This window comes from Parachlamydiales bacterium (genome assembly GCA_041671045.1).
GTDB lineage: Bacteria > Chlamydiota > Chlamydiia > Chlamydiales > JABDDJ01 > JABDDJ01.
Genome location: JBAZCF010000008.1, coordinates 1 through 115,343, shown reverse-complemented (window position 1 = coordinate 115,343; position 115,343 = coordinate 1). Strand labels below are relative to the sequence as shown.

Annotated in this window: 103 protein-coding genes and 1 pseudogene (1 of these 104 running past the window's edge); 38 read left to right on the top strand and 66 right to left on the bottom strand. The window is 39.8% G+C overall.

The window, feature by feature from the left end:
* The 12 genes from WC222_09310 to WC222_09255 all read right to left on the bottom strand — a co-directional run.
* Window positions 1-299: the 5' portion of a hypothetical protein gene (locus WC222_09310; GenBank protein ID MFA6916582.1), read on the bottom strand. 247 nt of this gene lie to the left of the window's left edge; only the first 299 of its 546 coding nucleotides appear in the window; its start codon is at window positions 297-299; the stop codon falls past the left edge of the window.
* Window positions 296-958, bottom strand: coding sequence for a sugar transferase (locus WC222_09305; GenBank protein MFA6916581.1), 663 nt, complete (start codon window positions 956-958; stop codon window positions 296-298). Before WC222_09305 ends, WC222_09310 begins: the two co-directional genes overlap by 4 nt.
* Before the next feature lie 40 nt (window positions 959-998).
* A complete protein-coding gene (locus tag WC222_09300; protein ID MFA6916580.1) occupies window positions 999-1,880 on the bottom strand; it encodes a polyprenyl synthetase family protein in 882 nt (293 codons plus the stop codon).
* Window positions 1,870-3,237 (bottom strand): UDP-glucose/GDP-mannose dehydrogenase family protein, encoded by a 1,368-nt coding sequence (locus tag WC222_09295; GenBank protein ID MFA6916579.1) that lies wholly within the window; start codon window positions 3,235-3,237, stop codon window positions 1,870-1,872. The genes WC222_09300 and WC222_09295 overlap by 11 nt, the downstream gene beginning before the upstream one ends.
* A gap of 110 nt (window positions 3,238-3,347) precedes the next feature.
* Window positions 3,348-5,465, bottom strand: a complete 2,118-nt coding sequence (locus WC222_09290; protein MFA6916578.1) for a class I SAM-dependent methyltransferase — start codon at window positions 5,463-5,465, stop codon at window positions 3,348-3,350.
* A gap of 38 nt (window positions 5,466-5,503) precedes the next feature.
* Window positions 5,504-7,645: a hypothetical protein gene (locus tag WC222_09285; GenBank protein ID MFA6916577.1), complete on the bottom strand. Its 2,142-nt coding sequence runs from the start codon at window positions 7,643-7,645 to the stop codon at window positions 5,504-5,506.
* Between the two features lie 11 nt (window positions 7,646-7,656).
* Window positions 7,657-9,351 carry a hypothetical protein gene (locus tag WC222_09280; GenBank protein ID MFA6916576.1) on the bottom strand — a complete coding sequence of 565 codons (1,695 nt, stop codon included), beginning with the start codon at window positions 9,349-9,351 and terminating at the stop codon, window positions 7,657-7,659.
* Window positions 9,327-9,923: a nucleoside triphosphate pyrophosphatase gene (locus tag WC222_09275; protein ID MFA6916575.1), complete on the bottom strand. Its 597-nt coding sequence runs from the start codon at window positions 9,921-9,923 to the stop codon at window positions 9,327-9,329. Before WC222_09275 ends, WC222_09280 begins: the two co-directional genes overlap by 25 nt.
* 67 nt (window positions 9,924-9,990) lie before the next feature.
* Complete coding sequence (locus WC222_09270) at window positions 9,991-10,314, bottom strand: hypothetical protein (protein MFA6916574.1); 324 nt, start codon at window positions 10,312-10,314, stop codon at window positions 9,991-9,993.
* Between the two features lie 99 nt (window positions 10,315-10,413).
* Window positions 10,414-11,958, bottom strand: a complete 1,545-nt coding sequence (locus WC222_09265; protein MFA6916573.1) for a DHA2 family efflux MFS transporter permease subunit — start codon at window positions 11,956-11,958, stop codon at window positions 10,414-10,416.
* Window positions 11,958-13,178, bottom strand: a complete 1,221-nt coding sequence (locus WC222_09260; protein ID MFA6916572.1) for an HlyD family efflux transporter periplasmic adaptor subunit — start codon at window positions 13,176-13,178, stop codon at window positions 11,958-11,960. Before WC222_09260 ends, WC222_09265 begins: the two co-directional genes overlap by 1 nt.
* Window position 13,179: 1 nt before the next feature.
* Window positions 13,180-14,688, bottom strand: a complete 1,509-nt coding sequence (locus WC222_09255) for a TolC family protein (protein ID MFA6916571.1) — start codon at window positions 14,686-14,688, stop codon at window positions 13,180-13,182.
* Window positions 14,689-14,860: 172 nt separating this feature from the next.
* Between WC222_09255 and WC222_09250 the strand changes: the two genes are divergently transcribed.
* From WC222_09250 to WC222_09225, 6 genes are all read left to right on the top strand, one after another.
* Entirely contained in the window at window positions 14,861-15,073 is a 213-nt protein-coding gene (locus WC222_09250) for a hypothetical protein (GenBank protein ID MFA6916570.1), read from the top strand.
* Window positions 15,074-15,122: 49 nt separating this feature from the next.
* Window positions 15,123-15,635: a ClbS/DfsB family four-helix bundle protein gene (locus WC222_09245; GenBank protein ID MFA6916569.1), complete on the top strand. Its 513-nt coding sequence runs from the start codon at window positions 15,123-15,125 to the stop codon at window positions 15,633-15,635.
* Between the two features lie 566 nt (window positions 15,636-16,201).
* Entirely contained in the window at window positions 16,202-17,377 is a 1,176-nt protein-coding gene (locus tag WC222_09240; protein ID MFA6916568.1) for an MFS transporter, read from the top strand.
* Window positions 17,356-18,249, top strand: a complete 894-nt coding sequence (locus WC222_09235; GenBank protein MFA6916567.1) for an AAA family ATPase — start codon at window positions 17,356-17,358, stop codon at window positions 18,247-18,249. Before WC222_09240 ends, WC222_09235 begins: the two co-directional genes overlap by 22 nt.
* Window positions 18,227-19,336 carry a ThiF family adenylyltransferase gene (locus WC222_09230; GenBank protein ID MFA6916566.1) on the top strand — a complete coding sequence of 370 codons (1,110 nt, stop codon included), beginning with the start codon at window positions 18,227-18,229 and terminating at the stop codon, window positions 19,334-19,336. Before WC222_09235 ends, WC222_09230 begins: the two co-directional genes overlap by 23 nt.
* Complete coding sequence (locus WC222_09225) at window positions 19,336-19,992, top strand: GNAT family protein (protein MFA6916565.1); 657 nt, start codon at window positions 19,336-19,338, stop codon at window positions 19,990-19,992. The genes WC222_09230 and WC222_09225 overlap by 1 nt, the downstream gene beginning before the upstream one ends.
* 218 nt (window positions 19,993-20,210) lie before the next feature.
* Here the strand turns inward: WC222_09225 and WC222_09220 are convergent, their stop codons facing one another.
* From WC222_09220 to WC222_09190, 7 genes are all read right to left on the bottom strand, one after another.
* Entirely contained in the window at window positions 20,211-22,052 is a 1,842-nt protein-coding gene (locus tag WC222_09220) for a hypothetical protein (protein ID MFA6916564.1), read from the bottom strand.
* A 12-nt stretch (window positions 22,053-22,064) separates the two neighbouring features.
* Window positions 22,065-23,279: an NAD(P)/FAD-dependent oxidoreductase gene (locus WC222_09215; GenBank protein ID MFA6916563.1), complete on the bottom strand. Its 1,215-nt coding sequence runs from the start codon at window positions 23,277-23,279 to the stop codon at window positions 22,065-22,067.
* A complete protein-coding gene (locus tag WC222_09210) occupies window positions 23,276-24,523 on the bottom strand; it encodes a DEAD/DEAH box helicase (GenBank protein ID MFA6916562.1) in 1,248 nt (415 codons plus the stop codon). The genes WC222_09215 and WC222_09210 overlap by 4 nt, the downstream gene beginning before the upstream one ends.
* 373 nt (window positions 24,524-24,896) lie before the next feature.
* Window positions 24,897-25,682, bottom strand: a complete 786-nt coding sequence (locus tag WC222_09205) for a DUF2608 domain-containing protein (protein MFA6916561.1) — start codon at window positions 25,680-25,682, stop codon at window positions 24,897-24,899.
* Window positions 25,683-25,770: 88 nt separating this feature from the next.
* The gene (locus WC222_09200; protein ID MFA6916560.1) at window positions 25,771-28,908 is read right to left on the bottom strand and encodes an efflux RND transporter permease subunit; all 3,138 of its coding nucleotides are present in this window, start codon (window positions 28,906-28,908) and stop codon (window positions 25,771-25,773) included.
* Window positions 28,905-29,987, bottom strand: coding sequence for an efflux RND transporter periplasmic adaptor subunit (locus tag WC222_09195; protein MFA6916559.1), 1,083 nt, complete (start codon window positions 29,985-29,987; stop codon window positions 28,905-28,907). The genes WC222_09200 and WC222_09195 overlap by 4 nt, the downstream gene beginning before the upstream one ends.
* 14 nt (window positions 29,988-30,001) lie before the next feature.
* Window positions 30,002-31,546, bottom strand: a complete 1,545-nt coding sequence (locus WC222_09190) for a TolC family protein (GenBank protein MFA6916558.1) — start codon at window positions 31,544-31,546, stop codon at window positions 30,002-30,004.
* A 93-nt stretch (window positions 31,547-31,639) separates the two neighbouring features.
* On the opposite strand from WC222_09190, the gene WC222_09185 reads away from it, so the two are divergent.
* Entirely contained in the window at window positions 31,640-33,082 is a 1,443-nt protein-coding gene (locus tag WC222_09185; protein MFA6916557.1) for a hypothetical protein, read from the top strand.
* On the opposite strand, the gene WC222_09180 is transcribed toward WC222_09185, so the two are convergent.
* Window positions 33,063-34,031, bottom strand: coding sequence for a nitronate monooxygenase (locus WC222_09180; protein MFA6916556.1), 969 nt, complete (start codon window positions 34,029-34,031; stop codon window positions 33,063-33,065). The two genes, WC222_09185 and WC222_09180, sit on opposite strands and share 20 nt — an antisense overlap.
* Window positions 34,032-34,205: 174 nt before the next feature.
* Here WC222_09180 and WC222_09175 point away from each other — a divergent pair, with 174 nt between their 5' ends.
* Window positions 34,206-35,678, top strand: a complete 1,473-nt coding sequence (locus WC222_09175; GenBank protein ID MFA6916555.1) for an RNB domain-containing ribonuclease — start codon at window positions 34,206-34,208, stop codon at window positions 35,676-35,678.
* Between the two features lie 7 nt (window positions 35,679-35,685).
* Here the strand turns inward: WC222_09175 and WC222_09170 are convergent, their stop codons facing one another.
* From WC222_09170 to WC222_09135, 8 genes are all read right to left on the bottom strand, one after another.
* A complete protein-coding gene (locus WC222_09170; protein MFA6916554.1) occupies window positions 35,686-36,663 on the bottom strand; it encodes a tRNA-dihydrouridine synthase family protein in 978 nt (325 codons plus the stop codon).
* Between the two features lie 102 nt (window positions 36,664-36,765).
* A complete protein-coding gene (gene aceA, locus WC222_09165) occupies window positions 36,766-38,046 on the bottom strand; it encodes an isocitrate lyase (GenBank protein MFA6916553.1) in 1,281 nt (426 codons plus the stop codon).
* Window positions 38,047-38,052: 6 nt separating this feature from the next.
* Window positions 38,053-39,639: a malate synthase A gene (gene aceB, locus WC222_09160; GenBank protein ID MFA6916552.1), complete on the bottom strand. Its 1,587-nt coding sequence runs from the start codon at window positions 39,637-39,639 to the stop codon at window positions 38,053-38,055.
* Window position 39,640: 1 nt separating this feature from the next.
* Complete coding sequence (locus WC222_09155; GenBank protein ID MFA6916551.1) at window positions 39,641-40,660, bottom strand: cupin domain-containing protein; 1,020 nt, start codon at window positions 40,658-40,660, stop codon at window positions 39,641-39,643.
* 75 nt (window positions 40,661-40,735) lie between these two features.
* The gene (locus WC222_09150; protein ID MFA6916550.1) at window positions 40,736-41,590 is read right to left on the bottom strand and encodes a bifunctional methionine sulfoxide reductase B/A protein; all 855 of its coding nucleotides are present in this window, start codon (window positions 41,588-41,590) and stop codon (window positions 40,736-40,738) included.
* Between the two features lie 8 nt (window positions 41,591-41,598).
* Window positions 41,599-45,300, bottom strand: coding sequence for a hypothetical protein (locus WC222_09145; protein MFA6916549.1), 3,702 nt, complete (start codon window positions 45,298-45,300; stop codon window positions 41,599-41,601).
* 13 nt (window positions 45,301-45,313) lie between these two features.
* A complete protein-coding gene (locus WC222_09140; GenBank protein MFA6916548.1) occupies window positions 45,314-47,707 on the bottom strand; it encodes a protein-tyrosine phosphatase family protein in 2,394 nt (797 codons plus the stop codon).
* A 130-nt stretch (window positions 47,708-47,837) separates the two neighbouring features.
* Window positions 47,838-47,987: a hypothetical protein gene (locus tag WC222_09135; protein MFA6916547.1), complete on the bottom strand. Its 150-nt coding sequence runs from the start codon at window positions 47,985-47,987 to the stop codon at window positions 47,838-47,840.
* An 85-nt stretch (window positions 47,988-48,072) separates the two neighbouring features.
* Between WC222_09135 and WC222_09130 the strand changes: the two genes are divergently transcribed.
* Window positions 48,073-49,437: an NAD(P)-binding domain-containing protein gene (locus tag WC222_09130; GenBank protein ID MFA6916546.1), complete on the top strand. Its 1,365-nt coding sequence runs from the start codon at window positions 48,073-48,075 to the stop codon at window positions 49,435-49,437.
* 33 nt (window positions 49,438-49,470) lie between these two features.
* Here the strand turns inward: WC222_09130 and WC222_09125 are convergent, their stop codons facing one another.
* The 3 genes from WC222_09125 to WC222_09115 are packed head-to-tail and all read right to left on the bottom strand — an operon-like array spanning window position 49,471 to window position 51,700.
* Window positions 49,471-50,202 (bottom strand): amino acid ABC transporter ATP-binding protein, encoded by a 732-nt coding sequence (locus tag WC222_09125; GenBank protein MFA6916545.1) that lies wholly within the window; start codon window positions 50,200-50,202, stop codon window positions 49,471-49,473.
* Entirely contained in the window at window positions 50,192-50,929 is a 738-nt protein-coding gene (locus WC222_09120; protein ID MFA6916544.1) for an amino acid ABC transporter permease, read from the bottom strand. Before WC222_09120 ends, WC222_09125 begins: the two co-directional genes overlap by 11 nt.
* Window positions 50,930-50,932: 3 nt before the next feature.
* On the bottom strand, window positions 50,933-51,700 hold the full coding sequence (locus WC222_09115; protein ID MFA6916543.1) for a transporter substrate-binding domain-containing protein: 768 nt from the start codon (window positions 51,698-51,700) through the stop codon (window positions 50,933-50,935).
* A gap of 87 nt (window positions 51,701-51,787) precedes the next feature.
* On the opposite strand from WC222_09115, the gene WC222_09110 reads away from it, so the two are divergent.
* Window positions 51,788-52,414 carry a DedA family protein gene (locus tag WC222_09110; GenBank protein MFA6916542.1) on the top strand — a complete coding sequence of 209 codons (627 nt, stop codon included), beginning with the start codon at window positions 51,788-51,790 and terminating at the stop codon, window positions 52,412-52,414.
* A 2-nt stretch (window positions 52,415-52,416) separates the two neighbouring features.
* Here the strand turns inward: WC222_09110 and WC222_09105 are convergent, their stop codons facing one another.
* The 6 genes from WC222_09105 to WC222_09080 all read right to left on the bottom strand — a co-directional run bounded on the left by WC222_09105 (window position 52,417) and on the right by WC222_09080 (window position 60,281).
* A complete protein-coding gene (locus WC222_09105; protein ID MFA6916541.1) occupies window positions 52,417-53,937 on the bottom strand; it encodes a hypothetical protein in 1,521 nt (506 codons plus the stop codon).
* Window positions 53,938-53,997: 60 nt separating this feature from the next.
* On the bottom strand, window positions 53,998-54,456 hold the full coding sequence (locus tag WC222_09100) for a DUF4442 domain-containing protein (GenBank protein MFA6916540.1): 459 nt from the start codon (window positions 54,454-54,456) through the stop codon (window positions 53,998-54,000).
* Window positions 54,457-54,458: 2 nt separating this feature from the next.
* Entirely contained in the window at window positions 54,459-55,190 is a 732-nt protein-coding gene (locus WC222_09095) for a glycosyltransferase family 25 protein (protein MFA6916539.1), read from the bottom strand.
* Window positions 55,191-55,346: 156 nt separating this feature from the next.
* On the bottom strand, window positions 55,347-56,174 hold the full coding sequence (locus tag WC222_09090; GenBank protein MFA6916538.1) for a LuxR C-terminal-related transcriptional regulator: 828 nt from the start codon (window positions 56,172-56,174) through the stop codon (window positions 55,347-55,349).
* 157 nt (window positions 56,175-56,331) lie between these two features.
* Window positions 56,332-59,589, bottom strand: a complete 3,258-nt coding sequence (locus WC222_09085; GenBank protein MFA6916537.1) for a protein-tyrosine phosphatase family protein — start codon at window positions 59,587-59,589, stop codon at window positions 56,332-56,334.
* Window positions 59,590-59,600: 11 nt separating this feature from the next.
* Window positions 59,601-60,281, bottom strand: a complete 681-nt coding sequence (locus tag WC222_09080) for a hypothetical protein (protein ID MFA6916536.1) — start codon at window positions 60,279-60,281, stop codon at window positions 59,601-59,603.
* Between the two features lie 198 nt (window positions 60,282-60,479).
* Here WC222_09080 and WC222_09075 point away from each other — a divergent pair, with 198 nt between their 5' ends.
* A complete protein-coding gene (locus WC222_09075; protein ID MFA6916535.1) occupies window positions 60,480-61,103 on the top strand; it encodes an aquaporin in 624 nt (207 codons plus the stop codon).
* Between the two features lie 42 nt (window positions 61,104-61,145).
* Here the strand turns inward: WC222_09075 and ligD (WC222_09070) are convergent, their stop codons facing one another.
* The 3 genes from ligD (WC222_09070) to WC222_09060 are packed head-to-tail and all read right to left on the bottom strand — an operon-like array spanning window position 61,146 to window position 64,333.
* Window positions 61,146-62,126, bottom strand: a complete 981-nt coding sequence (ligD, locus tag WC222_09070) for a non-homologous end-joining DNA ligase (protein MFA6916534.1) — start codon at window positions 62,124-62,126, stop codon at window positions 61,146-61,148.
* 15 nt (window positions 62,127-62,141) lie between these two features.
* A complete protein-coding gene (ligD, locus tag WC222_09065) occupies window positions 62,142-63,536 on the bottom strand; it encodes a non-homologous end-joining DNA ligase (protein ID MFA6916533.1) in 1,395 nt (464 codons plus the stop codon).
* A complete protein-coding gene (locus WC222_09060) occupies window positions 63,533-64,333 on the bottom strand; it encodes a Ku protein (GenBank protein ID MFA6916532.1) in 801 nt (266 codons plus the stop codon). The genes ligD (WC222_09065) and WC222_09060 overlap by 4 nt, the downstream gene beginning before the upstream one ends.
* Before the next feature lie 251 nt (window positions 64,334-64,584).
* On the opposite strand from WC222_09060, the gene WC222_09055 reads away from it, so the two are divergent.
* Window positions 64,585-64,740, top strand: a complete 156-nt coding sequence (locus tag WC222_09055) for a hypothetical protein (GenBank protein ID MFA6916531.1) — start codon at window positions 64,585-64,587, stop codon at window positions 64,738-64,740.
* Window positions 64,741-64,793: 53 nt separating this feature from the next.
* Here the strand turns inward: WC222_09055 and WC222_09050 are convergent, their stop codons facing one another.
* Together WC222_09050 and WC222_09045 are read right to left on the bottom strand one after the other, a co-directional pair.
* On the bottom strand, window positions 64,794-65,648 hold the full coding sequence (locus WC222_09050) for an inverse autotransporter beta domain-containing protein (GenBank protein MFA6916530.1): 855 nt from the start codon (window positions 65,646-65,648) through the stop codon (window positions 64,794-64,796).
* 176 nt (window positions 65,649-65,824) lie between these two features.
* Window positions 65,825-66,910, bottom strand: a complete 1,086-nt coding sequence (locus WC222_09045; GenBank protein MFA6916529.1) for an Lpg1974 family pore-forming outer membrane protein — start codon at window positions 66,908-66,910, stop codon at window positions 65,825-65,827.
* A gap of 131 nt (window positions 66,911-67,041) precedes the next feature.
* On the opposite strand from WC222_09045, the gene WC222_09040 reads away from it, so the two are divergent.
* Both WC222_09040 and WC222_09035 read left to right on the top strand, forming a co-directional pair.
* Window positions 67,042-67,437: a hypothetical protein gene (locus WC222_09040; GenBank protein MFA6916528.1), complete on the top strand. Its 396-nt coding sequence runs from the start codon at window positions 67,042-67,044 to the stop codon at window positions 67,435-67,437.
* Window positions 67,438-67,444: 7 nt separating this feature from the next.
* Window positions 67,445-67,957, top strand: coding sequence for a hypothetical protein (locus tag WC222_09035; GenBank protein MFA6916527.1), 513 nt, complete (start codon window positions 67,445-67,447; stop codon window positions 67,955-67,957).
* Window positions 67,958-68,014: 57 nt separating this feature from the next.
* On the opposite strand, the gene WC222_09030 is transcribed toward WC222_09035, so the two are convergent.
* From WC222_09030 to WC222_09020, 3 genes are all read right to left on the bottom strand, one after another.
* Window positions 68,015-69,019 carry a class I SAM-dependent methyltransferase gene (locus tag WC222_09030; protein ID MFA6916526.1) on the bottom strand — a complete coding sequence of 335 codons (1,005 nt, stop codon included), beginning with the start codon at window positions 69,017-69,019 and terminating at the stop codon, window positions 68,015-68,017.
* Window positions 68,991-69,626: a thiamine diphosphokinase gene (locus WC222_09025; GenBank protein ID MFA6916525.1), complete on the bottom strand. Its 636-nt coding sequence runs from the start codon at window positions 69,624-69,626 to the stop codon at window positions 68,991-68,993. The genes WC222_09030 and WC222_09025 overlap by 29 nt, the downstream gene beginning before the upstream one ends.
* 163 nt (window positions 69,627-69,789) lie before the next feature.
* Window positions 69,790-69,990: a dodecin family protein gene (locus WC222_09020; GenBank protein MFA6916524.1), complete on the bottom strand. Its 201-nt coding sequence runs from the start codon at window positions 69,988-69,990 to the stop codon at window positions 69,790-69,792.
* Between the two features lie 322 nt (window positions 69,991-70,312).
* Here WC222_09020 and WC222_09015 point away from each other — a divergent pair, with 322 nt between their 5' ends.
* Window positions 70,313-71,077 (top strand): SDR family NAD(P)-dependent oxidoreductase, encoded by a 765-nt coding sequence (locus WC222_09015; protein ID MFA6916523.1) that lies wholly within the window; start codon window positions 70,313-70,315, stop codon window positions 71,075-71,077.
* Complete coding sequence (locus WC222_09010) at window positions 71,070-71,741, top strand: 2OG-Fe(II) oxygenase (GenBank protein MFA6916522.1); 672 nt, start codon at window positions 71,070-71,072, stop codon at window positions 71,739-71,741. The genes WC222_09015 and WC222_09010 overlap by 8 nt, the downstream gene beginning before the upstream one ends.
* Window positions 71,742-71,837: 96 nt before the next feature.
* Here the strand turns inward: WC222_09010 and WC222_09005 are convergent, their stop codons facing one another.
* Window positions 71,838-72,560, bottom strand: coding sequence for a TerC family protein (locus WC222_09005; protein ID MFA6916521.1), 723 nt, complete (start codon window positions 72,558-72,560; stop codon window positions 71,838-71,840).
* A gap of 120 nt (window positions 72,561-72,680) precedes the next feature.
* On the opposite strand from WC222_09005, the gene upp reads away from it, so the two are divergent.
* Window positions 72,681-73,457 (top strand): uracil phosphoribosyltransferase, encoded by a 777-nt coding sequence (upp, locus tag WC222_09000; GenBank protein ID MFA6916520.1) that lies wholly within the window; start codon window positions 72,681-72,683, stop codon window positions 73,455-73,457.
* A gap of 3 nt (window positions 73,458-73,460) precedes the next feature.
* Window positions 73,461-74,249, top strand: coding sequence for an alpha/beta hydrolase (locus tag WC222_08995; GenBank protein MFA6916519.1), 789 nt, complete (start codon window positions 73,461-73,463; stop codon window positions 74,247-74,249).
* A 123-nt stretch (window positions 74,250-74,372) separates the two neighbouring features.
* Here the strand turns inward: WC222_08995 and WC222_08990 are convergent, their stop codons facing one another.
* Entirely contained in the window at window positions 74,373-75,038 is a 666-nt protein-coding gene (locus WC222_08990) for a hypothetical protein (protein ID MFA6916518.1), read from the bottom strand.
* 165 nt (window positions 75,039-75,203) lie between these two features.
* Between WC222_08990 and WC222_08985 the strand changes: the two genes are divergently transcribed.
* The 3 genes from WC222_08985 (at window position 75,204) to WC222_08975 (ending at window position 78,124) form a co-directional block, all read left to right on the top strand.
* Entirely contained in the window at window positions 75,204-76,166 is a 963-nt protein-coding gene (locus WC222_08985) for a glycosyltransferase family 2 protein (GenBank protein ID MFA6916517.1), read from the top strand.
* 8 nt (window positions 76,167-76,174) lie between these two features.
* Complete coding sequence (locus WC222_08980; protein ID MFA6916516.1) at window positions 76,175-77,164, top strand: zinc-dependent alcohol dehydrogenase family protein; 990 nt, start codon at window positions 76,175-76,177, stop codon at window positions 77,162-77,164.
* Between the two features lie 84 nt (window positions 77,165-77,248).
* Window positions 77,249-78,124 carry a DMT family transporter gene (locus WC222_08975; GenBank protein MFA6916515.1) on the top strand — a complete coding sequence of 292 codons (876 nt, stop codon included), beginning with the start codon at window positions 77,249-77,251 and terminating at the stop codon, window positions 78,122-78,124.
* 55 nt (window positions 78,125-78,179) lie between these two features.
* On the opposite strand, the gene WC222_08970 is transcribed toward WC222_08975, so the two are convergent.
* The 4 genes from WC222_08970 to WC222_08955 all read right to left on the bottom strand — a co-directional run bounded on the left by WC222_08970 (window position 78,180) and on the right by WC222_08955 (window position 80,889).
* Entirely contained in the window at window positions 78,180-78,623 is a 444-nt protein-coding gene (locus WC222_08970) for an RpiB/LacA/LacB family sugar-phosphate isomerase (protein ID MFA6916514.1), read from the bottom strand.
* A 117-nt stretch (window positions 78,624-78,740) separates the two neighbouring features.
* On the bottom strand, window positions 78,741-79,739 hold the full coding sequence (locus WC222_08965) for a DUF2156 domain-containing protein (GenBank protein MFA6916513.1): 999 nt from the start codon (window positions 79,737-79,739) through the stop codon (window positions 78,741-78,743).
* Window positions 79,740-79,918: 179 nt separating this feature from the next.
* The gene (locus WC222_08960) at window positions 79,919-80,236 is read right to left on the bottom strand and encodes a hypothetical protein (protein ID MFA6916512.1); all 318 of its coding nucleotides are present in this window, start codon (window positions 80,234-80,236) and stop codon (window positions 79,919-79,921) included.
* On the bottom strand, window positions 80,233-80,889 hold the full coding sequence (locus WC222_08955; protein ID MFA6916511.1) for an alpha/beta hydrolase: 657 nt from the start codon (window positions 80,887-80,889) through the stop codon (window positions 80,233-80,235). The genes WC222_08960 and WC222_08955 overlap by 4 nt, the downstream gene beginning before the upstream one ends.
* A 235-nt stretch (window positions 80,890-81,124) precedes the next feature.
* Between WC222_08955 and WC222_08950 the strand changes: the two genes are divergently transcribed.
* A complete protein-coding gene (locus tag WC222_08950; GenBank protein ID MFA6916510.1) occupies window positions 81,125-81,505 on the top strand; it encodes a DoxX family protein in 381 nt (126 codons plus the stop codon).
* Between the two features lie 347 nt (window positions 81,506-81,852).
* Here the strand turns inward: WC222_08950 and WC222_08945 are convergent, their stop codons facing one another.
* Window positions 81,853-83,607, bottom strand: coding sequence for a hypothetical protein (locus WC222_08945; GenBank protein ID MFA6916509.1), 1,755 nt, complete (start codon window positions 83,605-83,607; stop codon window positions 81,853-81,855).
* Between the two features lie 335 nt (window positions 83,608-83,942).
* Between WC222_08945 and WC222_08940 the strand changes: the two genes are divergently transcribed.
* Window positions 83,943-84,383 carry a hypothetical protein gene (locus WC222_08940; protein ID MFA6916508.1) on the top strand — a complete coding sequence of 147 codons (441 nt, stop codon included), beginning with the start codon at window positions 83,943-83,945 and terminating at the stop codon, window positions 84,381-84,383.
* A gap of 61 nt (window positions 84,384-84,444) precedes the next feature.
* Here WC222_08940 and WC222_08935 read toward each other — a convergent pair.
* Window positions 84,445-84,759 (bottom strand): annotated as a pseudogene (locus WC222_08935) (peptide chain release factor-like protein).
* Between the two features lie 75 nt (window positions 84,760-84,834).
* Window positions 84,835-86,151, bottom strand: a complete 1,317-nt coding sequence (locus WC222_08930) for a hypothetical protein (GenBank protein ID MFA6916507.1) — start codon at window positions 86,149-86,151, stop codon at window positions 84,835-84,837.
* A gap of 239 nt (window positions 86,152-86,390) precedes the next feature.
* Here WC222_08930 and WC222_08925 point away from each other — a divergent pair, with 239 nt between their 5' ends.
* The 3 genes from WC222_08925 to WC222_08915 all read left to right on the top strand — a co-directional run bounded on the left by WC222_08925 (window position 86,391) and on the right by WC222_08915 (window position 88,551).
* On the top strand, window positions 86,391-86,762 hold the full coding sequence (locus tag WC222_08925) for a BlaI/MecI/CopY family transcriptional regulator (protein MFA6916506.1): 372 nt from the start codon (window positions 86,391-86,393) through the stop codon (window positions 86,760-86,762).
* Window positions 86,759-87,754 carry a M56 family metallopeptidase gene (locus WC222_08920; protein ID MFA6916505.1) on the top strand — a complete coding sequence of 332 codons (996 nt, stop codon included), beginning with the start codon at window positions 86,759-86,761 and terminating at the stop codon, window positions 87,752-87,754. Before WC222_08925 ends, WC222_08920 begins: the two co-directional genes overlap by 4 nt.
* A 182-nt stretch (window positions 87,755-87,936) precedes the next feature.
* Window positions 87,937-88,551: a hypothetical protein gene (locus WC222_08915; protein MFA6916504.1), complete on the top strand. Its 615-nt coding sequence runs from the start codon at window positions 87,937-87,939 to the stop codon at window positions 88,549-88,551.
* A gap of 92 nt (window positions 88,552-88,643) precedes the next feature.
* On the opposite strand, the gene WC222_08910 is transcribed toward WC222_08915, so the two are convergent.
* Window positions 88,644-90,470 carry a hypothetical protein gene (locus WC222_08910; protein MFA6916503.1) on the bottom strand — a complete coding sequence of 609 codons (1,827 nt, stop codon included), beginning with the start codon at window positions 90,468-90,470 and terminating at the stop codon, window positions 88,644-88,646.
* Window positions 90,471-90,723: 253 nt separating this feature from the next.
* Here WC222_08910 and WC222_08905 point away from each other — a divergent pair, with 253 nt between their 5' ends.
* Window positions 90,724-92,538 carry a hypothetical protein gene (locus WC222_08905; protein MFA6916502.1) on the top strand — a complete coding sequence of 605 codons (1,815 nt, stop codon included), beginning with the start codon at window positions 90,724-90,726 and terminating at the stop codon, window positions 92,536-92,538.
* A 7-nt stretch (window positions 92,539-92,545) separates the two neighbouring features.
* On the opposite strand, the gene WC222_08900 is transcribed toward WC222_08905, so the two are convergent.
* Window positions 92,546-93,541, bottom strand: coding sequence for an aldo/keto reductase (locus WC222_08900; protein MFA6916501.1), 996 nt, complete (start codon window positions 93,539-93,541; stop codon window positions 92,546-92,548).
* Between the two features lie 208 nt (window positions 93,542-93,749).
* Between WC222_08900 and WC222_08895 the strand changes: the two genes are divergently transcribed.
* The 4 genes from WC222_08895 (at window position 93,750) to WC222_08880 (ending at window position 96,739) form a co-directional block, all read left to right on the top strand.
* Window positions 93,750-94,337 carry a peptidylprolyl isomerase gene (locus WC222_08895; GenBank protein MFA6916500.1) on the top strand — a complete coding sequence of 196 codons (588 nt, stop codon included), beginning with the start codon at window positions 93,750-93,752 and terminating at the stop codon, window positions 94,335-94,337.
* A 176-nt stretch (window positions 94,338-94,513) separates the two neighbouring features.
* A complete protein-coding gene (locus WC222_08890; GenBank protein MFA6916499.1) occupies window positions 94,514-95,407 on the top strand; it encodes an arginine deiminase family protein in 894 nt (297 codons plus the stop codon).
* 26 nt (window positions 95,408-95,433) lie between these two features.
* Window positions 95,434-95,853 (top strand): SET domain-containing protein, encoded by a 420-nt coding sequence (locus tag WC222_08885; GenBank protein ID MFA6916498.1) that lies wholly within the window; start codon window positions 95,434-95,436, stop codon window positions 95,851-95,853.
* A 79-nt stretch (window positions 95,854-95,932) separates the two neighbouring features.
* Window positions 95,933-96,739, top strand: a complete 807-nt coding sequence (locus WC222_08880; protein ID MFA6916497.1) for an aldo/keto reductase — start codon at window positions 95,933-95,935, stop codon at window positions 96,737-96,739.
* Between the two features lie 304 nt (window positions 96,740-97,043).
* Here WC222_08880 and WC222_08875 read toward each other — a convergent pair whose 3' ends face one another.
* A complete protein-coding gene (locus tag WC222_08875) occupies window positions 97,044-97,769 on the bottom strand; it encodes a hypothetical protein (protein MFA6916496.1) in 726 nt (241 codons plus the stop codon).
* 209 nt (window positions 97,770-97,978) lie between these two features.
* Window positions 97,979-99,883 (bottom strand): hypothetical protein, encoded by a 1,905-nt coding sequence (locus WC222_08870; protein ID MFA6916495.1) that lies wholly within the window; start codon window positions 99,881-99,883, stop codon window positions 97,979-97,981.
* A gap of 473 nt (window positions 99,884-100,356) precedes the next feature.
* Here WC222_08870 and WC222_08865 point away from each other — a divergent pair, with 473 nt between their 5' ends.
* Window positions 100,357-101,676: a serine hydrolase domain-containing protein gene (locus WC222_08865; GenBank protein ID MFA6916494.1), complete on the top strand. Its 1,320-nt coding sequence runs from the start codon at window positions 100,357-100,359 to the stop codon at window positions 101,674-101,676.
* Between the two features lie 724 nt (window positions 101,677-102,400).
* Here WC222_08865 and WC222_08860 read toward each other — a convergent pair.
* Entirely contained in the window at window positions 102,401-103,264 is an 864-nt protein-coding gene (locus WC222_08860; protein ID MFA6916493.1) for a hypothetical protein, read from the bottom strand.
* Window positions 103,265-103,666: 402 nt separating this feature from the next.
* Here WC222_08860 and WC222_08855 point away from each other — a divergent pair, with 402 nt between their 5' ends.
* Window positions 103,667-103,957, top strand: a complete 291-nt coding sequence (locus WC222_08855) for a hypothetical protein (protein MFA6916492.1) — start codon at window positions 103,667-103,669, stop codon at window positions 103,955-103,957.
* Between the two features lie 57 nt (window positions 103,958-104,014).
* Here WC222_08855 and WC222_08850 read toward each other — a convergent pair whose 3' ends face one another.
* The gene (locus WC222_08850) at window positions 104,015-105,265 is read right to left on the bottom strand and encodes an ankyrin repeat domain-containing protein (GenBank protein MFA6916491.1); all 1,251 of its coding nucleotides are present in this window, start codon (window positions 105,263-105,265) and stop codon (window positions 104,015-104,017) included.
* A gap of 375 nt (window positions 105,266-105,640) precedes the next feature.
* On the opposite strand from WC222_08850, the gene WC222_08845 reads away from it, so the two are divergent.
* Window positions 105,641-106,210 carry a hypothetical protein gene (locus tag WC222_08845; GenBank protein MFA6916490.1) on the top strand — a complete coding sequence of 190 codons (570 nt, stop codon included), beginning with the start codon at window positions 105,641-105,643 and terminating at the stop codon, window positions 106,208-106,210.
* Window positions 106,211-106,653: 443 nt separating this feature from the next.
* Here WC222_08845 and WC222_08840 read toward each other — a convergent pair whose 3' ends face one another.
* Complete coding sequence (locus WC222_08840) at window positions 106,654-108,324, bottom strand: hypothetical protein (GenBank protein ID MFA6916489.1); 1,671 nt, start codon at window positions 108,322-108,324, stop codon at window positions 106,654-106,656.
* A gap of 19 nt (window positions 108,325-108,343) precedes the next feature.
* Window positions 108,344-109,315 carry an inverse autotransporter beta domain-containing protein gene (locus tag WC222_08835; GenBank protein ID MFA6916488.1) on the bottom strand — a complete coding sequence of 324 codons (972 nt, stop codon included), beginning with the start codon at window positions 109,313-109,315 and terminating at the stop codon, window positions 108,344-108,346.
* Between the two features lie 337 nt (window positions 109,316-109,652).
* Here WC222_08835 and WC222_08830 point away from each other — a divergent pair, with 337 nt between their 5' ends.
* The gene (locus tag WC222_08830; protein ID MFA6916487.1) at window positions 109,653-111,131 is read left to right on the top strand and encodes a hypothetical protein; all 1,479 of its coding nucleotides are present in this window, start codon (window positions 109,653-109,655) and stop codon (window positions 111,129-111,131) included.
* A 185-nt stretch (window positions 111,132-111,316) separates the two neighbouring features.
* On the opposite strand, the gene WC222_08825 is transcribed toward WC222_08830, so the two are convergent.
* On the bottom strand, window positions 111,317-111,736 hold the full coding sequence (locus WC222_08825; GenBank protein ID MFA6916486.1) for a hypothetical protein: 420 nt from the start codon (window positions 111,734-111,736) through the stop codon (window positions 111,317-111,319).
* Window positions 111,737-112,608: 872 nt separating this feature from the next.
* On the opposite strand from WC222_08825, the gene WC222_08820 reads away from it, so the two are divergent.
* Window positions 112,609-113,433, top strand: coding sequence for a GNAT family N-acetyltransferase (locus tag WC222_08820; protein MFA6916485.1), 825 nt, complete (start codon window positions 112,609-112,611; stop codon window positions 113,431-113,433).
* On the opposite strand, the gene WC222_08815 is transcribed toward WC222_08820, so the two are convergent.
* Window positions 113,411-113,794, bottom strand: a complete 384-nt coding sequence (locus tag WC222_08815; GenBank protein MFA6916484.1) for a hypothetical protein — start codon at window positions 113,792-113,794, stop codon at window positions 113,411-113,413. The two genes, WC222_08820 and WC222_08815, sit on opposite strands and share 23 nt — an antisense overlap.
* 232 nt (window positions 113,795-114,026) lie before the next feature.
* Between WC222_08815 and WC222_08810 the strand changes: the two genes are divergently transcribed.
* Window positions 114,027-114,248 (top strand): DUF4160 domain-containing protein, encoded by a 222-nt coding sequence (locus WC222_08810; GenBank protein ID MFA6916483.1) that lies wholly within the window; start codon window positions 114,027-114,029, stop codon window positions 114,246-114,248.
* A gap of 2 nt (window positions 114,249-114,250) precedes the next feature.
* Window positions 114,251-114,580 (top strand): DUF2442 domain-containing protein, encoded by a 330-nt coding sequence (locus WC222_08805; protein MFA6916482.1) that lies wholly within the window; start codon window positions 114,251-114,253, stop codon window positions 114,578-114,580.
* 82 nt (window positions 114,581-114,662) lie between these two features.
* Here the strand turns inward: WC222_08805 and WC222_08800 are convergent, their stop codons facing one another.
* Both WC222_08800 and WC222_08795 read right to left on the bottom strand, forming a co-directional pair.
* Entirely contained in the window at window positions 114,663-114,800 is a 138-nt protein-coding gene (locus tag WC222_08800; protein ID MFA6916481.1) for a hypothetical protein, read from the bottom strand.
* Between the two features lie 266 nt (window positions 114,801-115,066).
* Window positions 115,067-115,343 (bottom strand): four helix bundle protein (locus WC222_08795; GenBank protein MFA6916480.1); only part of this gene is annotated, 277 nt, incomplete at its 5' end.

Genomic DNA, 115,343 nt, shown 5'->3' with positions numbered 1-115,343 from the left:
CGTCTATAGTAAGTTATGCACGCTATAGCTGCTACATTTGCTAAAGCGTAAATTCCCATCCAATCTACTTTAGCGAATAAACCGGAGACGACACCGCAAAATATGCCTATCCAGATGCTAGTGGATAGCGGTTTCTGGTAAACAGCAATGATCATAGCGGGCATAAAATAGTGCAGGCGTAGTACCACTCCCAAAGCAGGCGGGATCAAAAGCAATAGGAACCCTATAAGGAATGCTGCTAAGATGCTTTTTTTTCTTAAATTAATGGTGGGCTGATATTTTCTGAAAAAACGCTTCAATACGCACCTTTACGTGAAAGCATGCAGTAAATAGTTTTTCCGATAAGGCGCAGATCTACCCATAACGATTGGGAGTCGACATATTGCGTGTCCATCAAAATGCGTGTTTCATAGGAGGTATCACTACGGCCGGAGACTTGCCAGGGACCAGTGACACCCGGTCTAATTTTAAGCACTGTTTTTGCTTTTTCGCCAAAAAATTGGTTTAACTCTTCGGCTACTACAGGACGCGGTCCGACAACGCTTAGGTGTCCGCGTAGGACATTCCAAAATTGAGGCAGTTCATCTAGGGATGTTCTACGGAGGAAGCGCCCTAAGGGGGTAACTCTAGGGTCATCTTTCAATTTGAAGTTGCTAAGCCATTCAGCTTTTTTTTCAGGATCGGAAGTCAGGATTTCCTGCAGCCGTTTTTCAGCATCGCTATACATCGTCCGGAACTTATAGCATTTGAAGGGTTTACCTCCTCGTCCGATACGCGTATGTCCATAGGTAACTTTTCCGGGGGATGTAACTGCAATCGCTAATGCAATTAGAAGTAGGAAAGGGAAAAGAAAAACTAGTGCGCAAATACTAAACGCAATATCAAATATTCGTTTAGTCGGAATATGTTTCACTTCGCTTGGGTGAAGTAGTTGGTAACTTAAGGGATCTTTTTTCATATAGAGTAATTTACTGGGTATCACTACTATAAAGGAATTTTTATTTTATTGAAAATGCTCTATGCAGAATTGTTTTTAATTTCTCTTGATTGGCGGGTAGTTTTTCGAAAAGAGTTTTGGTTTCTTGCAATAGGGTATCAACTGCAGTGCGCGCTTCATCCAAACCTAGTAGTGTTACATAAGTGGTTTTATTGTTGGTTTGATCAGAGGAAACGCTATATCCGTGTTTTTGTGCGCTATTGATGACATCGATGACATCATCATGGATTTGGAAAGCTAAGCCGATTTTTTCGCCTATTTCTTTTAACAATTGGTAATTTGTTTCATTCGCATCGGAAATAACGGCTCCGAATAAAAGGGCTGCTTGGAACATACGACCGGTTTTGCGTAGGTGAAGCTCTTCCAAATCATTTAATTTTAGATTTTTTCCTTCTGAAGATACATCCCGTACTTGTCCGCCTACCATGCCTTCTCCACCGGCCGCTTCTGCTAAGATGCGCACTAAATTAATCCTTTTTTCAGCAGAAAGGTGGGGGGCATTACTGAGGAGTTCAAAGGCATAGGTTAAAAGATAATCGCCTGTGAGGATGGCATGCCCTTCGGGATAGACTTTATGCAAGGTGGGCCTGCCGCGGCGATAATCATCATTGTCCATGGCAGGCAGGTCATCATGGATTAAAGAATAGCAGTGTATTAATTCTAAGGCAGAAGCTGGAACGAGGGCGTGTGAATTAGGTATGCCAAACAGCTGGGTTGCTGCTAAGCATAATAATGGCCTGATGCGCTTGCCGGGCCCAAGGACAGCATATCGGGCCGCCTCATATAGGTGGACGTGTTCTAATTCTTTTGTTTGCAGCAGATGTTCAAGTGTTGCATTTACTTCCTCGAGGTCATTTCGTAACGCAAGTAGTTCAGTTTGCATAAATATTCGGTGTTTTTTGTGAACTCACAGGCTGCCTGCCAATGCTAAAATAGTCAAATCCTAATTCTTGCATTTTTTCAGGATGGTATTGATTCCGTCCATCAAAAAAGGCATATCGTTTCATTTTTTGTTTGATTACAGAGAAATCGAGGAAGCGGAATTGTTTCCATTCTGTCACTAGAATAAGGCAGTCGGCATCGGAAGCTGTTTCATATTCGTCGTTGCACCAAGTAATGGAAGGATGGTCAGGGAGGATAAGTTTAGCATTTTCCATTGCAACAGGATCATAAAGTCGGATTTTAGCACCATGTTGCAGCAATTCTTTGATCAGAACAAGAGAAGGAGCCTCACGCATATCATCTGTATTTGGTTTAAATGCCAGCCCTAGTATTCCGACAGTTTTATCACTCAGGCCGCCTTGAGGAAGAAAGTATTCGTCCACAATTTGGAAAAGGCGCATTTTTTGCGTGCGGTTAACTGTTTCAACAGCATCTAGGAGGGGTGTGGCAATATCCCAAGCTTGCGCTTGATATCTTAATGCAGCTATATCCTTGGGAAGGCAGGAGCCTCCGTAGCCTACACCTGCGTACAGGAATTTGTATCCGATGCGCGCATCGGAGCCAATCCCTTTACGGATCATGTCAATGTCGGCGCCGGCGCTTTCGCAGATGCGCGAGAGTTCGTTCATAAGTGAAATGCGTGTTGCGAGCATGACGTTGGCAGCGTATTTAGTCAGTTCAGCAGAGCGGACGTCCATGATAAGGATGCGGTCATGGTTTAACATGAAAGGGGAGTAGACCTCTTTCATTATTTGTGCGGCTCTTTCATTTTCTACCCCGATAACAACTCTGTCGGGCTTCATGAAGTCATTGATAGCATCGCCTTCTTTCAAGAACTCCGGGTTGGAGACAACATCAAAATCAATCTGAAGGTTTCTTTCGTTTAATTTATCTTGAATTGTAGCTTTAACAAGGTCAACGGTTCCTACGGGGACAGTGGATTTGTTGATAATGACTTTGTAAGAATCCATATGATCGGCAATCATAGCAGCGGCGCGCTGAACGTAGGATAGGTTGGCTTGGCCTTGATCGCCTAGAGGGGTCTCTACAGCGATAAAACAAAGTTGAGACTTTGAAACACCAGTCTGGTATTCAGTGGTGAAAGAGAGTCTTTTGGCAGCGACATTTCTGCGGAGCATTTCTTCCAGCCCCGGTTCATAGATAGGTATTTTACCTTCATTGAGCAGGGAAATTTTCTGGGGATTGATATCTAGGCAGATAACATGATGGCCCATCTCAGCAAGACATGTTCCGGTGACAAGACCTACGTATCCGGCACCAATAATTAGAATATCCATAGTAATTATCTATTAAGAATTAAAGAGACTAAGATACTAGATTTTGCCATTAATCTGCCAATCAAACAAGCGATTGCAAGGATCAGCTTGTAATCATTTGATTTGTAGGATTATTCATGGATATACAATATCTCTTTTCCTATTACTTCACTCAAAGCTTTAAAGTTTGCTGCTGCAATCTTGTAGGTGGTATAGCTTCTGTTTTTAGGGTCATCGATTTTTTTCATGGAGTAAAGTGTGGGCGCCCAATTTATTGCTGTATTGTTTAAGACATCAACATAAAGTTCTTTTTGGCCATTTATTTCGATGATTTTCGGTTTATTCAAAGTCATTAAATCATTGCAGAAAGGTATCAATGGAATATTATGCGGGATGTTTAGGACCTTGTAATCTTCGTTGGCATCCATCTCATTTTTCGTTTCAAGAACGATCTCAACCACATGGTGCGGGTTTGCTTTGTTCCAAGTTTCAATGAAGTCGTGGAGTTCTTTTTGTTTATCTTTGACAATCATCTTAAGGGGATCGGGCTCACTCTTTGCTTGCATCGCGTAAAAGGCTTTTAAGGGGACTGAAATGCCAGCTTTGGCAAGTAATGCGATGGTGGAAAGGACAGCGTTTATATAACTCCCTATTCTTATGCTCAGGGATTCTTTCGAGTTCATTACCACGTTCCACAGGTCTTTAATAGCGCTGATGTAGTCATACTTATAATAAGGTGCAGCGAGGCTGAACTCAGCATAGCTTTTTTCATGTAGAGCTTGGAATTTTTCCAACTCATTAAGTTGGGCCACCGTACGCCATTTTTCACCATGATTCCATTTTGCGCACAAAGTAGACGGCAGGCTGCTTAGCATATTCAAACTGCACCAGAGAGTGGCAGAAGTAAGGATGAATAAGTTCATAGCCATCCCGCCCGAGAATAAGAGGTCGATTTTTGAGGTGTCCTTATCACTTAGGCACTCTTTAACAAAGTGATAAAAATGGATATAATGCTGCTTTAAATGGCCGATGAAATCAAAAGTATAAGAATGCTGTGTTTGAATATGCAGTGTGTACGCTTCAGCAAAACGGGCATTTCCCTGCTGAATAAAGGTGGAAGCGGCATCAATTTTTGAACGGCCATAGCCGTTGTAATAAGTAAGTGTTTGCTTTAGGTCGGATAAGGATTTTGGGGTTTTAATGAAGGCCATTAGGGTGTTTTCGGAAGGATCGCCCGACAAGACCAGTTGCTCTTTGCTGATCCTTGTAAATCCGTGGGCCTTCATAAAATCGGTCCATTGATAAGAACTTCTGAAGTCCCTTATTTCTTCATATTCTTGCTCCCGGCTTATTTTATGGGCAGCATTGCCAATGGAGTGGATAACGGAAACGATGGATTGCATTTCTTTGGATGTAAGTATGCTTTCAGTTCCTTCCGATCCGGTCACATTACGTGGGTTGATGTCATGTTCTCTTAAGAGCAGCACACCTCCCTGACGTAATTTAGCAGTCAACGATGAGGTAAATGGCTCTAAGTTTTGCGGAGGAACGTGATGAAGCCCTTCAAAACATACGATCATATCCTGGCTATTATCAGGGATGTCGTCTCCAATGGGTTTATAAGTGAAATGAGGTTCAGGTTTTTCAGCATTCCAACGCGCAGAATTGAGGGGCAGGGATGTATAGGGGTATATTATACTTTCTGCGGCTAGACGTGCGCCTAATCCTACTTGTTCAGGATTATCACATAATGCTGTGACAGTGCCTCGGAAAGCCAAGTGAGTTACTTTACGAATAGTATTAAAATAGAGTCGACTCGAAATTTCAAGGTAGTTATCGAATTTTTCTTTCTTGAAAGTCCGCATGAATTGTGCGATTTGTTTTCCCAGACCTTCTTTGAGAGCAAAAAGCGATGTGAACATTGCGAAGAAAGAGAAATTTTTCTTTGTGGTATCGATGCGTAAGAGTAATTCGTTATATATCTGTGCATCTGTTTTGCTGGGATCATTCAAAATCTCATCCATCAGGGCTAAGAATTTATCCGCATCCAGATTTAAGAAAATCGTTTTCAGACAATTGCAGAACTCAGTACGTAATGTATTATTAGATTTAAAGACACGTCGATAATCCGAATCAATGGGAGTGAGATCGGGCAAAGTAAATAAACGGGTTGCATCCCCTTGTTGTTCTGTGGGAGCCGCTGGGGTATTTAGAGGTGATAGCCGCTCTAAAGGCAAAATTGTTGACATTCTTAGTTATCCTTAACTTGATCGTAATATTTTCTAGATTAATACCATAATCCGCAAGGACTGTTAGGGCAAGTTGCATCGGTACAGCGTTTAGGTGAGGAAGTTCCTAATGTAAAGTAGATAGCAAAGCGGTCATCGACTTCCTTATGCTGATAGGATACTTTCATTTCCCAGTGCGCAGGCAACCTGGCTAATAAATTGAAGTTATATTCGAAATAAAAGGGCTCATGTTTTCTATCCCAGCCCACACGTGATTTCCATTCGAATGCAAGGCCTGGATCTACGCGGTAGAAAAAATGTAGCAGGTAGGTTTTTCTACGGTCTGATACCGGAGAGTGCAGCAGCTCATCCTCGCTGCGGTAATAGTCCAGCACAAAATTTTCCTTATCTATTTTACGCCACATGTAGGCATTGCGTTGGCGGTATTCCATGGAAATAGCCAGCTGTTTGCTTACTGTCCATGCGCTCCTGAAATTAAGCTCAGCCAATCCCCCATGAGTTAAATCCCATGTTGCTAAAATACAGTTATGCAGGGTCTCGCCGGAGATAAGGCTAAAATTAGTGGTCAGCTTAGGAAGCGGATGGGGAATTTCCTTATTATCAAAAAGGCCCCAAAGGTAGCTATCAAAGAAAAAAGTTGAACGGCAGCAAGATTTATCCCATTCAAAAAAGTTCTGTTGCACACCCAACCGCATAGTATTGACGCGATACCATCCATCAGTAATATCAAATATATAGTGTTTATCGGGGGGGATGGTAGGCTGGATGATGTAATTATAGAAGAAATATGGCTGTACCGAATGCCTGCCCCAGCTAAAATCCTTTGAGAACAGCATATTGCCTTCTAGAGAAGCTGTACCTGTTGCCAGCCAGGAACTTCCTTTATAGGGCCTATTACCGTAAAAGATGCCCACAGCACTTGCGCCCGGAGTTAATTTAAAGAGGCTATTGCCAAAGGGACGGTACATTCCGGAACGAATTTCTAAGCGAGTAGCGGTAAAGTCTTGCACATTTACAGTGCCTGAAGCGTATTGGAAGTCAAGATAGGACGCATTTGCTTCCATCGTGGTAATAATACCCAAGGGGTTGATCGTCTGAGGAAGGATGGCGCCGCTAAGGGTGGGCAGCTCTTGTTTGATCGTCTGAAAGTAGTTGATGCGTGGCCTGACAAGGATATTGCCTACCCAGTTGTCTTCATTATGGTGCAGCAGCAAGTCTGTTCGTCGTGCATACTCAAGGTCTATCCCCAGGTCTGTGTAGTCAGTAGCCATCATTTTATCGCTAAGCTTATCGTAGCGTGCTTCTAGGATTGTTCTTCCTGCCTCCCAGCACCTGCGGTAGGTTCCTTGGAAACGGTAGCGCGTGTTGATATGCGAATTGGCGGGGTCTTCATCTTTTGCAAAGTAGTTGATGGTATCGAAGCGTTCAGAGTTTTCTTTAGAGTGATAATTAGCTTCAATCCCTCCTCCCGGACCTCTTTTAACATTATAATCGAGCCTTAGATATGCCTTGAAGTTATCGTAAGACATGAAATTATATTGCATTCCAATACGTGATCCTTGGCGCCCACCCCAGCGTAGAGTATATTTCACAGGTTGATCACAAAGTGTATCCAGGTTCAGGCTCAGTTTAGGGATATAGAAAATAGGTATAGTACCTAATCTGACAGTGACATTTTCTGCTGCAATGTCATTGTTAGGAAATAAGCGCGCCACTTCTATGGATGTTTTCCATTCAGGACACACGTTCTCAGAGGTAGTAATATAGCCGTTATAAATGACATAGCTGCCGTCTGCACATATTTGGATAACTTTGCCATGAAAAAACCAAGGGTAGACCGATCCTTTCGCTTCATAGATAAAACCGGTGTTGTTGGTCAGGTCATACTCAAGTTTCCTGCCTATGATGAGATAACCCATAAGCTCTAAACGCACTTCACACTCTGCAATGACAGTATCTTTAGTTGCAGTCTCGTCTTGGGTGTGTTTGTAAATAATGCGTTCGGCTTGGATGCGGACATTTGGGCCGGTGATGACGCCGCCTTCCATAGTGCTGATCGTGCCGTCGACGTATTCAGGATTGCGCAGATCGACAGTGATTCCATTTTGCAGGGCGTTTAAGGACGCATGCATCCAGAATAATAGAAATAAAAATGTTAATACTTGTCGTGTTATGCGCACTGCACCTCGGTCTATTGCACTAAACGTACTAGTATGGCAGCGAAAATGGGATGAAGCTTGCGGTGTGATTTTTCAATGGCCTCTAAAATAAGGTCTACAGTTGCTTCGTCTTGTTCTGCGATAAGTACATCGATTGCGTCTAAAAACAGTTTTGCCGTTTCGTTTGGTTTTAAGTCTGATTGAATAAGGTCATTGTCAATGGCCTGCCACGGACTGATTGTAGGGCGGAATTCTAAAATATCCGACTCCCACTGCGAGACGACCCATTCTTTTAAAGGAGCGTAGCAAGTTTCTTTCTCGCCCCTCTTTAGCAATGCTATCAATGCGTAGTTACGTACTAGCGGATAACCGGGCATGCGGCAGCACATCTCTAAAAATTGGTCGCATTCTGAGCTTAGGGACTGTTGCAGAAGGCGGAAGACCGTAGGGATGACGTCATTTTGCCTACGTTGGATAAGCTGCAAAGCCAGCTTTAGAAACGGTTCTTCTCCGCAGGCATAGCAATCTACTAACCACTTTTCTCTTTCTTGGAGCGATAGTTCGCAAGCCGTATCCCATACCGGCGTGTCATATAGATTCAAAGGAGCTGTCTTATATGCATACAGGCTTTTACCGTTGGACATTACTCTGATAAGAGGAGGTTGCGGAGAAATCGGGCTAAGGTATTCAAGCATGTATTGCGGTGCACGGGCATCTCGGCTATGGATAAATGCAATGGCTGCATTGGCGCGTATGCATGAATCGCCTCTTTGGATTAATGAGAGCAAGATCTCGTTTGTATTATCAATTTCGTTCAGAGTATGGATGGCGAAAGGATTGCCTTTTAGGGCAGCATCCACGATTTTTTGTTCATAAGCTTTGTATCCTAGCTCTTTTAATGCTAAACATGCAGCCAAAGAAGTATCCATCACATGAGAGTGGGTGAGCTTGATTAAGAGGGGGACTGCTAAAGAGTCTTTCATTACTCCCAGAGCATAGGCGCAAGCTTCGCTTTGAATGGAATCATTTTGGCTGGCCAAAGTTCTGATATAGGGAATAAAAACTTCGTTGGGTTTTTTTGCTATAGATAGCACAGCAGAGAGGCGCACATCTTGTGAAGGGTTCATAAGCAACTTACGCATATGATGCACAGCACCGTCAGATGTTATCTCCGAAATTATAATTGGAAAGAGGGGCAGAATTTCACAGGGGCATTTTTGCATCAAGGCATCTACTTGCGACAAAGCACTGGGAAACCGGCCCGTAGCGAGTAAATAAGCAGCCTCAAGACGTAGAAGAATATAAGGGGAACTCATCGCATGCTTAAGAGCAGACTCTGCGCAAGCTTCCTGATATTGACAAAGCTGTCGTAAAGCATACAGCTGCAGCGCGGGATCTCTGGAACGCAGCGCATCCTGGAAAAATGAGATGGCATGCTCATCTGCAGTCATTGAAATGCCGAATAGCGCTAATTGCTGTGTAGCAGCGTCACTGGACTTTACATCCCTTTCAAGAATGGCAAAGCCTAATTCCCTCAAAAGACTATACTCAGGCCTATTCAAACTGCAGTGCTTGCGGTAATAGCTTATCGCTAGGTCGTCCCTATTGTGGACCACTTGCTGGATGATTTGATGGCGTAGAGCTTCATTTGCCGATTGCGCGTCTAAAGATGTTAGGAAAGCGCAAAAGCAGAGAAAAAAGGTTATTTTCGACCAAAAAACTGCCATAGGTCAATTCCAAGGGTAACTAATAAATATTGCAGGGCATTCACTGGTAATCCCATGACATTATAAAAACATCCATTGATTTGCGCTACGATTAAAGCGCCGCCATCCCCTTGAATTGCATAAGATCCCGATTTATCTTGCCAATGTATGGCATCGAGATATTTGTTGATCTGCTCTAGGGTCAATTGATTAAAGAGAACTTTTGTTTCCTCGTAATGCTGCACGTGATTCGATCCTACCACAACACTGACACCGGTGAATACACTATGCCAATGGCCGCAAAGTTCTGTTAGATAGGCGACAGCATCTTCACGGGTAGGTGGTTTGCCAAAAGGTTTTTTATCGAGGAAGACAACTGTATCAGCAGCAATAACGACAGCAGTAGGGTGTTTTTCCGCTACGAATTCAGCTTTATGGTAGGCGATTTGTTTGACGTACTCCGCCGGATTTTGTTCATAAGGGATTGTGCTTTCATCAAAATCAGAGGCGATCACTCTGAAAGGCAGCGCAATGCTTTTTAGAATTTCGGCTCTACGGGGAGAAGCGGAAGCTAGGATAATATCTAAAGTCATTGAACCTCGGCATTTGTAAATTAGAGGCCGCAATGTTTACATAGATGAAGAAATTTGTGAATACCCTTTATGAGACGAATATTTGAGGGAAGACAAAGATAGGCATTTTTTCTACTCCAATAAGCTTAGGGCAGTATTCATGAAGCTGAGTGCGGAGAAGGTTTTGAATATCATGGATATAAGCAAGTGTAAGGAGTTTATCATCACCATAAAAGCCAATATAGGACTTATTATGATAGCTAGTCTCCAAAAGTTGATTTTGATCGGTAGCGCGTAGAATAGCGGCTTCTTTCCAACCAAGGCTATGTGCCAAGTTTGCTTTTAGCTCAGGATTCACTAGGAATCCGATGAAGATCTTTACTGTTACACGACTATCTAGAGTAGTTTCCATAGATTTCCTTTGTACAATCCTTATTTTAACAATATATAGAATATTAAATCTAATAGATTATTTTACTTAATTAAATTGTTTTAATTAATTTCTCCAGGATTAATGAGCCGCTGTTGCTCCGCCCCCTTTGGCGGGAATAACTTTTTTACAGAGGAACGGAATAGGTACCATAAGAAGAAAAATCCATCCTGATAGCCATGACATTTCATTTGTTGAAAGCATATATGCCTGTTGTTCAATCCCTCTATCTAAGATGGCATTCACTACGTTTTCGTTGAATAACGAGGAGGCAGCTTCCATAGAATCGTAAAATTGCCGTGTTACGCTGTCATACATCGTCGATAATTCAGATAGACGGCTATGATGAAAGATTTCAAATCTGCTCCAAATATAGACCGACAGAGAGGTTCCAAAACCACTTCCTACGAGAATCCTTACAAAATTAAAAATCCCTGAGGCGTGAGCGTATTTATTGGTAGGGATATTTCCAAGGGTGAGCTGAACTAACGGAATAAAGAAGATTGTAACGGCGACTCCCTGGAAAAGTCTGATAAGCATCAGATATTCTAAGCTTACCTGAGTCGTAAGATTCGATTGGATGAAAAAGCCGATGGAGAAAAAGAAAAAACTGAGCGCGCAAAGCTTTCGTAAGTCAAACTTATGAAGATTTTTTCCTACAACGGAAGAGAAGAGGACAGGAATGATGCCTATCGGGGCTACGGCAACACCCGCCCAATACGCGTTATAACTTTGCTCCGTTTGGAGCCATAGTGGAATAATCACAGTACTTCCAAAGAAAATCAGGAAGCCTACGGTAGTAATAAGTGTTCCTAACGAGTAGTTGCGATCCTTAAAGAAAGAGAAGTCGACAATAGGAAATTTCTGATAGATCGTCCAGAAAATGAAATAAACTATGGAGATAGTCGAAATCACAAATAGGGCGATAATTGTATTGGATTCGAACCAGTCCAAGTCTTTACCCTTATCTAACATGATTTGCAGGCAGCCCACCCCTATGGTTAAAAGGCAAAGGCCTATCCAATCAATCGGATTACGGACAATTTCACTCTCTTTATCCTTAAGCAAAACCCATGTCACACCGGCAGAAAACAAGCCGATCGGAATGTTGATATAAAAAATCCATGGCCACGAATACTCATCCGATAGATACCCACCTAAAATTGGACCTACAACGGGGGCAACAATGACAACCATAGCCCAAAAACCTAAGGCAGACCCCCTTTTTTCGGGAGGGTTGTGCATCATGAGCAGGCTTTGAGAGAGTGGTATTAATGAGCCGGCAACAGCACCCTGTAGAACACGGTAGATGACGATCATAGTCAGCGTTTCCGCTGTTCCGCACAGAAAGGACATGAAGGCAAATAATACTACAGAAGTGACGAAAAGCCTGACCCTTCCAAAATAATCCGCTAACCACCCCGTAAGTGGTAAAACGACTGCGTTGCTTGCAGCGAAGGAGGTGATAACCCATGTCCCTTCATCCGGGCTGACAGCTAACGATCCGGCAATATAGGGAACCGCAACGTTTGCAATAGAAGTATCTAGAATCTGAATGAAAGTGCCAAGCCCTAAGGCAATATTCAGAAGAAGAAGTTTATGACCTGAAAAGGTAGCGTGATCCATTAATTTGTCATCAGATTTGCAGTGATGATCTTTTGCATTTTGGCTTCCACAACTTTGAAGTCAATGTCATAGACTTTCGTCGTGGAGATAGCTTTTTTTATGGGTTCTACAGCAAGCATGGGATGGTCCGTGTCACTGATGTTTACGTCAACATATGCAGATAGACCTAAACGTAGAGGCTTAGATTTGATTTGCTCAGGGTTGAGCCCAATTCGTACGGGCAGACGTTGGACGATTTTGATCCAGTTTCCTGTAGCATTTTGCGGTGGAATGAGCGAGAAAACACTCCCCGTGCCGGATGCAATCCCGATAACGTTCCCTTCCACATCAAATCCGGAACCATAAAGGTCAAAATTGACTTTTACAGGCTGACCAATACGCATGTTTTTTAGCTGCGTCTCTTTAAAGTTAGCATCGACCCACATTCTGTTTTCGGGTATAATAGCCATTAGAACAGAGTTAGGGGCAACAGCTTGACCCACTTCAACAATTCTTTGCGCCACATACCCTCTGGCAGGGGCATAAATTGATGTATGGAAAAGATTGTAATAAGCCGACCTGACATTAGATTTTTGTGCTTCAATCAAAGGATGATTTTCGGGTTGAGTAGGCCCTACCGCTGCTTTTGCAAGCTCCCATTGCTCTTCAGCATATTTCAAATTAAGCTCTGCAACAGTAAGATCATCACGCGTATGGACGAAATCTTCGTTTGAAATAGCCTGGGATTCAATAAGGTTTTTTCTGTTTTCAAAGTCAAATTTTGCTTTACTCACTCTGACACGCATAGTTTCTACAGTAGTAGCATTTGCTTTGACCGTCTCGTAAAGTTGTTTTACCTGAAGCACTGTCGCTCCTAGGTTAGCAAGAGCATTATCATAGCGCAGCTGATAATCAGTTTTATCTAACTTTACCAGCAGCTGGCCTTCCTCCACTAAATCAGTATCATCGGCGTAAAAAGCTATAGGCACGCCTGAGATGGCAGATGTCAGATTGATTTTATAACCGTTGACATAGGCGTCATCCGTCGTTTCATGAAAACGCAAATAAAACACCCACAGCAAAATCCATAATGCAGCAGCAACGAGAAATCCTAAAGTTATCCAGAGAATAGTCCGGTTGCGTTTGTTATTGCTGCCAGGCGGTGCAATTTCCGGTGCAGCAGGGGATGAGGGCATCGGAGGAGAAAGAGGAGGTGTAGTTTGTTTATCAGGTGTGCTCATATTAATTCACTTCAGTACAGGGGCAGACATCGTATCCGCCGCCTAGAGATTTTATTAAACTCAAGATGGCTTGGAAGGTATCTCCCAACGCGACCATCTGGCTGTCTTGTGAAGATAGCCATGTTTCCTTGCGTGTAAGAACATCCAACTCGGAATTTAGACCGTTCTTTTTACGTAATTCTGTCAGGTGAAGGATTTTATCTTGGTAGGCCGTTTCTTCTTCAAAGACTACATATTGCTTATGAGCAGAGGTGAGGAGGGACAGACTATCAAGAACTTCTCTAACAGCTGTAAGAATGAGATTGTTGTAATCGTAAATGGCCAAATCGTAATTGACCTCAGCAGAATCAAATTGAGACTGAAGGAGACCCCCGTCATATACCGGCAGGGTGTATGTAGGTCCAATAAATCCAAAAGTGCTTAATGCCTCAAAAAATTTCCTGAAGTGGATGGTTTGCAGGCCATACAAGCCCATAATATTCACATCGGGTAAGTAGCTCACTTTAGCAATTTCAATCTGGTATCCGGCAGATTCTATCAACCATAGCTGCGTCGTGATATCCGGACGGTGTGATATTAGATGTAAAGGAATTTGTGCTGGCAGAGGAACCTTGGGGATAGGCAAAGCCACCGGGCTAAATTCATCATCAAATTCGCCGGCAATAAGTGCTTTCAGTAGGTGCTTTGAAATTTCTATATCAGCTTCTATCTTAATAAGGTTCTGCTTGGCAACAGCTAAAAGGTTCTCAGCCTCGTGGAAAGTTATCATGCTCTCAAGGTTTTGCTGCAATCTCCTTCCATTAATATGGAGATAGCGTTCCCTATTAAGTACACGCTCTTTTGCTATTCCTTGCCGTTTATAATCGATCTGCAACTGGAAATAGGCCTGCGCAACGGAGATGCTCAATACTAACCGTGCTAATGCTTCATCAGCCACTGAGGCATTGTATTGGCCTACAGCAGCTTTGACTGCGTTTTTATTCTTATCCCATAAGTCGAAATCATATAAAAAGTTAAATGCCGACTGATAAAGAGTGTAATAAAAAGGGATTCCGCCGCTTGAAGGGATGGGAATTCCTGGTTGACCTGTAGCAGGATTTATACTGGGAGTTATAGATGTACCTGAGTTTCCCGCAGGAATGACTCCTGTCTTACTTAGCTTTTCCCTCTGTATACTGCTACCTTGGGTGATGTTAGGGTAAAGTGCCGCAGCTAAACCATCTACATTATAACTGGCCGCTAGAATGCGAGCCTTTGCTGCCTGCATTGAGGGATTGTTTTCCAAGGCTTTGGCCATCAAGCAGTCTAGCTGGGAATCTTGGAAAATAACCCACCAATCCTCTGAGATCCAGTCTTTGGGCTCAAAGATTGGATCTTCAGCTGCAGCAGAGATTTCATTCTCGACGGCGGGATAGGGAATTTCATAGGGTAAAGCGCGTGGTGTGACAGTAAAACAGCCTACAGTAAGCAGATTAGTCACAATAAGGAGAAATATGGATTTCGCTTTCATTATAGGTAAGGTGCATTGAGTCGAAAGCAAGGATATAGCACAGGGTAACAAATCTTTTAAAACGACAAAAATATTTTTTTGTTTTTTTGCATACGAAGAAGCTTCTGTGCGCTCAAAAAGTGAAGATGTTATTCATTAAAAACTTCAAAGTAACATTCCCTTAGATGTCGTTATGCCTAATATTTCTCCGGATCACAGTTCTTTAGTTAGAAAGCAGATTGCCTTTGCTAAACTGCAATACTTAGGTGAAATACATCTGGATACTTTTGAAGAACAAATCTTGACAGAGTGGTTTATTTGCTTAGACCCCGCTGAACAGAAACGTATTAAGGATGCCGTGGATAATTTTCTGAGAAATCAATATCCTTCAGATCATGAACATTAAACATCCTAATAACGCATTGCACCCCCTAAGCCTACTAAAACAACGACTAATGAACTATCAATCTCCCCTAAGCCGAGAAGTTTTCCAAGCCTACTCCCACCTAAGCACTATCGTAGAGCAAATGGATAAAACGCATAGAAACATTGAAAACATTGAAGGCACTGGGGGAATAGTCAGTGTAGCAGATATTATTGCCTACCAAATTGGATGGGGTAGATTCCTTTTAAGGTGGTATCAAGATGGCCTTAACGGGAAAATACCATTAATGCCTGGAGAGGGCTTTTCTAGCTGGGATTATAAGGCGATTGCCCGCTATTTTTATCAGCAATATCATTACGATGGGTATAGTGGCCAAGCAAAAGTATTTGAACAGACCGTACGGGAAATATTAGACGTCGTAGAAAATGAATTTCAATCAGGTAATTTAGACCGTTTAGGCGTTTGGCAATGGTGTACGCTTAAGTCTGGAAAAGAGTGGCCTTTGAGCAAATGGGTGAGAGTAAATACTTCCGCTCCCTATAAAAGAGCTTATGCATTAATCAAAAGACATCCTAATAACTAGTGGACAGTGGTGATCAATGAGAAAAGATCTGATGATGAATAGTTTTCATTTAGTGTAATACCATTATCCTTAAAATACTCCCTAACGATTTGGGATTTTGAGTGATCTCTGACAATGTTCTCTAGATGCATAAACAATTCGCTTATTTCTTTTTCGTCAAAATTTCTAAAATTAGAACCGCTTTTCGTTCATCCAGATTTGATACTAATTCATCCAATTTGCTATCCCTATTTTGTCTACCGTTGGTTCACGGAATAGTTAGGTAATTTGAATAAAATCTAAATCTATTCAAAATTATCTTGTAATTGACTTGTTGATACTGTATACACGTTTGAGCACATTGATCAGAAGATAAAAAATAAACATGTTAAAAACATTTTTTTACTAAGGAGTTTGTTATGCCTACAAATACACAACCCCAGACTGTAATAAAGCCGGGTTTGATTGTCAGAAAAATAGGAAAGTTGACCAAACCAATGGTTCATCACATCGGAACCACAATAACCCCGTAATAAATTAGACAAAAGCACCTCTCAGTTGAAAGGTGCTTTTTAAACAGGCCCAATATGAATCATTTGATTCTACTTAATATTGCAAATTTTATCTTTAATTTTTCTAGAATGTTATCTGGTGCGATATTCATTATCATCTTGGAAGATCAAGGCATTACATTATCGACAATTTCCCTTGCAAAGGGCGGTCAACTTCTTACTAGCATGCTTTTCGTTTTACCATCGGGAATTATAGCTGATAAATATGGGGGAAAATATGCAATTTTAACAGCCTGTATTTTTTCAATTTTCTATTATTATTTTCTGATCGAACCAACTCATGAAAAAGTAATCATAGGTGAAATTTGCAATGGAGTTGCATTAGCATTCTACACAGGAGCTTACGAATCCTGGCTTTTTTCACTTATCTCGCAAAAGGATGCTCTTAATCTACATACACATTTAGCTCGGTCGCGTGAGTTATCTTATCTTGCTATAGTTTTTGGCGGTCTAATTGGCACCTTTATAAGCGGTCATATTTTTTCTTCTTCATTAATTTTAATGGCTGGATCTTTGATTATTTTTTTAATGATAAAAAAAAGAGAAGAAAACAACCAAATTCAGATTCAAGAAAAAACAAAATATTTCATCTCAGCATTTAAAAACCTTGTGTCTAAAAGAATAGGCTTTTTTCTATTAACATCTTCATTCTTAGTAGGCGGAAGTATGCAATTGATTTATCAGTTTTGGCAACCCTTTTTCTTCAAATTTCCAGATTTAGTAGATTCAAAACAGTCTCTGGGTTTGATTTTTATTGCTTTTATGTTGACTCAATACTTTACATCTAAACTTATTAGAAAATATGTGTTAAAAAGCATAGAGCAAATGATTTATTTAACAGGCTTATGCTGGGGTATAGCTTCAATATTACTCTTGAACACGATTCTAACCGAAAATTTCATTTCATCTATCGTATGTTTTTGTTTATTTTTTGGAATGGCGGCAGTAGCTTCAAATTTGCTGATGGCGCAGCTTGGTGAAATAGTCGAAGCTAGATTACAAGCCACGGCTATTAGCATTTTAGATTTACTTGGAAAATCACTAGGAAGTTCTTTATTAATTTTTGGAGATGGAATCGTTACTCTCTCCCAATATAGTTTTGGGTGGCCCATTTTAATTTATATTTTCTGTCCTCTTTCGCTCTGGTCTATAGTTCAAAGGAAAAAATTATGTACAACTCAAATGATTTAGAATTAGATTGTCGCATAGGCAAGAAAAGAAGTGTTGAAATTTCTTTTGATAGTGCTTCTAGAGATAAAGAAGAGGACATTTATAGAAATCTTACAGATCTTTCAAATGACTTGGTCTCAATCATAGGTCGAGAGGATGAAATTAAATGGATGTGCCATCGTTTATTGTGTCGATTTAAGCCCAATATCTTACTAGTTGGTGAGTCTGGAGTGGGAAAGACTGCATTAGTAGAGGGTTTAGCCAAGTATGCAAAACAATCTTACGACAATAGAGTCAATAGCTTACAATTTAGAGAATTTAGCGCGGGTTCCTTGATTGCTGGCACTTCATATAGAGGTGATTTTGAAAAGAAGATCATTAATTTAGTAAACCATTTAGCAGCAAATAAATCTCATGTTATTTTCATCGACGAGGCTCATGCGCTTGCTATGACAGGCGATATTCATGGGGGTGGCGTGGATGCTCTAAATTTACTAAAACCCTTTCTAACTTCAGGAGAAATAAGATGCATCTTAGCTACAACACCGAAAGAGCTGACACCGCTAGCTGCTGATAAAGCATTTATGCGACGTTTTGGAATACTTCAACTTCAACCCTTATCTAAAAATCAAATGTGTGAAGCTTTAAGAAAGAAGGGTGACTATTTAAGTAAGGTGCACAATATAAAGATCGAAAATACCTTTTATTCGTTTGTAGAAGAAAATTATATCAACCTTGATTATGGATTAGATTCCGCTCTCGACTTCATAGATGAAGTTTTAGCAGCTTTTTCTTTTGACCAAAATCAGAGTATTCATCAATTAATGCAAACTAATTTTGCACGGTTTTTAAACGCACGGAGATTTTTGAATGAACTTGAATTTAGACTGTAAACCCGTAATAAAAAGATCGAATTCTGCTTCTTTAACTCAAGATGGAAAAATAATAGTAGGCGTTGTACCTGAGTCTAGTATCGAACTTGAGATAAATGAAGAATGGATCTCAAGTCTAATCTGTCTTTTAGATGGAAAAAACAAGGTATCCGACATCATTAAATCCTTAAATGAAAATGGCTACCCAGTTCTACCGGATGAAGTAATAGAAATTTTGAAAAGCCTTCTAGAGGCTAATGTTTTAGAAGATTTTGACGAGTATGAAAGTAGTTTGAAAGAAGAAAAGATTAGTTCTTATGATGCAATTCGCTATGATAGGCAAATACTTCTTTTTCATGCACAAATGGGAAAATATAAAGATGCCTTTAAAGCTCAAAACAAGATTAAAAATACTAGAATTGCCCTTGTAGGTTTAGGTGGAATAGGTAGTTATGCTTTTTACGCATTGGCGGCAATGGGATTTGGATTCATTCGTGCTGTTGATTTTGATCATATTGAACTTTCAAACCTTTCACGGCAAATTCTTTACTCAGAAAATGATATCGGCAAACTGAAAGTAGATGTTGCAAATGAAAAATCAAAAGGAATAAATCCTCATATCACCTATGACTTTTTAAACCTTAAAATTTCAAATGTTGAGGAAGCAATTAAAGTAATTCAGGATGTTGATATTGCTATAGTTGCAGCAGACATACCCAGAGGAAAAATTTGGCAAATTTTTAGCGAAGCAAGCTTTAAGACTAACACTCCAATTCTATTTTTAGGGTCAGCACAAACTTGGGTCTGTTGTGGGCCATTAATTGTACCGGGAGTTACACCCTGTTATGATTGTTCAGCTCCAGAAACTGTCTCTGGAGATCATCCTGTAGTTCAGTTTCTCCGAGATAGATATACAACAACTTTAATCGATCCATATAATTCAATTGGAGCTTCCTTAGGGGTTCTTGAAGCTGTAAAATATATTACAAACTTTCAAGAATGTAGAGTCATTGGTAAGCGATTATTAATTGATTTAGGAACTTACGAAACTTTCCTTGTAGCTGGGGAATCTAAAAAGGGATGCTCAATTTGTGGGAGTAAGAACTAATGATGACAACTACCTCTTTATCACCGACTAAAATTTTATATAATGATGGGAATGTTTCTTTAGTGATACGACCATTACACAAGGATGATGCTTCAACATTAAACTCTTCTGTACATGAAAGCTTAGATAATCTTTTACCATTTATGGATTGGGCACACTTAGAATTAAGTGAAAACAATCAATTGAATAGAATTATCAAATCCAAACAAAATTATTTGCGAGGATCGGAATATGACTTTGGAGTATTCGATGCGTTGGGAAATTTTTTAGTTTCAGCAAGTTGGCATCCTTCAAAGACAAGAAATAATAAATGCTTTGAAATTGGGTATTGGACACATGTTAAGCATTGCAACCAAGGGCTTGCGACACTTGTAACTAAAATATTAACATTTGCTGCTTTTGAATTTATGGGATGTGATCGAGTTGAAATTGGTTGTAATAAAGCAAATATTCAAAGTAAAAAAGTAATTGAAAAATGCGAATTTATTTTTGAAGGTGAGATCCGGAATTATTTTTCTAACCCAACAGAAAAAATGCTTGAAAATAATTACTCCTCAGAAAGGACGTGTTTATTATATGGATTTACAAGTGAAGATTTGTCAAAAATTTCGTGGTATAAAGAAATAAATAAATATATAAAAATTTTTTATACTTAAAATAACAGAAGCCCCCAATCCCTTTAACTGGGTGTTTCTGTTATAAATCATTCTTGTTTTTTAGGTTTAGTAGTCTTTCGTGAAGCACGATGAGTTTATTAAGTTCCGCTGGAAGTACTTCGTCATATGTAGGTTTTATTCTTTCGAATCCAATGACTTATGACAATATTGTAGCATTTGCAGCTTACGACCAATGTGATAAAATCGACACCTAGTAATTAGTGGACAGTGGTGATCAATGAGAAAAGATCTGATGATGAATAGTTTTCATTTAGTGTGATACCATTATCCTTAAAATACTCCCTAACGATTTGGGATTTTGAGTGATCTCTGACAATGTTCTCTAGATGCATAAACAATTCGCTTATTTCTTTTTCGTCAAAATTTCTAAAATTAGAGCGCATTTGATGAAATTGAATAGACTCATCAAGATTTAAAGTTTGTTGTTGGAGACTTTTTTCATTAGATTCACAAAAGTTTAATTGTCCCAGATAATATTCTTTTTGAGACTTCGAGAGCTCCAATTTCTGCTTAATTTTTAGTATGGATTGTTCTATTTTAATTTTTCGTGTCTTTGAAATCAGCTCGGAATTCATAAGAGCACCTTTATAGTTATATTGATTCGTCAATTTTGTAAGAAGGATCTCTGTCTGTTCAAACTTTCTTGCATACCATTCTTTATAAGTAGCATTTTTATACTTGCTGAGGTTTAGCAACAATCTCTGGAAATAATAGGGAACTGCATATCTTGCCTTATAAAACTCAGCTGCCAACTTCAAAATAAATATGATGAAAGTTACAGCGAAACCGGTGAGTGCTATTCCTGAAAATATTGAAGATGCGGCAGACCCCAATGTGAGACCAAAAAGAACCATCACCTTATTCATTGTCAGCATATTTAAGACGATTTTATCTAATGCTGTGACGAGCCGTGTCTTAAGTGTAATTTTGTTTTGGTTTTTTACCGCTTTTAAACGTTCGATACGTGCTTGAATGATAGAAAATACAGGATTATCGGGTTTAAGTTGTGTGATTTTAACTTTTAATAAAGCGATATCTTCTCTCAACGCTTGAAGATTATCCGCAGCGTAGAAGTATTTTTTAATCGCGTAAAAGGTTTTAAAGGAGACAGAAACTAAAGAAAATTTCGAAGTAAAAGAAGATATCTTGATTGTCTCACTCATGGAAACAACATGTTGTTGATCAAAATATTCGCCCATATCTTCAACAGAATTTATGACCGAATTTGTCACTTTTTCATGAAATAGGTTCGTGGGGTTATAAACTGAACTGTTTGAAGTGGTTGTAGTTACTGAAAGAACAGTATTAGACTTTTCTTCCTGAGGGTGGGTGTTACAAAAAGGATTAGAAGCTACATTTGTTGAAAGTACGATATTAGGCTGTTCTTCCTGAGGGGGTGCGTTACAAGTAACAACTGAAAGCTTTGCAAAAGCTTCAAGCAAAGGTTTTCTAGCTTTTTCAGGTTTCCAAAGCATTTTATACTGAGTGACTGACTTAGTAAATAATTCGGAGTTGTTTTTGACAGGGATGAAATCTAAATCTCCCTTAATTTTAATTATCCGTTGTTGATTGGTATGAATTTCTAAAGAGATACCCAGGAAACGAGCAAGAATGGGTAAGCTATTTTCGATATATGTCTTAAATAGGTTAAAGGAACATTCACCTTTTTCACGGGCTATAGAGAAATTTGAATTAGGATTATGTTCAATGTAGAATTCCTGATAATGTCTTATGACTAAAAAGTCGGTTTGAGTACGTGGTTTCAGAGTATTTAATAATATCAGTCGGATACTTTCGATTGTATTCTGTGCTTCTTTGAGGTCGCAATCTCGTCCATAAAAGTGAAATTTATTTGAGTAATCATCAATACAAAAATAATTGTGATATTCTCTATGGGAATTAGCATCAATACAAGCTTTACAAAATAGAAGCCAAAATAATTCTTTATTTTCAAATACAGTTTTATTTAAGCCACATTCCGCTACAGAACTTGTAAATTGAGCAAGAGGATTTTTATCAAAAGCTACAACAAAAGGCATGATCCATCACCACTATTCTAAATACTTCCCTGCTATAAATGCCGTTGTCCAGGCATTTTGGAAATTGAAGCCGCCTGTAACGGCATCAATATCCAGGACTTCTCCGGCAAAAAATAAATTCTTACAAATACGGCTTTCCATTGTTTTGAAATTAACTTCATCTAAAGTTATTCCGCCGCATGTGACGAATTCTTCTTTGTAAGTTGTTTTTCCTTCCACTTTATGGATGGACTGTTTGAGGTTGGAGATAAGTGATTCAAAGGCCTGATTGTTCAGTTCAGCAAGGCGTTTTTTGGAATCAATTTTTGAAAGATCGATAAGTCTTTTCCAAAGGTTCTTAGGAATATTATATTGTGGATGGTTTGCGAGGTATTGATTAGGATTGTTGTTCCTAAGTTGGAGGAGCTGGTTTTTTATCACATCTGCTTTTATTTCAGGAAGCCAGTCAATGCTAATATGTGCATTATAATTACATTCATGAAGATGGCGGGCAGACCAGGCAGATAGTTTCAGGGCAGCGGGGCCGCTAAATCCCCAGTGGGTAATTAAAAGGGGGCCCTTCTGACTATATTTGGTCTGGAGGATAGTAATTTCCACGGGATTAACTGCGATACCCGCAAGATCAAGTAAAGGGGATGTGGGTGTATTGAAGGTAAATAAAGACGGAACAGGGGGTTGTATTGAATGTCCAAGATTTTGTGCTAATAAGTGTCCTTGCGGGCTGCTTCCTGTACAAAGAATGAGTTTATCGCAGGTAAGCTTGTACGTAGGAAACTCTAGGACGAAGTTATCACCGTCTTTAACGACGCTATGCAGCGATTGCTTCTGCCGTATTTCAAGGCCGAGCTTTTCAGCTTCTCTTAAGAAACAATCGATGATTGTCTGTGAACTATCTGTGATAGGGAACATTCTTCCATCGCTTTCCACTTTTAATTCAACGCCGCGGCTGCCTAACCATTGGATCATATCTTGCGGCTGGAAGGTGTGAAAAGGACCGATAAGGGCTTTATTACCCCTAGGATAATTTTGAGTGAGGGGGCGTGGTTCGAAACAAGCGTGTGTTACGTTGCAGCGCCCCCCTCCGGAAATCCTAACTTTATTAAGCAAGTGGCTTGACTTTTCAACGAGTAATAGTTTCTTTTCAGGAAAGGTCTCTTTAATGGTTAATGCACTAAAGAAACCGGCGGCTCCGCCGCCTACTACGATGACGTCAAAGTGGCCGCTCATTTTTTAAATGGTTTTCTTCCAGCAGGAACAGACATTTTTTCGCCGAAGAAAGGTCTTTTTTTCTTTCTTTGTTCGATATGTCTGCGTTTTGAAAAGTCGTTTTTGTCGTATGCTTTGAGGTAGTTGGATTGATCAGGAACTTTGGCAAGATCTTTAGATTCTTGCGGGTTCATTAGCTTCTGAATACATTTCCATTTGAATCTGTCGTCAGGTGCGATCAAACAAAGCGCGTTGCCTTCTGCTCCGGCACGGGCTGTTCTACCGATACGGTGGATATAGTCTTCTGGGCACTGTGGCAGGTCATAGTTAATGACGTGCATCACGTGAGGAATATCTAAACCGCGAGCTGCGACGTCTGTTGCGATAAGGATACGGCTTTTTTTGCTACGGAAAGCTTGGATAACTTTATCACGCTTTCTTTGGTGTAAGTCACCGTGGATAGCATCAGTATTATGTCCAAGTTCTTGAAGTTCTTCGGCCAATCTATCAGCGCTTTTTTTCGTTTTAACGAAAACGATGATGGAGCCTTCGCGGAGTTCAAGTTCTTTAGAGAGGAGTCCGAATTTTTCCGCATGGTGAGTGTGGAGAACTTCCTGTTTAATCTTAGGAGCAGCATCGGTAACAGAACCCACTGCAATACGTTGAGGATCTTTCAAATATCTTTGAGAGAGTTTTTCGATATTGGCAGGGAATGTCGCGGAGAACATTAGAGTTTGGCGGACAGCTGGAAGGAAAGTTTCGATTTTTTCAAGCTGGATGCCGAAGCCCATATCAAGCATACGGTCAGCTTCGTCAATAATAAGGAACTTTGTTTCCTGGAGTTTTAGCGATCCGCGTGTTAGGTGGTCGGTGATACGGCCAGGTGTACCGATAATGATTTGAGGTTTTGCCCTAAGTTGAGCGAATTGTTTAAACATCGATTCACCACCGATAAGCAGAGCGGTATTCATCGTGAAGTTTTTGTTGATGATTAGGCGGAGCGACTGGTTAACCTGAGCTGCGAGTTCGCGTGTAGGAGCAATAATGAGTGCTAGTGCGCGCGGATTTTTCAGTAGGTAAGTTAGAAGAGGAAGAGAGTAGGCAATTGTTTTGCCTGTACCAGTTTGTGCTGAAGCCAAAATATCTTTACCTTCCAAAGCAACCGGAATGGTTTTATCTTGGATAGGAGTAGGAGTTGTAATATTGATCTTATCAAGAGCTTTGATAAGAGATTCTGGAATAGCAAATTTTTTAAAGTCTGACATGTAAAATATATCCCTTAGCGTTAATTGTTTTCCTCTTGGCCAAACACAACAAAATTTCCTGGAAATTTTAGAGAAAATGCATGCTAAGAGTTTTACTGCGTTAAGTTTAGTTTATAAAACCTTAAAAGTCAAGGATTGCAAGATAATAGGGGTGGAAAACGATAGAGTGAAAGGAAGGAACAAAAATATTTTTTGTTATTATTTTCCTCCATTTTATTCATTGTGTTTAGTTCTTTAGGTGGTAATCGCTACCTTTCATTTTTGGAGGATAAAAATAGCAGCCGGATATATAGTTTATCCTAGTCAATCCCTGTAAAATTGTGTATCGCGCGGGCAAAAAAGCGGAAATCATCCGCTTTTGCTTGCCACACGATTATTTATTACCTTCTAGAATTTCCAAAGCTTCTTGATCAGACAATATTCTGGCAAAAGATGAACGCTGCCACTGGATTTCTGCAATGTCTTTGTTAAATGCTTGGATACGTGCATCACTATAACTATAACGTAGCCCAATAAATTGAATGCCCTTTTCTTCAAGGGAGCTAGCTACTTCGTGAAGATAGTTTCCATTATCGTTAATAAAGACTACCGTTGAAGGGTGAAAGTCAATGATGTCTAAGAGTTTAAGTAAAGAAGGCCCCTTGGGAGTGCCGGAAGTAAATAGTATTCCTTTGCGGTATAAATTACCGAGACGGTTCATAAAGTAATGATCATGGGGGCAGGGCGCAGTGAGTGAAAGATCAATATGATGACTTTTAAGTTGTTGGATAGTGCGGGTAGAAAGTGCAAGTCCTTGCGTTGTCATACCAATGACTGTAAAGCCTTGATTTTGGATTTCTGAAACGATGCCGTCTGTTCCTTCCTCCACAATTTTCATTTGAGTCAGGTGGCGGACACCTTCCCATTCAGCTATAGCCTTTTCCAGCGCGACTTCTGCAGAATCACCTAACTCTTTGTGATATCTTACCCTGGATCGAAACCAAACATCATTTCCTAAAGATTGCACTGGAACTAAGAGCGTGTCGTCAATGTCCAATACGACAAGGCAATCCTTTGAAATATATTTTTTTAGGTCCTCAAAATGAGGAGTCTCAACAATAATTCCACACAGATTAGAAAAAAATAATAATGCGATAGTGATGAATGATTTTATACTCATAGCAGCTCCTGAAGGAATTTTCCAAGTTATAATTATGGAAAAACTTTTTTATGAAAAGAAGAGAATTATCGATTTGCAAATAAGTTATTTAAGGTTGGGCGGACGGCTGATCTGCTGAAGCTGGACTTGTACGTTTTTTCCCTTCTGGAGGTCTATGAGCCGAATGCATTTTAAGCTTTTCGCTCCACTTTTCTAAATAGAGATAGATCACCGGCGTGACAAAAAGAGTAATCATCTGTGAAACAGCCAAACCCCCGATGATGACCAGGCCTAATGGACGGCGCGCTTCTGCACCTGTTCCTGTTCCCAAGGCAATAGGAATTGCACCCATGATCGCTGTCAGTGTTGTCATCATGATAGGTCGGAAACGTACGACACAGGCATCATAAATAGATTTTTCCGGTGAGTCCCCATGCAGCCGCACATTTTCCAATGCAAAGTCAACAATCATGATGCCGTTTTTCTTTACAATACCAATAAGGAGGATGATCCCTAAGAAAGAATAGAGAGAAAGGGGAATGTTAAATAGGTAAAGAACTAAAAGACCACCAATGACCGCTGGAGGCAGGGTGGATAAAATCGTTAATGGATGGATAAAACTTTCATAAAGAATGCCAAGGATTACATAGATAGCGAACACAGTTAAGATAAGCAGAATGGCTGAACCGTTGACAGATTCCTCAAAAGCTTGCGCAGCTCCTAAGACTGTTCCTGTCACTTCTTTAGGCAGGAGTTCCTTCGCATACGCTTTCAGTTTTTCGAGGACGCCATCTAAGGTAAAGCCTGGAGCTATGCTAAAGGCTATGGTAACGGAGGGAAATTGGTCTGTATGGTTTACGCTGGCAAGTCCTAGACCTTCATGCCATTTGGACACAGCATTTAGGGGGACCACTTTTGATGAAAGTGAAGACCGTACATAGATATCACCTAGTGCAGAGGGGTTTTTTTGAAATTCGGGAAGCAGTTCAAGGATGATATCATATTGGTTAATAGGGCTGTTGATGCGTGATACTCTGCCGCCCGCATAAGCAAGCGCTAAGGTTCTTTCAATATCTAAGGCGGAAACACCCAGAGACGAGGCTTGATCCCTCAATATATCCACAAATAGCTGTGGGGATTTGATTTCCAAATCACTGTTAACACCTACAATTCCAGGGATTTTCTTGATTTCATTAATATATTGTTCCGCAGGCTGATACAGATTTTCCGGTACTAAACTTTGTAGAGCAAATTGATAAGACCCCTTAACCACGGATCCAATGGAGAGGTCAATCATAGGGATATTTTTATAGAAGACATTCAAGCCGGGAATTTTTGCAGTTTCCTTCTGAAGTTCCCCTATGACTTCTAGAACTGCTTTACGTTGGGCGCGCGGGACTAGATTGGCATACAGGACCCCATTGCGGAATTGCTGATTGGCTGCATAGGAAATGAATTTATCTATGGCTGGGTTGGCAGAGAAGATAGTATTCACTTGTTCTTGATACTGCTTCATTCTTTCGTAAGAGGTGCCTTCAGCAGCCTGGGTAAAGGCGATAAAAAAACCTTCATCATCATTAGGGATAAAATCTTTGGGAAGTTTTACTATGAAGAATACGCTCGCAACTAGACTTATTAGCATGACAATAAGGGCTACGTAGCGGTGTTTCAGTGTCCACAATAACGCAGGTTTATAGACCCTTAAGAACGCATCGTTCAGTTTATGCGAAAAACGGGCATAGCCCTTCTTCTCTTCTTTTTGGGGAGTAATAAGCAAACTGCACACCATCGGAGTCAAAGTGATAGAAATCGCTCCGGAAATAAGTGTGATAGCTGTCAATGTGATGGCAAATTCTGCTAAAATCCGACCTAATAACCCCGGCATGAAGATAAGCGGAAGGAAAACAGCGATTAGTGAAAGAGTCATTGAAAGAATGGTGAAGCTGATTTGTTGGGCACCTTCTAACGAAGCGACCCAAGGGTTTTCCCCCATTTCCACATGGCGCACGATATTTTCAATAACAACAATAGCATCATCGATGATGAAGCCTATCGCTAGAATCAGTGCCAGCAATGAAAGGTTGTTCATGCTATAGCCCAGCGCATACATGATAGCGAAGGTGCTGATTACTGATATGGGAAGCACAAGCGCGGGGATGAGGGTATCTCTGATGCTGCCTAAGTAGATATAAATAATCAGGATCACAAGGAAGAACGCAAGTATTAATGTAAACTGCACCTCATCGATAGAGGCCCTGATCGATATCGATTTGTCACGTACAACCTCCAGATGTAGGTCTGAAGGAAGATTCTGTAAGATAGGCTGCAGTGCTTTGAAGACATCATTGGTAATTTCTACCGTATTTGCGCCAGGTTCCGGGAGAATAGATAGGATGACAGTGGGTTTATTGGTATCTTTCGTGATGTAGCGCAGGAGGAAGCGGTAGTTTTGCAGGCTGTCTATCGCGTTTCCAATATCTTTGAAACGTACAGGAGAGTTGTTCGGGTAGGCAGCGATAAGTTCGTTATAGCCCTCTGCGTTTAATATTTGTCCATTAGCAATGATAGTAGAAGAAAGTACTTCATTATCTAAATAGCCTGATGGTAAATAGGGGTTGCCTGCAACAAGTGCTTCTGACAGGTCTTGCAATGTCAAACCCAGCATAGCAATTTTGCCGGGGTCTACCTGTACCCGTACCGCATAAGGAGATCCCCCCACGTTAACTTGTGCTACACCGGAAATCTTAGACAAGCTTTGGCCGATATAGGAATTGCCGTAATCATACATTTTATTCAGAGGCATAGTGTCGGAGGTTAGGGCAAGAAAAAGGATAGGTGTTTGTGCAGGGTTAACTTTGCGGTAAGTCGGGGCGCTGGGCAGATCTGGCGGGAGGTTCCTTGCTGCCCTAGAAATGGCTGCTTGAACATCCAGGGCCGCACTATCGATATTTTTTTCAAGATCGAAGCGTAAAACAAGATTGGAATTGCCCAAAGTGTTAGTAGACGTCACACTGTTCAGGCCGGAGATTGTTAGAAATTCTCTTTCTAAAGGGCTGGCAACATTATTAGCCATTGTGCTGGGGTCAGCACCGGGGTAGGCGGCCGTCACGTTGATAACGGGATAAGAGACATCAGGCAGATTGCTGACAGGTAATTTAATATAGCTATAGACGCCCACCGTGATAAGGGAGATCATCAGCAGGATAGTCATAATAGGTCTTTTGATGAACGGTGCCGAAAGGTTCATTTCAAAGGTTCCTTTACTGCTTTAGGGGCGATATTGACTTTAGAACCCTCTTTTAAGTTCAGTTGCCCATTGATGACTATTTTTTCCCCTTTTTTAAGTCCTGAAAGGACAAGGAAATCCCCCTTGTCTTTTTGCCCAGTCGTAATATTTCTAGTTGTCGCGGTCATGTCAGGATTTACGATATAGACATATGATCCCTTTTGACCGACTTGTACTGCTGCTGAGGGTATGGTCAAAGCATTTTTGATAGTTTTTAGAAATACTTTAACTGTCACATATTCTCCGGGCCATAAAACAAGGTCTTCATTCTGTATGAGTCCTTTTATGATGATAGTGCCAGATTGCAGATCAACATGGTTATCGACAAAATAGATTTTACCTGTAATCGGCGGGTTGGTCTTGTAAGGGAGGATTGCTTCAAAAGTGAGATTGTGGTCAGGTTGGATTTGATGTAGCTCCTGAAAATACACTTGTGGAATAGCAAATTGAATCCGCACAGGAGAAAGCTGCCGTATTTCTATCAAAGCGTTAGGATCATTGATATAGACGAGATTGCCGGGAAAGATATTGTAAGAACTTAATTTTCCTGTTAGTGGTGCATAGATCTTACAGTAGTCCAGGTTGATTTCCGCACTGACAATGGCAGCTTTATCTATCTCAACCTGAGCTTGGGCTGTCATCACATTGCTTTGATACTGTTCCCACGTTAACTTGGAGATAAAATCTTTTTTAATAAGTTCTTCATTACGCTTAAGAGTTATTTTTGCCAATTCTAACGTGGACTCATCTTTCAATAAGGCTGCTTTAGCTTGGTCAAGGATAGCTTGATAGGGCCTGGGATCAATCTCATAGAGAAGATCGCCCTCTTTTACAAACTGCCCTTCTTCAAAATATTTCCTAAGTAAGATCCCTTGAACCTGCGGACGTATCTGCACAATGGCATTTTCATAAACATTTCCTATAGCTTCTACTGTTAGAGTGAAGTCCCTGACCGAGACTTCGCATACTTCCACATTGACGGGAGGTACCACGATAACATGCTGTTTTTTTTCACAACTGCACAAGATTAGCAATAACACACCACAAAGCCATCTTAATCGCATAATGTCTCCGGTCCTGCCATTTCGTAATTGATAAAATTGATGTTAAGCGTTCCTGTCGCATACCCTATGTTAAAGAGTGACGTTGCCCAGCCTGTCCGGGCTTGGATCCTTTGCGCCCGTGCATCGGAAAGTAAGGCTTGAGAATTAAGAAGATCAGTAAATGTACCGGTCCCTACGCGATAGAATTCCAACGATAAATCATATGCCTGCTGTGCAAATTTCAAATAATCTTCGGTATATTTAAGGTTTTCTTGCGATGTAGTGAAGTTATAATAGCTCGTAATAACATCAAGCAGCGCTAACGATTCTTGATACTCGAAATAAGCTTTATTAGCCAACGCGTTCTCTTGGGCTTGGCGGAATTGATTGCGGTAGAAGAATCCGTCAAATATAGGCCCTGAAAGCGCAAGAGTGGCGGAATAATAGTGGCCATTATTGAAAGACTGGTTTGGATAGTTTGTCCTTTGCAAAAGTGAACTGGCGGTTAAGGTGGGCATACCTGCCGAATATGCTGCTATGACTTGCTCTTTAGACTGCAAAAAGGAAGCATAGGCGGATGCTAAATCCGGCCTCGCAGTTTTCGCTATTTCCATTAGTTCATTTACGCTAGTCGTGATCTGCTCCGAAGGGAATATTTCAGGGAGTTCTTTAGTCTTGATGACAGAATCAGGGGGGACACCCAACGCAGTTGCTAGCGCACCTAATTGGATATTTACCTGTCCTCGTGCTGTAGCAAGTCCTAAAAGTACATTCTCTCTACTTGCAGAAGCCTGTAGAACATCGAGTTTTGTAGCCAGCCCCGATTCAAACCTTACCTGAGCAGCCTCTAAAGCTGCGTCTGCATTTTTTAAATCCTCAAGCTTTGCCACAACAAGTTCTTTTGCTCCGATATAGGCATAATAGGACTGAAGAACATTGACAATCAGCGTTTGCACGACACGGTTTTGATTCCAATTCAAGGCGTTTAACACCTGTTTGGCCGATTCTACCGCAGCACGCCTACCGCCAAAGTCGAGCAGGAGATACGAGATAGTTATTTCTTTAACAAAGGATTGAATATAAGTTTTAGTCCGCGTTGTCGCTGTCGTCGATAAACTGGAGTCTCCTGCGTTGTTGATAATCTGGGAAGAAGCATCGCCGTCCGTCTGATTTTGCGGCAAAGCGTTGCTAGACCGGCTGCCGCCGGATCTATCTACGTAGTTGAAGATAAATGAGCCATCTACACTTGGATAATATTCACTGCGGACAGCTTCCACGCCATAAGCTTGTGCACGGGATAGTTCCCATGCTTGTTTTGTCGCAGGGTGATTCTGCAATGCCACATCCAGCAATCCTATAAGGTCAAGTTCTTCGGCTGAATCAGGAATTTTCACTGCAGCTGGTTGCGGCAGGCGTGGGCAGTACCATTCGCTGCAGACAGGTTTCCATTCCTCCGCAGGTGAGTTAGTTGCCTGTCCAGATACACTAGGATCATAGTAGTACTTTGAACACGCTGCAAGGCATGTGCATAAAATAATGATTAGCAAATGGCGCACAAAGAATACCTTAATTAAATTTTTATTTTAGAGGATTTGACAAATAATTTTTATACAATATGATCCCGTTGGAAAAAAAGAGGAGAATCAAAAATGCTTAGATTTGCAAGATATTTATTAACAGCCGCTTGCGTTTTTATGGGAGGGCTTGCGCCATTGCAAAGTGCAAACCAAACGCCGGACGTAAGTCCAATAACTCCGCAATATTTCGTTCCATTTTTTTTAGATGTTGAGCAACTGGACTTTTCTTTACCCAGCGGAATTCAATCTTTCGTGAGAGCCTCCTATAAAGGAAAATGGCTCCTATTGGCCGGAAGGGTAAATGGCCTGCATAACTTCAACAATGATAACAATAATTTTCCTCCCTCACTTCAAAACACTACAGTCTATGTTGTAGACGTTGAAACGGGGGCTGTTTTCTCAAAATCATTAAATGACCCTAGTTCAGGACTTACTCAAGAACAGGTGGATATCCTTTCAGTAACTAGCGCCCAATTTTACCAGCATAAGAAAACGCTATACATGACCGGTGGTTACGGTGTGAATACAGCGACAGGATTATTCGATACTAAACCTGTACTCACAGCAATTGATATTCCCGGAATGATCCAATGGGTGACAACGACCGGGCAAGGAAAATCCGCTGTCCAAAATATTCGCCAGTTGCGGGATCCGGTATTCCAGGTGACCGGCGGTTATATGTCTCGTTCACTTAAAGGCTTGACCCTATTGATATTTGGACAGAATTACTTCACGTTCTATACCCCCGGACAGAATGGCATCTATTCTGAACAAGTCAGACGCTTTAAAATTAAGGACGATGGCGAGACCCTTTCAGTTAAGGTTTTAAGCCCCTCACCCCAGCAAGGCCCTAATGCTTTCTATCGCCGCCGTGACTTGAACGTCGTACCTATCATGCAATCCCAACTCGGCCTGCCATTACCCGCTTACTTGGCTTTATCGGGTGTTTTTACAGAATCCGGAGGAATCTGGACTGTACCGGTATATATAACGACCAAAGGGTGGCCATCTATGTATAATCCAAGTAATCCAGGGACATTTAAACAAGGCATGAATAACTATAACTGCCCGGTTCTGGGTACATTTTCTGAGAAAACCGGAAATATGTTCATCTCATTGTTTGGTGGATTAAGTTATGGCTACTTCAATAATGGAGCTTTTACTACAGATGACGAAATCCCTTTCATCAACCAGATAACAACTATCCAGTTTGATAAGAGAGGAAATATTAACCAGTTTCTTATGGACGCAGAATATCCTGTCGTTATCTCCGCCGGATCTAATCCAGGGAACCAGCTGCTATTTGGTGCCGGTGCTAACTTTATTCCTGCAGATGGACTGGAAAAATACAAAAATGGTGTGATCGATCTAGATAAGATCAAATATCCTACTGTAGTTGGATATATTGTAGGTGGTATTGCAAGCACATTGCCAAATACAACGAGCTCGACAGACTCCACAGCCTCTCCGTTAATCTTTAAGGTAACCCTGAAGCCTACGGCTTCTCAAGATTAAATTCCTTAACCAGTGTGCCGGCATGCTCTATCTGATGTATGCCGGCCACGCTTTTTCCCGCCTGCCAATAATCTTTTGATGATCCACCATGCAAAGTAATCTGTTTGAAGCGTCTGCCTGATGTCAAAGCATACCAGATCCTCATCCAGGGCTTTGTCCAGCGGTTTTGTAAAAGCCATCTTTCGACAGGATTGATCTTAACACCCATTTTCTCCACGTAAGGAGTTTTAATCACCGAAAGCGGAATACCCGTCACACGTTCCGTCAAAACGATGTCATCTTCATTTGCTTTAATAATCGCTTCTTTGTAGTTATCTTTTTCTGCACATTCATAGGTGGCGATGAAACGTGTCCCCATCTGGACACCTGCATATCCTTGTGCTAAGGCTGCTTGATAGGTTTGCCTATCTCCCACACCCCCTGCACAGATAAGGGGTTTACCCAAATCTTTTAAGTCGTTGATTAGCTCTTGGGGGGATAGCTTGCCTGCATGACCACCGGCTCTATTATTGACACAGATCAGTCCATCGACATTACTTTCCAAAGCTTTTAAGGCCCATTTACGTTCCGTCACATCGTGGTAGACATAACCTCCTGCTTGATGGACCCTATCGACAACCCATTTGGGGTTTCCTAAAGCCGTAATAAAAAATCGGCATCCTTCTTCTAAGGCAATATCTAACCATTGCTGCATGCGCTTCTCGTAAGTAGCCGACGATTTCTCGACGAGGATGTTCATCCCGAAAGGCTTTTGGGTTAGGGTACGGATATATTTTAAGCCTTCACGCAAGTCTTTTCCGTGGACATACACTAATGAAATGGGCTGGACAATGCCTAATCCCCCAGCTTCGCTTACGGCTGCCACAAGTTCAGGATTGCTGCAGGGATACATTGCTCCACATATCAAAGGATATTGGATGCCGGCTTGTTCAGTGAATATATTTTTCATAGGGAGGGGTACATTGTTTTTATTTTAAAGTAAGTGATTCTAATGAAAAAAACATCAAATTTAGAATGATTTCCACACAAAGCATGTGCCATAAAAATAGGGGATTATTTGTCATTTATATTTTTTAAAATAGAGCATTGCCACTATGATGCGCCTTTTCGACAGGAGTGATTCATGAAGAACGGTGCAGAGAATATAGACGTGGATTTAGCCGAACTGGCCAAAACGGCAATGTTGGAACGAGGATTTTTTGCTGATTTCCCCCCAGAGGTGCAGGCTGAAGTCGCTGCAATCAACGCACCTGCAAATCCGCCCCCTATTCCTTCTTTTAAAGATATGCGTGAAAAACTTTGGATATCTATCGACAATGACGACTCCAAAGATTTAGATCAGTTGACATATGCCGAGATTGCTCCTGACGGTAAGGAAATGATCTATATTGCAGTCGCTGATGTGGACGCTTTAGTAAAAAAAGGTTCAGCTTCAGATGCGTACGCTTACAATAATACGACGTCGGTTTATACACCGGAAAAAATCTTTCCTATGTTGGATCCTAAATTATCCACCAATCTTACCTCCCTTAATCCTGACGTGGATCGTTGTGCAGTTGTCGTAGAAATTTTTGTTGATAAATCAGGGGAGTTTATTCCCCAAAACATCCATTTAGCCTGGGTCCATAACTATGCCAAGATGGCATATAGCTTTGTGGGGGATTTCATTGAAAACGGGAAGTCCCTACCGGATACATTCATGCAAATGAAAGGTATCAAAGAGCAAATTATATTACAGGATATGCTTGCGCAACGCATTCAAGCCTTTCGCGATCAAGAAGGGGCATTGACATTTGCAAGCTCAGAGTTAAAACCTATCATCGTGAATTCAAAAGTTGTCGATGTTAAAACAGCTGAACACAACCGTGCGCATAAGTTAATCGAGAATTTTATGATCTCAGCGAATGTAGCTGTGACAAACTTCTTGATAGACAAAGGCCTCCCCACATTAAGACGTATAGTAAGAACACCTGATAGATGGGACAGAATAGTACAATTAGTTAAGGAATATGGAACAGACTTGCCTCCCGAACCAGACTCGAAGGCATTGCGGCTATTCCTGCTTAAACAAAGCCAAGAAAACGCAGATAACTTTCCTGAACTATCTTTAGCACTCATAAAACTGATTGGAAAAGGAGAATATTATGCCGGGTTTCCTAATGAAGAATCTCCGGGACACTTCGATTTAGCCTTGATCATCTATGCACATACCACAGCACCTAATCGGCGTTTTCCGGATGTAGTCATGCAGCGTCTACTAAAAAGTCATTTTTTTGGAGAAGAGCTCCCTTATACTAAAGATGAGCTTATGGATATTGCTGCACAGTGTACGCAGAAAGAGAATGATTCCAATAAGGTAGAGCGGAAAATGATGAAGTCTGCCGCAGCGCTTTATCTCTCAAGCATGATAGGAAAAGAATTCCCCGCAATTGTTACGGGAGCAAGTGAAAGGGGAACATGGGTGCGTCTGTCTAATCCACCGATTGAAGGAAAGCTCGTCAGAGGAACAAAAGGCCTGGATGTAGGGGACAAGCTTAGAGTAAAACTGGTACATACAGACGTGTTCTTCGGATATATCGACTTTATCAGAGCGTAAGATTGGTTTAGAGTGCTGTGCCTTTACGTAGTAAGGGCAAAGCAAACTCCATAAAGCTATTAACATCGGGATATGCAGATGTTAATATGCTTTGACGCATAGAGAGGAGCGTTTCGGATCCTTTAAATAGAAATCCCATCAGCTGCTTCATCTTGTTGACTTTTCCTTTCTCCGGAGTCTCAGGGGTGATCTCATTCAAATAGACATCAAAATACATTACAATGCTGTCCCAGGAAGGCGTAAAAGAAGCACCCGAAAAGTTTGATCGTACCTGATGGAAGATAAAGGGATTAATAACACTCCCTCTCCCTATCATCAGGGCATCACACGCGGTTTCTTTTAACATTCTTACAGCATCTTCCGTCGTTAAAATGTCTCCATTTCCAACAATGGGGATTTTTAATAGGGATTTTGCTTCTGCGATCAAATCCCAACGTGCTGGTGGACCGTAGCCTTCCACTTTTGTGCGTGGATGTAATGTAAGAAATCCAATGCCGCTTTCTTCTGCAGCAGCTAAATTCTCTCTGAATAAGGTGGTATCCTCAAAACCGGATCGCATCTTTACCGTTACAGGAACAGAGACAGCTTTCACCATAGACTTTGCGATAGTGTGCAAAAGTTCCGGATCTTTCAATAAGCTAGATCCCGCACCCCTTCCGGTAACCGTGTTGGATGGACAGCCGCAGTTCAAGTCAATGCGTGGAGCACCGCGGACTTCCACTTCACGTGCCATATCTGCCATCAAATCCGGATCGGACCCCATCAGTTGTGCCGCCAAGGGAATAGGCAGAGTTTCTGCTGCTTGGTATTGCTTTGCCAGGCTTTTAACATGAGCGTTGCATGGAACTCGCATAAATTCGGTGACAGCTTCGTCAAATCCGCCGATGGAAGCCATAGCTTTGCGGAAACAACGGTCGCCGACTCCTTCCATAGGTGCTAAGATGAGGAAGGGACAGCCATTTTTATCTTTGGGGAGCATGTTCATGCAAATAGTATAGCCCAATTTGGACTTTTTGAAAATGAAGAGAGAAAGTGCATAACAATAGTAAGCCCTTAAAACTTCTATTGTTATGCACACAAAAGTTGACTACATGAACTGGGATTCTTCTGTGGAGCCTTTCAACGCATGGGATGTGGCTCGACCTTCTGATATAATGGTAAGCAATTCGTCAAAATAACCGGCTCCTACAAAACTTTGGTGTTTTAAAGCCTTGTATCCGCCATTTTTTTCTAACTCCATCTCTTCCTGCTGGAATTTGGAATAGGCAGCCATGCCTGTTTTGGCATAGTTGAAGGCTAAGTCAAACATACTTGCGTTAAGGGAATGGAATCCTGCCAAAGTGATAAACTGGAACTTATAACCCAATTCACCAAGTTTCTCTTGGAAGGTGCTAATCGTTTTTTCGTCAAGGTTCAACCGCCAATTGAAAGAAGGGGAGCAGTTGTAAGCAAGGATCTTTCCCGGATATTTTTCATGTATCCCCTGAGCAAACTCTTTTGCTTCACCCAAATCAGGTTTGGATGATTCACACCAGATGACATCGCTGTACGGAGCAAAAGCTAATCCACGCCTCACGGCATATTCGATGCCGCCATTTATTTTATAGAATCCTTCGTAGGTTCTTTCGCCTGTAATGAACTTTTTGTCCAGCTCGTCTGATTCTGAACGGATATAGGCCGCAGACTCAGCGTCTGTGCGTGCAATAAGGACTGTAGGCACTCCTAGAACATCTGCGGCCAATCTTGCTGCAATCAATTTCTCTATGCAGATGGGAATAGGCTCCAATACTTTTCCACCCATATGTCCGCATTTTTTCATGGATGAGATCTGGTCTTCCAAATGGATGGCGGAAGCACCTGCGATGATCATAGCGCGAATGGACTCGAAAGTGTTTAAAGGACCCCCAAATCCAGCTTCAGCATCTGCTACGATGGGGACAAACCAGTCAATGCGTTCTTTATTCTGCATATGCTCTATCTGATCTGCTCGCATGAGTGCATTGTAGAGGCGGGTAATTAAATGAGGAACGCTTAGATAGGGATAAAGGCTTTGATCGGGGTACGTTTGACCAGCGTCATTGGCATCTGCCGCCACCTGCCATCCGCTGAGATAGATTGCCTTTAGGCCCGCCTGCACTTGCTGGACGGCCTGATTACCTGTCATTGCCCCCATTGCCCTGACAAAGGGCTCTGTATTCAGCAATTTCCATAACTTTTCTGCACCCAATGTGGCAAGGGTATAGTCTATATGTAATGAGCCTCTCATTTGGACAATATTCTCTGCTGAATACGGCCTTACTACACCTTTCCAACGGGGATTAGTCTTCCAATCCTGCTCGATAGCAGCGACTTCTTTTTGTGTGTACATGATCTGTTACCGTAAATGGTTATAAGCTTTTATTGTAAGAAAGGAGACAAAACTCTCAGGCAGCACAACTTCATCCAGCAATTTTTTTGCGATTTTCAACTTTTCTGGATCGCTATTTTCAGCCATCTTGAGCATTTCCTGGTCTATTATCAGGTTGTATAATCCGATATTAACTTCTAAACCAAGTTTTAAGGTTGCTGCGGGGTGATGCAGCCATTGCCATAATTGCGCACGCGAGATCTCAGCTGTCGCTACATCCTCCATCAAGTTGTAGATAGCAGCAGCACCAATTCCGGATAACCACGCATAGATATATTGCAACGCTATACTTATATTTTTGCGCATCCCTTCTTCAGAAATTTTTCCACCGGGAATATTAAAGTCAGCCAGTTCTGCTGCTGTGACTGTCCCACTAGGGATTTTTTCTTTTTGATGGGGTTTTTGCTGTAAAGCCTTTTCAAATATATCGCGCGAGATCTTTACTAAATCCGGGTGCGCTACCCAAGTTCCATCAAATCCATCGCTGGATTCACGCACCTTATCTTCGCGCACTTTGGATAATGCTATTTCATTGACCGACGGATCGTTGCGGCTGGGTATAAAAGCCGCCATACCGCCGAGAGCGTGTGCCCCGCGTCGATGACATGTTTGAATGAGCAGCTGTGTATATGCCCGCATAAAGGGAACTGTCATTGCTATCAGCGCTCTATCCGGAAATACAAAATCTTTGCGTGCATGAAATTTTTTGATGATGCTGAAGATATAGTCCCAGCGTCCCGCATTAAGCCCCGCAGAGTGTTCACGCAACTCATAGAGGATTTCCTCCATTTCAAAGGCTGCTAGAATAGTCTCTAGCAATACTGTCGCACGGATCGTTCCTCTGGGGATATTAAGCTCTTGCTGGGCAAAAATGAATACCTCATTCCAGAGACGCGCTTCTAGATGGTTTTCCATTTTCGGAAGGTAGAAGTAAGGACCGCTTCCTTTGTCAATTAATGCCTGGGCATTGTGAAAGAAATACAGTCCAAAATCAAAGAGTGAGCCTGCGATAGGTGCGTTCTTAACCCGGAAGTGATGTTCCTCTAAATGCCATCCCCTCGGCCTGACCATTAGTACGGCTGTCGTTGGATTGAGCTTATATTGTTTCCCTTCGGCAGAGGTGAAGCCTATAGTGCCGCGCACAGCTTCGTAAAGGTTCTGCTGGCCTTCGAGCATATTCTTCCACGTAGGGGCATTGGCATCTTCAAAATCGGCCATAAATACATCAGCGCCGGAATTCAAAGCATTGATAAGCATCTTCCGATCTGTGGGGCCTGTGATTTCTACCCATCTTCTCTGCAGGTCGTCGGGAGTGGATGCCACTTTCCAAGAGGTGTCTTTTCTAATGTCTTCTGTGCTGCTTAGAAATTGAGGCTGCTCACCGCTATCCAGCTTCTTTTGTCGCTGTTCACGCAACTTGATAAGTTCTAGGCGCCGCGGATCAAATTTTTCATGCAACTTAATCAGGAACTGCACTGCTTGTGGAGTAAGGATATGTTCCTCTGCCGGCAAGGGCTTTTTCGCTGTTTCTACAGGCACTTTTAGATCCGGCATTTTATCCTCCACCGCTAATGACAAATAAATCCTGTTGATATTTTGGCAGACTATCAAAATAGGCTGCCGGTACCTTGAAAAGGGCTGCGAGCACATCATTAGGATAGGCCCCTAAGCAGCCCGAAAGCCCTATATCTGAGGGGGCTATATGATTGAAGAAAATAGCAAATTTAGCCGGATCTTCTCCGGTATTCTCAATATGATGCAGATAACCTTTGGGCATATAGCTCATGTCGCCTGCTACCATATCAAATGTATCTGCAGAGCCCCCCGGAGATAGCAGGGTAATGCGGGCAGTGCCTTCAATAAGGTAGTTTAGCTCTGCAGCATTCGGATGCCAATGGGGTTCTCTTGCACCTAGTTTATTCAAGGACACGCCATAAATAGAAATTCCTTGCAAAGTCGGTAAGAGGAATTGATTGCTCATCTTTACCCAGCCGCCTTTCGTCTGAATTTGGGGATTTTCTGCATCGAGCGCCATTTTAAAGCGATTAGTAATGAATGGGATTGGCGGCTTTTCCGGTTCTTCAAGAGTTGTGATGAATACGCTTTTTGGTTCTTTAGGAAGCTTGCTAAATAAGCTCTCGTTCACACTAAAGGTCGCCGCTAATATGTGGTCAGGCATCACGGAGATACCGGCGGACAGGTCTAGATCTTCTGGAGTTTCACTATCAAAACAAATGAGAAGCTTAAACGGTTTTTCGCCTGTATTGACTATATGGTGCAAAGCTCCCATCGGAACAAAAACAATTTCCCCTGCAGTAATGGTAAATGTGTCATGTCCCGCACCAGGCGTAAAGATGGTCATTAAGGCGGATCCTTCAACACAATAACTTAATTCGTTAGCATTCGGATGCCAATGCGGTTCGCGCACTCCCTTTTGTTCTAAAACTAAATAGGATAAAGAAAGCCCATTCAATATGGGTAATTGTTGAACGGTGACATCAGTCCTGCTTCCTCCCGATCGGATTGTCTGGGGCTTTATTTTTCCAAGCGAAAATAGATGGGTAGCGGATGCCATTAGGTGTCTCCGATTTGAATTAACTCAAGGTATTAAAGATTTCTTGAATAAGTCAAGTACGGAGAAAAAAAATGCTTAAAAGCGCTTAGTGTAATGATGACAATAAGGATGTTTTCCTGTGACATCGTAGTATTTTTGATGATATTTTTCTGCCGGATAGAAAGGTCCCGCAGCCGTTACTTCGGTTGAAATATTTAAACCTCTGTCTTTCAATATCTTAATGAGTTTTTGTGCAATGGTCCGTTGGGCTTCCGATAGATAAAATACTCCTGATCTATATTGCGTCCCTATATCAGGTCCTTGCCGCATCGACTGTGTAGGATCATGCAGCTCAAAGAAATATTTGGCTATGGCCTCAAAAGAAGTTTTATCCCTATCAAAAATGACCTCAATTGCTTCTGCGTGCCCTGTTTGTCCGGTGCATACTTCTTCGTATGTGGGATTAATGGTAGTCCCTCCTATATATCCCACTGTAGTTTTCATCACCCCGGGCAGTTTTTCCATCATAGACTCCACTCCCCAAAAACAGCCGCCAGCAAAAATGGCTTTTTCATACCCTTCGGACGTAAACGCAGGAATGAAGGACATAGAAATGGAATTAACACAATGACGCGTATCTTTGTGGGTATAGCCTTCACCCATGAAAACATGACCTAGATGCGCTCCGCAATGTTTGCAAAGTATTTCTTCACGTTCTCCATCCGCATCCAAATGACGTAAGACAGCGCCGGGTAACTCATCGTCAAAACTTGGCCAGCCGCATCCCGAGGAAAATTTGTGGGAGGAAAGATACAGTGGAGTATCGCAACGTTTGCAGGTATAAATGCCTGGTTCTGAAAAAGTATTGTATTTGCCACTGCCCGGAGCTTCAGTCCCTTTTTGGGAGATAATATGCTCTTCCTGGGGGGTAAGTTTATGAAATTTCTGCATAGTGGCTCCTATTCAATCACTTTGTTTTTATTAATGGCTTCCTTTTTTTTCACTTCAAATTCATTTTTTAACAATGTTTCATTTACTGTTCCCGGAAAAACTGAAGGGAAGACGGACATTTTACTTAAGTGTGGATGAATTAAAAATTGATTAAATAAATTTCGAATAACATTCTCGCTGAGGTTGTTATTTCTTATGTCTAACTCAGTTAATGAGTTAACAAATTGCAACTTACTTATTATAGCGTTTGCCCCCTCATCCGAAATCTTGTTGTCGCTTATTTTAAGAATATTTAATGCAGGATTAAGTTTATCGGCCAGTTGTTTTATACCGCTATCGCTGATGTTATTATCTGAAATATTTAAAATTTCTAACTCCGGGAGTTGCTGCAAATTTTCTGCAAGTTTTTGAATTCCGGAATCTCCAATACCATTATTAAATAAGTGGAGCTCTTTTAATTTATTCAAATACTGCAACTGTTCTGCAAGCGCAGATACTCCAACATCTTCTAGAACATTTCCTCGTAAATTCAACGTTTCTAAGTTTGTGAGGGCCCCTATTTTCTGCGCCATTTCAATTTGATGATTTCTAAGGTCTAAACGTGCTAAAGCCAATGTCTTAAATCTTGATAAATTTCTTAGCCCTTTAACAATATCCACCGCATTCTGAGGGGCCATGCTCGTGTAAAGTGAAAGCTCTATTAAATTTGTTAGTTGTGGAATATGTTTGGCAAGAGCAGCAGCACCTTCATCACTTAAACTATCGGATATATAACTCAACACTTCTAATTCTTTCTTAGGTGATCCGAAGAGCCTCTCTACATCTTTCGGACCAAAGATAATACCGTTTAAATAGAGTGTTTTAAGGTGTTCCCTTTTACCTATCTCTTGGAGGAGGTTAGAAACTTGTGCAGCTTCATATTTATCCTGGGGAGTATTTACGTGGATATGCATAAGGCCCGGACAACATTTCAACAGTTGGACATACTGATCGCATTTCAAGTTCTCCATACCGAACGCAAGCATCTTAAATCTTACAATTCTACTTCCAAATGTTTGTAGGAATGTAAGCAGTTCATTATAAGGCAGAGGTGGAAGGGTCAACTTTCCGTCATTAATATCGCGGATGACAGCATTCATAAACGTAAGCATCTTAAATCTTACAATTCTACTTCCAAATGTTTGCAGGAATGTAAGCATTTCATTATAAGGCAGAGGTGGAAGGGCCAACTTTCCGTCATTAATATCGCGGATGACATCATTCATAGATGTGTATCCTTCTCCAAAAATCCTTTGGGCAAACCCTCTGTCATATTTTCCTGCAATGTCTGCACCCTTTAAGGAAGCCATTCTATTAACCAGGGTATGAGCTGTCTGTACATCTTTATTGGGATTTTCTTCTGAGTGTAAAGTATTTAGTGTGCGTATCAGAGCTTTCAGGCGTGGTTCTATATTACGGGCATCCACAGGGGAGTCTTTTAGAATGTCAAAAAGGTCTTCTAAAACTTCAAGTTCTGTCCCAGGCATTTCTAGGAAAGCACCCGGGTACAGTTCGGTATAAAAAGCATTCCCCAGAGATTCTGCAACAGATTTACCCTGAATAGTAAGATGCGTGAATGTCTGAATGCCACTTACAAATGCTTCTATTCTGGTTAAACATTCCTCTGCAGTACTAATTTTAGCCGCTGCATCGATTTTTTTTGAATCTTTCTGCATTTCAGGTAGGGAATGCACAAGCTCCAGTAAAAGTAGCTTTTTCTCCGAATCATTATCTGTTTTCTTATGGCTAAAGTGAATGTAAAGCTGCTTAATTAAACTCTCAGGTAGTTCCTCGGCGCGCAATATTTTGACAAGTTGCTCAGGAGGAAGTAAAATCATATTTTCAAACGTGTTAAGCTTAGGAATCTGTTCAGGAAATAGCTCAATAAATAATTTAGAATTGACTAGGGTTGACATGATGGATTCAATCGAGGGTTCTTGCTTAGGATATTTTTCTCTGAATCTATTTTCCAATTCCTTGTAAGTAATGTTATTACTACTTAGAAAGTTCAAATAATAGGGAGAAGGCAAACCTGCTACTGCCAAAGCACACAATTGTTGTTTTGAGGGCTCTAGCCCTTCAAGAAAGGGATTTAGATGAAGGTTCTTTTGTAGAGGCTGACTATGTGTTGTATTCGCTTCATCTTGTAATAGCTCAAAATCGAAATCATCTTCCTCAGAATTAATCTTTAATGCTTTTAGTATTCTATCTAGATGATGAGAGAATTTTTCCGGAACAGACCAAGTATATTGATCATAAGTTTCATATATTTTTCTCAAGGTAAGATCATTGCTTTCAGAGACGTGATGATAGATCAAGAAGGCTGGTACGCGAGATAAGGCTTTGGTAGAAGTAACCAATAATTTGCCTTTTGTCTGCTTCTCTATTTTAGCAGCTTCACGACTGACATATTGTAATGCTTCAGGATCAGGAGGGGCGTTGGGCACCCAATTTCTAAGACGTAATATCTGATATTTTTTTTCGGTTCCATCTCTTGAGGTCACTTTAACTGTAGCCCTTATAACTTCTTGGAGACTATCTTCAGCGTCAGAAGGGCGGGGAATTTTTTCATGTTTGATTTCTAAAAGTTCTATTCCATTTAATTTTTCCCCTACCTCAGAAGGAAGGAATTTATTAGGTAATTCAAATTCGCCTCGCAAGTCTACAATAACGCTGATGTTATGTACTGAAGCATCTTCAAAAAATAAAATAGATTCAATCTCATTTGTAGGTGTTGCAGCGGCAAAATATAGGCTATTGTCTAGAGTCACAGGGCGTACTCTTCCGGGAGCGAGCTGTACATTATCCTTAGATGTATTGAATAGGGTGTAGCTGATTGTTGTTGCGGGGGATTCAATTATATCCGACGTGGAAGAGGTCATAAAATAGTTATCCCAATCATCCATATGAGTAATATTGCTATTCTCTAAAAGTTGTTTAAAACTTTGATCATCCCCCTTCAATAGGCTTAACTGGATTTTTGACCAGGCATCAAGATGTTGTGGTAAAATTTCTGCCTGGGGAATTTTAGGAAAAATAGCAATAAAACGTGCCTGCAGTATGCTAGCAGGTTTAACTAAATGTTGGACGGTTTTGTGCCCTAAAAGAAAATCTTCTACATCTTTAGTTCCTGAAAATAATCCGGGATTTTGCTCCCTAACTTCTGCAATGATTCTATTCCATAAGTGAATAGCACTCCCTTCCTTACGCTGGGCTATCAACAATTTCAATTCTTGCCATTCACTTGCAGGTATGCCCAGAGTCTTTAAAAACGACTCAACCTGTTTGTCATGACGAACCAATTTTTTTTCAAGGTCGATACCCGTCGTCTGTGTCGTCACTATCGTTTGAAGATAGTCGGAGAAGTTTGTAGACATAATTTGTTCAGATTTGCTTTTGACGCTGTTATAGCTCCACATCGAGATATAGCTGATAATGCCCCTCTGATTTACAGGCAGGCTTTTAACACTCGTATTTTCGAGTATATCGTACGCTCTCTTAATGGCGGGCATATCCGTATTATTAGAATAGGAATGGATAATTGCTACAGCCACGCTATAGAGGTCATCTGAATTTAGAAATTCCTGATTACGCATGAGTTTATCAAAAGAGGTACCGTTGAGTTCCCCTGTGCGTATAGCGTTTTGAATACTTGTCGCATCAAAAGACATATCCCCTCCTTATTTAAGGGCGTTTTGATTCTGCCTTTCTTTGTTCGGGTGTCATTTGATCTAGGTGTTCCTGTGTGGTAAGGCCTATAGCTTTAGGTTCTGCAATACTGAATACCTTAGGATTAATTGAGGGTACTTCAAGGGGGCTCAAGTTTTTTAATAGTCTGTGGAAGTCTGACAACAGGGGAGCATATCTAGATTCAACAAACTTATTGATTGACTCAATGTTAAGCAGTTTCGCGTTCAGTCCTCTTCTAAGTTCACTGTGCATTAGCAAAGCATTGCTACTTACCCCTGCGATATTGCCCTCAATTTCTTCTATTACATCGGCGACATCAGAAGGCCGCTTTTCTAGTTGAAGCTTATTTTCGAAAAAACCATACAAAAAAGGATATGAAGCGCTTTCTGGATAGATTTTTTTAAATACTTTAGGTTCGATAAGACTTGACATCACACTTTGGATATCTGAAGGATGTTCCGGAAAGGTATCTTTGTATTTTTGTTCGAGTTGTGAATAGGTGATACCATGATTCAAAAGATACAGCACAGCTTGCCTGATTTTATCGGGTTCGCCTCGTGATTTTAAGACTAATCCGGCAGTATCGGCTAAGATGCTAATACAGAGGCGCTGATTTTCTTCGTCCAATCCGGATACAAAGTGGTCTATCTGACTTTCCATTATTTTCTGAAAGGTGTCGGGAAGTGTAATCTGCTGTATGACTTTAATAATCTGTACAGTTCGGCCGACAGCATTTTGGATAAGCCCTTGTCGTGTCATAAGCTTTTCATCAGCACCTGTAATAGGTACCGGTTGCTTATTCAATTCTAGAGCTTCTTTTACAGTGTTATCATAATGGGTTCCTCGGGCTGCAAAATGAGCATATTCGTTGGATGTATCTGCTAAGGAATCATTAATAGAAGGCACCTCTTTTTGAGATAGATGATGATAGATCAAAAAGGCAGAGGTTCGCTGCTTCCCTTCGCCGGAAATGACCAAAAGCTTTCCATTCGTTTGCTGCTCTAATTTTGCCGCTTCTCTACTGACATAAGTGAGTGCAGCACTATCTAAACTTTCTTGAGTATTCCAATTGTGCATGCGCAAAACTTTAAATTGTCTTTTTTTGCCTTCCGGAAGTGTGACTTCAACTGTATGTCGGGTCATATACTGGGAATTAGCTGAAGCACCGGGGATTTTTTCGTCTTCTTTGTCCAGTAGCTTTACACCATTTGCTTCTTCACCCATTCGCGAGGGAATAAGTTTATCCCAGCTTTCCAGCTCACCTTGTAGATCCACAATCACTCCCACATTGTTTTTAGCTGCAGACTGTAAAAAGTCTTGGGAGGACGAAGGGCTGCGTGGAGCTGCGGCCGCAAAATAAAAACGGTTATCTAAGGCAACAGGAAGTTGAACTCCGCGTTCCATTTTTATACTGTAAGGACACTTAGGCAAACTTGTTATAGGCACATTATGTAGAAGAATCTTAATCGAAGGATCTAAATTTGTGATGATACTTCTGAATGGGGCTACTCCTGAATTTATAGATTCGTTCAATCGAGGCAATTTAGTGTTTAATGAATTCTCAACAGCTTGATGATCACCTAGCAGTAAACCGACTTGTACGTTTGCCCAAATATTAAGAAAATTTTCTTGGTTTTGTAACGTTTCTTTTTCAGAACCAAGTACCGACACTCCCAGACCTTGATGATGCCTTACTGTAAAGAGGGAAGAAGTGTTCATTAGGGAATCTATATGCGCGTAGGCACCAAGGAGGCGTGCTTGAAGAGGATTGGTAGGATTTACAAGATGTTGTACAGTTTTATGACCTAGTAGGAAATCTTCGACATCTTTAGTCGTTTTTAGTGCTCCATTGCTTGTAGCTCTGACTTGGGCTAAAATATTATTCCAATGTTTTACACCATCCGCTTCCTTACCCTGCGCAAGATCTGACTTAAGTTCTTTCCATTCATTTTCCTCGACTCCAAAGGCCTTCAGAAATGCCTCTACCTGCCGGGCGTGCCGTACTAGTTTTTTTTCTAGATCGATGCCCGTTGTGCGTTGGGTGGTTACTGCTTCCAGATAATCGGAGAAATGAGTGGAAATAATCTCTTGAGAACGCGCTTTAGCGTTATTAAAGCCCCACATTGAAAAATAGCTGGTAATACCTGTTTGATTGATGGGCAAACTTTTGACATTTGTATTCTCTAAAATGTCATACGCCCTTTTTATTGCCGGCATGTCTTTCTTGGTTTCTTTATAGGAATTAATAACCGCCACAGCTGCAGAGTAGAGATCCGGCGAGCTCAAAAACTCATTATTTTTCATTAAATTTTCAAAATTTTCTCCATTTAAACTCCCATCTCGAATAGCGGTATTCAATAGATCGACGGAAAAATTGGGTAAAGACATAGATTTCTCCCTAGAATTCAAACTATAAATAGCAAAAGAAATGCCAAGGGAAAGAAATGCTAAATGTTAAAGAAAAATAGAGGAGAGAATAGGTGCAATGACTAAAATTGCACCTATTCAGAAATTAAGATTATCTTCCGATAAGCAGTAAAATACCTGCAACTAAAGCTAAAATTCCTAAAACTATAGGAGGAATTGCTACTCCTGTTAAAGAAATTATCCCTATTAGGATCAGGTAAATTGCTAATAGAAGAAATCCAATGTTTCCGTTAAATCTCATTTTAAACCCTCGTTGTGGTTTAATTTAAGCTTAGTGCTTTATAGTGAGAGCGTCAATATAATTATTTAATTCCGTAGAGCTGCTGATGAAAAACGAAGCATTAGAAATCCTAAAAGAAAAAATTTTTCAGCAGTTGGATTGTATAGAATTTCCCCCTGCTTCTTGGATAATCAATCCGCAAAAAAATATGGATGTAGCAGTTATTGGAGCCGGAATGGCCGGAATTTCCGCAGCTTTTGCCCTACTTAAACAGGGGATTGTAAACTTTCAAATTTTCGAGACTGCAAAGGAAGGCGAAGAGGGCCCTTGGACAACTTATGCCAGAATGAATCTTTTGCGCTCAGGCAAAGAGCTGACAGGGCCCGCCTATGACTTTCCTTTACTAACGTTTAGGGCTTGGTATGAAGCTCAATTTGGAGAAAACGGGTGGGAGAAACTCTATAAAATTCCAAGAGCACAATGGATGCAGTACTTGATTTGGTTTAGAGAAGTGTTGAATTTGCCGGTAAATAACGGTTTTCCCATACAAAAAATCGATTACGACGGGTCAAATATGCAGTTGTTTTCGAATGGAAGGGTCGCGACTGCCAGCAAGATTATTTTAGCAACAGGACGAGGCAGTGCACAAATCCCCGCTTTTATGAGTGACGTTCCCAAAAAATATTATGCTCACACGTTAGAAAGCATTGATTTTAAGTTACTTATAAATAAAAGGTTAGGGGTTGTGGGGGCTGGCGCATCCGCTTTTGACGCTGCAGCCACAGCCTTAGAAGCAGGCGCTGCATCCGCAACTATCGTCATACGCCATGAAGATATCCCCAGAGTTAACAAAAGTGCCTCATTAATCTACCCTGGATTTCTGGAAGGTTACTATTACCTGACAGATAAACAAAAAATAGAATTCATGCGTGAGATCCGCAGCGATGGCACTCCGCCTCCGCATGAAGCAATAGAGCGAATTTCAAAACAGCCTCACTTTCATTTTGAGAGGGGAGCAGAAGTGGAAGCTGTACAGGTGAAAGACGAAAAAATTCAGTTAGAGACTGCCAAGGGGACTAAAAGCTTCGATTATCTTATTCTTGCAACAGGATTTATCAACGTTGTTCCATCACAGCCATTATTAACGCCATTTGTTGATGATTTCTTTTCGTGGAAGGATAAGGAGCCCACCTCAAATCCTAAGTTTAATGGCGCCCCTTACTTAGGTCCCCATTTTCAATTGATTCCTAAGACAAATAGCAATCGAGAGTTTCTTAAGAACATTTATTGTTTCAACCATAGCGCAGCTCTAAGCCACGGGATAATCAGCAGCGACATACCGGGTATAGGAATTGGCGCCCATAGATTAGCTCGAGGGATAGTGATAGACTTTTTCACGCAGAATAGCACAGCCTACTTTCAGCAATTGCGCCAATTTAAAACCTTGGAACTGCCTTATGAGTTAATATAGAAATCAAATGGAATTTCAAAAGAGTCTAATGACCTAGTAAGCCAAGACTTTTTCCATATACTCTTTGACAAGAGGCGATTTAGGATGGTTGAATAAGCTGTCAGGGGTGCCATGTTCAATAATTTGCCCTTCTGCAATAAACAAAACCCAGTCAGCTACCTTCCGAGCAAACTGTAGATGATGCGTCACTAAGACGAAATCTTTTTCATCTTTCTTTAATTCCATAATAAGGTCCAAGACCTCTGCTGTCATCAGCGGATCCAAAGCGGATGTAGGCTCATCGAGCATGAGCATTTTAGGTTGTATGGAAACAGCCCGGATCAACGCAATTCTTTGGACTTGCCCTCCTGATAGGGCATACGGTTTCTTATGCGCATGTTTTTCCAACCCAAAGCGTCGCAATAGCTCTAAGCTTCTAGCGATAGCCTCTTCTTTACTTAGGCCGTGGACTCTATGTAAAGGCAAAACAATGTTTTCTAACGCTGTCAGGTGGGGGAAAAGATTCCATGACTGGAACACGATGCCTAAGCTGCTCCGATATTTTCTGAGAGCTTCTTCCTCATACACAATAGGTTGGTCATTGATGGTCATCGTTCCGCTATTTGGATATTCCAAGCCCGCTAAAAGACGAAGTAATGTGGACTTACCGCTGCCTGAAGGGCCGATAAATAGGAGCGATTGACAGTCAGGCAGAACCAGATCCATCGATGAAATGGCCTTCTGAGGGCCAAAAGTCTTTGTTAACTTAGAGATTTCAAGTTTCATAATGGAATCTATTTTCAAGCTTTTTACTTAACAGCGATATGGGCAGCGTCAATATTAAATATCCTAAAGCAAGCGGGAAAAAGCTTTCTAAAGTACTATAAGTAGCACTGTTGACCTGCTGGGCGCTGTTGGTCAACTCATTAATGCCGATGATAGACAAAAGAGAAGAATCTTTGATGATAGAGGCAAATTGCCCTGCTAGGGGGGGCGTGACTTGCCTAATGGCTTGGGGAAAAATTACAAAGCGGTAGCTTTGAAATGTCGTCAGTCCGATAGCATGCGCAGATTCAAGCTGGGTTGCGCTCACGTTCTCAATCCCTGTGCGGATCATTTCGGCAATATAGGCCGCATGGAAAATAGAAAGGATGATAATGCCTGCAATAAAACGGTTCTCTAAGCCGACTTGATGTGCTACTACGTAATAGAAAAATAGTATCTGCACTAGCAGAGGCGTCCCACGGATTAGCTCCACAAAAAATCTAGAAAGGAAAACAGCTAAAGGAATGCCGGAGCGTCTAAGTAAAGCTGTAAATATCCCAATAGCCAGGCTAAGACCTAAACTACAAACTGAGATATAGACTGTATTTTTCCATCCGTTCCAGAAAACTTTTCGATATGCCCACACCTCGCTCCATTGGAGATTCCCCAAGGATAGAAGAAGAAATAACGTGAAGCTTACGAGTGCTACACCTAAGAAAATTTGAATGGCTACTAAAAACTTATTCATTATTCAAAATATAAATGGGATTTCTAATTCTTTAAAGGCACTTAATTCTTTGGAGAGATATTTTTTTGCCAGTTTGTTAAATCTATCTTTTTTGTGATACTCTTCAATGAAAGAATTGACTTCAGAGAGTAATTCGGGATTGTCTTTGGCAATGCCAATACCCCAATATTCATTTTGAAAAGATTTTAAGTTCACACGAGTAGTAGAGAGATTGCGCTGCCAATTTCTATAAATGGATAGCTGATCATAGATAAAAACATCAGCTTTTCCCTGGACAACTTCTAAAACACACATCGATTCTTTATCTAATATGCGGATTCTTGCTAGGGGAAGGTTTTTGGCTGCATAGACTTCACCACTTGTACCGGATTTAACAACAACTTTCATCCCTTCTTTATTTACATCTTCAATCCCATGGACAGTGGAGTCCTCGCTAATTAATAGGCTCAATCCAATAGTGGCATAGGGCATGGAAAAATTGATGGAGCGTTTTCTTCCGGGTGTGATCGTCATAGAAGAAATGATTGCATCAATTTTCTCCGTTTTCAATGACGGAACTAACCCTATGAAGGGGATATTCTCAATTACAGTTTTCCGATGGAGATATTTACCTAAGTCTTTGGCAATATCTACGCTGATACCGCAAGGCAATCCATCAGGACATATAGTTTCGAAAGGGGGATAGGCTAGCTCCATGCCAACCTTTAAAGCCTTTTCCTTACAGGTCAAAGCCAAGGGCAGTAAAAGAAAAAGTAGAATAAATCGGATCATCTCCTTAACGTAACTCTTTTTCCGTAAAGGATGCAACAAAATGATTAGGTGTATAGAGTAGAGATAATTCGCAGTGGAAAAAATATCATGGAAGCTATTCAAGATCATCAAGCAATTACCGAGTGGCTGCTCAGCTATGGAAGTATAGCCATATTTTTTCTACTAGTCCTAGGAATTATCGCATTGCCTGTTCCCGAAGACACATTGATGATTCTTACCGGCATCTTGATTGCTAAAGGATCGCTTGAACCTAAAGAAACTCTGCTCGCCGCGTACGCAGGCAGTATGTGCGGAATTACCACAAGTTACTTCATCGGTCGATCGGCAGGCATGTATTTTATTAACAGATTTGGCAGCTGGGTGGGCTTGACTCCAGCTAAAGTTGAAATCGCCCACTCCTGGTTTCAAAAATTTGGCAAATGGACCCTTGTTGTAGGGTATTTTATTGCAGGTGTGCGCCATTTTACAGGCTTTTTTGCCGGCATGACGTATCTTGATTTCAGGCAGTTTGCATTATTCGCCTACACAGGGGCTTTCATCTGGGTCAGCACTTTTGTTGCTCTAGGGTATTTCTTCGGACATTATGTCTTTGAACTTGTGGAAGATATTACTTTTGGCCCCGATCTCATTATGACGACGATAATTGTACTCATATTCATTGGCCTTAGCATCTTCTTTCATCGGAAAAATGGGAATGGGGATATCGAAAAGTAAATTTACTTAGGACCTAATACACTCATACTATCTACACTGTCTTTCAATTGGGCCAGCATGTTCTCCATCGCGTGGATATTATCCTCGCCCAAAGCTTCTCGAACATTTTCTTTTTTCAAAAGGAGCGTCATGGTCGTATGTACATCGCGATAACGTGCAGAGAGAAAACTATCGGTTTTCTCACCTTTCTCAAGCTGTCCTTTCATCTTTTCCGTCTCATTTCCACAATCGCTTAAAGTTGTCTGCAATAACCCCGTCATGTAGTTTGAAAACTCCTGTTTATCTACTTTTCCGGCATATCCTGAATTTTCATCCATCTGATATAGCATAGCGGTGTACTCGCTAATATTTCCGCTATTAATGCCATTGGATGCGGGCCATTTTGCTACGTCGGGAGTAAAACTATCCCTGAATTCCTTAATATTGCTTTCGCGAACTTTAGATTCTTCCAGGAGCTTACCGTCTTTTGCTATTTCACCTTCGCTCTCGGCATTTGGAAATTCTTGATTTAAACTTATCTGCTCATTCAATCTTTTTTGTATCTTTTGCTCTTCTTTTATCGCTCCGTCGAAACGTTCAGGAGAGTAAATTTTTCCTGCGGCTAGTTCTTTGGGGATATTATCAAAATTAGTGACGGCATTTCCGATAGGCCTTTCGACCGGGTAATTATAAATCGTTACCCCTTGCTGCTTTAATAGTTCGTTCAAGCTATCAGATACCGTTGAACTTTCTATTTCGGGGGTTCTGATTAACGCTCTAATATGTGAATGATCAAGATGATCTTTCAATCCAATAGTCAAATTTTGGAGCTGATCATTGAATTTTAGTGCTGTTTTACCAATGTTATTCAGCTTTTCACCCTGCTCTTTTGTTAGGTTAACATTGCCTAAAGCCACTCCATTAGTGATGTTGCGTAGGATGAAATTGCTAAAACGGGCCATCTTATCGGCAAGCTGAACATATTGAGTAATCTTGGTTTTCAGCTCTGGAGTAAGTTTGCCACTACTCTTCTCCAGATCGGTCTGAATTTCTTTTAATTTTTGTTCTAAAAGTGAAATATTTTGTTTAACTTTCGTTTCAAATCCTTCTTCAGTCACTAAATCAGCTACTTTAGTAAAAACTTCACCTTCTGCAGGACCGTTTACAGCCTTGTCTATGATGTGGGTGAGATAGAGGGTTATCTCTCCAAAAGGCAGATTTTTATAAGAATTGGGAGCAAGTTCAGCATGTTTAGGTACATTGGCTAGTTTTTCGCCTATAGGTGCTGTAGTAGATAAGGTATGTTGGTTAAGTTGTGTAACAGTTGCGCGGGTTCTGCCACTCAAAGGGGAGGGACGAACCTCAGGTTTTGAAAAAATATTGTGAGTAATATCTATAAGCTTTAAACCAATTCTACTTGTACCGTTAGAAATTTTTTTTAAACCGTGACCAACATAATTGGAAATAGTTTTAGCAGTAGAAACATTTTGAGGAGTTTCCGGCTTGGTAGTCGGCGGAGTGGAATTTACACTAAACTGTGACATAATATAATTCTTTTTTAATTACGGGTCACAATTTAATTAAATAACTATTAGTGTATTAAGTCAATCACCTTTCTTTTTAATGTATATTGTTTTGCTTACCACTGCAATTAGTTCGTTATTTAAATCCAATATTTTAATATCTTTGTTAAATAAAGTTTTTCCGAATTCTGACACTTCCTTTTTTACCATCTCTAAATCAGCTTCCTCCAGTACAAAATTAGCTTTAACATCCGTTCTTCCGGGTTTAATAAACTTGATCGTCGCAGTCTTATCCCACACTATGTATTCCGGGCCAAGATTCTCTAGAAGCATGATCATATAAAAAGGATCTGCTAGTGAATAAAGTAATCCTCCATACTGTGTTCCCACAAAGTTGGCATTCCACCATCTTAACTTCAGCTTTACCCGAATCTCCCTGAAGTCCGGTGACATATGCATTATCTTTATTCCGGAAAACAAAAAGGGAGGCCACATGTTCCAAAATCGAATGAATTTTCTTTTAATCTTCATCGCTTTCATAATTACAACCTAAAAAAGGGGTCTGCAGTATGCTTAACATCTGGATCAAACCACCACTTATGATAGGCTTCCCGGCATAACTGATGCTTACCATTATGCCACGAGTGGATGCTAGAGCCAAAATCCACATTATAAAGGAAGACAGGAATAGAATAAGTCTTGCCAGCATTATAAATCAGCTCGTCTGAAACAGCTCTTGGACGAACGGTATAGTCTAATTTATATCTGTCCCCATGCACATGCAGTTTCATAAGCTTTTCTGCATAATGTCGTGTGATGACGTAGCAAACTGTTCCATAATCTTTCTCAAATCGGGCGTGGATATTCATTGTGAAGTTGTCAGGATTGGTAATGACCAGCTGGACCACATCCCAATCATAGGGCAAGTGATCCATCAACTCTTTCCAAGTAAAGGGCCATACCTCCACCGTGGACATATCGAGATCGTCCTCGCAAATAATGGCGTAAGAAGTTTTTGAGGTCATCAACCAATGATGAATAGCTTTTAGATGCGAGATAGTGCAAGCCATCTCTTTCATTAAAACATTGCGAGGGTAGTCCCCATCTAGATAACTTCTCAACCCACTTCTTAACCCGTCCAGTGCCTCGATCCGTGTATAATTTTCCACACCCCATTGAGCGAATTGCTCTTCCATGTAAGCCTTGCGCTCCGGACTACGCTCCAAATTGATATAATAGATCGGTTCAAAATGCTTAAGCTTACGGTTCGTCATTACTCAATGGGGGGGGGCTATCTGTTTAAAAATATATCTTATATTTACCCACCTCTTTAAAACCTAACTTTTTGTAAAGGGAGCCTGATGGGGCAGAGGAGCGCAAGAAGACATATTTACAGCCGTATTTTTTTGCGATTCGCAAAATGTACAGTACTATAATAAATCCAATTCTGAAAGTTGGCGAAGATTCTCCAAAAATTCTTTTTTAGTACAGCAACCCAGCTTATTTTTTGCATTATTAAGATAGGACTCTACGGTACGTGGAGAAAGTAATAGTTTCTCTCCACTTTCTCGTGCAGTCAAGCTTTGGAGTAATAATCTAGCGCAAGCCTTTTCCTGGGCTGTAAGCTGTTTGAAAGAACGGATATGGTGATCCATTTTCAATGCTCGCAAGAAGCGCTCTTGTTGTTTTAAATGGATTTTAGGGGCTATTTGTTCAGAGTTAAAGTAATCTTCCTTTTTCTCTACAGACAGTAATAACCCTTCCAGGGATTGCTTATATAATAAATGATGCAGCTCTGCTTTAAAATGTTCAGCAAATGATTTTAACAATGGCTGGTGGTTGAGATAGAGCAAGGAAAGATTGCATTTTGCCCGCTCTCCGGCAAAACCGAAAAATTCGACATATTCCGGTGATTTTTCAATTAAAAGCAGACCCTCATCGCAGTTCAGGTACTCTTTACCTGCACGAAGTACTTTTTTTCGATATTCCAAGCTTCCATGCGTGCAAACCAAGCACGCCCCGGAAGAATAGACATCAGGGTGTCTCATATAAGGGTCGTTTAGATAAATCCGCTCTGAAACATAGTGCTCAGCCCAATCCGGACGGTCAAGAAGAACAGTGTATTTTCCCTTATTGTCGATGCGGTGGTAAGTAAAATAAGTAATTTCAAAAATGTCTTTTAAGGGCTGAGTGACCCTCTTGATCTGGTTTGAATGTTTGATCAAGTAACCTTGTACAATTTCTTTCCAGCTAAGCATAAGCTAACTTCCTAAAATGGATGATTAAACATGTGTAATGGAAGTATTATTGTCCTAGATAAAGTAAAAACGCAAATTGGCTTACAGCATGCCCTTTCTTCTCACATAGGTATAAACACACTCTGCCGCTCTGATTTTGTCCTACGGGGGTCAAATCTTATCGTTTGTTTTCTAGATTAAATTGTAGACCTTCTAAGCTAGCAAGCCTTTTATTTATCTCTTCTTTATTTATGGGAGGGAGATTATTGTTTCCGATATCAAGTTTTTTAAGACCAACTAACTTTGGTAGATTGTCCACAATCTTCATAGCACTAATTTTTACCATGTATACGTTATCTGTAAGTTGCAAGTTTTCGACCTTTCTTAGGTAGTCAAAATTATCTACTAAGGCATCTATGCCATGCGGTCCAATAGGGTTGTTACTAAGATCTAAGGTGATCAATTCCCATTTTTTAAATTTCTCTGCTATTTCCACAGTCTCCTTATTACTTATGTTACAGTTATTTACCCTTAAGGAGATCAAATAGGGACAGAGAGTAAGAAGCTTTACGACATCTTCTCCACTAATATTCTCAAGATGCATCTTTGTGATTTCCTTACCCTTCGCTTGCACAAAATTAAATAATTTCTCACCTTTAAGGTAATCTGTTAAGCAAATATCCTTATTGTTGACCAAAGAAAGCATAAAGTTATCGTCACCCTCCCATCTACTAACGAGGGAGTTGAGATAAGTAGCCTCTGGATGCTCATGAACAAACTTTCTTAATAGATCAAACTGCTCTTTGGAGGGCTGCGTTTCTCCGGCAAGTGCGAAGACTTTATTAGCCTGAACTAACTCATTGCGGTGGCTGCTATTTATTAAATTGTTGCCTAATGCGTCTTGTAGAGACACTCCATAGCGATGAAATAAATCCTGTTCCCTTGCTAAGGATTCATAAATACCGGGTAGAATACTCCATACATTGTCTGGTTCCTTTTCAACTTGTTGACATAAAGCTGAAATTTCTTTGTGACACGCTACCGCCGTTGGAAGCATAGCTACAATAATAGCATTATCTTTTGGAATATCATATTTAGGGGACCCTTTTACTTGAAAAGTATCTATCAAGCTGTTCATCTTATTTTCATCAATATCCCTAATTCTTACCAAGTCGAAGACTATAGGTGGATCCATTCCCTCCAAAACATCTAAAGTTAACAGCTCTTCAGGCACATACTCCAAGGCATTAGCACCCAGTTTATTGAAACTATTTGAATTAATAACTTGGGACCACTGCTCAGCGCTTAAATTTTTTCTAACTTCATCCGGTAAAAGGGAAACTAGGGCAGTGTTATTTAGAAATGGAAGCTTAGGGCCTAGATCTAGGGGGAGTAAGTGGATGTTTTCGAGTCTGAATGTTTTAAATAATTCAGGCGTGTGCACTAGCTCCTTCTCTTCAGCACTTAGCTGAGAATATACACTAAAGTCCTCCTGTATTTTTTTTATGAGTTCATTTCTGAAATTCTGAACTGCCCAAAGGGGAATCCGGTTCCCCGCAGTTTTAAGGAATTCTTGTATCACATCCTTCACTCCATAAGAACGTCCCTCATGTTTAAGCTTTGCACTTATATACGAATATAAGATGTTTTCATCTTCTTTATAGTCTGGGAAGCACACTAAGAATTCAGGTTTGTTTATGAGGGCTAATAACGATTCCGGATCCTTGGAGTGGATTGATAATTGAGTGGAAGCAATCTGGGCAAATTTTTCAAATGAGATGCCTTCTTGCATAAGGTATTGCAGCCTTTTAAATGATTCAGCAGAGGCTTTATTACAAAATAAATATAAATTATTCTCTATGCGTATATTTTCGGGAGCCTTATCTCCAATGAAATTTTTTATCTTTTCCTCTAAAATATTTTGAAAATTAGGATCAAATTTAGCTATTTGAGCAGATATGTTAGTAGCGATAAAGGATACCCTACTACTAGATCCGATATAAGAAGAGGCTTTTGCCTCTTTTCCTATAACTAAATGCATATGACTTGGAAGTACACCCTTAGAATAAGCGTGCTTTCCATATTCATCTGAGGAGATTTCTCCTGTTTTATTATAATGATGATACAAAATAAATTCAGGGGTGCGTTTATTGTCATTGGTACTTACCACAGCTACTTTTCCGGAGTGGTCTTTTTCCCATTGGACAACATACTGGCTTAGATGCCGAAAGGCATCTAAATTTGGAGGAGCATCTAAAGAACCATTCCAATTTCTAAGCCTAAAAACGGTATAAGTTTTTGCAGGCTTTCCACTTGAGTTAACTTCAATCACCGCTTTAGTGAAATATTGCATGTCTTCAGGCAACGCAGGGATATTCTCATCTTCAGAACTGAGCAGTTTTATCTTCATATGAGGAGAAATTTCCCTTTCTTCACCAACAAGGGATGGAATAAATGACTTTTCTTCCTCCAAGGCGTTTCTTAAATCTACGATCAAAGAGGTATTCTGCTTACTCAACTCTTTGAAGAACTGTTCTTGATGTGCGGGAGCCGGTGTTTTTGCTGCTAAATAGATGTTTTTACCTAAAGGAACAGGGATAATTTCTCCTGGATTGGATCCATTTATATTCCTCTTGCCGTAGCTACCTCGAACAGTGCTAGAGAAATTTACAGCCTCATTTCTCAGCAATTCAGGATTATTCTGAACATATGCGATCTGTAACCCTGCAAACTGATCTTTCAAAGCCGGTGCAGTAGCTTTTTCTTCCATTTCAAAATAATAGGCTTGAAATGTTGCCTGTTCATTTGAGCTAGGCCGGTTATTTAAGATATATTCCGTAGGGTTTAGCAGGAATACTTCAACTGCGTGGGTACTCCGAATAGAAGTAATATCTCGAACTGTGGCTAAAATGTTATTCCAGAGTTTAATGGCGTCATTTTCTCTATCTTGTGCTAAGGCCATTTTTAGATCTTCCCAATCACCTTTATCTAAACCTAAGGCCTTCAAAGTATGCTCTATCGGTCCTATATGTCTGGATAGCTTCTTCTCAAGGTTCACATCTTTTGCAGGGGTCTGGGAACGAGCTTCTACAAACGCTGCAAAATCTTGTTTAAATATATTTTCGCATGTTTGAAGTGCATTATGGTAGGTACCTGTATAAAGAAAACTGAAAAAGCTGCTGGAATTAATGGGTAGACTGGTCACTTCATTGCAATGCAAAACTTCATAGGCTCTCACTACAGTTCTAATGTCTGAAGCATCTTTATGATTATTTATGGCGGCGAGGGCTGCGGGATATAAATCAGGATTACTTAAAAAATCCTTGTCTTTCATAAGCTCATCGAAATTTTTCGTTCCTTTACCGATGATTTCAACCTCTCCATTTTGAAATAGGTGAGATAAACTTTGCGGCGATAAGTTTAATCCTGGAGACATAGGAACCCCCATCATTTGATGGCGCTTTTAGACTCGATATTTAATGCCTTGGAATACTTTAACAAGGTAGAATGGGCAAAATTTACGTCTTTAGAAAGCAAATAAAACAGATCGTTTTGCCTGCGTTGATGAATAGACTCGAGAAGATCTCTTATACGTGCTATTTCACTTGCAGTAGGAGCAATAGGGGCTGTTAAAGCAAGGGGTAATATGTCCTCGATCTGCTCGATCTCGTTCAGGGGAATCCCCTTGACTGAATCCGCTTTAATGGTATCTGTAAAAAGAGAGTATCGGGTGAATAATTCTAGTTTGATATTATCGATTTTAACCCGATTGTATTCGTCTACTCCCTCTAAAAACAATTCTACCATTTTGAAGAATGCGGAATGGATATTATTACAGTCAGAAAGAACATTTTGGTATTCTTGGGAGATTTTTGCCGTAATTGCACGCATTTCAGGCAAACAATGCACTAAAGCAGCGATTTGGCGTGGGCGGAATTGTGAATCTTTGGTGTTATTGGTAACAAGGTATTTTATCAACTCAGTCAAAACATCCTTACGTAAGGGAGAAATTCTTGCTAGTTCTATCACTTGTTGGGGGCGAAGCTTTTTTATGAAATCCGTAGTCAAAGACTCTTTGGAGAGATTGCGTGTGATAGAAAAGTATTTAGGTTCGAATTTATCATTCATAAGTACCACAATATTGTTTTCTTAAAGTAATGCAAATTGAATGCCATTACAAAATTTCATTAAGCAAATAGTGGTAGTAATTAACTTTACTTTTCACAATTTCATACCTGATGGGCTAATCTCTTCTTTTCAAATAAATAATTGATTGTATATGAGTTTATAGTGATATCTAACTATCAACTCATTGGAGTTCCAAAAATGAAATATGTCTACGAATTTATAGGCACCTTCTTTCTAGTCCTTACCGTAGGACTAGCTGTGCTTGCCGGCCCTGCTACAGCTCTTTTTGCCCCCCTCGCCATAGGATCAGTCTTGGCCGTTATGGTTTATGCCGGTGGTCATATTTCTGGAGGTCACTATAACCCAGCTGTCTCTTTTGCAGTATATCTTCGCGGTAAACTTTCTCACGTCGACCTAGTTTACTATTGGATAGCCCAGTTATTAGCAGCAGTTGTTGCAGCCTATCTAGCTATCTATCTTACAGGAAATAAATTTGCAGCTACGCTCGACTTGGATGTTGTAAGATCTCTAATTGTAGAGTTCCTATTTACTTTCGCTCTCTGCTTTGTCGTCCTCAACGTAGCAACAGCAAAAGCTACTACAGGCAATTCTTATTTTGGTTTTGCCATTGGCTTTATCGTATTAGTGGGTGCTTATACTGTCGGTGCAATCTCCAGCGGTGCATTCAACCCTGCAGTTGCTTTAGGTGCTGTTATCTTGAAAGCTGTTTCCTGGAAAAGCTTATGGGTCTACATCCTAGGCAACCTAGCCGGCGGAGCTGCTGCAGCCTTTACATTTAAAGCTGCTCATCCTAACGAATAATCATTCAAAGCAAGGGGTTGAAAAATCCCTTGCTTTTCTCCATCACTTAATCTTCTTCAATATTTTTGCCATATCAATTCCTGGACCTAGCACCGGCTTGAATATATCCCCGACTTTCTTCAGTCTTTTCATGATCGTTTTGAGATTAAAATTTAGCGGATCTAGATCATAATTCACCTCATCCCACTCAAGCGGAGTGGAGACTCCTGCTCCCGGACGGGGCCTAACCGAATAAGGAGCCACAACTGTCTGAGCAGACCTGTTTTGTAGATAATCTAAATAAACTTTTTTAGGTCTATTTTTGGGGCTTCTCTCCAATGAGGTCGTTTTAGGCAAAGCATCATTAACATGCGTGACAATGAGATGGGCAAATTGCTTTGACTGTTCAAAGCTATATTTAGCATTTAAAGGGATATATATATGCAAACCTCTTCCACCGGATGTTTTACAGTAATGCTTAACCCCTAAATCATCTAATAAGGCATGAGCCGTCAATGCGGCATCTATCAAATGCTGCCACTCAATTGCCTGCGGATCAAGGTCAATAACACAATAATCCGGTGAATCAAGGCTTTTCACACGTGATATAAAGGGATGGATGTCAATACTTCCTAAATTAACAGCGAATAGTAAGCTCTTCACATCATCAATTAATAAATAGTGGATGTCTTTTTCCTCATGCGCAACTGCAATGGTCTTTATCCCTTTAGGTAAGCCGGTCAAGAGATCTTTTTGATAAAAACTTTGACCTGTGATCCCATTAGGAAAACGATGCAAAACAATAGGCCGATCTTTGAGATAAGGTAGAATGAACGGAGCCGCCTCTTCATAGTAATGGATCAAATCGCCTTTGGTATATTTCTCCTCCGGCCAGTAGATTTTGTCCAAATGTGTAAAGCCCCCTTCCGAACTTGCTGCTGCCGTTTCAGGCTTAGTGATATCTGCTGTTTCTATCGGAACTTCTTTAACCACTTTCTTCGCATCCTTGTCTTTTCTTAACCCCTGGAAAATGGGCTGCCGCATAATATTGTCCTCCGTCTACTCTGCAAAAGATACTTCGCAAATAAGTCTGGGTTTTACCCACGTCACTTTTTCATTAGGCTTAGGTCTAACTATAAAAGGGCATTCACTCTGCTCCAGCGGCTTTAACTGTTCATAAATATCTTTCAGAAGGCTAGCTGTAAACCCACCCCCCACATGTCCTGCATACCTTAACTTATCGTTTTCATAGAATCCTACCAATAAAGCGCCTAAAAGTTGACGCCCTCCACGTGGAGCTGTAAACCCTCCAATAACCAATTCCTGCCTATGAGAGCTTTTGATTTTGAGCCATTCTTTACTTCTTCGTGAATGATATAAACTCTGAATACGCTTGGCCATAATGCCTTCCAATCCATTTTTCAACGCCGCCTTGAAAAATGCAGTACCCTGGGTAAGTATATGGTCGCTATAACGTAGTAGAGGGGATTTGATAGGATCTAATAACTTTTTCAAGAGGGACTTACGGTCGACCAACGGCATATCTCTTAAGTCCATGCCATCCTTAAACATAATGTCGAAAATATAATAGACAATATTGCCTTTCCCGGTTTTTTGGTAATTTTGCATCAGTTGGAATCTAGATTTACCTTTATCATCGAGCACCACCAATTCCCCATCTAAAATGCATTCAGCGGGAATTTCTTTCAAAGCTTCTACAATGCTTTTAAAACGGGAATTGAAATCAAGATCGTTCCGTGAGAGCAGTTGAATAGTATTCTTTTGCAGATAAGCTACAGCCCGATATCCATCCCACTTAATTTCGAACAGCCAGTCTTCATTATCGAAGGGGGCCGTTGCAAGTGTAGCTAGCATAGGAGAAATAGAGTGGGGAAAAGGGCTTTTTTTCCCTTTTGAAACTACATTGTCAGAGACTTTTTTTTTAGGCGCTTTCTTTTCTTCATCTTTTTTTATGAGCAGCCACTGATCTTTAGCCTCTGCATTCTGAAGTCTAATTAAAGCAAAAGTTCCTTGGAGCTGTTCACCATCCAATGTGAAATCGATATGCCCTTTAGCCATTCCTGTGGAGATTTTTTTCTCCTCTTCGTGCTTTGATTTGCAATCAGGAACAGTGTAAGTTCCTTTATCCCATATTTCGACAGTTCCGGCTCCATAGTTTCCTTTAGGGATAGTACCTTCAAAATATTGGTAGTCTAATGGGTGGTCTTCCACGTGAATAGCAAGCCTTTTCACCGAGGGATCCATGGAAGGTTCCTTAGGAACTGCCCAGCTAAGTAAAACACCTTTAAACTCTAGCCTAAAATCAAAGTGCAAATGCCTAGCATCATGCCGCTGTACCACAAAACGTAGTGCTCCCGACGTTTTTTTTACTTTTCCGGCCGGTTCCTTGCTTTCTTCTAACAGCCTCTTGGCTTTATAATTAATTAAGCTCATGCAGACTTTTTCCCAGACTTAGGTGCAGGTTTCTTTTTTGTCCCTTCAAGGCTGGCCTGCAATAAAGCCATAATGTCATGCACTTTTGTTTTTTTAGGTTCCCCTGATTTAGGTTGGATTGTCTTACCTTTAGCTTTTTTTTCAATGACCTCTTTAAGCTCTTCAGTGTAGGTATCTTTATAATCTTCCGGCACAAATGGAACTGTCAGTTGTTCAATAAACTTTATAGCCATCTCTAATTGCTTATTCTCAGATTTTACCGTCGGAATTTTTAAGTCTTCTGGCTGAACTAATTCATCACAGTACCGCATCTCTATCAGTAACAACATATTGTCATGTACTTTCACAGCGGCTAAATGTTCGTGATTTCTTATCACATACCTTGCTAAAGCAACTTTCTTAGACTTTTTCATGGCGTCCCTCAGCAGCGAATAAGCATTACCCGCCTCTTTATCAGGCTCTAAAAAGTAAGGTTTAACAAAATAAATAGGATCTATTTCTTCTTCGTCTATAAAATTGACAATTTCAATGGACTTACTTTTTTTCACATCGACTTTCTCGAAATCTTTATCGTCTAAAATGACAAAATCACCCTTCTGATATTCGTATCCTTTGACAATCTCATCCCAAGGCACTTCTTTTTCTTCATTTTTACAAATGCGGGCATACCTTATCTGCGATAGATCTTTTTTATGCAGCAAGACAAACTTCAGCTCTCTCTCTCTGCTAGCCGTGTACATGCGTACAGGAATATTAACCAAGCCAAAGCTTAATGAACCTTTCCAAACCGTATGCATCTTCTCACTCTTTAAATTTATTTAAGAGGCACTATTTCGAGAGAAAAGCAATCATCGCAGGTAAAATACAGATACGTCTATTAGCTAAGATTAGCTAAGCTCATTCTTAGCTCTAACGTAAAACTCACATTTTTCTGTACGATCATCTTTAGATTTTTTTTTGACAATAATAATCTAATTTATTAATTCATAAATATAACCCGAGATTAAGAAATTATCACGGGAATAAACCCCTAATTTCAGGAGGGATTATGCCGCTAAAAAAAGGCTCCAGCAAAGAAACAATCAGTGAAAATATACGCACTGAAGTACATCATGGTAAACCACAAAAACAAGCCGTGGCTATAGCTTTGAATCAAGCAAGAAAATCCGGAACGAAAATACAAAAGAAAGGGAAGAAATCCTAAGAAGAGTTCAAGATTGACAGCAACTTCCCGGAGGGAAGTTGCTGTCAGGCAAATTAATGCCAGACGTGGTCAGTCAGAATGATGCCATTACGTCTTACAGGCTGGATCACAAGCCAGTCAACACAACTTTCTTCCACTGAGCAAGGGCAGAATTGGTAAAGGGGGATTGACACTTCAATCATACCTTGCACTCTTGTAGAGTTAACATCGTCGTGGCTAACACGAACTTGTAATGAAACCATTGAGTTCCAGTTTAATTCAACACGTCCAAAACCACCCCAGAAGTTTTCTATTCTGGAACGAGTGTAGTAATAAGGACCTGCTGCAGCATATAAATCAAAGTCAGCATAGCTGAAAAGCTTTTTGCCGAACTCAGCGTCAAATCCAGAATATGCATATTCAAGTAAACGCTCAGAAGCAAAGGTGCTGCCGTTAGCAACAAGGCGTGTACGATTGGAGTTATGTCTATTGTTGTCGAAGACCCAATATGTATTCAATCTCATATCATAGTTTGGATCTAGGTACTCAAGGCCTACGCCCCACTGATTAAAGCTATGCTTAGTGTTGCCTCGGCGGTAATCATAGTAGGTGTTGATGCCTACAGCAGCATCACACATGCAGAGTTTATGTCTGACACCAAAACCGATATTGGCAGCATACTTACCATTATTAAAAATGTAATTACGCACATCGATGAATGGATGTTCAAAAATTGTATTTCTTATCGGAGAGAAAACTGCTATTTCGGTGTAATCTTCGTCGATACTGATGTAATCACCCGTTGCATATCCGACCTCTAGTCGTGCTTCTTCAGTCGAATAATAATAATTATCCAACCATGAATTATTAGCCGAAAGACCTGATGTTATAGATAATGCTAATAAAAAGTAGATGAAATGTTTATACATAATTTTGATTCCTTCGGTGAAATTTTTAATAAATAATAAATATGGGTATTTTAATCAATAGTAGCTCATAAGGAAAAGTAGATATAATAGGACTTAGCTTTAAGCTTCGTACTACTAACCTTCTTCCTTGCTTTCACCGTTTTAGGCATCCCTCTAGGAATCTATGGAATCGCTCATTAAAAATCAAAGCCTAAAGTAACATAGGGGCCGCCAAAACCAAAGTCGCTAATCGATTTACCTATCGACTGGACTGTTACAGACCCTAGCTCAGGAGCTGTTGCAACAGTTAAAGGCTTGATGCTTTCAAGCGCATTTAAATAAATGCCCGCTTTGTAGCCTGCCTCAATTCTTACAACACAGTCGCAATAGCTGTAGGCATAGTTGATGCCCACCTTAGCCTCACCGCCAAAAACGGTTTGGGTAGTAGAGTCAGGCCGTATGTATTGACGAGTTTCAGGCTCGAAACCTACTTCTGCGCCTACAATAGAGGTGTCTTTCAAAGATAAATGCCGTTGCCGATTACCCATCAAGCAAGCTCCTGAAATTTCACCGATAAGCCCCAGGCCATCGCAGAAATGATAGATCATATTAAGTCCTAAGATAGGACCTCCGCCGACAAATTTACACTTCTGATACATCGATAATTTGATGTTCTCAGGATGATTACCAAACTTTGTCTGCAGTTTCTGGTTTAATAGTGCAAAATCCACCCCTGCAAAGACGCGCAGGCTAAAGGAAGAACCCGCATCGATATATTGTCCTGCAGTCAGGTGTATACGGTCGAAATGGTTCCATAATGTGCTTTTAGCATGTGTGTACTGTCCATTCAATTCGCCGGCGCTAAATAGGGGCTCTATGAAGTTTGCTTCGTTATGTACAGTGTTAAGGTCTTTTGTATCATGATGGAGCCAGCTGATCTTGATATTGTTTCCTGAATTACCGAAATAATAGCCAAGGCCTAAATCAAAGGCTGATGTGAATTGTGGTCTAACAGCCTTCACATCCCAGCCTTCTATATTAACACCTGCTGGATGGATGACTGTGGCATAATCTAAATCACCAAACGTAGGCCTCAAAGTCATGACAGAAATTTCAAATTCAAATCCCGGAGTAAAGCTAGGGACATATACATCAGAAAATTCTTCGATATCTACCTCTTCATCCTCTTCGGCAATTTCAAACTCATCATCAAAAGGCATAAACGCCGACAGCTGTGCAGATAGGAGCATTGAACACATAAAAAAAGATAAATATTTTTTCATTAGAAGTTCCTAAAATACTGTAAAAATAGTCCAAAAGAGATACCACACAGTATTTTTGAAAGCTACTAAAATATTTACTTTATATTGATTGATTGAATGGAGTATGTTCGAAAAAAACAACGGGGGTAACCGTGGAAACTTCATATCTTTTAGCTCGTATTATTGGGATTACATTGATGGTAGTTTATGCAGGCGTGCTGCTGAATAGAAATATTTACGGATCTTTCTGGAGCGATATCTCAACCCATCCTGTCATATTATTTATCACAGGGTTTCTTTCCTTGCTCATAGGACTTATCGTTGTCCAATTCCACAACGTATGGACGCCCGATTGGAGGATTATTGTCACTCTTTTAGGTTGGCTAACCTTCTTAAGTGGAGCATTGCGAATTCTATTCCCGGCCCAAGTGATAAAATTCGCCGCAAAATTCTTTGAAGACCGCGAATATAAAGTTATCACCATTGCATCAGGCCTACTAGTCGCCTTAGGGGCATTTTTGACTTACATTGGATACACCCACACATAGGTATAATATGAAAAGATTCATTCCACTGCTGACAGGACTCCTATTCGTATTAAGCAGTCAGTTGTCTGCTATCAGCTTAGTTGTCAATGTTGCTCCTCCCGCAATACGGCAAGAAGTTGTTCCGGTTAGCCCCGGCAGTAACTACGTTTGGGTCCAAGGATATTGGAATTGGTCAAATGACAACTGGGTATGGATACCTGGCAGCTGGACTGCTAGCCCTTATGAAGGCGCTGCATGGGTAGGCGGTAGCTGGGATAGAAGAGATGGCGGCTGGTACTGGAATGACGGACACTGGGACCGCGATTATTGGAACGGACGCCACTGGGAACACCGTTGGAATGATGGCTGGAATGGTGGAGGGGGCTGGTATGGAGACCGTCATGGGGACTATCATGGAAACTGGAATAATGACCATTGGGGTTATAATGACCATCATGAACATTACGATCATCATGGTTATGAGCATCACGATTATGACCATGGACATGGCCATGTAGGCGGCGGTGGACATCATCGTTAGTGGAAATTGAGATATCATGCATTACGACAATCATCGTAGTGCGTGATATTATGTCTATTACTTCTTTGTGATTTTCCAGCAGCGGTGAATTTTAGGATCGGCAAAATCTAGTGGCAGCGTCTTATTAGAAACATCTCTCACATCAAATTCAGAGAACTGATCCAGGTCAAAAACAAAACGGCGAGAGTTCGTACTAAACAACATAACTCCACCCGGCATCAATAGTCGCGCTGCTTTGCGCAAAAGCGAGATATAATCCTCTTGAATATCAAACATCTGGTCCATTTTTTTAGAACGTGAAATGGTAGGCGGGTCTATGACGATAATGTCATACTTATTGCCATTCTCCCGTTCGTCATCTAAAAATTTTAGGCAGTCCTCACGTACGATAGGGTGGTTTTTAAGGGAGATGCCATTTAAAATGAAGTTGTCTTTACACCAGCCTGTATATGTGTTTGACATATCTACCGTCTTTGTGAAAACCGCACCTGCTGCGGCTGCCTGCACACTGAAAGCGCCTGTGTAAGCAAATAGATTCAATAAACTTTTTCCCTTAGCGATAGAGGCGACATAATGCCTTGTCTCACGATGGTCTAGGAATAGACCTGTATCCAAGTAGTCTCGTAAATTTATTTTGAAGGCCACACCATATTCATAGACTGTAAAAAAGTCTTTATGCTCTCCCACCTTTTCATATTGCTGGTATTTTTCCCTTCGTATGCGCGTACGCCAAAAGATATCAGCATCGGTAGCATCAAATAACTTTTGCAGAGTAGTGATGATCTCTGCGTACAGTTCAGGAGAGGGCTCTTCATCTTCACGATGGCGAGAAAAGTAATGGACTAAAAACCTTCCTGCATAAAAATCTATAGCAAGAGGATAGTGGTGCAGGTGCCGATCATAAATCCTAAAGCAATTTGTCTTTGTCCTCTTGGCCCATTTGCGCAGATGGCGGTAATTGTTTCGGATGCAATTCAGGAAAGGGGAGGTTTTATCTTCACCGGCCAATATTTCAGGCAATATTATCATGTCTTCACTCATGAGGGATACAACTGATGACAAGGGCTTCCCCTTGAATGTTTATGGTTGCTGTAGGTTCTGCTAAAGTGTTGCAAATACTCTCTTGCAGTCCAATACTTAGAGGATAGTTCTGACCGTTATAAGTAAGTCCTGTGGTCGTCATTTTTGCTTCAGGATAGCCAAGGATAGCGCAAACACTCCCAACTGGACCGGTAAGCATTACTGTAGCGTCTTTCACATACTCTACACATTCAGTACGAGTAACAAGCGTTATCTTACGATCCGGCCTATAGTACTTCTTCAAAAATCCAATATTGCCTAGCGTATGGTCTAACCTGCCTCCGGTGGCATTTAAAATAACGATAGAATCGGCTAAGGAGCTATCGCAAAAGTGAATGCCTTTTTCTAGATCAGTGAAATCCTGGTTTTTGGCCGGAACAATCAATACTCCAAAGTAACCAGGATAAGGCTTCGTACAATTGTCAATGGAATCAAACTGGTTTTGTATACCCCAATATTCCGCATTTAGGATCGAATCAAAGTCGCCCAAAATAACATTTGGAAAGAGGGTACCCCCCATAAAGTGGTTGGCGGCTCCATCCAAAACCAAGAGTTTCTTATTTGGAATGAAAGTGTTGACTTGTTCCATTGAGAATTCAGTGCTATTTGCGACAATAACCCATTGTTCACAATGACAATAAAAGGGAATGAAAGTGAAAAAGAATGTTAAGAGTATTGATTTCAAGGTTTTGCCCTAATTTATTTTCGGCGCTCCTTCGAGCGCCGAATAGAGAAAACGGGCAAGAAAGATCTTAGGTTTCTACAACAAAAGTTACCCTAGCGATGACACGATATAAAACTATCTTGCCACCTTTAACTTTGGCTTCGACATGGTCGACATTGATCTGCTTCACTTCACGAACGGTTTTAGAGACTTCCTGTACACCGGACTCTAAAGCATCTTCGATCGATTTGCCTTCACATATTATTTCTAACACTTTTGCAACAGCCATAATAAACCTCCGTTTAAATAAAAAATTACCTTATTTTACCGAAGATTATTAATCAAGTATGCAGGGCGCTTACTAGCGGGGACCACAGTTGCAGTCTTCACCGCATGCATAGTGAACAGAATCAGCCAAAGGTTTTTCAATGTAAAAACCTAGTGTGAAAGTCAAAGCAATAAACAAAACTGAGAGCATTTTCATCGTAAAAAACTCGAGTTATTAATGATTAATAATCAACCACTATCAACGATAAATATGATAAAATGCAATGAAATTCTTGCTTTTAGTAAAGTTTGCAGTGTAATTTATTTTTTTTAATGAGGTTGTAATGTCACAAAATATTGTAGTGATAACGGGTGCATCTTCCGGAATTGGCGCCGCTTCAGCTAAACGCTTTGCAAGCGCTGGCTGGCGAGTGATTCTGTTAGCCCGTAGAAAGGATAGGCTGCAAGAACTATGTAAGGAAATAGGCGAGTCTACAGTATCCTTCTATGAATTGGACGTTACCTCCCTTCCTGCGGTAGAAGAAACCTTCGCCAAAATCTATGAGACTGAAGGAAATATTGATCTGCTAGTCAATAACGCAGGGGGAGCTTTCGGATTGTCGCCAGCTCAGAAAGCCGATATTGAAGACTGGGAGAAATGCATAGATGTGAATATCAACGGACTAATCTATTGCACACACACTGTATTACCCTTCATGGTCGCGAAAAATAAAGGTCATATAATAAATATGGGTTCAGTTGCAGGGACTTATCCCTATCCCGGTGCAAATGTCTATGGAGGCGTAAAAGCCTTCGTGCAGCAATTTTCCTTAAACCTTCGTTCAGATCTGCTAGGGACTGCAGTGCGTGTCAGCTGCATCGAGCCCGGGTTAGTGGGCGGAACGGAATTTTCCTTAGTGCGCTTTCGTGGAGATACCTCCAAAGTAAAGCAAGTTTATGATAACACCGAGCCCCTACTACCGGCAGATGTGGCGGAAACAATCTTTTTCTGTGCCGCTCTGCCTCCTCATGTAAATATCAATACGATAGAGTTAATGCCAGTATCACAAGCCTTTTCACCCTTAACCGTTATTAAAAGCCATGCATAAAATCATTTTTCAAATTTTATTGATTGTGCTTCTAGGTAACCTGGATGCCTATTCGAAAGACCAAATATCCTTTAAGCCAAAGCTTTTTGTGCTTAGAGACTTCCTGACAGAAGAGGAATGTGATTACCTTATTCAGTACTCACGTCCCTACCTGAAACCTGCGGTCATAGCAAACGAGAAAACTTCCATAAATGAGGTTAATCCCGGTAGGATCTGCACCTGCATGTTTTTTCCTCCGTTTCATCAAGACCCAATCATAGCAAAAGTGGAAGCAAAGATGGCGCAAGCGGCAGGGCTTCCTATTACCCATAGCGAACATATCCAAGTCGTGAACTATCAAGTTGGCGGACTTTACAGGCCGCACTACGACTATTTTAATACCAACCTGCCTGGAGGACGTTTTTTCACCCAACTCGGTGGGCAGAGGATGATTTCGCTTGTCGTCTATTTGAACCGCCCCAAATTAGGTGGTGAAACAGTGTTTCCTTTAAGCAAGATCTCTATTGCACCTGTAAAAGGGGATGCTATTCTGTTTTATGATACGGATGACCGCGGACAGGTGGATCCCTCTACATTACATGCGGGAGCTCCCGTCTTAGAGGGAGAAAAGTGGATAGCTACAGCTTGGTTCAGGGAAAGGCCGTATAGAGCGTATCACTATTAACGTTGTAGATGTGACGGTCTGTGTAGCGTATTATGAACGCAGAGAAGCTCCGTCCGGCAGAAAGCTGCCTGACGGGGCTTGTCACTTTATACCTGCTTACTTCAACTTAACAGCACTCTTTTTCCTAAGGCGAATATTCAACGCTTCCACGCCTAGCGAAAAGGCCATAGCAAAATAGATATAACCTTTGGAAATATGCTGTCCTAAGCCTTCAACAAGCAAGGTAACGCCGATCAGAACAAGAAAGCTTAACGCTAGCATTTTTAGCGTCGGATGGCGATCTATAAACTCAGAGATGCTTTTAGATGCAAATATCATCACCACTGTAGAAGCAATAACTGCTGCTGCCATAATAGTAATTTGATTGACCATCCCTACTGCGGTAATCACCGAGTCAAGAGAAAAGACAATGTCAAGAAGGAGTATCTGTACGATGACACCCTTAAAACTACGTTTAATCTTAGCTTTAGGCTCTTCAGTCTCTACGTCTTCAAGTTTATGGTGGATTTCGTGAGTACTTTTAGCAATTAGGAAAAGACCCCCTGCTAAAAGGATAAGATCCCTGCCGGATATGGGTTGTGAGAATACGGTAAATAGAGGTTCAGTCAAACCAATAATCCAAGACAAGGTCAGAAGCAGAGCTAAGCGTGTGATTACAGCTAGAGATAGACCTAAAATTCTAGCGTAATTACGCTCTTCCTTCGGTAATCTATCGGATACGATGGAAATGAAAATGATATTGTCTATGCCCAAGACAAGCTCTAAAGCAAATAAGGTAAAAAAGGCAATGATTGATTCAAAACTTAGAAGAGAGTCCACAAAATCCTCGTATAGCTGATGTCGCAAGATAGTAAATTTAAACTACCCTATTAATAAAATTTCCTTGATTTTCTTATCTATTTAAAGCATGAAATTCAATGAAAAAACTGAGGATAAAAAATGAGTGCCCCCGTTTCGAAACTAAATAATGCACTACTAACCCTTTGCTTTTTAACCTTTACTGCCAGCCTCAGTGCAGGTGCAAATTCTTCAGAAAAATCTACCAAAACTTGTTGTATTCAATGCTCTAACTCCATTCCAATCTTACGCGTCTCTAAAACCGGTAAATATGAAAGAATTCTTTTAACGCAGCTTAGAGATAAAAACACCTCAATGGAAGATTTTAGAAGCGCCAGTCGGAAACTTGCTGCTCTATTGGTCAATAAAGTTATTCAAATCCTACCTAGCAAGTCTATAGAGATTGAATCGCCGGTCGGGAGATGTAAAGGCGAATTTGTAAATCCTCAAATCGAACTGGTTTCTATCATGCGTTCAGGGGATGCTCTTCTTGAAACTTTCATGGAACATTTCCCAAAAGCGAATGTCAATAAAATCCTGATACAAAGAGATGAGGAAACAGCCAAACCGTGCTTTATATACAAAAAACTCTCACCCTCTATAGCAAATGGAAGATACGTTGTGATCACGGAGCCTGCGATAGCGACCGGAGGAACAATAGATATGACAGTTTCATTACTGAAAGATCTAGGTGTAGCTGAAGAAAAGATTATAATAGCGTCATTAATAGCAGCCCCTGAAGGACTTATGGACTTAAGTCAGAAATATCCAAAAATCAACGTTGCTCTGACAGCATTAGATGAAAGCTTAAATGAAAATAAATACATAGTTCCTGGCTTAGGTGATTTTGGAGATCGTTACTTTGGAACCCCCCACTAACATATGACACACATTCAACTTAGAAACGCTAACTATTACTATGAACTGACCGGAGAAGGGGAGCCCATAGTTCTTATTTCTGGTTACTCTTGTGATCACGCTTTTTGGGAGCCTGTAGTTGAAAACCTTAAAGCCAAATTCACACTGCTGACCTTTGATAATAGAGGTATTGGCCAGACCACAGACCAAGGGGGGCGGCTATCCCTTCAGCTGCTCACAGAGGATGTGCTGGAAATCATTGAACAATTAGGTTTAATAAAACCACATATTGTAGGTCATTCTATGGGCGGGGCTATTGCACAAACAATAGCGGCTAAGGCTGAACAGCAGATTGGAAAAATGGCAATTATCAATTCCACATCTAAACTGCGCGAAGCCACTTTGTGCGCCTTAGAGTCGCTTCTTAAGCTTAGGAAAAAGGGCGTGGATTTTGATACCCTTTTCGAAAGCAGCTACCCTTGGTTTTATGGGGATGAATTTCTAAGTGATAAATCAAATATAGAAAAACTGAAAGCAGCTGTGTTGCAAAATCCTTTCCCTCAAACTCTAGAAGGGCAAGAAAGGCAGATTCAAATTTTAAAGGATGCTAAAAAGATAGACCTAAAAAACATCTCCACACATTCTCTTGTAGTTTATGGCACGCAAGATCTAGTCACGCTGCCTTCTGAATCGATGGAACTGGCAAATAAGATACTGAATTCCACTCTTAAAAAACTAAATAGCGGCCATGCAAGTGTTCAGGAAAATCCTCAGCAAATTGCAGACTTTTTGTTAGATCATTTCAAGAGATAGGTGGTGTTCTTCTTTTCTCTCAAACGTTCTGCTGGTGTAGGAGGAAGGCGACTTACGTCGCTTTCAGAGCCCTCGACTTGTCGTAGGTGATTTACAACGAGCCTTTTAACATTTGGAAGCTTCTCAGGCTTCAAGGTCAGCATCTTTTCCGTATTTCCGTATTAAATGATCTCTATGATTAAACCACGCTTTTCGGCATCCTGTTGGGGTACGATTATCTAAAAATGAGGCAGCTTTAAAGGATCTTTTTTCTAGAGACAGTGTCTCATCAATCATAATTGAATAAAGCTTAAGTAGGTCAATTTCAGACCAGTTTTCCTTTCTTTTAGGTTTAGTAATGGCAGAGGAAATTTCGCTGATTTTGTTACTCTTTTCAGGAAGCACAGGGATTTTAAATGCTGGTAAAGGTGCTTCAAGTGATGTAACAACCTTCAATAACTCCTTTTGTTTGATCAATAGTAAACTACACATTCCTAAAATTGAATTTAACGATTTGTAGGGGAATGCTTCTTCCATCGGCTTGTAGCGATCACTATAATGCTTATGATGTATGTTGGCTAAATAGATTTTACATAGCTTGCGCTGTTCGGTGAGTACCCATATGTTATCCTGCTGAGGAATGTCTATGTAAATTTTTTTCACTAGCCCCCACTGTCGCTTAACTTCCTCTACAGTACAGTCAGCAAGCAATGCTATTTGATGATTTTCTAATCTAGCTATCTTGCCTTCAATAACGAAATAATTAACCTCGAATGGTCCGTTTGTAGTTTCAAATCTGTATATTGACATTAATATTACCGTATTAATTTTTTATCTAAATTATAATAGCTAGCAAATTTTTTCAACTCTATCGAATTTTGTTTGAAATAAATATGCTGACTTAAAATAGTAAATTAAAGTCTTTATACTCAATTGAATTCCGATTCTCGAGTTCAATATAAAAAAAGGATAATAATGACTCTAGAAGTCCTCATGGCCACATATAATGGCCAACGCTTTATCGAGCGACAGTTGGACTCTATCTTAACTCAGTCCTGGACTGATTTTAGGCTTATTATTGGAGATGATGCATCCACTGACAAAACACCGGACATCCTTAGTGACTATGCGAAGAAATTCCCTGATAAAATTTCATATATTCCTTATGAAGATAATGTAGGTGCTAATGCGAATTTTGCACGTCTACTGGAAGTCTCCGACGCAGACTATATTATGCTTGCTGATCAAGACGATATTTGGCTGCCGGACAAAATTGCTGATTCAATGCACGCTATGCAAGAACTGGAAAAGGAGTTTGGTAAGGATCTTCCTTTACTTGTCACTAGCGATCTTACCGTTATCGATGAAAATGAAAATCAATTACATGCCTCCTGGAAAAAATATGTGGGGATTTCCCAAAAAAGTTATTCACTTCCGCATCTTTTAATCCGGCACGCTTTTTTAGGATGCACACTGCTTTTTAACAAGGAACTTCTCATACTTGCTACCCCTATCCCTCTTGAAGCTGGAATGCATGACTATTGGCTTACCTTGGTAGCTACCGTATTAGGCAAGATCAAATCCCTGGATCACTCCACAATACTCTATCGGCTTCACAAACGCAATGTTGTTGGCGCTCGACAATATAACTTCAGTTGGCTTATGGATGAATGGCGTCATAATCCCGAACTGATTGAAAACTTCCAACAGCGCATATTAAAAGCCTACGCCCGTGCTTTCCTCTTTTACAGAAGGTATAAAAATTCTTTAAGCTCAGAAGAGGAAAAAATATTTGAAAATTTTATTCAGCTCAAATACTTGCCGTTTCACAAAGAATTATGGAATCGTTTAAAGTTCGGTTTTTGCGAGCAGACTTTCTCTCAAAATCTAATATTGCTTTATGCATCAAAAAAAATGGGTGTTTTTCCAACCAAATAGGAGCTGTTATGAGTCGCGTTGTACGCTTTAATAAAACCGGGGGACCCGAAGTTTTAGAGATCGAAACGATCGATGTCGCTGAACCCGGACAAGGTGAGGTGCGCATACTGGTGAAAGCTTTAGGGCTGAATCGGGCAGAAGCAATGTTCCGTTCAGGGAAATATCTAGAACAGCCGCAGTTTCCATCAAGGCTTGGCTACGAAGCTGCAGGTATTGTCGATGCCATTGGTGAGGATGTCAAAGGTATTAATCGCGGTGACACTGTCAGCATCGTTCCTCCCCCCAGTCAAGGAAAATATGGGGTTTATGGCGAATCTGCAATAGTCCCGGCATCACATGTCATTAAACACCCCACCTCGATAAGTTTTGTAGAGGCATCCGCCCTTTGGATGCAGTATCTGACAGCTTACGGTGCACTATTCAATATAGCTAAAATGGCTAAAGGCGATTATGTTGTTATTCCTGCCGCGTCCAGCAGCGTAGGCATCGCATCTATTCAGCTTTGCAATAGTGTAGGAGCTATTCCCATTGCCACTACACGTACTTCAAAGAAAAAACAAGCACTAGAAAAGGTAGGGGCAAAGTACGTTATCGCTACGGAAGAAGAAAATCTTTCTGAGAAACTCTTAGAGATTACAAATAATAAAGGCGCTCGTATCGTCTTTGATCCTGTAGGTGGGAAAACTGTTTTAGAGCTTGCTAAAGGTATGGCAGCAGGCGGCATTCTTATCGAGTACGGCGCCCTAAGTTCAGACCCTACACCTTACCCACTATTTGAATCGCTTAAGAAAGGGCTGACAATGCGTGGATATGTTCTTTTTGAACTCATCAATCAGAAAGAACAATTAGATAAAGCTATACATTATGTTCTGGATTCACTGACGTCAGGAGCCCTAAAGCCTGTCATTGCCAAGACTTTCAAACTAGATGATATTGTCGAGGCTCACCGTTACTTAGAATCGAACGAACAGTTTGGTAAAATTGTTGTTACAGTATAAATGAGGTAAGACTGCAACGACGGCACAGGTGCACAACCGTGCCGCTCTATGCTGCTTCTATAATCCATTAGGATGTAAGAGACCATGCAAGAGTCGCCGAATATTATCACAGGAAGCCTATACGCTATCGTTGCGTTCTTTTGCATGGCTGTGTTTGGTATTCTTGCTAAAATGGGCCTGGAATCAAGTCCTGTTGTCTGGGTGAGTTTTTTGGCCTATCTTACAGGAACCTTAGTGCTGGTTCCGTTTATAGCCACATATGGCTTAGAATACTTAAAATCAGAACACTACCCTTTTCTAATTGGTCGGGCCCTTTTTGGGACTGCGGCAAGCTTCCTCTATACGATCTCCATTCAATACATACCGATCGTCAACGGAACGCTGCTCTTCAATACCGCCCCCATTTTTATCCCCTTGCTTTCAATAATATTTCTAAAGGCAAGATTAGAGAAAAGTCTATGGCTTGCCGTTCTCATCGGCTTCATAGGCATCATCATTATTATTAAACCTACAGCCGCTATCTTTACGCAAACCGGCAACCTCGTCGGACTAGCTTCCGGCATGTCATTAGCTATCGCCTATCTTCTCATGAAGCTCCTAACAAATACCGATCCGGGTATTCGGATTATCTTCTACTATCTAGGCATCGGTACACTTGTTCAAGCTCCTCTTCTTTATTTTGCAGAGGGTTATCCCACCCTAGAAGGCAGCATATATGCAATTATCAGCGGGCTCATGCTGGTCATTGCTCAACTTGCATTGATCAAAGGATACCATTATGCCGATGCTTCACAGATTGGAGTCTACCAATATAGCAGCATTGTTTTTGTCGGATTAATTGAGTGGATGTTCTGGGATAATGTACCGCCCCTATCAGATTTACTAGGGATACTCCTAGTAGCGATAGCCGGTATGATTATTATCCGCAACGGTCATAAAATTACGCACAAAGCCCTATAAGGGGCCGGTTTATTGATTTTCAGCAAACATAGCTTTGGAAAACAGTCGCCTGAAGCTACAGACTTTCTAGCTTTTGGATGCGCGACATCTGCAGCAAATTCCATTCATCAGTGCTGAAAGGAGTCTCAAACCATGCAGCAAGTATTTCTTTAAGTATAGGAAGGGACGTGTGGCGGATACTTAGAGCTAAGACATTCGCATGGTTCCAAGTGCGGGCCCCTTTTGCTGTTTCAGCATCTACACACAATGCAGCCCGTATGCCGGCTTTCTTATTGGCAACAATCGAACACCCGGTACCTGTCCAGCAAAGTACAATACCCTCATCTGCTCGTCCATCAATGATTTCATTAACTGCCTGTGACGTAACAAGAGGCCAGTCTATAGACTTTTCATCTTTACCTGGTCCAAAATAGATTCCTTGATGCCCCCGGAGTTTAAGCTCTTCTAATAGGAAGTCGATAAGCGGCGTGTAATCGTCTGAGCTGATTGCTATTCTCATATGCACCTTAGCTAGCATTGTAAGATCTTCAAAGCTACAACATCGTTTTATGTGAGTATAGCCAGATAAGCCCACAAAGTGAAGTCAATATATATATATCCACCAAGGGGGGCAATTCTATTTTGTCGTAATGATACGCATCACCCCTATAATTTCTTTTATACCGATCTGCGGTTTCTCGAATAATTGATAAGTCGGTTCTTTCTTTACTTGGAACTTCTCCCAATACTTTCTTCTCTTATCCAATGGAAAAAAGTACCTTACTCCCTTCAGAACAGATTGACCAAGCCAAGAGGATATTTTTCCAAATCCTACAAAAGTCCCCTCATTTTCTGACAAAGCAGTCCCCAAAGTTAAATAGCTGCAACCCTCTTCTCGCAATATCTGTACCGCTTTTAAAACAAGGGCCTCGGTTGTCCCATTCGGTGCCTCGGGAACTGCCATTTGCATGTTAAGCAGCCACCCCTTGTGCGCTTCCAGTTGATTGAGAAATAATACTCCGATGACACGACCCTTCTGAGATGCATAAAACCATCTTTTACCTTTACGGTCGGAAAAAAGCTCAAAATCGGCCAGATAAATTTGTAACCCTTTTCTTCCTTTCAACCAAATATTCGCTACTGTTTCAATATCCTTTTCTAACACAGGATTTATATCTACATACTCTTGGACTGAAACTCCCTCGCCTGTGGAATGATTTAACTTCTTTCGGAGAAGATGGCCTTTTGATCCTACTGTCGCATCAAACTGCGGATTGATAACTAACTCCTCGGTCAAATGCACTGAACCCCTGCAAATATGATTCGCAAATGCCCAGTCGCGAAATTCCTGTGAGGATATGAGATAAATGACACGCCATCCATGTTCTTTGCAATGTTGATGAAAGGTTTTAACTAAGATTTCCCGTGATTCAGGAGGACATACAGGCTCGCCAAAGACAACAGCACAATTGTTCTCTTTGCGGTAACCTATCACTCCTTCAACACTAGGTACAGAAAATGTCAGACAACGCGGATCAAGTAAGGCTGTAGAGTAAGAACTGCCCCATCGGCGTACACTTTCAGAACGAGAATGGGTATCGTAGGATTCGGTCGGGATTATGTCCACAAGTGTCACGTAACACTCCTTATTGTTAAAACATAAAATTTAAATTTACACGCATGCTAAGTTATATACAAGCAATGAAGAGAAAGAAAGAATAGGGTTTTAGACTCTATATATTGAGATATGACCTAGCGCTATTTATAAGGCTTGAGTGATTAGTTGATCTTAAAGGAGAGTGTAGAAGGCTATTTTTAAGGCGCTATTGGGATAAGAAAATCAGCAACTGCTTTTGCAGCAGACTGACCCGAAGATGTTACCTTTTCTTGAAGCGTACTAAAATGTGTGGAAAGACCTTTTTCTTTAGGGTCTAAGCTTAAGCGCTCATTTTCCGAGCAACAGGAAGCCATATTGGCATCAAAAGGCAGTAAAATATCGTTGGGATGGTATATAAAGAGCTTTTCTCCCTTTGCAAAGCGGGTTGTATCCGTTGCATCCCAATCCCAACCCAATAAGTAAATAGGATATGCAATGAAAATAGCCGAAGCAAAGGATGTAATTTTCTTGATCACTTACCAAAGCGTTCTATGCAAAAAATTTCTGTAATAAAGCTGAATATGGATTTGAGGGGCCGATCGCCTACTAATTTTCCTTCATCATCGAAATGAAGAGACTTTACTTGCGCGGCTAAATATCCGCCTAAAGAGTACCCATAAAGATGGACTTTGTTTTTATTTGTACCTAATTCTTTTGTGACGTATTGGTGAACGCTCTCACCGTCCAAAACCATATCTTTGCCTGTCCAAGTCGTTCCCAAACCCCGGTAGTTAAAAGTCACGATATTGCATTTTCTTTTGCTAAGAAGTGGAAAAAGCCAGTCGTGAATACCCTGGTTCGAACCTAAAGGATTAAAAGCGATAATTGTTGGCGTTTCCGTATCCGCATTATCTGCCACCTGCACTTCAGCGCACAGATGAACATTATCTGGAGTGATGATTTCCTTTTCAAAAGAACGACCGCGGATGTCAATCTGTTTAAAAGGGGCATAAACGGTTGTTTCGGTGCGGGGGTTTAAGCATGTCGCTAATATGGAATTAGGAATATAAAAGATAAAATTATGAACTTTGCGGCTTAATTTAGAAAAATAAGTGTCGCCATAGACATTCAATTTTGCGTTGGATTCATTCCAACAAGCGGTGAAGGGATTTTTGTGGTCTATAAGCATAATAAGTAATTAATAATAACTTTTGACAATTATTATATAATACGAATGTATTATAGATCAAACTTTAATTACATGCTAATTTTTCAGTCGAATAGAAATAATTTCAATAGGCAACGGTGAATTATTCGTGCTTCGATGCAGTTTTAGAAGGCGACACAATTTATATGTAAAAAAAATTTTATTTAATGCTGCAAAGGTTTAGAAATGAATTAAATCCAAGCAAGGAGAATAGTTTATGCAATATGCACTGCTCTTAGGAAGACTTCTTTTTACAACGATATTTATCTTGTCGGGAATTTTCCACTTTTTCCCTTCCGTCATACAGTACGCTGCTGATGATGGTGTACCCTACGCTAACTTAATAGTTCCAATATCTGGAATCATTGCGGCGATAGGCGGACTCAGTATTTTGTTAGGTTACAAAGCAAGATGGGGCGCATGGCTGATAGTGATCTTTCTTATTCCGGTCACTCTTCATATGCACGATTTCTGGACTTTCACAGATCCGGTGGATGTGGCTACACAACAAGCAATGTTTCTAAAAAACATGTCCATGTTGGGCGCTGCATTGATTATTGCTTTCTTTGGCTCGGGCCCTCTAAGCTTAAAGAAATAACTTATAGGCTTAGGTGCGACTTCTTTAAGATGGGAAAAGCTGCGACTTTGTCGCAGCTTTTCCCTTTCTATATCTATTTCTGAACTCGAAAGCGTTTTCTAGTATAGGAGTGCTGCGACTTGTAGCAGCTTTATTTGTCCTCGACTCCTCGAGGACAATTTTCATGAAAGATAAAAATCGTATAAGCAACAAAGCAGGCTGTTCTTGACTTATCAAAGCCCATAACGCTTGGATTATTAGATAGAATTTTATAATTACAGAGGTTTAGGCTTTATGACCCACTTTAGGAAGTCAGTGTCTATCACTGACTTCCAATCTTAACAGCGTATAGCTCAATTCATCATCCTTTAATGATGTCCTTTGCCGCCACCACCGCCGTGATGACCACCGCCGCCACCGCCATGGTGACCTCCGCCGCCACCACTGCCGTGATGACCTCCGCCACCTCCGCCATGGTGACCGCCACCTCCGCTGCCGCCATGGTGACCTCCGCCGCCACCTTGATGGCCTCCGCCCCAGCCACCCCAGCCGCTACCGCCATGATGACCGCCGCCTCCGCTACCGCCATGATGTCCATCTCCGTGGTGTCCACCACCACGATGTCCATCCCAGCCTCCACGGTTACCATTCCAATAACCGCCGCCCCAACCATTGCCACCCCAATACCTTCCGCCACCCCATCCACCAGTTGGATAGTAATAGTTATCTGTAGGGACTACATATTGAGTTGTAGGAGGAACGTATTGCTCCTCTTGATAATATTCAGGTACAGGGACATACCTTTCAGTTTGTACCTGCGGTTGATATCTTGGAGGAGGAGTCGGTATCGGCGCAGATTGAATTTGCACAGGCTGCGGCTTGGTCGTATCTGCAGGTCTATGTGCAGGTAATGTTACATTCGGAATAATAGGAACATTGGCAGAACCTGAAGCAGGCGTATGTAATGGTTGAGAAGGTTTAGCAGGTTTTTTACCGCCGGGCCTTCCGTTAGGTCTATCAGTGCCTGTTGGAGGTAACATAGCGATCACATTGTCAATAATATTGCCTTGTGATCCAGGTGTAAGGAATGGGCCAGGGGCGCCCTTGCCATTTTTACTAATAGCGTCAATCCATTGTTCAATCGTAGGCACGCCTTTGGGCAGAACATATAGTGGTGGCCCATAAGGTCCAAACGTATCAATGATAGTGATCGGAGGAGGAGGTAAAGCATTAATAATCGCAATATCAATAAAAGGAGGATAAGGATAGCCATTATGCGAATACCACCACCATAACCACCAATGATTATGCCAAGGGTAGGACCACCAATCAGCCCATCCCCACCAGATAGGAACGCAGCCGCAACCATCCCAGTATTGTGGATGGAAATGCCAGCAGTGGTTGCATATAGGTAGATAATCCGGATAGCAGCAGGTGCATGATTTAGCAATCTCACCAAAAGGAAGAGGATAAGCATTTTTGCAATCATATGCTGTTCCGCGTGTTTCTAAACTCCAGTCCCAATAGGAGGGTACAAAAAGAAAACCTTCAGGACGCCATATCCACTGAGCGGATTCAAATACCCAGTTGGGGTTGTATTTTTGCCATGAGCCGCTTAGCCACTCAAATTGTCCTGTAGCAGTAGAGAAATTCCAATAGCCGCTGCTCCAGAATGAGTCAGCACCCGGTATCGCTCCTGTATCTTCGTTTTGCGCTGAAGGGGGAGCCGCCTTACTGTAAACCCATTTAGCTTGAGTCTTTGATGGGTCGGGCATCCAAGCCCCTTTTACCCATACCGAGCCGCCATCAACCTCTGTCCAATATCCTGCAGACCAAATATGTTCGGGGGGCGATAATCTCCAAACGCCGCATATCCAGACAAAATCGTTTTTTTCCCTTATCCACGACCAATACCCTGGAATCCAAATAGCTTCAGCATAAGTTGGAGCAGGGGGTTTTTCTTGCTGCGGGGCAGGAGGGGGGGTAGGAATAACTTCCAAAGGGACAGGTGCAGTGGCACGCTGTACAAAAGCTTCATGTATGGGCTGAGAAAGGATGGGTACGGGACCTGCAGAATAAAGATTCCCCGCAACAAGAAGAAAGAAAAGAAATAGTTTTTTCATATGGCCTTCTGTGCAAATAGTAATATTTATTTGAAGTTAGCCTTGAAAAAGGATTCTTGCAATATAATTCGAACCTTATAGATGCGAATAATTTTTAATTATACCATTGGAAATTTCTCTAAGAGATATTTTTATGCTGGTTCATATCAACGAGCAGCAGACTCCCTTAGGATTGGGATGCTAGATGTCAATCAATTTTGATTTGTAATATTAATCTCTGCTTTTGAAAAGTTTCAAAGGATTCCTGTTCTCCTCCCTGAGATAATCTTTTTGTATACAGAGAGGGGATTTTCATATATTCTGTCTAACGAATGTGTTTAACAAGGAGGAGAAATATGCAAAACTTCGTCAGCGAAAAGAAAAAATACTTTATCGAATACCCAGCCCACTGGACCCAAGTCCCTGCATCCCTGTTCGACATTTCCATTTTTGCACCGTCAAAAAATGTAAAGGCTCCTTCAAGTGCAAATATGACTATAGTTTCAGAAGGTATAGAAAATTCAGTAACATTAGATGAAGTCTATTCTGACATTCTTGCGCAGTTTTCAAAAGAAGATCCCAAAATACAAACGGGAGAAAGCACTATTGGTGGTATTGCAAGTAAATGGACTCTGCATACTCAGGCTATGTTTGGCTTAGAAATTAAAGTCTTACAATATATTATTGTAGCTCAGAACAAGAAGTATCTAATTGCATTTAGCGCTGTCCCCTCTGATTTCACTGATTTCCAATCCGAATTTGAAACCATTGCTTCCTCATTCCGACTAAACAGTTAATAGGAATCTTCCCTATTACCCATAGGGAAGTCTATTTTTGGCAAGAATAGCAAAGAGGGGATTAATCGTCGTTTTTTCCAGGCTTTTTGCGTAGACGTTTTTTTTCAGAGTCTTTCTCTTTTTTTACTCTGTTTTTTAGTTTAACCGATTTCGAAACCCGTGTAGGAATGCGTTTTGGCTTACGATAATTAAGCTTTTCCACAGATTCACGTAATTTTGAAATGCAGTCTTGCTTATTAGCATATTGACTGCGCCCTTTCTGACTTGTGACAACAATGCCTGAAGGTAGGTGCGTTAGACGGACAGCGCTGTCTGTAACATTGACATGCTGTCCGCCGCTACCGCTGGAACGATACGTTTCAACTTTGCATTCGCTTAGAAGGGCATCTTCGTCATCGGGTAATATAATTCTAGACATATCTTACCCGTGATCCCTTTATTGATAACCCGGTTATTCCTGGGTACGTTTAATGTGCGCAGCTTTTCTTTCCGCAAGAATAACCTTACGCTCTTCTGGAGTAACGTAAAGTGTACCTGCAGGAAGAGCTTTAGCCAAATCCTTTCTGTCGACGACCCTCATGTTTACAGAAGGTTTAACGGGATCTGTCTTAATAGAAACGTTTTGCCATCTAACTTGCATTGTTCCGTTGAGTAAGCCTGCAGTGTCAAGCCAGTTGTAAACACCCGGGTCTTCATGCGAAATCACAAAAGTATAAGTGCCATCTGTATTTGGGACAGCTTGTTTATTGTTTAAACTGCATTGATGTGTTGCCGGATCCAGTGTAATTGTCCAAGGCCCTGTGATGGGAAAAACAAAATACGTTGCCGCACCTAAGTTCACATCCGCTACCAGAACCTGGTCTGCGTCAATTTCAAAATGTCCGAAACTTGCCGCTTGTGTCACAAGTGTACCTAATGTTTCAGATTGTGAAGGCTGAGGTAATGTGTTCTCACAGTTCCAATCGGTTTTGACTTCAAATGCGCCAAAGACGTAAGCAAAAATAGCCCCATCTAACAAATCGTAAGTCTCATCAATAATATCTTGGTCTGTCCTTTTAGGAGGTCTGGGAGAATAATCTACACGGCTTACTGTTAAATAGTCCGGAGTTTCAGTATTCCAATCACCCAAATTATTGCGGATAAACAATTGCACAGCGTCACTTGTAGATTGAATGTGATTGACACGTCCGTTTGCAGGATAAGGGTCCACGGTTAAAGTGTAATCGCCCTTCTCATCCAGTACAATGTCACTTCCTTTAAGATATGTAACGGTACGCTGAGTGTTCACATCTTTAATCAGTGAAAAAACGATATCAGTAGGTCCGGGATTATATCGATGTCCTTGAATTTCATAAGAATAGCTTCCGGAAATAGGGATTGTGCGATAGATACAGTCGGGGTTATCGTAGGAATAGCGTCCGCCCGGAACATCTAAGTTAAACCATTTCCTTGGAGTTGAATCTACCCAATAAACTTTAGGGAAGTAAGGGTCGTTATTGGCAGCTTTTTGGATAGTGCTAAAGACGAGCTCATCGACAGTTTGATCTAGCAGCTCTTTCTCCCTGTCGGTCAATAATTCGCCATTAAATAACTTATATAAATTGCGGGCTTTGTTTCGCTTCGATTGAAATTTTTCCTGATTATATATCCTTATGGAAAGATCATCCAAAGCGGCATTTTGTACCGTTGCCAATGGATTTTCTGGAGGGGGTAAGCTTGAAAGAGTAGAGGATAATAGCATCAGAGACGTTAAAATTAATTTGTACATAATCACCTATCCGTTTAGGTATTTCCACTCCCTGATAGCAGAGCCCAAATTTGTATCAAAGAATAAATATAAAATTTTCCACTACGAATTCCTCAGCGTGAGTGAATAATAGTTTTTTTAAATGGTTTAGTAATTATATTGATTAGTTAGTAATGAAATAACTTACATCTAACTAGAAAAATTTACTTGTTCTAAATACTACATCTGTAATAGAATAAGTGTTCAAATAAGGAGTAATCATGGTCAAGCGCGCTTTTGGCGAACTGGAGTCACAAATATTATACATCTTGAAGAGCGGTGAGAGAAAAACTGTAAAAGATGTACATCAATCTCTAGGTGGCTTGGATAACTACAATACGATTATGACCGTAATGAGCCGGCTTGCAGAAAAAAAACTTCTAGCAAGGGAGAGAGTTGGGCTTCAATATGAATATTGGACTCTTAAAGCAACCAATACAGTTTCCATTCTCGATAAGATTAAGCAAAAGTTTTTTGGTATTAAAACCTCCGCAATAGTCAGCCATTTAATAGAATCAGCCGAAGACTTAACCGATGACGAATTAGCCGAAATGGAACAGATGGTCCGTAAAATGAGAGAGTCTAAAAAGTGAGCTTTGAGCCTATCTTCCTATTTTCCTTTATTATTAGTTCAACATTAGCGTTTTTTACTTCCGCCCTAGTTGTGGAGTTAATCATACGCTTCTCCAATTTGAAGAAATACCGTCTCAACTATTTATTGCGGTTTCTGCCATTTGTGAGTGTCCTTATTGAATTTTTAACCTTCGAATATAGTATCGGGAATTGGCTTAATCCTTTAAGTTGCTATAGCTGCGTTCAGAAAGTCCTGCTAGGTACATTCTTTCCCAACCTCCAGATATATCTGCAGAACAATGAAATTTCTTTAGTAAAATATTTATCTTTTCAGGACTCCTACAATATAGGCCTTTATTCTGTAGTAATTATCGGCAGCATAGCCTTCCTTAAGATTTACCGGACATTGCTTATCACCCTTCAGGCTAATACCTATATAAATGATGTCATAGCGAATGGAAGCAACATCCTTTATCCCATGCTAAGCACCCCACTAAAACTACAGCTAGAATCAAATAATGTTTTAGTTGTAGAAAGCTCAGCAATCCATATTCCCCTAGCAACATATCTCAAGACAATTGTAATACCGTCCCACCTGAAGAACTTATCTGATGAAGAGCTTGAAGCTGTCATTGCTCATGAATACGAACATGTACTATGGAAGGATCCTCAGGCCAAATTTCTAATTAACATCTTTTCTGCAGTTTTCTGGTGGATACCTACACAGTATTGGATCGATAAAATAGAAGAAGATCAAGAAATGAGCTGTGATCAGGGAATACAGAAATACCACTTAATAGAAGAAAATCTCGCCTCAGCCATAGTTAAAATAGCTTCAGGTATAAAAGATAGAAAACTCATGAATACCTGCTATCTAACACAAAAAGGAAGTCAGATATTAAAAAGAGTAAGGATTCTTATGAAAAGTAATTCAAAGGAAAAATTCAGCATTTTAAGCCTTGCAATAACATCTACAGGATTACTTATCGCAGCTTTGTGCCTATTTAGCTAAATAAATTTGCAGAATAAAACTACAACTGTAGTTTAACGTCTGCGCAGGGTGTTAATTAATCGCTTTTGAGTACTTTGCTGCCTTTTAATACTACGATTGTAGTTTTAAAAGGCAGCAAATCAATAGCTAATGGAACCGCTTGTTTAAAAATACTACATTCGTAGTTAATGAAAGGAGTATGAATGTTTCGTTTAAATGGAAATTCAAACCAAATCTCTTGGGTTGGCGGTAGTGTCGTTGGGCATTCTATCGATAAATATACAAATGAAATTGATCTTACAGAAGGATTTGGGGCGTTCGATAGCATATTCAATTTATCGTATGCTCTGAGTGGCAGAGCCCTGGATATTGGGGGAGGAGCTAGTGATGCAAACTGTGCCTATGTTGCACAGCGTTATCTGTTAGATTCCGTTGTATATGATCCTTATATGAGAGACCCTACACATAATCAAAAGGTGTTAGCAGTTGCGAAAAAGCGGCCCTTTGATATCGCATTTTCGTTAAGTATTCTTAACGTCATTAATGATGAGGAATCGAGGAAAAATCACATCCGGCTGTGTTTAAGCACATTAAAGCCTAGTGGGAAAGCCATATTTAAAGTCTGGTCCGGAGATAACTCCGGAATAGGAAAACTCACACAATCCGGTTATCAAAGCAACTTAGACATAGAAAAATATTTTGATGAAATAGCAGCAGTCTTTGGAAAAGATAGGGTCAAATTTGATGAACAACAAAAAGCATTCATCTGCTTCAATAACCGAGATACTTATCCCAGCGGCAGCGTGTTCCTAGTATAACTTTATGGAAAGATGCATTCTAATTTTCTCATTATCCCTAACATATTGTCATTAGCTTGGCTATTTTACGCTGCTTCTTAAAATTAAAGCGCTCAGATATATGAGAGTTTCTTTTTTGTGCCTTTAACACCAATAGTAATGTGAAAATTATGATCGTTTAACATCGGTTTTAAGCCTTGATTAACACGGATTTCTGAAAGTCGAGGACAATCAATCTCTAAGATAGCAGCTTGGGTAACATTCCAAAAATCTGGACGGATGACTTTGAAAGACTTAAGAGTAAATTGAATTTTTTCCCTGGAAATACTAGTAATCTTATTAGATTGGGCTTCTCTATTAGAAATAATGGATGCGTGGGCTTCAATTTTATCCTTTCCAAAGAAGGGAGGAGCTATAAAACCAAGCTTACTTAAGATGGGTAATATATCGTATACAAAGTGATTATTTACTGATAGATACGTAAATTTTTGAGCGTTTTGTTTAATATGCCCCTCTAAACTTATGGTGCTTGCCACAGCTAGTATTTCTTTCTCCAGCGTGAGAGCTAGAGATAGTTTAAAGGTAGAAATTGCTTTGTGAAGTTCTCCTTCACCATATTGAATAAGTCCGTCGTTATAAAGCGCCTCTTGTTCTTCTGCTAACTGAAGATGTGCTTTTCTTAAAGCAATTTCTTTTCTAAATGAATGTTCCGGTATTGTTGAATCACATTGTATAAAAGTTCTGCTTTTAAGTTCGTAGAAATAGTAATTCAATAGCTCAATTTTTTTGTTTTGAAGGTATGACGGATCTGTGAGGTGTTTGGTAAGCACTTTTTTATCCGAAATAAACCTTAAAAGATGAGTCCCCACGTCCCTAACTAAGGCGAGCACTGCGCGGTTGCCGTTCATTGTAGATGTTTTAATGAGTTCTTCAAGCTGAAGACTAGAGTTGACTTTTGAATAAAGCGGCATGCCATCGTTAATATTTCTTTCAAGGCTTACAGGGATAACTTTAGGAACTTGCAGTGCCAATCCTTGCAGCGCTAAACTAGGAATGCAGTGACCTGTAAACGGCATCTTCCTTTGTCTTGGTGGCATAACTGCCAGATTGACCCAAAAAGGATGTTGATTTTCAATTTTTCTCGGCAAACCGACAGATTCCCGAATGTTCTCAACGTCTTCTGATTCAATAAAGCAAATGACGCTTCCATTCATTTGAATTTCAAATCCTATTAACTTTGCTGTTACAATAGGATTAGACAAAATATTTTGAAGTTGCCGTCCAATAAAGGACGATTCATGAGGGGAAAAAAAATGAAACACTGGTCTACAAAGCGTAAAACCTTCTAAGTTTAATAATTGAGCCATGTGGAGGAAATGAGACGAGGGAATGTCAATTTCAAGACTGTAATATTCACTCATACTAATTCTACCCTCAAAGCTCCCCTTAGCAGCATCCGCATGCATTGCAGCCTTTAAGTATCCATATTTATTGTTTTTAACTTCTCCAGGCCAGTTTTCTCTCAATTTTTTTCTAAAGTAGACTTCATCAAGGTAAGAATTTGAAGATGGAATAGCTTCTTGGAGAGGTTTAGCTTCATTTTCAAGAGGGTTTATGGCAAAGCATTTGAGTTCTGAAAATTGCTTACGTTTTAAATAATCAGGATCAGTAGCGATTTTTACCATGACCTTATTCCCATCCACAAAATAGCTGGAGTTGTCGATTCTTCGGACATGTGCTAATAAATAGGGTGTTCTCGTATTCCAGGCTCTAGAGATGCAATCTTCGAAAGTAAGGCATCCTTGTAAATATTTAGCCTTTATCTGGGTATCTAAACGTGTATAAAGAGGGATACCCTCTGAAGAGTCTAGAGGAATATCAATATAATTGGGGATGGGGGTGCAGCGAGGTGCTCCAATAAAAGAATTGAAAGAAAACATTGCTAACTCCTAAAAATAAAGTAATATAATAAATTAATGGATTATTTTACTGAATAAGATTTTTAAAGCTTTTGAAGTATTTAAAATGACTATCGTTCTCTTCCGAAAAAATAAATACAATTTATAAGTAATAAAATTATACTCAGACACGCTTCAAGCAATAAAAAATAGGAGCATTCGCTTGATTTTGAAATGTTTTTTATTTTAAATGGGATGGTTTATAATTAATTGAAACCATTTGGTGGGGTAAATAATGCCGACAGTATATACACGTACAGATCTTATTAATGCCCTAGAGACCGGAATTTTAAATAATAAACCATTTAATACACTTATTAATGAAGAACAGTTCTATTCCCACCCAGAATTATATTCCGTAGCTCAAGAAATATTTACCAACCATAGTAATAAACCGGATGAAGCTCTAGTTAGAGTCTATTCTGTCCTCACTTCAAGCAACGTAAACAGTTTGCCAAGCTTCTATCAAGTTTTTGAAAAGAGAAACTTTAACGATACCATTTACAAATGCGAGAAAGCTTTCTGTGAGAATTTTAAAGAATTTTATCCCAAGCATCTAGCTAACACCGGAAGACCGATCAAAAATGAAAATCATTCGGAAAGTAATTACCTACAAGATATCTCCCTAATGGAGAATACGGTAAAAGGACTTTCCGAACCTGAAAAATCAGTCTTACTTAATGATTTGAACGAAATAAAAAAACATCTTTTACACGACGACCTTCCCTCAGCAGAAAACGAAATGAAAAAAATGCTTAAAGATTGTCTTGCTCATGATGCTAGCGGAAAATTAACCAGCGAAATCGATGCAAAACAATTTCTCTTAACAGGGCACTATAATAATACTAAGAAGTCCTATGCTGTTTTGGAGAGCGAATTTGTTATGGTCGAAAAAGGTATTGAAACCTCAGGCGAGGAGTTGGTGTTGCAACTTCAAAAAATGGTTTCCCAAAGCCATGGTATTATGCCTGCAGAGAAGCAGGGGATTATTGAAGGATTTGTTCGACTAGAAAAAATTAATAAACAAATGAGAGAAAATTTTAGTGAGGTTAAGGGGATAAAAATTAAGGCACTTAGTGAGGTTGATAGCCCCATAGATGAATTCTGTAGAAATCTTTCAAATTGTAAGAATCTTATGTATTTAGATTTGGATTTTAGCGCCTTATCACCTTCGCAAGCTGATAAAATAGGATCGGCAATAGGCAAGCTTCCAAATTTAATTTCCTTGAGAATTAGTAGGGTTACGGAGGGAGAGCACCTAAGTAATTTTATTAGCCAATTAGGTTCAATGACCAAGCTTTCTACATTCGAATTATCAGGCTATCCTTATTCTCAGCAAGTACTTAAAGAGATATCAAATAAAATTCAAAAAATGCCTTCTAAAATTGGAGAAGACCGATATGTCTTTAAACAACCGCTTCCAAAACCCCACCTTGTAATAAAATCACAACTGGAGGTGGCACAAAGGTATGAAAATCTCACAGAAGTTACCAAAAAGTTGATGGAAAACTACAAAACTATTCGATCGATATCTGTTACAGGTCTTGATGAAGAAAAAGATGCAGTATTTCAATTTTGTGAACATGTTGTTTACTGTACTAACCTTGACGAAGTGAGATTAGATTTTAAAAAACTTACCTATTCGCAGGCTTTTATCATTGGAATAACGCTTCAGAATATGCCGCACATCAAAGTATTAGAAATTTCAGGCATTAAGGATCGAGATGCTTTAATCGAATTTATTAAATATTTAGGACCCTTCAAAGAACTTCATACATTAAGGTTAACACAATGTTACTGTGATTTGGAGGTTTTAGATAAATTAGAGAAAAGATTGAAAAGACTATCAAGTCCTATAAACCTAGACTTATCCGAAAACCAACTAAGCAACCATATGCAATATTTCTTAGAATTTCTTAGAAATGTTTCAAATGTTACCGCCTTGACCGTGCAAAAAAATGGATTTAGCAAGTTTCAAATCGAAGATATTGAAAATGAATTAAATTCGATTAAAATAAAAAAAATTGATTTATCTAATAATACGGATTAATTCAATTTTACAGTCCTGTTTTTCTTTCCAACTCTTCAGGATAACGGTCACCGACGACATTAGTTTTTTCAAGTGTGAAATGAATCTCGTTCAGTTCCTGAGATGTCAATGCTAGATTTACTGCACCGATATTTTCTTCAAGTCGTGTGAGTTTAGTGGTACCGGGAATAGGTACAATCCACGGTTTTTGGGCTAGTAGCCACGCAAGGGCTATTTGAGCTGGCGTCGCTTTTTTTTCTGCAGCTATTTTTATAAGCAGATCCACCAATACCTGATTGGATTCGATGGCATCTGGCGTAAAACGAGGAAGAAGGTTACGAAAATCCGTTTTTTCAAATTTTGTATCTTTATCCATTTTTCCTGTAAGAAATCCTCTACCCAACGGACTGTACGCTACAAGGCCTATTCCCAGTTCTTCCAATGTAGACAACAATTCTTCTTCCGGACGTCTCCACCAAAGGGAGTATTCGTTTTGAACTGCAGTAAGAGGCTGAACAGCATGTGCACGGCGGATCGTTTTTACCCCAGCTTCAGACAAGCCAAAATGTTTTACCTTACCTGCCTGAATTAGATCTTTTACAGCGCCAGCCACCTCTTCAATTGGTACAAGGGGGTCCACACGATGTTGATAGTACAAGTCAATCACATCTGTTTTTAGTCGTTTAAGTGAACCTTCTACGACTGCTCTAATGTGTTCGGGCCTACTATCTACCCCGTTCAAAGGAACTTCACCTTCCATTCCTGTTTTAAAACCGAATTTAGTCGCAATAATAACCCGGTCACGGAAAGGAGCTAAAGCTTCTCCTACCAATTCTTCATTGGCAAAAGGACCGTAAATTTCTGCCGTATCAAAAAAAGTGATTCCTTTTTCAACCGCTGATCGAATAAGCTTAATCATTTCATTTTTATCATGGCCTCCGCCGTAGCCAAAACTCATACCCATACAGCCCAATCCTAGTGCGGAGACTTCCAAATTACTCTTTCCAAGCTTTCGTTTTTGCATAACATTCCTTTTAATAATTTAGTTTATGTCTACCATCAAACGCACAGAAAATCAACGACTGTTTACTGAAACATAGCTAATTGTACTCTTAATTAAAAATTTACATTTATGTCATATACTTGGAAGAATACAAAACTTATGAATATCTGAATGAAGATTAATTAGGATTGTTATTATTTTTTAATTTTAAATATGAGATTTTGTTAACATGATTAAAAAAGTACTGTTTTTCTATCTTTTTGCTTTTTCTCTCTTTCTGAATCTAGAAAGCTTTGAAGATAAAAGTATGAGCGTGATTGAGCACCCTATCGCAATTATTGAAACAAATTATGGTTCAATGGAGATTCTTTTATTTCCCGAAGTGGCCCCTAAAGCTGTTGAAAACTTTATTCTATTATCAGAAGCGGGCTTTTATAATAATTCTTCTTTTCATCGGGTAATTCCAGATTTTATGATTCAAGGAGGGGATTACACAAAAGGCGATGGAACGGGGGGACAGTCCATTTGGGGAACAGACTTTAAAGATGAATTTTCAAAGACCGTTCTTTTTGATATGCCTGGAAGACTAGCGATGGCTAATATGGGAAAAAATACTAATGGGAGTCAATTTTTTATTACAACCAAAGCCACGCCTTGGTTAAATAAAAAGCATACTATTTTTGGACAAGTTGTAAAAGGGTTTGAAAACGTACAAATAATCGAATCGTTAGGTTCTCCCTCGGGTAAAATTTATCAACCCTGGTTTGGAAAAGAAATAGAACTACCTATAATCATAAATATCCAAATTATTCGATAGGTTTCTTTGAATCGGTCAAGTTTAAAAACTATACCAAAGAGATAGCATTTTAGCTTCTTCTCAATACACTCTAAAGGCATGTAAAAATTAAGTGATTTGTGGAACTTTCACTGGAAATATCTCGAACTACCTGCTAATCTGACAACTCAAAAAAACTTTTGCTACGAAGAGGCCGCATGAGAAAATCTTTGATAAACTTATCCATGTTCGCAATTCTTCTCTGCATTAGTCCCTCTTTTTGTTGTTATGGGCAAATAAACTCCGGTGAAGGTACTCCATATTATCGTTTTGCTCTGGTAAGAGATCTTTCGGACGCATTTGAAGACAGCTTAAAGATCAATCCACCCCTAATACCCATCAATATTCATTTAGCAAGGCAGCAACATGAGAACTATATACAATTGCTGGAAAAGTTAGTTCCTGAAGTCCTGCGTTTAGAAGGCGATCCCCATCATCCCGATTGTAATTTTATCGAAGATACGGCGATAGTTGTGGACGACCTGGCTGTCATTAGTAGGATGGGTGCTTTGGAAAGAAGAGGTGAAGAAGTACCTGTTGCAGAGGCTATCAAGAAGTTGGGAATAAAGAAAATACATCTTAAATTTCCCTGCACAATGGATGGTGGAGACATATTGTATACAGGAAAACACCTTTTTGTTGGTCTTTCTCATCGAACAAATGAATATGCCCTCAAACAGCTCAAAGAAATTTTTAAAGGAAAAACTGAAGTTATAGGTATTCCTGTCATTGAGGGACTTCATCTTAAATCTGTTATAAGCTTATTTGATTCTGAGACTCTTATTGTTGCAGCTACCCCTGCTGGAATGAAAATCAAAGAAGAAATTGAATCCTCAACAAACGATGACTACAGGTTTGTTTCAGTACCAGAATCTGTAGCTTCCAACGTGTTGAGGATAGGTTCTACCCTAATAGTTCAGGAAGGGTTCCCCCGAAGCGAATCCATCCTCAAAGATCTGTGTGACCAAAAGTTTGTCACTTTGGTAAAAATAAATATGTCTGAGCTAATAAAAGCCGATGGCGCCTTAACTTGTGGAAGCCTACTCTTTTAATAAAATAACTACTTAGAGGGGTTCCGATGCAATGGTCAGAATTTTCATTTATGCTCAAACCATCACCACTTGGCGGTGTAGGCGTTTTTTCAACCCATGATATACCTGCAGGGACACATCTCTTCAGCTCAGATTTTGAGATTAGAACGATGAAAGTTAAAGATGTTCCTGCCTCATTACGAAAATACTGCATATATATCAGTGATGAAGAGTGCCTATGTCCCGAACGTTTTGATCGTATGGAAATAGGCTGGTATATCAATCACTCGTCCACGCCAAATATTGCCAAAATGAGCCGCGTGTCTAATGCCCAAGCAGTTGAAAATATAAAAGAACGTACTATTTATGCCATTCAAGATATTAAGGAAGGGGATGAAATTCTGATCGACTACAATTATCTTGACGAACCGGAACACCTAAAAGAAGAGTATTACAAACAGAAGTAATTCTCACTGAAAGACTTTAATCCGATAAAAATTTGAATCATTGCATATGAAAAATATTACCACTTTGTCCGGTGTTGAAATGCCGTGTTTACTCTATGGAACGGCATGGAAAAAAGATAAAACAGCTGACTTGGTCACCCAGGCCGTTAAATACGGATTCAGAGGAATTGATACAGCTTGTCAACCCAAACATTACAATGAGGCTGGCGTCGGAGAGGCTATTCAACGGCTGGGCATGGTGGGCATTGCTCGTGGGGATTTATATATCCAAACAAAGTTTACTCCATTAAATGGTCAAGACCCACTCAACATACCTTATGATAGAAGTGCTCCTTTGAGCGAGCAAGTAGCACAATCTTTCGAAGTATCTAAGAAAAATCTTGGTGTCAGCTATGTAGATGGCCTGATTCTTCACTCTCCGTTAGAAAATATAGATCGAACGATGATCGTATGGCAAGCTATGGAACACATCTACAACCTGAAAGGAACCCATCAGATTGGCATAAGTAACTGTTATGATTTAGAAATATTGAAACAGTTATATGAGGGTGCCAACATTAAGCCGGCTGTTTTACAGAATCGCTTTTATGCAGACACAGGTTATGACAACGAGATCCGTAAGTGGTGTCAAGAACACAGAATTATTTATCAAAGTTTTTGGACCCTTACAGCCAATCCACAGATTCTTTCGAGTAAAACATTGCAAAATGCAGCTCAAACATATGAAAAAACTGCAGCGCAAATTTTCTTTCGATTTTTAGTAGAGATAGGCATTGTTCCGTTGACAGGGACTTGCTCCGATAAACACATGAAAGATGATCTTGAGATATTTAATTTCGACCTTCCAAAAGCTGTAGTACAAGAAATCGCATCCCTACTTGTTTGAGTGGTCTGAAGGGATAAACCTGTCTTAGCATAGTAGTGAGACGACTTGACCTTGCGCTTCTACATAACTTTCTATGACAATCTTCTTACATTTAGACTGCGAAGCAGTATTTTGCCACGAAGTGGCTAACATCATGTAGCCACTTCGTGGCAAAATACTGCTTCGCAGTTACTTATGAGTAATGGTGAGTAAGCCTTAAAATTAATTAATAGAAAGTTATGTACTTTCGCTGGTGAACGAATTGGCGAGAAAGCGCCTTTAGGGGTGCCCAAAGATTTTAATTTTGATATTTAGAATCTAACATTCAATACACTACTAACATTTGATCTTCCATTGCCTCTTTAACAGATTTGCAATGGCCAAATTCATTAATAATTATCTTGATTTCAAGATTTATATAACCATGATTATCAAATGTAATTTTAGGAAAATGCTCAAAATAGCATTCTGAAATGTACTTAAGTTTATCTCTTGAAGGTTCATTTTCATCAGTTGATAGGGCATAATCTCTAAAAATATTGATCAGAATAAGCTCATGTTTGTTATTAATAATGTCTCTTTGTACTGTAGGTGTTTTATCTTTCAGTTCGTTGTAATATCGATTAGTCGTTTCTACCGCCTCTTGGCGTGTTTTGTCTCTAAAATCTTGTAGACCTTGAGGTAACGTTGCAGGAGAATCGCTAGATGTAGGTGATTCTGCAATAACTGTAGTATTATCTAATTCCGCCATTGTTCTTTTGAATTGGTCAAAGCATGCAGTATGAGAATCTGAAAACCAAGTGGCTGCAAATCCGATTATTGTCATAGGAATTGTAATCACATATCCAAAAACTAGGAGGGCGGCAGCATAGCAACTTTCTGTAGTAGAAATCACTTTTAAAGAATATAACCCACTTTCATATGTATAGGTGTAGCCACACAGGATGCGAAGAGGGTGTAAGCAAAAATTGCCTGTTGTCTCAAAGAAATCCGGAGCATCTCTATCTGTAATTTCATTGAAACTACTTAGGATCCTTTCAGTTATAGTCATTATATCTCTTTTTTTTGTTATTTTAATTGTTATTTATAACTTATAAAGATATTAATAACAATTAAAATAACAAAAAACATTTTTAATTAAAGTTAAAGTTGGCAGTGAAATTGTTTTTTAATTAGTTTATAAGAACTGATTGTAAAATACACTTAGTAATTCTCGGACGATAGCCCACTTCTATAAACTGTTGGGGGGCTTCATCGATATCACATACGAAGTTTCATTGAATATATTTCACTTATTAGGCCTTTTACCTTTTTTATATGAATTTTATCATTTTCTTTGTCTAACCCCTCCAAAACCTTAGTGCATAAATCAACATACATGTCCACAAAGACCTTTCTTTCTTCCGCAGTCCCTATTTCCCATAAAGGATTAACCCATACCTCATCTAATAGTTGAATAATTTCTTTAGGTGAATCGTTCAAATGACTCAAAAGCATTTCTGAAGCTTTAGAAAAGAGCAAAGAAGAGTTTAGAACTGCATGCATACTTTTGCTTGGTGTATATGAAATAAATTTGAAAAATTGAATCGAGGTTTGGAGATCAGGCGTTGTTAATAAAGCTTTAGTAAAATAACTAAAACCGGTCATAGCAAACTCAACAAATCGATGACACCATTTGTCTTTTGCGGTATACGTACATTTTGATTCCATCCAGCAATTCATCATTCTTAAAAATAGAACTGCAGTTTCAGGATATTGCCATAAAGATTGATAATCGATGGTAGACCAGAAATCTTTCATTTGTTTGTTGACTTTCTTAGAACACGAATGACTCCAATAAAAGGCCAGTGTAGCTATGCATAAATAAGTTAAGGGGCATCTTTTGAATTGGGCTCGTTCATATAAATCATCAGGAATAAGGGGAGAATAACTACGAGAGTCTATTTTGCTAATGAAATTATAACCCAATTGATGAGTTGCATTGCAAACAGGCAAATCATCTACTTTGCTCAAAAAGATCTGTAAGATACTGATGAGTTGAGCTCCTGAACAATGAGGATGGGCATTTGTAAATTTTGTCATGTAATCCTTACAACGCTCGGTGCTATCGGTTGAAGCAAACTCTTTTACTAGAGCATCCATCGGAGAGGATATGGTGAGAGCATAAGGGTAGCGGCTACGTCCAGAATGTGCCTCTTGTAAGAGGAAAAACAATTCTTGGCCTCTTTCCACCTTATTAAATAGGTCTGGAGAGACTACAATTTCGATATAGTCTTTTAACAACGCTTCTTTTGTTTCCGGTTTCAATCTATGATTATCCATGATACGTAATAGAAATAGGTACCAAAGGTTCTCCCATTTCTGGGGTGAAACGCTTTTTTGATAATTTGATTTGAATATGCTAAGGAATCTAAAAAAATAGTGATCTTCATCGTTTTCTTTGATCTGACGCTCACGTTTTCTATCTGAAATTATGGCAGCAACTTTTACAAAGCAAGTTACGAAAGCTTGTAAGGCAGGTATATTCGATGAAAGCGATTCAGAACAGAGTTCGGCAATATGAAGCCATGAATCATTTTGTATACACCATTTGTCAGGACTTAAAAATTTATTGAAAAAATCCATGGTGTTAGATTCATTTTCAAATGGCCAAAAATGCTTAACAAAATTGATTTGAGCGTACTCATATCCATAATAGGGCTGGTCCCATAACGGTTGAATATCGCAATAGGGATCAAAAGAAGGGTCCTGTTTTAATAAATCTAAACCTTCTAAAATTAAGGGACGCCAGTCACTTTTCGTCCAAGATATATCAGACCAAATTTTCATAAGAACTTTAAGTAACTCAGGTCCTGATCGACTATCATCTTTTATGATCTTTTCTAATAACTTAATATCATCTAACAATCTCTTAGATTTTACATCTTCAGCATGCTTTGGAACTATCTGTTTCCATTCAGCATAAATGCTCTGGCAATAGGGGAGGATTCCCTTTTTGACTTGAATAACCGCTTCATGAGTTGTTTGAGAATCTTTTCGCTTTTCTCTGATAAAATTAAGAATAAGGGAGGGAATATCTACGTCCGCAGCAGAGGTCAGAATGATTGGATTTGGCGTGCTCGTGCTTGAACTAGGAGAGGATGTTGTGGAAAAAGATTCAATCATAAATTTAATTAACCCTAAAATGAAACTAAGTTATTTTATCTTGCTAGTTTGATTTTATCAACTCAATAAATAGGAGATAAATAGAAAGTACGCGTTTATTAATAGAAGGTCGCTGAGTTGATACACGCAAGTGGTAAACTAGCGTAGTATCGAAGTGATAGATGATTGAGTGATCAGTCACCTTTTATTTAATATTTCAAATCAAAATTCAACAAGTTCCAATGGTAGATAAACCAGAAAAACCCTGCACACGCAAATGCTAGAAACGTGCAGCAGCAACAGGCCATGTTAGCAGCGTCAAAATGATCACGGACAAACTAAATCCAAGGACAAAGTAGTTAAAACTCTGTTTATCGAGCGTGTTATGTACTTGCTGAAATACCGAGGAAGGATAATAAGTATCATAATTCACCTAGAAATTCCAGCAAATGCTATTAAATGCGTATTTCAATAGAGCATAGCTTAGGTGAGGCATGTCAAAATACACATGGGCAATCGCTTATTTTTTCCAAGTAGTGTTATGTGGTTATGCATTACTCGAAGCAGAAAACTCAACCACTCTATCTTTTCAAGAAGCCCTCGAGCCTATACTTAAAATGCAAAATGAAGGTAAGTTGGATGGCACTGTACTAATAGCGAAAGGCACTCAACAAGTTGTTTTACTAGACAATTCAAATGATAAATTAGACCCATGCCAAGGATTAGGTGGACAATATCTTTTAGCATCTACCGGAAAGCAGATGATAGCCATCGCTGTTCTAAAAGCCATCTATGATAATGCGTCAGGAACAACTGATGAGATTCGTTTACAGAAAACTAAAGAAGCAATCAATAGCGCTTTGATCCACTTTCTTCCCGCAACCGATAAAGTATGGAATGGAAAAGTACCTGATTGGGCAAATAAAATCACAATACATCAAATGCTTTCTCATCGATCCGGATTACCCGAATATACTAGTTATCCTGCATTTTTTGAAAAAGACATAGAAGGTAAAGACTTCAGCAAAAAACACCATGAAACGTGGGAAATATTAAAGATCATCGAGGGACAGCCCCTGAATTTTGAGCCAGGAACCTCTGAAGCATATAACAATACAAGTTACACTTTGCTAACCGAGGTAATTCAAAATATTACAAAAATGCCTGCAAAAGACTATATGAACAAATATTTATTTAAAGAATTAGGAATGCATGATACTTGGGCTGTTGATCAAGGGACAGAAAGTTCATTACGAAAGCAAAAAGAGACTAGATGTTTGTTAAAATCTATGAAATACAACCCCCTATCTAAATCTCAAGAGATTTATACAATTGAAGATTTAGATGACATCGGTAAGGGGGGAGGTGTCTCTATAGTCTCAACAGCAATCGATCTTTTAAAATGGAATCTTGGTGTACATAGAGACCATTGCTGCATTCCAAAGGAATTATATGAACAATTTATCTATCCTCATTCAAAAGGTCCTTCAGGATATGGTTATGGCTATGGCATAGCTAGAGATAAGTCCAAATTTGGTATCGCTCTTAATCATTCATCAGGATCGGTTCGCAATATTTATGTGCCCTCAGAAGAGTTAAGTCTAATAGTACTCACTCACGTTGGATACGATTGGGATCGTGTAGAACCAATCATTCAATCACGAATCGACGAATTGGTTAACTCCTCCTCCATGAATCGCCAAGAGGCTGATCAACAAGCTTTAAAAGAAATATTAATTCAGTACCCTGTCAGTGATAGAGGTTTCGAGGGAATAGTAAGTATATTCAACAAGTATTTAAATATATCTCCCTAACTTGAGGTAAATAAAGGCAGGGCAGACCTTACCCCCTATCACTTATATTAATGAGTTTCGTTGCCAACAAGGTGTTGTGACTGAATCCATTGTTGGCCGAAGAACTAGCACTTGAGATTTTTTTTCTCAGCTTGGATTCCATATATGCCTACGTCGTAGTGTTGTTGGTCTGTTGATGTTTTGAATACTTTATAGGAAGCCAAGCTGCCTTTGCTAAAGAATGTGTGTTTAAAGTGAAGAATCAGTGGTCATTAAAGAGCCCTAGGAATGAATTCCCTGAGTGCCCAGGGCTCACAAATAGCCAAAACTTTACCGTTTGTATAATGGCTCACTACTGCAGAGTCATCTTCAAAATAGGCCAGGAAAGTGAGTCTTGGCATTAGTTTTTCCATCGCACATATTCAAACGTTTGAGAAGACTGAGTTATTCAAAGTGTGGGCTAAAACGCTCCATGGAAACTTTCCTTTAAGATGAATGAATTGAATGTAAAAGAATCAATTGATTTTTTCAATTGGATGGAGGCAGAGGTGTAATAAGAAAGGGGGCAAACCTGACCCCGATTAGGACCCCATAATCGCGGAAATTACGGGTCTATAATATTCTGTAGGCATGATAAAGCAATTAATGAAATATGACATGTTTCCAACAGGCTTGAAAGAAATTATTCTAGGAAATGAAAAATCTAAGCCAGAAATTGCTTACGTGTCATCGTTAAAATGATTACTCAAACTACTAATTTACTTAGATCTCTATATAATTTAGGAAAATTGTTTTCGGCACCAGAAACTCTATTTACTTTTGTTAAATCAAAACAGGCAAAAATTCTTAAAACAAGTGATCTAGATTTTTCTGGAATTTCTTTTTGATGTTGAAATATGAAACTATACAAATCGTGGGGATCATCGAAGCGTTTAAAAAATATTCTTCCATTTCTTTCTTCAAAATTATTATTCTCTTCGTCTATATGAAGTAGATCTAGAACAACTTGAAAAGATTTTTTTGAATCAGAAAAGTATCTTATATAAGATGCACCAAAAATATCTAAAGTCTCTACTGTATTAGCAATACCAATAAGTTTCGGATCTATCCATGGTTTTGTTTTGTGAAATTCTAATAACGATGCTTGAATGACTCTTAGACGTTTTCCCTGCAGTGTAACTTTAGGAACTGAGTATTTTATGTCGTCTTTATCAAAGTTCTCTTTAACTAAACAGCGTAGAGCTTTTTTTACATATTTTGGAGCGTCTTTAGACCAACCAAAAGTAGCAATTTTTTTTTGGGTTTCTTCAGGTAATGATATTTTTTCTATGACAGAGTACTCTAGCATTTGAAGCAAATATGACTCTATTGCAACATTTTTAGTTTGTTTTGCCAAGTTAAAAAAATTTAAAAAGTAGTAACAAGTTTTCCAAATGAAATTTAATTCTAGATATCCCTGGGGCGTAACATATAGAGCATTATCCATATTATCTATATGTTTTAAATATAGATTAATCGATTTTTCAATTTGATTTTCAGATAGGGTGATGCCGTTTAAAAGAAAGGCATTTATGTCTGAGTGATGGGGATCAAAGCCTAAAGGATACATTACATTACCTGTATTAAAATAAAATAATATTATAACATATTATGATTAATAATTTCAACTATTTAACTTCTAGTGCGATTATTGCTGAGTGATTTTATAAATATTAAGTAGTTAGCTTCAATCGCGAGACCAATCATTATTTGCCCTCAACGTCCTTAAGAATAGCATATGTTCTGCTGTTTCTGTCTTCCACCAATTACCCGCTATTTTAAGCCTTTTTTGAATCACATATCTTTGGCTGTTTTCAATTTCTCCTGATTTCAGAATTGCGGGCCTGAACCCAATTACTGATCCCAGTCACCAGTCACTTTAGCCTTTATCCTTTCTATTTTATACTTTAGTATGTTGGGGACGTTGTTGCTCTTAACTTGCGGCTACCGAATGAATAATTTAGCAGAATCAATGAGATTTTATTATGACCACTTCCACAAAATGCCAGTAGAAGATAAACAGACAGTGATCATCCCTGCAGTACGACTTCAACTATTATCGAAAGGTAATTTAAAAGCTTTATACCATCGTGTAGTCGCCACAAAGAAAACAGCGCGTATAGGCCGCTTCTCAATGGTATGTTTCATCCCGTTTCAAAACACACCTATGTACAATAAAAAAGAGTATGGAAGTATGCAGGCACATGACATTGGATTTAACTACAATCAATCTCATGATGAATTTGCAAAGCTTTTTTCTTAAAATCGCTTGCTAACATAAAGTGAAAGTGGGCAGGCCTGCCCCCTATCTTGAAAGTTGTTAAGAAACTTGTGTGTTTAATAAGGTAGAGAAAAGAGTAGCCCATTCTGCTTCTGCTTTTTCATTTTTAAGCATTTTAATAAGGCCTTCAAGTCTCATTGCAGAAAAAAATTCGTATTTTGCTTGAGGTGCTCCCTCCTGTTCTATTTTTAATAGCTGATAAGCATTTTCGTATTGACCCGCACTACACATATTATAAGCAACTTTCGTAAACGCAACCTGTCTAACTTCCGGATGTTCAATTGTCTGAATAAAAACTAAAGCCTCAGAAAAATCATTAGTTTTAGTTGCTTGAGAAAGAAGTACTTTTACTTTCTCCATTTCTGTTTGAAATAATTTCTCCCATTCCTTATGAGCAGTTTTTAAAGCCTTTTTAGGTAATCCATCTAACCCTGAATAGCATAAGACAGCCCTAGCAAAGCCTTTTAAGAATGTATCCTCTAATTGATTTGCATGCAAAAGGGCACTTTTAAAGGATCCTGAGCTTGATAAAGTCTCTAAAACAAATTCCATATTTTCTTTAGAAACTTTTTTAAGCATATGGAAAGTGAGCGTATCAATCCCTTCTTTAATATTTTGCTTAAAATCATCGGGGTACTGAAGCATTTGAGCATCAAGCTCTTTCAATAGAGTCACAGCAATATCGATTTGACGAGTATGCAGTTTGCGAGCGAAATCAGTCGCTGGAATTTTTTCAATACAACGGCGAGCCGATTCAATATCGCCACAGTTAAGATAAGCTTCAATTTGGGTTTGTGCCAAATTGGCGCGAGTTAATCCTTCAATAGAATGATCAAAATTTGACAGAGCATCTGGAGAACCAAAAAGGGCAAGATGCCTAGCATAGTTCAAGAAAGCATGACAGCCTTGTTTTGTGGGAAGAGTTTTTATGAACCTGATCATTTCGTCATAATCTTCGATATTTGCTGCTTTTGATTCAATGAGCTCATCTCTTGCATGGTTTTTAAGTTTTTTCACAATATCTTCTACTTGTGAAACCGCTACATCTTGAATGGTTTGACCTTTGAGATTTGTATAAGGATGTGCGCCAGCTTTTAAAAGATACTGCACAACAGCACGCTGTCCTTTTTTAGCTGCATAATAGAGCATCGAATTTCCTTTTGGATCTGACATATCAATCCAGCCGCCACGCTCAATAAATTTTTGAACGATAGATAAATCGCCCGTCTTCGCAGCTTTTAATGCAGATGGATCAAAATAATTGTTTTGTTCTGAACTTATAGGCTGCATAAAACCCTCATTTTAATTAATCGAAGTTATAGTATTTCAAGGTATAAATAAATATAAAATTACATCGCACTTAGTTTTCTCTAGTTAAAAGGACGATTATATTCTGTTCCAGAGATGGGGGTAGAACTGCAATTTTAACGATAATTCGTTATTTATTAGCTAATTGATCAGTGTAAGATATACCATTGACAAGGTTTCATTTTTTTTAATTGGAGTTTAGGCATATGGTAGAAATGTAAGCAAGGTATTGAAAGATTGGATAATAATGTTATTTATGTGATAAATCAGAGGTTAGCCTCTTTGTAGGACTCTGTTTTCTTGCTGCTGTCTATTGAGGGTTTTTGCATGCATACTGCATAAAAAAAGGAAAACTTTATGAGATTTTTTAAAAATCAGTTCAGAACGATGTTAGCTGTATTAGCGATGATGATCAGCTGTGAATCTTCAGAACTTTTAGCCTTTGTTAGTGCAGATCAGCCAATGACTGGAATAAGCAGTACAGGGAACATAATATCCATATGGAGCGTGTATGATAATGCGAATGCTAGTTATGTAATAAGAACTAGCACATGGGATTCGATAAATGGTTGGTCGTCTAATGCTACAATTTCAACTATCCCTAGCCAGTCATTTAACCCTTTACTTGCAGTGAATGGGACAGGCAATGCTGCAGTTATATGGACTACATTGGATACTAATAATCTTCCTACACTCCAAGGAAGAATTTACTATAATGGAGCTTGGGACTCAGGCCCAACACAATTTTCTGCAACAGATGAGTCTATAATTTCGTATAAACTCAAATTAAATGATAGTGGTGAAATTTCTGTCATCTGGAGTTCCTATCCGCCGAGCAGTAGCGATAGTGCAGTATACGCTTTGACAGGAAGTACCGTTGCTGGTGGATGGAATACCGCTAGTGGTATTACTAAAATCAGTGATTAATCTATGGGTGGGAAAAATCGGTCAGAATGACACGCTTGTGGATTTCGTTTGATGGGCAATTCTCTATGTATCTCTTAAAATTCAAGACTGGATGATATCCTGTTATTTGAGGATCTATGATTTTTGAAAAATCTATTAAAGTATCTCTAAGCATCTTGAATAAGGAGAATCCAGATAAGGATTTGAAGTTGGCTGGTAATAAAGGCACCAAAGCTTATTAATTAGTTTTCTTAACCTTATCTAAAGTTTATCATAGGAAGCGTTCAGCCTTTTATATCCTGACCACTGTATGTAGGGAACCATATATGGAGATTCATGATCATGTAACCTCACCTTGCTTTGGGGTAGATTGGATTCCACTTTGTCTGCCGTCCCACTATTTGTAAATAAGACCCCACTCTCGAGTGGGGTCTTATTGCCCTTTAAAATGTAATAATAGAACGCTATTGACTTACAAGGCTAATAGAGAGAGCAACTGATGGAGAGACTGGTTCACCTACTGGAGCTATAGTTAAGAGACCAGCTCCACGTCCAACAGCACTTACAGACTGGAATAGATCTATCTGATCTCCAGCATTGAGAGGGATTAAAATTGAGATTGTAGAAATTCTAACATCAGTTGCGAGTGTTACGTTCGTTCTGCTATTTGTACGAGGGACATCTGCTCCGTTTAGTCGAATCCAAAAATCGATATTTGTTGAACCAGCGATAGTTTCACCTACTTGCGAGGAAATTGTAATCACGTAAACACCAGCAGTAGGAAAGATAATAGCTGAAGTATTGGGAGCATGCGTAATCCCATTGAGCACTTCATTTGTACTCAGTGTTACGATTGTAGGATTTGTCGTGCCTGGGGTTTGCGTTGTTACATCGGTAATTGAAGCATATGGAACTACACCTAATCCAGCTGGTCCCGGTGCTCCAGTAGCACCTGTTGCTCCAGTAGGTCCGGCAGGTCCAGCGGGTCCCGTTGCTCCAGTAGGACCAGCAGGTCCCGCTGCTCCAGCAGGTCCAGTTGGTCCCGTAGGGCCAGGGGGACCTTGAGGTGGCTGAGAACAGCCATTATTGCAAGAGCCCGAAATTTTATATAATTCTAATTTATTATTTCCATTTGCTTGAGACTTTAGAAATGCTTCTAATACGGAAAGAGAAGCGTTTGGCTCCTTTAAAATATTGCCATCTACTTTTCCATAGAAAACCGCACGAGTTGCATCAAACTCTCCAAAATCTCCAGAATATGATCTCTTTAATGTGGAAACGTTGCCTATCTTATCATAGTCGATTTCTACCAAATCTCCCTCTAATAGAGTTTTTTTTGCTAGCAAACAAGAATCGTTTTTGACAAGGTAATCATATGTGCATGGAGCTACGCGCGACCCTCGGACTTCTGTCAAGACTTGAGTGTTGGAACCATTTGAAAGGACAAATGGGGTAAAACTATACTCTATTACTTCTCCATCGTTTGTAGCAACTTTGACGATATTATTACCTTCAACAACTTCATAATGAAAGTTCATTGAAGAAAGACTATCATTGTTAGAAGCATTGTGCCATTCAATGGAACTTGGATTTCCATCTCCATCATATGAAAATAAGAGATGATTGCCACTTGGGTATGTTTCTTGAACAAGCGTAAAGTATTCAGAAGAAGTTAGTTGTTTGTCCGATGAAGGGAGGAGATTTGCTCCAAGTAGAGAAGGCAATCGATCGACTTTTTGATACGTCCTATTTGTACCATCTGCTAAAACAATTTCACAGGTTTCTTTATTATCAAAAAGATTATTTCCGCGATAGGAGAGAAGCTCTCCGCTAGGACCTTCCACATATGCTACCGTTCCTTTAGAATCTTTTTCTAAAATAAGAGCGCTTTGGGGCAAAATCTTCCATCCCATTCCCTGTTTTGTTTGATAGCTTCGTTGCAAAAGAAAGAGATCTGTTCCTTCAGCAATAGTGAGATCTATTGTAGATTCATAATAGTCTCCAGTTCCTACGTTAACACTTGTTGCAGCCAACTTATTGAGATCAATCGCTGAAGGCGATGAAGCGTGAATAGGTATGGAGCCAAGGCACGACAGGATGCAAAGAATGCCAAAAAAGCGATTTAAGAAATGCATAATTTTGCCCTTTAGATAGTTAATAATTTTTCGTCCAGCAACGTGTGTTATCAAGAATGATCAAGTCATTTCTTTGTACAGAACCTAAGCATCGATTATTTCGACATGAATTATCGCAACAACTTGGTCGTAGCTTACAGAAAAAGAGGTCAAATGGAAGTTCAATTCCCAATATTGCTTGCACACACGTATCATAAATGGAATCATGAGATACTTTGAGCTCACAAGATAAGTAATCATTACACTGAAAATTAAGACGACACTTGCCTCCCCAGGAGTTCTCAAACTCATTTTTTGAGTAATAATAGGGGCCTGCTGCCAAATAAACATTAAAACAATCACATTGCCATATAGATGAACCAACTTCAGCATCAAAACCAGTCAATGCAAAAATGTGCGGCTGGCAGGTGACCACAAAGTTACCAATATACTGATCAAAAACCGTAATAGGACCGCGATGATCTTTGTTTCCTAATGGAACATACGCATTGATGCGAAAATCCCAGCACGATCCGAGTGATTCAAATCCAATACCAAGTTGATGAAAACCTTTGAAACAACTTTCTCTGTAGTCATAAAAAAGATTGCCTCCCCAATAACGACAGGTACATGGATCCATGTAACGTATACCAAGGCCGATGTTTGTTCCCCATTTGCCGTTGTTGATTGAATGCTCTTTAAAATCAATGAAGGGTAGCCATTGATTGTCAAAGCAAGCGCCTGCAAAAAAACCTAGCGTTCCATAATTTCGATCCACGCCCACAGCTTTTCCAACAGCATATTTAAATTCAACAAGTGATATAGTTGTACATTCATCCAAAACAGAGAGAGAGTATTGATTCGCCCATGAATCAGGTTCAGCCTGCGTCTCTGCAATTTCTGGAGAGTAATGAAACTCATCATGTTGAACACAGGATAAGTTCATCGTAAAAAATAGACTTGATATGAAAAGAGCGACAATATAAATTTTAACGTTTCTGCTTAGCTTCATATTTTGACATCGCTTTTTGTTAAAAGTCACAAAATAATTTGATATATATGTAAGCCTGGATTGCACACAATGTATATTTTTCAAATTCGTCGATAAAGTAAAGAGAATGGCTTAAATTATTGTGTGAGTCAGATTTTATCAAAATCAAAAAATTAGTAGAATTATTAAAAGACGCAAATGAACTCACAGCTATCCTTATTACAGTTTCAAAGAATACTAAAGCACTGATAGCTAATAAATAAGTTATCTTTAATCGTTTTATTTCATTTTTTTTAAAAAATATCTATAATAAATTTAAGTGAGTTTCTTTTTAATATTCTATTAATGGGAGAATGTTATGAGTACCTCTAGTTTTAATTCTAGTTATTCCCCCTCAGATTTGAGAACGGCTTTGACCTTGGGAGAGGTTGATTCTCAAGGATTTAAAGATTTAATGGATGTGAAAGCTTTTTATACACATCCCCAACTATATACTGTTGCACAGGATGTATTAAAAGAAGCGCTTAAAGGCAACGATTCTAGGCAAATTGTAAGAGTATATAGCGTCCTTACCTCTAAAGATGTCAGCAGTTTGCCCGGCTTTTTCGGAAGATGGGGCCTAAACAGTTCTATTCAGCAATGTGAAGATAAGTTTACACAATCCTTTGATGATTTCTTTAGCAACCATACCGCCTTAGTTTCCAAATCGGATCGCAACAAGGCCTATTTTGATGAACATTTAAAAGACCATTTCAACGCAATAGAAGGGAGATTTAAACTCTTTAATAGAGACGTAGAAAAAGAACTTCTAAAAGACTGGCATACAGTTAAAACAGCACTTATACACGATGACTATGACACAGCAAAAGTAGCGTGGGATAAAATTCAAAGAACTACCATTCTTCATTTTTATGATAAAGACTACCTAACTCTTCAGGGATGCGATTTAAAAAAATTTGATCAGCAGGGGGCTGAGATATTTCTAAAAGAAGGACTTCAGAAGTTGCAAACTTACTTGAAAGATGCTGCTACAAAACCTCAAACTTTTGCTAAGAATGAAGAACCAGATGAAATTGAAGACCTTATAGAAAGCTTTACATTTGTATCTACAGACATAGACCCGGTAGAAATAAGAAATGAAAAAATCAATGCGCTAATTTCTTCTGCTACTAAATTTAGAGGAGGGTCAGACGGGGACTTAGGGGAATTAAATACGAGTGATATCGACATTATCAACGGCGCTCTGGAAAAAGCCCCAGAAGCATTTCGCGACCTGGAAGTCAAAATTCAAAACGATTCTGCCCAAATAGATGCCTTTTGCAAGTTTCTACCCAAATGTACAAATTTGAGTACACTTAAACTAGATCTAGGATCAGTCAATGCAATAGAAGGCAAAAAAATCCTTGAATCTTTATTAGCTCTTGGCAGAGAGGGCAAGCTAGAAAATCTTCATTTAGCGAATATAAAAAAAACCGAAGTACTAGATAGCTTTCTAGACAGTTTATCAACCACAACATCTCTTAAAGAGCTTAAAATTGAAAATTACAGAACAATTGAAGCACTGACTGAAAGGCAAATGTCTTTAATTGTAAAACTAGTAAAAAATATTGCGAATATTAAGGAAATTGATTTTGAAAACACGACTATCTCAAAAGCCGCCTTAGACCTATTAATAAAGGAAATAGGGGCATTCCAAGACAAGCGTCTTTCCTTTTCAGCTAATTTAGTACATCCAGATTTTAAGTCCAAAATAGGAGAAGCAGAAGCCACTCCTAAATCAAATTTAAGCGTTTCATGGTATACTTATCGAGAAAACGGAAGATGGATTCGTAAGTGATAAATCATTTTATTCTCATGCAGAACTGTATTCAGAAGCTCAAGAAGTTTTTGCAAAGTTTAAAAAAGTGGAGGCGGGAGAGATGCATTCACTTTTGACTGGGAAAGATTCAAGATTTTCCCTACAAAAGGGGTCAAGAAAGGAGTCAGGCCTGACCCTTTTATGACTCCTTTATCTCTATCTTTTTAATCAGAGGCCTTCGATATACAGGAATCAAATATTTTTTGTACTTTTTCAGGGTAATATACTGAATAGGAGTTTAACCAGGCTCTATTATTCATTACTTCATTATTGCATTTTTTAATTTCATCTTTTGTCGCCAGACGCATTCTTAAGTTTGCATCTATTAATTTTGAATTAGTAAGAGCATATGTACTATACTTTCCATGGATTGAAACCACCTCAACACTATATCCATGTTCACTAGACGACCAATTATCTACTTTATTTTTAATATATCCATAACAGACAGTTTGATCCTCAAAATGATATACATCTTTTTTATTAAAATAAAAATCTGATGTTTGGTAAGCTACAAAGGAGCCTACGAATGGAGAAACGTCTCCCCAGTTATTAATTGAAATATAATCATTATTGACTGGCATAATAAAGCCTCTATATGTTTTAAGTTTTTTATTAATTGTATGGTTATATTTGTTAAATATAAAGTTAATTAGTTTATAGCTTCAACTTCAATATAATAAACAAAAAATAAAATATCTCATTTTTTTACAAAGCTTCTTGGAAAATAGGCATTTGATGGACTTTTTTATGTAACATGGATAAATCAAACCCCGGCAGGGTGCCATGTGTTAGCTCCGTACGTGAAGGGGTCAGGCCTGACATTCGGACATTTTTTAGATCTTGAAATAAAAATTATATTAGGAGTCCAGAGGGCCTCTGGCCCTATGACGGAGGATTTTTAAGGGGGCAGGACCCCCTTAAATGGGGGCGGCTGGACTCGAACTAGCGGAGACGTGTACAGTAGGGTTCCTTTCCACGCACAGGCTTAAACTAGAATACATAGGTTTAATACAATCAATTAGTTTTGCAGTCAAGTGCGTAAAAATGCGTAAGTGATAGTATGGGATATTAATAGGGTCGTCTATGAAGATAGAAAAAGTACCATTACCACAAATATGTCATAAATATCCGAATGAACGAATTGGTGTTATTATCTGAAGGAAGAGCCGTATGCATTAATATTGCACGTACGGATCTGTGCGGGGAATGTCGGGTAACCGACATTCCTACCGTGACCCACAATCATTGATTTGTATTTTTCGGTTGACCAGTAATTTTCGATTTTGAAGATCTTATGATTATTCCTATACTTCAGCAGTATGATAAGTTTATGCAAAATACTTAATAGAGATTACTGGATTTAAAACACTAAAATATAAATATATAAATGATTGAAAATTATCCTTTATACAAAAAATGCCAAGCTACAACATGGCCATCTTTTATGGATAACATGGAATTAGTGACATTCTCTGAGATAGAGCCATTTAAGAAAAACTTGGAACCTTTTCTACTGAATAGCGAAGCACTCAATAGCATTTTGATCGGGACGCTATTACAGGCTAATGAAGCTGCAATACTGAGTCTGGGAACATGCTGTCAAGGATCTAAACTTGAAATTGCTTGGATGCTGACACATGATAAAGTGTTGATGTTGACTGAAGGTAGCGAAAAGGCTCTTCATTTATTAGCAGATCATTTTTCAAAACAACCTCAAGACATCTACAGAATAAGGGGAGCGGCTTATTCTGTTGATACATTCATTAGACTAAGTCGTCTTGGTAATTGTAAGAGCATGATGCAAAATGTTTACCAGCTAGATAAAAAGGTTTTGCAGAATCAAACTCCTGGACAGCTTAGAAAGGCAGAATTATCTGATACCACATACCTTCAGTCATGGGTTGAGAAATATATTACCGAAGCAAAACTCGACCCCGTAGATCCAAATGGACTCTTAAAAACTCTGATTGGGAAGGAGCGTTTGTATTTGTGGGAAAACAACAAGATTATTCTATCGATGGCAGCATGCGCAGGGCCCACCTTTACAGGTATTCGGATTAATCTTGTTTTCACGCCCCAAGATTACCGTGGAAAGGGTTATGCCTCTTCCTGCGTAGCAGAATTAGCGAATCATCTTTTGGAACATGGATATAGCAAATGCTTTATTTTTGCAGATCAAGAGAACCATACAGCAAACACCATTTATAAAAAAATGGGGTTTGCTTTAATGGGAAGCTACATGGATTGCAAGATTGCTAAAGATACTGAAGCTTCCTGACCTGGTTTGAAAAAATCCCGTACAGTCCAATGACAGTTAATAATGCTCCAAAACTAAAAAAGGCGATATTGTAGCTCACACCTACAGGTGATGAAAAGCTTGGCTCAATGAGATAGTCAACTAAAATTCCAGCAATGACTTGTGCGATTGGTACCGATGATTTCGAAAGAGCTCGTCTGACAGCAAAGAAACGCCCTTGAATTTCGACAGGAACTCTACTCTGCCAGATGCTTCGATTGGTTGCATTAATAAATGGGATAATCCCCATAAATATGCTTAAACCAAGTCCCCAAAATAGAGGATGACGGGATAACCCGATGGTCATCACCCCAAACACGCCAAGGAAAACAATTGCTATCATATTGGAACACGCGAGATATCTGTCACATAGAAAATCATTGATATTTGATAAGAAAAGCGTTTCGTTATGAATGCAATTGAGCTAGATCGCTCTGACTTGCGCACTCAAGTACGTAAAGATTGCGTAAGTGATAAAAAGCTGGAGCCAAGCTGAGCATGTTTTGCAAATTCAAACGTATTTATGGGTATTACGATAAAGAGGAATTGTGCCAGAGATTAGCAGGTTTTTATTTATGTACGCAAGAGAACACAATCCTCCACACATTCATGTGTTTTGTGGAAACCATGAGGCCGTCTTAGACATTCAAAAATTGAATGTAATTGAAGGAAATATACCAGCAAAAAAACTAATTCTAGTAAAAGCTTGGATGGTGCTTCGAAGCAAAGAATTAATGAGAAACTGGGAAAACCTGTCACAAGGTGCTGGATTCGAAAAAATCGAACCATTGAGGTAACAATGTTACATGCTGTAAAAAAAGTAGAATATATAAAAGACTACAAACTGAAATTAACTTTCAGAAACAAAGACGTTAAGATTGTCGATTTAAAAGATGAACTTTGGGGACTGATGTTCGAACCTTTAGTAAATATTGAATATTTTCAACAAGTAAAAATAGATGGAAGCACAATTGCTTGGCCTAATGGAGCTGATTTTTGTCCAGATGTCCTCTATGAAATAGGAAAGGAAGTTAAAGAAAACAAACGTGGACCAATCAAAAGAACAAGACATTCTACATCTGCCTTAAGAAGTAGCAAGGGTAATATTGCTGCAAAATCTAAAAGTTAACGGGATTATTAATTCGTTAAAGTTTTTTGCTTTTTAGTCTTTCTTAAGCTTTAACAAGCAGGCCGTAAATTCTTGAAGATCTTTAGCGAACTTTAAATAGGACAAAGTGGTATTCATCCCAAAGTTTTGCAAACCCTAAAATCGTTCCGTTATCATTAATCTCGAGTAGCTGTTGGATATTTATTGTATCAGTCGAATGATCATCAATTAGATCGACCATGCCGTCCATATGTAGAAGACAGGAATGGTGTAGAATTTGGGAAGAGGATACAACAAGAAGCAAAATGTAGCAACAATCTACGCGAGGGCATTATTTGCTTGGAGGTAAAGTCCCCAATGCTGCTTAGAGATAGCTGCAAAACTATGCTGTTATTATTGTCGCTCCGAGGCAGTATTTACTGTCGTTTCCTTTTTCCAATACCCCATGAAAGTCCCAGACAAACAATTTTATCAATTAAGTTCCTCGTTAGGGTTATCTTATTGGATTTATTTATTAGCCATTTGAGCTTTGGTATTCTTTGAAACTGTAATAAGAATAGCTGTGAGTTCTTTTGCTTCTTTTAATAATTCGACTAGTCTTTCGGCTTTGATAATGCCTGATTCACCCAGCAATTCAAGCCAATACATCGATTCTTCAAGCTCTTGTAGGGCTCCATCGATTTTGGCTACGAATTCAGCCTTGCTTCTGGATCTTATGCTTTCACGATAATGAGCACCTACAGAAGTACCACAGCGCAATCGCTGTTTACCTAATACTTGAGCT

Coding starts and splice junctions, on each gene's coding strand:
- WC222_09305 (MFA6916581.1), bottom strand. CDS start 958: ATGAAAAAAGATCCCTTAAGTTACCAACTACTTCACCCAAGCGAAGTG.
- WC222_09300 (MFA6916580.1), bottom strand. CDS start 1,880: ATGCAAACTGAACTACTTGCGTTACGAAATGACCTCGAGGAAGTAAAT.
- WC222_09295 (MFA6916579.1), bottom strand. CDS start 3,237: ATGGATATTCTAATTATTGGTGCCGGATACGTAGGTCTTGTCACCGGA.
- WC222_09290 (MFA6916578.1), bottom strand. CDS start 5,465: ATGTCAACAATTTTGCCTTTAGAGCGGCTATCACCTCTAAATACCCCA.
- WC222_09280 (MFA6916576.1), bottom strand. CDS start 9,351: ATGGCAGTTTTTTGGTCGAAAATAACCTTTTTTCTCTGCTTTTGCGCT.
- WC222_09275 (MFA6916575.1), bottom strand. CDS start 9,923: ATGACTTTAGATATTATCCTAGCTTCCGCTTCTCCCCGTAGAGCCGAA.
- WC222_09270 (MFA6916574.1), bottom strand. CDS start 10,314: ATGGAAACTACTCTAGATAGTCGTGTAACAGTAAAGATCTTCATCGGA.
- WC222_09265 (MFA6916573.1), bottom strand. CDS start 11,958: ATGGATCACGCTACCTTTTCAGGTCATAAACTTCTTCTTCTGAATATT.
- WC222_09260 (MFA6916572.1), bottom strand. CDS start 13,178: ATGAGCACACCTGATAAACAAACTACACCTCCTCTTTCTCCTCCGATG.
- WC222_09255 (MFA6916571.1), bottom strand. CDS start 14,688: ATGAAAGCGAAATCCATATTTCTCCTTATTGTGACTAATCTGCTTACT.
- WC222_09250 (MFA6916570.1), top strand. CDS start 14,861: ATGCCTAATATTTCTCCGGATCACAGTTCTTTAGTTAGAAAGCAGATT.
- WC222_09245 (MFA6916569.1), top strand. CDS start 15,123: ATGAACTATCAATCTCCCCTAAGCCGAGAAGTTTTCCAAGCCTACTCC.
- WC222_09240 (MFA6916568.1), top strand. CDS start 16,202: ATGAATCATTTGATTCTACTTAATATTGCAAATTTTATCTTTAATTTT.
- WC222_09235 (MFA6916567.1), top strand. CDS start 17,356: ATGTACAACTCAAATGATTTAGAATTAGATTGTCGCATAGGCAAGAAA.
- WC222_09230 (MFA6916566.1), top strand. CDS start 18,227: ATGAACTTGAATTTAGACTGTAAACCCGTAATAAAAAGATCGAATTCT.
- WC222_09225 (MFA6916565.1), top strand. CDS start 19,336: ATGATGACAACTACCTCTTTATCACCGACTAAAATTTTATATAATGAT.
- WC222_09220 (MFA6916564.1), bottom strand. CDS start 22,052: ATGCCTTTTGTTGTAGCTTTTGATAAAAATCCTCTTGCTCAATTTACA.
- WC222_09215 (MFA6916563.1), bottom strand. CDS start 23,279: ATGAGCGGCCACTTTGACGTCATCGTAGTAGGCGGCGGAGCCGCCGGT.
- WC222_09210 (MFA6916562.1), bottom strand. CDS start 24,523: ATGTCAGACTTTAAAAAATTTGCTATTCCAGAATCTCTTATCAAAGCT.
- WC222_09205 (MFA6916561.1), bottom strand. CDS start 25,682: ATGAGTATAAAATCATTCATCACTATCGCATTATTATTTTTTTCTAAT.
- WC222_09200 (MFA6916560.1), bottom strand. CDS start 28,908: ATGAACCTTTCGGCACCGTTCATCAAAAGACCTATTATGACTATCCTG.
- WC222_09185 (MFA6916557.1), top strand. CDS start 31,640: ATGCTTAGATTTGCAAGATATTTATTAACAGCCGCTTGCGTTTTTATG.
- WC222_09180 (MFA6916556.1), bottom strand. CDS start 34,031: ATGAAAAATATATTCACTGAACAAGCCGGCATCCAATATCCTTTGATA.
- WC222_09175 (MFA6916555.1), top strand. CDS start 34,206: ATGAAGAACGGTGCAGAGAATATAGACGTGGATTTAGCCGAACTGGCC.
- WC222_09170 (MFA6916554.1), bottom strand. CDS start 36,663: ATGAACATGCTCCCCAAAGATAAAAATGGCTGTCCCTTCCTCATCTTA.
- aceA (MFA6916553.1), bottom strand. CDS start 38,046: ATGTACACACAAAAAGAAGTCGCTGCTATCGAGCAGGATTGGAAGACT.
- aceB (MFA6916552.1), bottom strand. CDS start 39,639: ATGCCGGATCTAAAAGTGCCTGTAGAAACAGCGAAAAAGCCCTTGCCG.
- WC222_09155 (MFA6916551.1), bottom strand. CDS start 40,660: ATGGCATCCGCTACCCATCTATTTTCGCTTGGAAAAATAAAGCCCCAG.
- WC222_09150 (MFA6916550.1), bottom strand. CDS start 41,590: ATGCAGAAATTTCATAAACTTACCCCCCAGGAAGAGCATATTATCTCC.
- WC222_09145 (MFA6916549.1), bottom strand. CDS start 45,300: ATGTCTTTTGATGCGACAAGTATTCAAAACGCTATACGCACAGGGGAA.
- WC222_09140 (MFA6916548.1), bottom strand. CDS start 47,707: ATGTCTTTACCCAATTTTTCCGTCGATCTATTGAATACCGCTATTCGA.
- WC222_09135 (MFA6916547.1), bottom strand. CDS start 47,987: ATGAGATTTAACGGAAACATTGGATTTCTTCTATTAGCAATTTACCTG.
- WC222_09130 (MFA6916546.1), top strand. CDS start 48,073: ATGAAAAACGAAGCATTAGAAATCCTAAAAGAAAAAATTTTTCAGCAG.
- WC222_09125 (MFA6916545.1), bottom strand. CDS start 50,202: ATGAAACTTGAAATCTCTAAGTTAACAAAGACTTTTGGCCCTCAGAAG.
- WC222_09120 (MFA6916544.1), bottom strand. CDS start 50,929: ATGAATAAGTTTTTAGTAGCCATTCAAATTTTCTTAGGTGTAGCACTC.
- WC222_09115 (MFA6916543.1), bottom strand. CDS start 51,700: ATGATCCGATTTATTCTACTTTTTCTTTTACTGCCCTTGGCTTTGACC.
- WC222_09110 (MFA6916542.1), top strand. CDS start 51,788: ATGGAAGCTATTCAAGATCATCAAGCAATTACCGAGTGGCTGCTCAGC.
- WC222_09105 (MFA6916541.1), bottom strand. CDS start 53,937: ATGTCACAGTTTAGTGTAAATTCCACTCCGCCGACTACCAAGCCGGAA.
- WC222_09100 (MFA6916540.1), bottom strand. CDS start 54,456: ATGAAAGCGATGAAGATTAAAAGAAAATTCATTCGATTTTGGAACATG.
- WC222_09095 (MFA6916539.1), bottom strand. CDS start 55,190: ATGACGAACCGTAAGCTTAAGCATTTTGAACCGATCTATTATATCAAT.
- WC222_09090 (MFA6916538.1), bottom strand. CDS start 56,174: ATGCTTAGCTGGAAAGAAATTGTACAAGGTTACTTGATCAAACATTCA.
- WC222_09085 (MFA6916537.1), bottom strand. CDS start 59,589: ATGTCTCCAGGATTAAACTTATCGCCGCAAAGTTTATCTCACCTATTT.
- WC222_09080 (MFA6916536.1), bottom strand. CDS start 60,281: ATGAATGATAAATTCGAACCTAAATACTTTTCTATCACACGCAATCTC.
- WC222_09075 (MFA6916535.1), top strand. CDS start 60,480: ATGAAATATGTCTACGAATTTATAGGCACCTTCTTTCTAGTCCTTACC.
- ligD (MFA6916534.1), bottom strand. CDS start 62,126: ATGCGGCAGCCCATTTTCCAGGGGTTAAGAAAAGACAAGGATGCGAAG.
- ligD (MFA6916533.1), bottom strand. CDS start 63,536: ATGAGCTTAATTAATTATAAAGCCAAGAGGCTGTTAGAAGAAAGCAAG.
- WC222_09060 (MFA6916532.1), bottom strand. CDS start 64,333: ATGCATACGGTTTGGAAAGGTTCATTAAGCTTTGGCTTGGTTAATATT.
- WC222_09055 (MFA6916531.1), top strand. CDS start 64,585: ATGCCGCTAAAAAAAGGCTCCAGCAAAGAAACAATCAGTGAAAATATA.
- WC222_09050 (MFA6916530.1), bottom strand. CDS start 65,648: ATGTATAAACATTTCATCTACTTTTTATTAGCATTATCTATAACATCA.
- WC222_09045 (MFA6916529.1), bottom strand. CDS start 66,910: ATGAAAAAATATTTATCTTTTTTTATGTGTTCAATGCTCCTATCTGCA.
- WC222_09035 (MFA6916527.1), top strand. CDS start 67,445: ATGAAAAGATTCATTCCACTGCTGACAGGACTCCTATTCGTATTAAGC.
- WC222_09025 (MFA6916525.1), bottom strand. CDS start 69,626: ATGGAACAAGTCAACACTTTCATTCCAAATAAGAAACTCTTGGTTTTG.
- WC222_09020 (MFA6916524.1), bottom strand. CDS start 69,990: ATGGCTGTTGCAAAAGTGTTAGAAATAATATGTGAAGGCAAATCGATC.
- WC222_09015 (MFA6916523.1), top strand. CDS start 70,313: ATGTCACAAAATATTGTAGTGATAACGGGTGCATCTTCCGGAATTGGC.
- WC222_09010 (MFA6916522.1), top strand. CDS start 71,070: ATGCATAAAATCATTTTTCAAATTTTATTGATTGTGCTTCTAGGTAAC.
- upp (MFA6916520.1), top strand. CDS start 72,681: ATGAGTGCCCCCGTTTCGAAACTAAATAATGCACTACTAACCCTTTGC.
- WC222_08995 (MFA6916519.1), top strand. CDS start 73,461: ATGACACACATTCAACTTAGAAACGCTAACTATTACTATGAACTGACC.
- WC222_08990 (MFA6916518.1), bottom strand. CDS start 75,038: ATGTCAATATACAGATTTGAAACTACAAACGGACCATTCGAGGTTAAT.
- WC222_08985 (MFA6916517.1), top strand. CDS start 75,204: ATGACTCTAGAAGTCCTCATGGCCACATATAATGGCCAACGCTTTATC.
- WC222_08980 (MFA6916516.1), top strand. CDS start 76,175: ATGAGTCGCGTTGTACGCTTTAATAAAACCGGGGGACCCGAAGTTTTA.
- WC222_08975 (MFA6916515.1), top strand. CDS start 77,249: ATGCAAGAGTCGCCGAATATTATCACAGGAAGCCTATACGCTATCGTT.
- WC222_08970 (MFA6916514.1), bottom strand. CDS start 78,623: ATGAGAATAGCAATCAGCTCAGACGATTACACGCCGCTTATCGACTTC.
- WC222_08955 (MFA6916511.1), bottom strand. CDS start 80,889: ATGCTTATAGACCACAAAAATCCCTTCACCGCTTGTTGGAATGAATCC.
- WC222_08950 (MFA6916510.1), top strand. CDS start 81,125: ATGCAATATGCACTGCTCTTAGGAAGACTTCTTTTTACAACGATATTT.
- WC222_08945 (MFA6916509.1), bottom strand. CDS start 83,607: ATGAAAAAACTATTTCTTTTCTTTCTTCTTGTTGCGGGGAATCTTTAT.
- WC222_08940 (MFA6916508.1), top strand. CDS start 83,943: ATGCAAAACTTCGTCAGCGAAAAGAAAAAATACTTTATCGAATACCCA.
- WC222_08930 (MFA6916507.1), bottom strand. CDS start 86,151: ATGTACAAATTAATTTTAACGTCTCTGATGCTATTATCCTCTACTCTT.
- WC222_08925 (MFA6916506.1), top strand. CDS start 86,391: ATGGTCAAGCGCGCTTTTGGCGAACTGGAGTCACAAATATTATACATC.
- WC222_08915 (MFA6916504.1), top strand. CDS start 87,937: ATGTTTCGTTTAAATGGAAATTCAAACCAAATCTCTTGGGTTGGCGGT.
- WC222_08910 (MFA6916503.1), bottom strand. CDS start 90,470: ATGTTTTCTTTCAATTCTTTTATTGGAGCACCTCGCTGCACCCCCATC.
- WC222_08905 (MFA6916502.1), top strand. CDS start 90,724: ATGCCGACAGTATATACACGTACAGATCTTATTAATGCCCTAGAGACC.
- WC222_08900 (MFA6916501.1), bottom strand. CDS start 93,541: ATGCAAAAACGAAAGCTTGGAAAGAGTAATTTGGAAGTCTCCGCACTA.
- WC222_08895 (MFA6916500.1), top strand. CDS start 93,750: ATGATTAAAAAAGTACTGTTTTTCTATCTTTTTGCTTTTTCTCTCTTT.
- WC222_08890 (MFA6916499.1), top strand. CDS start 94,514: ATGAGAAAATCTTTGATAAACTTATCCATGTTCGCAATTCTTCTCTGC.
- WC222_08885 (MFA6916498.1), top strand. CDS start 95,434: ATGCAATGGTCAGAATTTTCATTTATGCTCAAACCATCACCACTTGGC.
- WC222_08880 (MFA6916497.1), top strand. CDS start 95,933: ATGCCGTGTTTACTCTATGGAACGGCATGGAAAAAAGATAAAACAGCT.
- WC222_08875 (MFA6916496.1), bottom strand. CDS start 97,769: ATGACTATAACTGAAAGGATCCTAAGTAGTTTCAATGAAATTACAGAT.
- WC222_08870 (MFA6916495.1), bottom strand. CDS start 99,883: ATGATTGAATCTTTTTCCACAACATCCTCTCCTAGTTCAAGCACGAGC.
- WC222_08865 (MFA6916494.1), top strand. CDS start 100,357: ATGTCAAAATACACATGGGCAATCGCTTATTTTTTCCAAGTAGTGTTA.
- WC222_08860 (MFA6916493.1), bottom strand. CDS start 103,264: ATGTATCCTTTAGGCTTTGATCCCCATCACTCAGACATAAATGCCTTT.
- WC222_08855 (MFA6916492.1), top strand. CDS start 103,667: ATGAGATTTTATTATGACCACTTCCACAAAATGCCAGTAGAAGATAAA.
- WC222_08850 (MFA6916491.1), bottom strand. CDS start 105,265: ATGCAGCCTATAAGTTCAGAACAAAACAATTATTTTGATCCATCTGCA.
- WC222_08845 (MFA6916490.1), top strand. CDS start 105,641: ATGAGATTTTTTAAAAATCAGTTCAGAACGATGTTAGCTGTATTAGCG.
- WC222_08840 (MFA6916489.1), bottom strand. CDS start 108,324: ATGCATTTCTTAAATCGCTTTTTTGGCATTCTTTGCATCCTGTCGTGC.
- WC222_08835 (MFA6916488.1), bottom strand. CDS start 109,315: ATGAAGCTAAGCAGAAACGTTAAAATTTATATTGTCGCTCTTTTCATA.
- WC222_08830 (MFA6916487.1), top strand. CDS start 109,653: ATGAGTACCTCTAGTTTTAATTCTAGTTATTCCCCCTCAGATTTGAGA.
- WC222_08825 (MFA6916486.1), bottom strand. CDS start 111,736: ATGCCAGTCAATAATGATTATATTTCAATTAATAACTGGGGAGACGTT.
- WC222_08820 (MFA6916485.1), top strand. CDS start 112,609: ATGGAATTAGTGACATTCTCTGAGATAGAGCCATTTAAGAAAAACTTG.
- WC222_08815 (MFA6916484.1), bottom strand. CDS start 113,794: ATGATAGCAATTGTTTTCCTTGGCGTGTTTGGGGTGATGACCATCGGG.
- WC222_08810 (MFA6916483.1), top strand. CDS start 114,027: ATGTACGCAAGAGAACACAATCCTCCACACATTCATGTGTTTTGTGGA.
- WC222_08805 (MFA6916482.1), top strand. CDS start 114,251: ATGTTACATGCTGTAAAAAAAGTAGAATATATAAAAGACTACAAACTG.
- WC222_08800 (MFA6916481.1), bottom strand. CDS start 114,800: ATGGTCGATCTAATTGATGATCATTCGACTGATACAATAAATATCCAA.